Here is a 115343-nt window from a genome sequence, read left to right on the forward strand (position 1 = left end):
AAAATCCGCTCGCGTATGCCTGCTACATGGTATAGGGGACCGGCCGTTCTTGGTTCGAGCGGATCTGCTTCGGGAAGTCCCGCTGCCGCAAGTCGTTCGCGGTACAGGGTGGTCAGCGCACGGATGGCTTCGTACAAACCGTTCAAATCCCATTCCGGTCGCGAAAGACTGTCGAACCACTGTTTGACAACGCTTTCAAAACTATCGTAATCCTCTTGTATTAGAGAGGATGCGGCCGCGTTAAGCCACCGGCGACCACTATTCACATTGACAGGCGCCATTCGTACCGGCAAAGGAAGATCATCCGTACATGCTAGAGCACCACGGCCAGAGAATACGGTATGTCGCCCGGCGTCTTCCAGTTTACAGATCAAGACAGGTAGATGCGCTATATCCGTATATTCGAAAGCGAAATAGAGCGAGAGGGTATGACCAAGCCGGTCTTCGAGCCCACTTTGCACTGCCGATGCAAGCGTGAAAAAGGCATCACGCTGCAGAGGCGCGTTTTTGTCGCACTGTTCGAATAACGCAAACAGCCGGCCTGCTCCATGCGTGAATTCCCCAATCAACTCCCAGTTTGCTGATTTCTCCACATGCTTAAATTCTTCCTTCCATCCTGTAGTTCCGTTCGTATCGTGTGGTGCCGTGGCGGCTGGGATTGTCGTGAATGGCACATCTGCTTGCAAGAGGAGCGCGCAAAGCGGCGGCCGCGCAATATGTCCGCTGTGCCTGGCCGGCTGACCGCTTGCGAAAAATGCTTCCTTCAGCTGCTCGGAGCGGGAGAGCTTACGCTGCCTTTCGCTCATCTCCCATGCCAGCTTTGCTTTCGCAAGCTCCTGTATAAGCTTGTCTCGATCAACTTCGTGTTTGATAAGGTAGCTCGACACGCAGCCTAGCGAAATCGCCTGACGGGCATAATTAAAATCCTCGTAAGCGCTCATTACGATGAATTTGACCCCCCAGCCACGTTCAGCCACCGCACGGATGAGCTCGAGCCCGTCCATGACCGGCATCCGGATGTCCACAATCATGATCTGGGGACGATGCTCTTCACAGAGCCGAAGCGCGCTTCGGCCGTTCGTTGCCGCCGCTGCGATTTCATATCCGTTTTCTTCCCATGGGATCAACCTTCTAATATGATCCAGCGCAATGCGCTCGTCATCCACCAATATGATCTTCATCGAGGGCAGCCTCCCATGTCATAAGTGACTCCATTATACTCTACATATTTGGGGCGGTGAAGCAAAGTGCAGAATCCCGACCAAAAGTGCAGTTTTGTATTGTTTACGCTTTCATAGAGACTTGTATATGATGAGAACGTAATCAAAAACCTAAGGGAGGCTTTCGGATGCGTCGTTCGAAATGGGGAAGAGGAATCGCGCAGGCAATGACCACTTTGATTCTAATCAGTCTGCTTGCCGCATGTTCAGGCGCGGGTGGAGGCAACAGCGGAGGAAACAACAAGACAAGCGCCCCAGCGGCAGAAACAGAGAATAACGCTGCTGTAGAAGACGGCGGCATTAAGGAGCTTTCAGGGGAGTTCGTGCTTTGGACCTGGGAGCCGGAGCATCCGACGGCGATAGCGGCTTTTAACGAGAAATATCCGGGGATCAAAATTAAGCGGGTGCAGGTCGAAGCGGCGGATGTGCCGAAGAAGCTGCAGACGACGATCGCCTCAGGCGGCGAGCTGCCGGACGTTATTCGGATCGAGCGCGGGCAGAAGGCAAAGATTTTCAGCATGGATATTCTCGAAGATCTGGAAGCCGACCCCTATAATGCGGACCGAAATGTGCTATTCGAATATGACGCCCCCGCTTTCTCCATGAATGATCATCTGGTTGCTATTCCGGACGATATGAGTGTTGCCGGCGTTGCCTACATCAAGCCGTTAGCCAAAGAGTATCTGGGTACGGACAATCCCGAAGAGATGGAAGCGATGCTGCCGAATTGGGACGCATTCGTTGAAAAGGGCAAAGAAGTCTTGGACAAGAGCGGCGGTAAGGTCATGATGTTCCCGAGCCTTGGCGGTGTATACGATATTCTGAAGGGCCAGCGGGATGAGCCGTACTTCGAGGATAACAAATTAAATGTTCAGCTGCTCCAAAGCGTAGTTTCGCGGCTCGTCCAGTTCCGCGATGCGGGTATTGTAGACAAGCTTGACCAATGGACGCCGGCCTGGAACGCCTCGTTTGGCGGCGACAAATATTTATTTACGCCAAGCCCGGTATGGATGCCGCAATATGTCATCGGACCAAACGACAAGAAGCCTGACCGGTGGGCGCTCATGGTAGCTCCGGAGGGCGGTTATATACGGGGAGGTTCGTCGCATGGTATTCCAAAAGGCGCGAAGAATGCCGAGCTCGCATGGAAATGGATCGAGTTTACATCGATGACGCAGGCAGGCGCGGAAGCGCAGAAGAAAGACGGCGTATTTACCCATTTCAAAGAAGCGTACCAAAATAAAGAGTTCTCGAATTGGACATGGGAGAACTTCGGCAGCCAGGATATCGGGGAGAAGTTCTTCGTCGACATCTCCGGGGTGACGACCGACGTAGCCGAGAATGTGAATGACCAAGTGCTCGACGAAGCCATGAGTATTGTGCTGCAGACTCTAGCGAAGGATAAAAGTTTCGGCGTAGAGCAGGCGATGGACCGGATTCAAAAAGAGCTGAAGGCGAAATTACCGGACATCACGTTCGGATAACGGCTCGCTGGATGCGGCAAAGACGCTGGGAGCGGCCGGGCGGCCGCTCTTTGCGCTTTCCGCGGGAAATATAAAAGATGGGAGTGAGATTGATGGATGCCGTGAAGCGAAGATGGGTTCCGTATCTGTTTCTGTCGCCGTATATGTTGTTCTACGTGGCCTTTGGCCTGATTCCAATCCTATTTTCGTTCTATGTGAGTCTGACGAGTTGGGACGGGATCGGTAAAAAATCGTTCGTTGGGCTGGACAACTATGCGTTTCTGTTTAACCCCGACTCTTATTTCTTCACATCAGTCGGGAATACGCTGCTGTTCGTAGGCGTTTCGCTGCCGCTACAGATGGCCTTTGGTCTGGCGATCGCCGCGCTGCTCTACAGCAAATTCGTAAAGTGGAAAGCTTTTTTCCAGCTCGTTAACTTCCTGCCGTATATTGTCACGCCGGTTGCCGTTGGCCTCATGTTTAATCTGTTGTTCGATTGGCAGGCTGGCTTCGTCAACAAGCTGCTGCTCGAATTTGGCCTCATCGACGAAGGGATCTATTGGCTTGGCGAACCGATCTATGCGCGTATCGTCATCGTGCTGATGCTGTTCTGGAAGGGATTCGGCTACACGATGATCTTTTATCTCGCGGGGCTTGCAAACATCCCGAAAGATTTGCATGAGGCGGCTGCCGTCGACGGGGCGACCGGCATGAAATCATTCTGGACGATAACGCTGCCGCTGCTTCGTCCGGTTACAACCTTCGTTGCGATTACGGGGATTATCGGCGGATTCCAATTGCTAGAGGAACCGATGCTGCTGCTAGGCGGTGCTGGAATGGGATCGGCGTCCGCAGTCATCGGCGGACCTGAACGCTGCTGCCTGACAACCGTTTGGAATATGTATGACACGGCGTTCGGCAGCACAACTCGCTACGGATTAGGTTCGGCGATTGCTTATGGGCTTTGTCTCATTATTGCCCTGTTCTCGTTTATAGGCACCAAGTTCTACAGGGAGGACACTTAAATGAGTACACGATCGCGTACCATTACGGCGACGGTCAGTATCGCTCTGCTGTCGATCGTCGCCTTGCTGCCGTTTTACATTATGGTTGTCATGGGCACCTACAGGAACGAGGATCTTTTTACGAAAATCGTGCTCTTCCCGGGAAACTACCTAGCGGAAAATTTCAAGACGGTAGCGGCGAGCCGCTTTGATCTAGCTTATTGGAACAGTTTTATCGTTTCGGCTGTCAGCACGGTGATGTCGGTGTTCGTCAGCGCGCTTGCGGGTTTTGCGTTTGGGAAATACGATTTCCGGCATAAATCGAAAATATTCGGAGCCGTTCTGCTGACGATGATGATTCCGGGCCAGCTTGGCCTCGTTGCGTATGTCATCGAGATGCGCTATCTGAGCTTGTCCGATACCTTGATGCCGCTCATCCTGCCTTGGGTGGCAAACGCATTTGGCGTGTACTGGATGACGCAGTTTATTCGCGGCGCGGTACCGGCAGAGGTGATCGAAAGCGCGCGGATCGACGGATGCTCGGATCTCGGGATCTTCTTCCGGATCGTACTGGCCTTTATTTATCCGGCAGTAACAACGCTGTCTCTTCTTGTCTTCCTCTGGTCATGGAATAACTACCTGCTTCCGTTGATTGTCATCAACAAGCCGGAAATGTACACGATCCCGCTTGGCATTACGACGCTGGGGTCTGCATACAGAACCGATCTCGCGGCACAAATCCTCGGACTGTCGATCGGAACTTTGCCGGTGCTCGTTCTATTTGCGATCGGGTCGAAAAGCTTTATTCGAGGTCTGACGGCAGGATCGGTTAAGGGATGACATCGAAGCTTCTTATATAAAAAAAACGAGCCAATGGAAGTTGAATTCCTAAGGCTCGTTTTTATTTCAATTTGCGATTGAAGTTCGCCCGATGGCGTCCAGGCGCTTCTTCGCTTCCTCGTAGACGTCACTCGGAAGCGGGCCAAGCTCGGCGAAACGGAGATTTTCCGCCAGGTGAGCGGGATTCTTGGTTCCGACGATTGTCGTCGTCATGGAAGGGTGGGACAAGGTGAAGCGCAGCAGAAACCCGGTACGCTGCTCGCCATGCGTAAGTAAATCATCCAGCTTCGCTTGCTCCCATGCGCTCCAGCGATCCTCCGAGCCGCGCCCGATGCCCGGTTCACCTTGGCCAACGCCGCCGCGAACGATAATGCCTGCACCGGTATCCGCAGCCTTCGAAATCCAATCCTCATGCTCGCGTTCCAGAGCGGAGTAAGGCAGCTGGAACGTATCAAACGTTCCCCAGTCTACGAAAGGAGGAAGGTTCGGAAGGTAAGAGGAAACGCCGATGTAACGGGCTTTGCCGCTTGCTTGAATTTCTTTCAGCACGTCGACCAGCGAGCCTTCCTCGGCTTGTTTCACTGTTGGTCCATGCAGCTGCAATACGTCGACATAGTCGGTTTTCATACGTTTTAAGCTCGTATCGATATTATGAAGTAAATTATCGCGTGTCCAAATATGAGACGTCTCGTCGTGATCACCGCGATCGGTGACGCAGCAGCCGCATTTTGTTGCCAGAATGAACTCGTCCCGGCGGTGGCTGATGAAGCGGCCAATTAATTCCTCACTGCGGCCGTAATCGTAAGAGGTATCAATCAGGTTGATGCCTGCGTCGAGTACGGCATACAGGATACGCCCCGCATCGGCGTCCTCGACTGGTCTTCCGCTCCATACGCGCGGGCCGCGAATTTCCATGGCGCCGTAGCTCAGCTTCGTGACTTGTAATCCGGTGCGGCCTAATATCGCTTTGTCCATCGTTGATGCTCCTTTTCCACTTTATAACATCTAAGCTGTTTATATCATTAGATTGATAGACTGGCAACTGCAAGTACTGGTTTTCTCACAATCGGACATCACTGGAAGGACCGTTGTTCTCGTTGCGGCGCGCTTCTTCCAGTTCTTGCTCCCATGTCAAATGCTGATAAGCTGCGGCGGCTTTGTCCGATTCGAACCATTGCATGAAGTCCTGCCACATGGCTGTTGTCCAGGCTGCATCGATTTGCGCCGTTGTATAAGTTCTGCTGTTCAAGCGGGCGAAGCCAAACACGTCGCGGACCTGCGACTTCTCCGCATGGGTTGCCGTTAATTCAGCCAAATGGGCCGGGATAAAGATGACACCTGCCGGCGTGCCAAGAACGATGTCGCCCGGGAGGCAGACGGCTCGACCAATACGGGCGGGAACGTTCATGCCAACCATCGTGACGTCGGCGATCGCAGTTGGGTCGCTGCCTCTATAGTAAACATTAATATTTTCGATTTGCTCAATTTGCTGATTATCTCGTATGCCTCCCCAAATGACGGCGCCTCCGGTCTTCGTGCGAGTAGATATAGCAGTGGATAGGTTGCCTCCTACGTAGGTGCCTTGATAGATTTTATCAAACATGTCTATGACGACGACGTCCTCTTCCTCCAGCGAATCAATAACCCATTGGTTGAAAAAGCCTCTGCGATCCTCTTGCTCATGGCCGTAATTCAGCAGTGTGTCATGCAAATCCGGGCGCTTAGGCACCATAACGGCTGTAACCGCGCGRCCGACCATGATTTTGTTCGGATGAATGATCTTGAAATCACCCTCGAACTGATAATGATACCCTCTCGACCAGAGTGGTCCCCATGCTTCCTCAAGCGTGATCCTGCTTAATCGGCCGAGCACGCTGGACGGCACTTTGGGACGGCCATCTGGGAAGCGCTCGCCTAGCCATAGCGGTGATAGCTGGATCGTATCTTCTGCATTATTAAATTTCATATCGGACACCTCGCTTTTATCTTTTGTATTGCTTTAGCTCCAAAGCCGGTCGTTAGACCAAAAGCCGTTCCATTCATCGGTAGGAAGCCATAGTCCAGGAATTTCCGGGTGCAGATGCTGTGCGATAACCTCGTCGTTAAGCTCCTCGATGCCAAGGCCCGGCGCATCAGGCACATGGATGAATCCGTTCTGGACCAGCGGCTTAGGCAGTTTGCTGACAATCAGATCGTCCCACCATTCAACATCGACAGAATGGTATTCAAGCGCCAGGAAGTTTTCCGTGGCGGCTGCGGCATGTACGGCTGCGAGGCAGGCGATAGGGCTTTCCGCCATATGGATGGCCATCGCAACGCCGTATTCCTGGGCCATGTCACCGATTTTTTTCGTTTCTAGTATACCGCCGGTCGTCAGCACGTCAGGATGGATGACGGATACGCCTCCGGATTCCAAGAGGGGTCTAAAGTTCTCCTTGAGATAGATGTCCTCTCCGGTGCAGATTGGAGTCGTCACCATGCTAGCGAGCTGGGCATATTGATTCGTGTATTGCCACGGAATCATATCTTCCATCCAAGCCAGATTGTATTTTTCAATTCGACGGCCCAGCTTGATGCAGTCCTGCAAGCCGATGTGTCCGAAATGGTCTACTGCAAGAGGTACCTCGTAGCCGATAACCATGCGAACGTCGGCTACGTATTGCTCCAGCATGTCGAGACCTTTCTCAGTAACATGAATGCCGGTAAATGGATGCGCGATGTTATAAATATCGTAGTGACGATTACGTATTTCCCGCAGTTCATGCTCCGTGAAATTCGAATGCTTGCGGGAATACCAAGATTTGGACAGTGCTTTCTTTTCCTCGAGAAAGCCAAGCGGGGCGTTTAATGTTCCAGGCTCATTAATAATCTGATTGATGCCAAGATCCATCTTCAGGAAGGTGTACCCTTGTTCCATCCTTTTTTGCAGCGCTAAGCCCATTGCTTTCCCCGTATCCTTGCCATCGACGTCGGTGTCGCAGTACATGCGGATTCGTTCGCGGAATTTGCCGCCAAGCATTTGATAGATTGGCATGCCGTAGGCTTTACCGGCAATATCCCATAAGGCGATCTCAATGCCGCTCACTCCGCCGCCTTGCCGGGAATGTCCGCCGAACTGCTTAATTCTGCGGAACAGCTTGTCGATATTGCACGGATTTTCGCCTAGAAGCCTGCTTTTGAGCTGAAGGGCAAACATTCTGTCAGCGCCGTCTCGTACTTCGCCGAAACCAACGATGCCTTGGTTCGTGAACACCTTGATCAAGCTGCAGTGCATGGGAGCACCAGCAATATCGGCAAAACGAATATCGGTGATACGAAGCTCCGAAGGTTTGGAGTAGGTATTGACGTAGGCTAACGTGCTTTCATAGCTTTCCTGTTGAGTCACGGGCATGGCTCCTTTAAGAGATATAGGTATTGGACATTATCAATTAGTTACATTAACATGCCTGCACCATCCACACGGATGGTGGAGCCTGTCATAAACGAGGTTTCATCTGAGGCAATGTAGCAGGCTAGTGCTGCGACATCCGCAGGCAGTCCGACACGGCCAAGAGGGAATTTTTTTGGATTGGGATTACTATGTGATTGCCTTGACTTGCCGACGTCAATTGCGCCGGGTGCAATCGTATTGACCGTAATGCCATAACGCGCAAGCTCGATAGCGCTTTCCCTGCCTAGCATTTTGATGCCGCCTTTCGACATGCAGTAGACTGCATCGAAATCGGTAGGTCTTTTGCCATGGACGGAGGAGATATTAATGATGCGGCCGAAATTCTGTTTCTTCATATAAGGGATAACCGCCTGCATACATTGCCAGTACCCTTTAAGATTGATGTTCATGACGCGGTCATATTGTTCTTCTGTATAATCAAACCAATGGATGTTAAGCTGCAGTGCAGCATTGTTGATTAGAATATCGATACCGCCAAGCTCAGCCGCACTAGTATCGACCATACGGAAGATATGTTCCCGATCAGCTACATCTGCTTGCACGGTCATACAGAAGCCACCGAGCTCCTCGATTTGATGCTGCGTATCTTTGGCTCCGGCCGCGCTAGCATTGTAGTGAATGGCAACCTTCGCGCCTCGCTTTGCAAGCTCTATCGCAATACCTTTACCGATGCCTGTTCCCGCACCGGTGACGAGTGCCGATTTTCCAATTAAGCTTTGGCTCATTGCGATCGCGTCTCCCCCTCGGCGGGCTTGTTCATACGGTAATCCATATAATGCAGGAGGAAGCCGCCGTCCAGTCGAATATCTGCTCCGTTCAAATAGCCAGCTTCCTCTCCGGTAAGGAAGAAGGCAAGCTCGGCCAAATCGGTGTCCGTTCCAAGCAACGCACTTGGCACCTTGTAACGGTAATCGTCGTAAAGTCCCGAAAGTTCACTTTGAAAAGTAACGTCCGAACCTTCGATAGGGCCCATCTCAATCACATTGACACGGATGCCGAACCGGCCGAGAAACAATGCCGCTTCATGGGCAAGCATCTTCACCGCGCCTTGCGAAGCGCTGTAAGCAAAGGACGCTCCGGTCGGCTTTTCGTTGTGAATGGAGCTGACATAGATGATGCTGCCACTGCCTCTAGCTGCCATCCGTCTGCCTAACGCTTGCGTACAGAAGAAGGCGGATTTGGCATTTCTTTGCATGATCTCGACAAATTCTGATTCCTCGCAGCTTTCGACATGGGTAGGTCTAATAGTGCAGCAATTGTGAATCATGACATCGACAGGGCCAAGCAGCTTCTCGGCCTGATCGAGCATAGTCGATAAGTCTCGGCTGCTGCATAGATCGGCATGGGTAACAAGTACCTTAGAGCCAGCAGCTGTGCAGGAAACGAGCACGTCTTCCCATTCCTTGTCGTCTTGAAGACTGTTCAGAATCAGATCCGTACCATTCTGGATAAATCGTGCGATAAGGCCCTTGCCAGACCAGCTGTCGGCATCCGCGATGAAGACCACGTTCCTGGGCAAACCGTGTACACCTCCTCATGAATCTGGATTCTCATCGGTTCCCGTTTCTCGTTACATGACCATCTTACCGAGCGATTGAAGCGAAAAGCGATGCCGTAAAATTATGATTTTGTTTGTTTTTTTACGGTTGATGAGACTGAAAATAAGCTGGACATTTTCATCTTGACATTCCCGCTTGAAGCGACTAGCATCAGGTTATCGATTATCGATAATCCTAAAAAATACCAAATCAAAGGGTGGTGATAACAAGTGTCCATTGAAACAGCCAGTTCAGAGCAAAATCCAATCTCTCTTAGTGAGCATGTCTATATCACCTTAAAGAGGCAGATTATGAAGGGTGAACTGCTGCCCGGACACCGTATGATCGTTCTTGATATAGCCAAACAATTCAGCGTCAGCCAAGCGCCCGTCAGAGAAGCATTGGAGAGGCTGAAGCAGGAAGGTCTTATTGTCGGCAAAATGAATAAAGGCTCAGCCGTTTCTGAGATAACGGCCCAGGAAATACGAGACATATACTCGCTGCGCCAAATGGTCGAAGGCCACGCGCTTCGTGCAACGATGAAGGTGCTGGATGAGAAGGATATTACTTACCTTGAAGGTGTCATTGCCGGTATGCGGGAAGCAATCGATCAAGAGGATCCGTACCGTCTGGTCGAGCTGGATATGCTCTTTCACGGTTACTTTTATTTGCGGAGCGGGAATGAGCTGCTGTACAACATATGGAACAGCATCAAAACAAAGATTATGCGCTTTATTACCGTAACGAATCAAGATCACCCAGGCTATTCTCTTTCTGATTCACACACCGATATTTTGAATCTTATCAAATCGGGTGACGTCGATCTTACGGAAACGCTGCTGCTACAGGGATTGGATTTCTATAAAAATTACACCGGAGAATAGCACGGGAGCCATATTGACTTATTCATCCTTTCTTAAGAGAGGAGTGCCGATCATGAAGCAAGTGGAATTGGTTCGTGCTCGAACGCTGAATGACCTGTTTCCCGGTATCGCCGGAGATATGAAGAGGAGCCTGGAAGAGAACGGGCTTCATGCATTTTACGCTTACCCAGCTATAGCTTTGTTTAGCATTAGTACCCCAAAGGTGGATTTATGGTCCCGAAGATACGTTGTCGATGAACTGTATACTGTCATCAAGCGTTATGCGCCTGGCAACACGGCTATTCTTCCTGATGACAAGGGACATGTCGGAATCATTTTCTCGTGGGATGATCGCGAATCCCTATTAGAGTTGTACAGCAGTATTTGCAACCAAGAGCATAACTTCTCTCCTCAATCGATCTCGCTTGGCATTAGCAATCCTTATCCGCAGCTATCTGATCTGCATCACGGTTACGAACAAGCCCTCCTCGCAATGAAATACCAATTCTACCAAGACCAATCACAGCCGATTTACTTCAGCAGCATTACTGAGTATGCAAGCGACGCCGAATATCCTGAAAATATGGAAGATGAACTCCTGCATCTTCTGACTAGCGACTCGATCACAGAATCTAGTACAATTCGTCAAGCGGTGGACGGCTTCTACGAAACGTTAACTCGGAATGGTCCGCTGCCAGTCAATAAAGTCGTTGATGCTACACTTCAGCTTCTGGTCAGCCTGCAGCTTCGGGTCAAATCCGCACTTGGTCAACCACATCTATGCAGTACGCCAGATATTACGGCACTCATGCAGCTGCACACGCTGGAAGAAATGAAAGACGCGGTTTGCGAGGCGATCAAAGGGATGGGGGGAGCGTCATATACCTCCGACTGCCTCAATCGCAACTTAATTAAGAAAGCGGTTACATTGATGGAGGAAGAGTACGATAAGGTATCCCTGCATTACGTCGCTGATAAAGTATTCATTACTCCAGCTTACTTAAGCTCCTTATTCAAATCGAAAATGGGTGTCACGTTTATCGAGCATCTGACTCGTATACGAATATCCAACGCTAAAAAGCTGCTTAAGCAAACGCATCTGAAAAACTATGAGGTCGCCGAACGAGTCGGCTATCAAGACTCTCGTTACTTTAGCCAAATTTTTAAAAAGAAGGTAGGTTTGTCGCCAAGCGAATTCCGGGACGCGAATTAAACGAAATAAACAACCGTAATGGAGGTTATTAACGAGAATGAAGGAGCGTGTTTGATTATGAAATTAGCTGAGTTTTTCACTTCCTCTCCGGACCAGTTATGGCATTTGGCGAAGCAGATGGGCGTTGATTATGCTGTTGGCCCGCTGCCGAGGGAAGATAATGGGATGAAGCCCTGGGATTATATGAATCTGCTTCACATGAAGCAGCGCTACGAGAATCATGGTATCCAACTGCTTGTCATCGAATCAGCGCCGCCAACGAATAAGATCAAGCTTGGCCTTCCAGGCCGCGATGAAGAGATTGAATGGATGGGGCAGCTCATATCGAATATGGGTGCTCTTGGCATTCCCGTCTTATGCTACAATTTCATGGCGCAATTTAATTGGTTCCGCACATCGACGACGACGCGTACCCGCGGAGGTGCGCTCGTGTCCAGCTACGATCATTCCTTGATGCAAAATGCGCCGCTCACGGAAGCCGGGATCGTGACGGAGGATCAATTGTGGGACAATCTGCGTTATTACTTGGAAAGAATTGTGCCAATTGCGGAGAAAGCTAAGGTGAGGCTTGCTTTACACCCCGATGATCCGCCTATAAGCCCGATTCGCGGCGTATCACGCATTCTCCGAAATGCGGAGGCATTGCAGCGTGCAATTGATCTTGTGCCAAGCGAATACAGCGGAATTACACTATGCCAAGGCACGCTTGCGACTGCAGGCGAGCATATACCGGATGTCATCCGCCATTTCGCAAGACAGAATAAGTTATTCTTCGTGCATTTCCGTGACGTCGTTGGAACGCCCGACAAGTTCCATGAGACGTTCCATGATGACGGCCAAACCGATATGTATGAGGCCATGAAAGTATATTATGAAGTTGGCTTCGACGGTCCGTCTAGACCGGACCATGTTCCGACAATGGAAGGGGAAGCCAATACGAATCCCGGATACGAAACGCTAGGACGTCTATATGGCGTAGGTTATATTAAAGGCTTGATGGAGGCGGCAATGGCCGAATCGAAGTCGTCTGCCGAGGTCAAGACGGGATAGCGGTTCAATAGAGGAAGGAAGCTATGCATGCTGCGGCTGCATAGCTTTTTCTGTTAGATAGGTCCTTTTTTAGCCAAACAAGAGTGTAAAAAAACAAACAAATTCATAATTCTATCGCATGTACACGTGTAAGCGATTTCAATAAAATGAGCCTTATAGATGCTGTGAGGGGAGATGAACGTGAGATGAAGGCGGAAGCTGTGTATAAGCCGGCGGCTGCAAAGCTGCGCATGACGAAGAAACTCAAAGGCTCGAACCATAATAATTTGGCAGGCTACATTTTCATTTCACCCTGGCTGCTCGGTTTCTTGCTGCTTACGGTATGGCCGATCATCCAGTCCTTTTATTTGTCCTTTACGGAGTATTCGCTGCTTGAATCTCCGACCTGGACCGGAACGGATAACTACGCCAACATTTTCAAGAACGATACCGATTTCACGACATCGCTCAAGGTAACCTTTATTTTCGTGTTGTTTTCTGTCCCGCTTAAACTTTTCTTCTCATTGATGGTCGCCATGATGCTGAACAAAAATTTGAAGGGTATGAATCTTTATCGGACCGCGATTTATTTCCCTTCACTCATTGGCGGGAGCATTGCTGTATCGGCACTGTGGCGAAATATGTTCAATTTGAACGGTTATTTCAATCATGTGCTTGCCTGGTTCGGCATTGAAGGCATCGGATGGATTACCAATCCGCATACCTCGCTCGCAACGCTGATTTTGCTTAATACCTGGCAATTTGGCTCTACAATGGTCATTTTTCTAGCTGGTCTGAAGCAGATCCCTAGCGAGCTTTATGAATCGGCGTCGGTTGACGGCGCTTCGAAGCTGCGAAAGTTTTTCCACATTACACTTCCGATGATCTCGCCGGTTATGTTTTTCAACCTCGTGCTTGGCATTATCGGTTCCTTCCAAATGTTCACCTCCGCATTCATTATTACGAATGGTGGACCGATCAATTCGACGTATATGTACGCGTTGTTCCTCTATGATAAGGCGTTTAAACATTATCAAATGGGGTACGCATCCGCGCTCGCTTGGATTCTTCTTGTTATCGTAGCGCTAATGACCGCCATTAACTTCCTGGTATCGCGATACTGGGTATTTTACGAGACGGATGGAGGGAAGCAAAAGTGAACAAATGGCTTAGAAAGAATGCAGTTACCAACCATATGCTGCTGATTGTGTTCTCCCTCCTTATGCTTTATCCGGTCATTTGGTGGGTTGGCGCATCACTCAAAACGACGGCTGAGATGAGTTCGCCTTCGATCTGGCCTTCCACCCCAATTTGGGAGAATTACACCAAGGGCTGGCAATTTTCCCCTGAATTTACGTTCGGACGATTCTTCGGAAATACGCTCCTTATGGAGCTTTGGAACGTGCTTGGCAGCGTACTCACAAGCGCGATCGTCGCATACGGCTTTGCCCGTCTAAACTTCAAGTTTCGCGGTGCGTTATTTTCTATATTACTACTTACGATGATGCTGCCGGGGCAAGTAACGATCGTTCCGCAGTACATTCTCTACAATAAGCTGCAGCTGATGGACAGCTACATTCCTTTAATTCTTCCGCATTTCTTCGGCGGTGGTGCATTCTTTATCTTTTTGCTTGTGCAATTCATAAGGGGCATCCCGCGAGAGCTGGATGAAGCAGCTAAGATCGACGGTGCTTCCGTATATGGCATTTTCTACCGGATTGTTTTGCCACTTATTAAGCCTGCTTTGGTGACGGTCGCCATATTTACGTTCATATGGAGCTGGGACGATTTTTTCGCACAAGTGCTCTATTTGAATTCGGTTGCTAAGTTTACAGTTGGGCTGGCTCTGCGCATGTATGTGGATCAGTTTGAAATCCAATGGGGCAGGCTTCTCGCGATGTCACTCCTATCGGTTTTGCCGTCTGTCGTTTTGTTTTTCTTCGCACAAAAGCATTTCGTCGAAGGAATCGCAACGACAGGCTTAAAGGGATAGCTGCAAAAGCAGGTCCAGCTTCAAACTATACGGTAAAGGGGAAAAGAGGATGAAGCAAAGATATGGATTATACAAAGGGTTGACGTTATTGACGCTTGCGGCGATGCTGGCATTAACGGCTTGCGGGAACGGTGGTTCGAACAATGGAGAGTCGAGTGCTACAAGCAACAGCGGCAATGGCGATCCTAATGCTCCGGTGAAGCTTAAAATCATGTGGCAAGGAGCGGATATCAGGCATCAGGCGATGCTGAAAACGCAGGCGGTGTATACGAGTGAGAATCCATCGGTAACCTTCTCACCCGAATATATGGCATGGGATGATTATTGGAAGAAGCTGCCGACGCTGGCCGCTTCCCATTCGCTGCCGGATGTCCTTCACATGGACGGAGCATACATTCAAGAATATGCGACTAGAGGTACATTAGAGGATTTATCGGATATCGACCTCACTGGTGTCATCGACGATAAGACGCTCGAAAACCTGAAAATAGACGGCAAGCTTTACGGCATTCCGATCAGCCGCAACGCACAAGGCATGGCGTTCAACAAGGAAGCGCTGGAGGGGGCCGGTATCGAGCTGCCGAAGAAGGACTGGACTTGGGACGAATATTTCGACTTTGCGAGAAATGCCCGTGCCAAGCTTCCGGATGGCGTTTATCCGATCAGCGACACGGATACATGGGACTTTTACGAGTACTATCAAATGTCGTACGGCAAAGGCCCGATTATTCAAGAGGATGGCAAGAAGTTTAATCTGGACAAAGAGCTGTTCATGAAGTTCTATGGCATACATGCGGATTTCCGTGACAAGAAAATCGTTCCTCCTGCGGACATGGTCAGCGCATTTAAGGAAAACGATCCGCAAGCAGACCCTATGGCAAGCGGCAAAGTTATGACGAGAGGCGCAACGGTTGGTTCAGTAGGGGCGCTTGAGCAGTTAATGCCAGGGAAAATTGACGTCGTCAACCTTCCGGTTGGGCCTGAAGGAGGCGGGTGGGCGCAGCCGACTATCTTCCTAAGCGTCAGCACGGATTCCAAGCATAAGGATGCGGCGAAGGCTTTCATCAAATGGTTCGTTACGTCGAAGGAAGCCGGCGAGACGTATGGCACGAACTTTGGCATTCCAATCTATGACGATATCTATACAGCGCTTGAACCAACCTTGGCGCCAAAAGAGAAACTCGGCAAGAAATTGTATGATACGGCGAAGGATAAGGCGATGCCGTTCTCCCCAGCTGCGGCAGGCTGGACGGAGTGGGTAGACAACTACAAGAAAACGATGGATGCCGTTATGTTTGGCCAGAAATCGATTGAAGATGCTTATAATGATATTTCCAAATCAGGCAACGCACTCGCAGAGAAGCAAAGCAAAGCGAAATAAACGTATAAGAGAGCGATCGAGAACGGCCCGTTAATAACGGGCCAATCCCCTATAACCTTCTACATCCTTGACCACTTGAATATATTTCGAGTAGATGTGGAGTGAAGGAGGAAATGGGCAAATGGACGTTTATTCGAATGGTTCTGTTGTACATACAGGCCGCTTGCCAAGAATGCAATTGGTGGAGGACTTCATTGCTTTTATCCAAGAAGCAAATGAGCTTCTTCAGAAGGAAATAGATCTGTCTCCTGTGAATCAATTAGTTACAAGTACCATTGGCCGCCTTTTCCTTCAACTGCGGTCTCGCTATTCACCGGAAGAAATACATGCTGTTCTAAGCAATGAATACATTCAATTGAACAGACGTAGCTTGCAGGATAAGCTGTCGGAGGCTGAGTTTCTGGTAGAGCTATGCGATTCTCGTCAAGTTTGCCAGTATCCGGATTCCGTTCTGGATAATGTGGAACAATTGCCTAATTGGAATACTTACGTAGCTCTGGTTGGTGAGGAACTAGCTACTCTCCATCGGATTACTGGGCAGACTAGACTTATCGATAATTCGCCGTATGTTTTTGTTGGCAGCGGACCACTGCCATTAAGCCCTATTCTTCTACATCTATTAAGTGATGTGAAGGTCATCTGTCTGGAAATGAATCCTGTGGCCTATGATGCATCTTGCTCTCTGCTCAAGCGGATGGGCTTAGAGGACAAAGTGATGGTCGTGAATATGAATGGTTCGGATTTTGATTATAGCACTTATGATCGGATCTTCGTTGCTAGTCTCGTAAGAAATAAACAGGCGGTCCTGGAGCAGATTAGCCGTACTTCTAAAGATCCTCTAGTAGCTGTTCGTACAGCTGAAGGGATGAGGCAAATCATGTATGAAGCCATAGATGAGTCGCAGTTGAATAAGCAAGGGTGGCGGATTCAAGGACGGACTTGTCCTGATGAAAAGCTGGTCATCAATTCGACCTTGTTTCTTAATCGGTCTTGGAATTAGTTTTAAATAATGGAGTAAGATATCGTAATGTTTATGTCGTAACGGAGCTAAAGGCTTGTCTGATTCGAAGCAGCGGCTGCAGCAAGAAATCCAAATCACAAAATAGAGGTGCAGGGATGGATAGCTCCCTGCACCTCTATTTTGTGCCTATTAGACCGGTCTAACCGTATCTCTGATCACTAGACTTGTAGGAAGCATTACTTTTTTGTTGCCATAGGAATTACCTTCGCTGATTTCAAACAGCAGCTTGGCACTCTCATAACCTAGAACGTCGAAATATTGTTTAACCGTACTTAATGCGACTTTAGCGAATTTAGAGCTTTCAAAGTCATCGAAGCCCATAAGCGAGATTTGCTCTGGAATTCGAATGCCCCGGCTGGTTAGCTGCTCCAGCACTTCTAGGGCACGTTTGTCATTTGCGCAGAATAGTGCCGTAATGTCTCCCTCCTGAATTTGGCGGGTGAGCGCATCATAATCTAATTCCTTCTCCAGGAACAGGAGCTTCTTGTTGGTAGGAAGGGAAGCATCAGCGATCGCGTTGCTATAACCGTTATAACGGTCTACCTCTGGACTGAGATGGAAATCGTAAGCGGCAAATCCGATCTGTGTATGTCCATTCCGGATCAAATACTCCACAGCTTCATAAGCCCCGTCGTGATTATTACAAGTCACCACATTGACGGGATAACCTGCAGGATACCGGTCAAGCATGACAAATGGAATCGATTTCTTACGAACATCATTAAGATAGCTTTTTGCTGCGACAGGATCTGAGGAATAAATGAGAAGTCCTCGTATACCCGACTGAAGCAATTTTAGAATAAGGTCGCGTTCTTCCTCGAAATTATTCTCCACAAACTCAATGATCAGTTTGCAATCATGTTTGCCTAGAAAGGATTGAATGCCTTTCATAATTTGCATGTACGAGCTGTCGTACATTTCAACGCCAGAGATGACGAAGGCGACTAAATTGGATGCTTTTTCCGATATGGTCGTTTGATTCGCCGCTACGAAACTTCCTTTTCCTCGTATGCGATAAATAACGCCTTCATTAACAAGCTCGGAGAGTGCTTTTCTGACTGTAATCGAGCTCACATTCAACATTTTGGAAAATTCGGATTCGCTTGGTATACGATCATCCTTGGTAATTTCCTGATTCTCTATTTGAGCTAAGACATAGTCCTTAACGAGCTGGTACTTGGGCAGTGCAGTTTCTTTTTCACTCATTCTCGAGTCACCTCATAACAACATTTCCTTGATTATAACTTAACCCAAATGAAAATGGTATACTAACTTTTGTCCGAAAGTCGAAATAACCATAGATTTCGCCATGGATATTGAGAGTAAAGTGGGAATATGCTCCTATTTGTACAAAAAAGGTTTGAAATATTTAGGAGTTCGTATTACTATAAGTTCCAAGATAGTGTGTGAACTTGTTTTGCTTAGCATAATAAGTTTGGCTGCCAAGTTCATAGTAAACAAAGAGGGGAGGTCAGATCGAGATTAGTAGCTTTGTGTAAGCGCTTAATCCTGAGGGATATGTTGGTGATAAACTCGCCTTCTATAAGAATGATATAAAATGACGAATCTACTTTTTCTTCTTCGTATACATACTTTCTGAGAACAGAATAGGAGGATTAATGAATGAATAATAGCATGTTAAGTGGCAATCCTGTATTTCCTGGCTGGTATGCCGATCCGGAAGCAAGAATTTTTAATGGGCGGTACTGGATTTATCCGACGTTCTCCGCGAAATATGAGGAGCAGCTTTTCCTGGATGCCTTTTATTCGGATGATTTGGTCAATTGGACGAAGGTGGAACGGATTCTTACTATTGAGGATTTTGATTGGGCGCATAAAGCGGTATGGGCGCCTTCGCCAATTGAGTGTAATGGAAAATACTATATCTATTTCTCAGCAAATGATATTCAGAGTAATGACGAAGTTGGGGGCATTGGTGTCGGGGTAGCTGACCGACCAGAGGGACCTTTCCGTGATGCGATTGGCAAGCCTTTGATAGACCAGTTCTACCATGGAGCACAACCGATCGATCCGCATGTTTTTGAGGATGAAGATGGCCAGAGATACCTCTATTACGGAGGCTGGGGGCATTGTAATGTCGTCCGTCTTGGCGAGGATATGATTAGCCTGCTTCCCTTCGAGGATGGCAGTCTTTATCGGGAAGTGACACCGGAGGGTTATGTAGAAGGGCCTTGTATGATTAAGCGGAACGGCCAATACGTCTTCATGTGGGCGGAAGGTGGATGGGGCGGACCAGACTATCGCGTAGCATATGCTTTGGCGGATTCACCGGTCGGACCATTCGAGAGGAAGGATACGATTCTGCAGCAGGATCCTAACGTTGCAACTGGTGCTGGCCATCACGGCTTTATCCAAATACCAGATACGGATGAGTTTTATATTGTCTATCATCGTCGCCCTCTCACAGAAACAGCTGCGAATCATCGGGTAGTGTGTATCGATAGGCTTATCTTTAATGAGGACCATACGATTCGTCCCGTAGAGATCAGTTTTGAAGGTGTCCAGGCCCGTACGCTCGGAACGAATGATTAACAATTAGGGCAGGTGAACGGGATGAATCAGGTCAAGAAGGCTTATTTCGTAGATGGCTATCATGGCGGTATAAAAGGTCATATGCCGCTAGGCTCTTGGGCGGATGTCATTCGACGTCTTGAGGAGAATCCGGCATGGAAGCTGTGCCTTGATATTGAGCCGATCTCCTGGGAAGCGCTGCGCCGGACGGATCCCCGTTCGTATGATGCAATTAAGAGTCATCTGCTGGACAACGCCGATCGTGTTGAAATGGTGGCGGGCAGTTATGCCCAGCCGTATGGCTGGGTGATCGGCGGAGAAAGCAATATCCGGCATTTAATACGCGGTAAAGAGATTATTCATAAGCATTTTCCTGGTATCATCATCGATACTTATGCGACACAAGAGCCTTGCTGGAGCAGCAGCTATCCTCAAATTCTTCGTTCACTCGGTTATAAGCGTGCTGTGCTTAAAAATCCGGGTACGGGATGGGGCGGTTATGCTTCAGGGACAAATTACGAAATGGTGTTATGGGTTGGACCGGATGGATCATCGATCCCATGTGTACCGAGATATGCATGCGAAGAGCTTCTTAATTGCTGGGAGTCAGAAGCCGGATATATGAAGCCTGAATTTGTAGATAAGTGTATTGCGCAAGGGATAACAAATCCCGTTGGCAGCTTCCTGCAGGATCTGGGTTGGCAGGCGAGGCCGTGGCTTGAAGCGGATTATATTCAAAATGTCACGTGGCGCGAATATATAGATGAAATTGCGGCGAAGCCCTCCGAAGAATGGCATTTCACTCAGGAGGATATCCGTTGTACATTGCCTTGGGGTGAAGGGACTCTACAAAGGATGTCGCGAGAGGTGCGTTCGGCAGAGCAAGCGGTCCTTGCGGCAGAGAAGCTGGCCTCTATTGCTAGTATGTTAGGCGGCTACTCTTATCCAACGGATAAGCTTCGAGAAGCTTGGGATCAATTGCTCTTGTCCCAGCATCATGATGCCTGGATTTGTGCAACAACGAGAGTTGGACGTGATCAATGGGCGTGGCAGGCAGGAGCACAAAGTTGGATGGCTGAGCGGATTGCTAATGAGATTCGTGACCAGGCGATGGACAGTATTTGTCCGGAATCAAATGATGATGGAAGTGGAGCTCATGGATATGGCATTCGAGTATTTAATACAGCAGGCATCGTGCGGAAGGAATTAGTCGAAATTGAAATTCCGGCAGCCGGGTTAACGAATTTCATTCTTGTGAAAGACGCCGAAGGCAAGCAGATTCCTAGTCAAATCGTTCCGACTCGGGTATCCCCCGAGGATGGCTCTCTTTATGCTTGTAAACTGCTCTTTGAAGCAGAGCCTCCTGCAATGGGCTACCGCGATTATGTTATTGAGCATCTGAAGCAGGCTGCTTCTGAGACAGATGCTTACCCTAAACAGGATGATAACCACGCGAGTGTTGTTGTACATGACGATCATGCCGTAATCACGACCGATTTATATAAGATTCATATCGACTCGACAAGAGGCGGTGTCATTACAGCGTTATTTGACCGGGAACAAAACCGTTCAATCGCTTCTCCAGATCGTCCGTTTAATGAATTTACGGGCTATCTCATCTCCGAAGCGCGATGGGCAAGCAGCACGGAGTCTCCTGTTGTTGTAAATGTAAAAGAAAACGGTCCGCTCCGTGTTGTGATCGAGATGAAAGGGACATTCGCAGACACCGATTATGTAACGACTTTATCGGTTGCCAAAGGCAGGCGAACAATTGATTTCCATGTACGTTTCCATTTTAAGAGCGATACTTGGATTGGTGACCCTTGGGAAATCGCACCAGAGAATCGAAGCACTGAACGCAGAAAATCCCATCATAATACCCGTTCTAAGCTGCAGGCTCGATTCCCGATTGCTCTTAGCAACGGGAAACTATATAAAAATTCCGCCTTTGATGTAACGGAAAGCCGTCATTCGAATACTTACTATGAACGTTGGGATGAGATTAAGCATAATATCATCCTCAATTGGGTGGACGTATACGATGAGCAAAGCAATAGCGGTCTCGCAATTTTCTCCGATCATACGACGGATTATTCGCATGGGGAAGATGAACCGCTTGCTCTTACACTAGGCTGGAGCGGGGAAGGCGGCTTCTGGTGGGGTAAGCGACCACTTCAGGATGTTCAAGAGATGCATTACGCGATCTTGCCGCATAGTGATCGTTGGGACCTCGCAGGCATTCCGCAGGAATCACAGCGTTGGACAGAACCACTCCTGCCAGTACATATTCGGTTATCTTCTAATAACGCTCAAGACATGTCGCTTTTGCAGGTTACGGATCCTTCGATTGAAATCAGCTCCATGCAGCGGGATGGTGAGGATATCCTCGTAAGATTATACAATTCGAGCTTAGAGTGTTCGAGCTTCTCGGTTATGATTGGCGCCGATTCGTGCGATGTCACTGCAGCTGAGCTTGACGGAAAACATAAAGAAGCGCTTCAGCGCATGATCTTGCCGGACGGCAGATCTAAAGTTAGCCTGACGCTTCCTTGTCATGGACTTGCAACACTGCGAATTTCTAATTTTTGATACAACAAAGACGAATCTATAGGATGTGAACCCGGATTTGAATACGAGAAAAGAGATTCAGTATCAACTTGAAAACCTGCTTAGGGCCAAGCAAAGGTTGATTTATAGAAAATTATCGTCTGTCGAATTTACCGGTTTTATCACGAATGAACGCCTTTCCTATTCAGAGATTAGTGATTACGGGTTCGAGCCAATACATCCTGGTGAACATTGGGGTAGTAATTGGATGTATCTCTGGCTGCGTGCAACCATTGTTGCTCCGAAGGAAGCGGAGGGTAAGCGACTGGTGATCCTTGCGGATTTTGGCTCGGAAGCGACCCTCTACATTAACGGAGTTGTTAGCGGTGCAATGGATATGCAGCATCACGATGTGACATTGACTCGTAATAGCCGGGAAGGTGAACAATTCGAGTTCGTTGCTGAAGCCTACGCAGGTCATTCCGGCCAACAGCCCGTGTTTGGTGAGTCGTATTTATGTCTTTTTGAAGAGGATGTCTATCAGTTTTTCATAGACCTCGAATGCTTGTGGCAGGTTCTTAAGTTCACGGATGCCAACTCGCTGCGGGCTGCGGAAATTAACCGTTGTTTGACGGAAGTGATAGCCGCCGTTGATTTCGGACTGGAAGAGGAGGAGCTTGCAAATCATATGAAGTTCTGCCGAGACCTGATGCAGCCGCTCCTGGAATGTGTCAACGGTTCAACATCACCGCTCCTGTTCCTAATGGGGCAGTCTCATCTTGATATTGCCTGGCTGTGGCCGATCGAAGAGACGAGACGGAAAATTGCCCGTACGATGTCTAATCAGCTCGCACTTATGGATGAATATCCAGAGTATCAATTCACTCAGAGTCAACCTTATTTGTTCCAACTGGCCAAGGAGCTTTACCCGGAGATGTATGCACGCATCAAGCAGAGGGTAGCAGAAGGGCGGATCATTCCTGAAGGGGGAATGTGGGTGGAGTCCGATACGAATCTAGCAGGCGGGGAAAGCTTGATTCGCCAGTTCCTTCATGGCAAGCGGTTCTTCCAGGAGGAGTTCGGCAAGGACAACCAAATGCTTTGGCTGCCTGATGTATTTGGTTATTCCGGCAATATGCCGCAAATTATGAAAGGCTGCGGAATCTACTATTTTGCATCGGTGAAGATGTTCCAGACCTATGAAAATGTGGTAGATCCATTCCCATATAACACGTTCATGTGGGAGGGGATTGATGGGTCGGAAATTTTGACACATCTGCTGGATTATGGCGATTATCCGATTCGGGTTAATCCATCGTTCCTAATCGGACAGTGGAACGACCGTGTGCAGAAGGACGGTATTTCATCCAGACTCGTGCAATTCGGACATGGAGACGGTGGCGGCGGGGCTAACCGGGATGATATGGAATTCCTGCGCCGGCTCGAAAATCTAGAAGGTGTGCCTCGGACGAGACAAGGCTCGCCAATTGATTATTTTGAAGATCAAGTGGAGAGAGGTATTCCGGATGCGAAATACGTTGGAGAGCTGTACTATCCTGCCCACCGGGGGACGTATACGACTCAGGCGAAGCTAAAGCGGTTGAATCGTAAGACGGAAATTGGCTTCCGCGAGGTTGAATTATGGGGTGCGGCGGCGGAGCTGCTTCAGACAAAAGCTTATCCGTACGAGAAAATGGACCATCTGTGGAAGCAGCTGTTATTGCATCACTTCCATGATATTTTGCCGGGTACATCTATTCATCGTGTCCATGAAGAGGCACAGGCTGAGCTGACCAAGCTGCATGGGACGATACATGAAATGGCTGACGAGGTCAGAGCTTCTTTGGCAGGGAAAGATTCAGCAAGTGTAACCGTATTTAATTCGCTTTCCTGGGATAGGAAGGAGCTTGTTGCCCTGCCGGATGGCGTTCGTGCGATAGCAGATCATTCGGGGAAGATGGTGTCGGTACAAAGGCATGAAGGTACCCTATATGCCGAGCTGGCGTCACCGGCTATGGGCTGGTCGACATATATCGTCATCCAAGAAGATCAATTAGCGCCAACAATCGCATCCTCAGCTGTTACGGCAACCGAGTCACACCTGGAAAATGAGTATCTGGCTATTGAAATGAATGATCGAGGTGAATTCATCAGTATCGTTGATAAGCAGACGGGTACCGAGTGGGCAGCGGATTCATGCAACGTTATAGCAATGTACCGGGACCAGCCTTCCGCATTTGATGCCTGGGAGATTGATCGCCGTTATCAAGCGTCCAGAGTTGCACTGGAGGACAAGGCTGAGATTACGGTCACGGCTAATGGACCACTCTTTGCTAGTGTTCGTATAGAACGGAAGCTTCATCAATCGACGATCGTGCAGGATATCCGGATTCGTTCCGGAAGCCGGAGAGTTGAGTTCCATACAACGGTGGAGTGGAATGAGAAGAATAAGATGCTGCGTGTTGATTTTCCGGTTAATGTTCATGCTAATGAATCCATGCAGGAGATTCAGTTCGGTTATGTACGCAGGCCTACTCACGCTTCCCGGCCGCATGATGCGGACCGGTTCGAGGTAAGCCAGCATAAGTGGACCGCGCTAGCGGAGACGAACCGTGGCTTTGCACTGTTAAACGACTGTAAGTATGGGGTTGCGGTAAAAGATCAAACGATCAGTATGACACTTCTTCGTTCACCGTCCTATCCGGACGAGACATCTGATCAAGGCACACAACAATTCACTTACGGCTTCCTATTCTGGGACGGGACGTTTCACGACAGCCGGGTCATTCAGGAAGCTTATGAACTTAATTATCCAATGTATACTTTGCATGGAGCCAGCAGCCTGATCGAACAATCTCTCCTCCAAGTTGATCAGGCGAATATCATTGCAGAGACGGTTAAGCTTGCCGAAGATGGAACTGGGGATTGGATTATACGACTATATGAAAGCAAAGGGTCTTCGGTGTCTTGCGGCCTTCGTGCCGGACTGCCTTATTCCACTCTGTTTGAGACCGATATGCTGGAAAATAACCAAACGGAGCTGCCTGTCATTAATGAACGAATTCATCTGCAATTCCGGCCATTTGAAGTGAAGACCATTCGTCTTGTTAAATCAAAGGAGGTAGTTTAAATGATGAAGCTTGGGCAAGGACAAAGGCTTGTGATGATTGGTGATTCGATTACCGACTGCGAACGTAAATTTCCGCAAGGGGAAGGATTATTTCAGGGCGTAGGCAAAGGTTATGTAGCCTTGGTGGATGCTTTGCTTGCGACTGCTTATCCGGAACTGTCTATCCGAGTAACCAATATGGGAATTGGCGGTAATACTGTGCGCGATTTAAAAGCGAGATGGCAGACGGATGTGATAGATCTTAAACCGGATTGGCTGACTGTTATGATTGGTATCAATGATGTATGGAGACAATTTGATCAGCCGTTTATTCCGGAATCGCATGTTCTGTTGGAGGAATATGAGCAAACCTTGGAGGAGCTGGTGACATCAGCACAGCAAGGGCTGCAAGGACTTCAGGGAGTTGTCCTTATGACGCCATTCTATTTGGAGCCAAATCCTGAAGATTGGATGCGCAAACGGATGGATGAATTCGGTCAGGCTGCTAAAAGAGTTGCCGAGCGATCAGGTGCCCATTTCGTCGATATCCAAGCGGCATTTGCTTCGCAGTTCAAATATATCCATCCTACTGCAATCGCTTCTGATCGTGTGCATCCTGGTTTGGCTGGCCATATGGTTATTGCACGGGCAGTGCTTAAGGCTCTTGGCTTTGAATGGGAGCGAATGGAAGGCTAGCAAATATGGCGCCATCGGGATTTCTCCCAATGGCGCCATTATCTTATTTTGAATTTATTAAATGATCAGAAAGGCAGCTCGATAGCGACTTCTCTCTTCAGAGCGGAGGAGCGGAGTACGCCGTCGATAATCGCTTGCTGAATGACGATCTGCTCTCCAGGAATAGGAGCGGGACGGCCTTCCCGTACAGCCTCGGAGAAGTCACGAACCTTCTCAAAGAACAGGTTGGTATCCGAATTGGTTACAGGGATTGGAGTCTCCGTTTGCTTGCCCATGAAATCATGGAACAGCTTCATATCGCCGACACGGCCATCCCAAACGCCCGACCAGTTCCCTGTACCAAAAGGATTTACTTTAAGACCACCTTCTGTACCAAGGAACATCGTGGAGCCGAGGGAATCCATGTGCATAGCCCATGAGATTTTGAATTGCAGAACCAGATCATTCTCAAAGCGGACAAGCGCTACTCCAAAATCCTCCACATCGAATTTGGCTGCTTCCGGATGATAAGTAGGATTGGTGCCGAAATGATTGGAGGTATACGCCGATACGGTAAGCGGCTTTGGATAGCCAAGAGCATTCAGTGCCATATCAAGGGAATAACATCCGATGTCTGCCATGGCACCAGCACCTGCCAGATCCTTGCGGATGAAGGTACCGCCCGGCATGCCGCGTCTGCGTCCGCCGCCAGTCTCTACAAAGTAGACCTTGCCCAACTTACCAGATTGGACGATGTCGTTAACGACCTTCATATTAGGGTCGTAACGAGGTTGGAAGCCGATTGTCAGCATGCTGCCGGATTCCTGGGAAGCATGGACCATATCAATCGCTTCCTGCAAGGTAACGGACATCGGTTTTTCAAGCAGTACAGCTTTGCCGGCACGTAAAGCGTCTACCGTTGTAATATGGTGCGACGCGTTTGGCGTACAAATGCTGACGCCGTCCAGATCAAGCTCCAGCAGCTTGCGGTGATCTTCAAAGGGACTTGCTCCATGCAGCTGCTCTTTATCAATGAAGCTTTCTGCTTTGCCGGAGATTACATCGGCGACCGCTACAATCTCAACATCAGCCAGCTGCTTATAAGCTCTTACATGGGCAGCGGCAATTCCGCCGCTGCCGATAATTCCGATTCGTTGTGTTTTCGCCATTTTAAAATTCTCCTTTTCTTATATGAGCTTCATAGGTTATAGGGGGAAGGTTACGATGGGCCCTTCCTGTTCGAACGGGTAATCAATGACGATACGGCCAGATTCGGTATCACCGATCCCGCTGTAAAGATTGACCCTGCCGTCAGGCCGCATCTCGATGCCGGCTGTAAAGGCACAATCCGTCAGATTAGACTTTTTAGCAGGTCCTTCAGGATAACAAGGGCGAGTGCCAATAATTTTAAGATCGGTGAAGTGATTGGTTAGCGGATCCAATACGAATGACATATTCATATAGGCTAGCGTACCATCGTCTGATCTATAACAAATATGTCCAATGACACCGACTTTACCGCTCTCTAGAAGGTATGCTTGGTTGCAGCCACCCCATTCATCCTTCTGGAATAGTCCAGGGATATGCGGTGCGTTCTCAATAATCTCCGAGGACAGCTCATCAAGACTGTTGATGACGGTAAAGCCGATGAGAGATTCACTGCCGTATTTTTGACGCACTTCTTCACTCCGCGGTCTGGAGAATACGCCGATTTTATTATGAGTAAGCTGGACTAGCCGGATATCCTTCATGCGATCCGGACCCGTGGTGAAATAGAGAAGATCTTGAAGATCTGTTCCTTTGTAAAAATAACCGTAGAACGTATCCAATTGTCCTAAGTTGTAACGGACATGCGTGCCGCCTAGGACAAGCTGCTTATCAACCATGCTGATATAGGGATCTTCAAGCTGATAGATCATGCTGCCTGGAACTAGAGTCCACTCATCCGGACCGGTTTGTTCAAACAAACGTACCCAGGAGCGGGCCCATTCCTCTCGTTTTTCTACTCGGCCATATATATAGCGCTTACCGTTCCATTCGAACGGAATTGATGGATTATAGACGTCGAAGCCAGGGATGCCTAGGAAGCTAAGCTTTGCGCTTTCATAAATGCGTTTGTTATCTTCGAATAACTGACGTTGTTCAATCAGATTCATTGCTCGAGATCTCCTTTCCGTCGTTTGTCTAGTCAGGCTAATCGTAATAGAAGGAAGGACATAAAATCTTGTTTATATTTAATATATTTTATGGTATTTTGACATGGTATTTAACCACATGCGAAAGAACAGGAGGTGGCAGCTATGTTAAAGCTTCTTGCAGCAGATGGGATAGACCCAGAAATTCAAGCTCACTATCGGTTAATCACTTCCATTAACGATACAGTTGGTATGCATACCCATGATTTTTTTGAGCTGTTTCTTATCTTAAAAGGCAGTGTTGTTCACGTGATTAACGGCACGCGACAGCTCCTGCAGGAGAATACGCTTGTGTTCATACGCGACCGGGATGTTCATTGCTATGAGCAATCGAATGAAGGGGACTGCCAGTTCATTAATCTTTCTTTTTATAAAGAGGTTATTGATGAGCTGTTCACTTTCTTAGGGGCTGGATTTCCAAGTGAAAAACTGTTTGAACCGGAATTACCCCCAACAATCCTGTTGTCCAAGACGGAAAAGGAATATGTGCGTTACCGGCTCGACCAGATGAATGTAACTCCTTCGGACGAGAAGCTGGTTGTCAAAGCAGAGGTGAGGGCTTTGCTGACGGATTTATTCTCCCGTTATATAAGGATTACAGTTGAAAAGGATAATCCTTATGGACAACCGGATTGGTTTCTGGCGCTTTGCTCGGAGATGAGGAAAAAAGAGCATTTTACAAGGGGAACATCAGCCTTACTCCAATTGTCAGGCAAATCACATGCTTATTTGTGCAGAATGTTTAAGCTGCATCTGAAGACCTCACCTACGCAATTCATTAATGAACTGCGAGTGTCTTACGCTGAGAATTTGCTGCTTAACTCGGATATGGACATCCTGGATATTAGCTTGGACACCGGTCTTGAGAATGTCAGCTATTTCTATGAGTTATTCAAAAGAAGACATCATATGACGCCTTATCGATTTCGGCAATTCGGTAGAATGATGCGTGACAAAATGTGAGGAGCCTGATTCGTCGTCGAATCGGGCTTTTAGCCTATGTTAAAGGGTTGGCATACTAACCTATACTAACTTTAACTTAAATAATAGGAAAATGTAGGATAAAAACTGTATTGACGTCTCAAAAAGTATGTGTTAATTTTAACATAGTATAATAAGATTGGGAGGGGGAGATAAGCCGTTCCTATTGAATCGCATCCCTTAGTGGCCATGCTCCTTTCTATACTTAAATCATGTGGGTTTGCTTGTCATCACTTGGATATCGTGCAGGAGGCATCTTATTCTGGCTCAAAATTGAATACGCTTCCAATCCAGTTAGTTTCCTAACTTTTCCAACTAAAGTATCGCAGTAGAGGTGAATTTTATCTGTATGGCTTAAAATTGCAGTCGAAAAATGGTTAGTTGGTATACTAATTTGAAAAAAAAGGATTTTGAAGGGGTGTTTTTTTGGAGACAACCAATAGAAGCTTATGGTCGCGGATCATGAGACATCGATATCTTTACTTGATGGTTTTACCGGGTTTTCTGACTGTCTTAATCTTTTGCTACTTTCCAATGTACGGCATTCTAATTGCGTTTAAAGATTATAGTGCGGCTAAAGGAATAATGGATAGCCCATGGGTTGGATTTAAATACTTTAACACTTTCTTTCATGATCCGATGGCGTTCAGGGTGCTCAAGAACACTTTATTGTTAGGGGTATTTACGTTGTTCTGGTCTTTCCCTGCTCCAATCATTCTAGCTTTACTATTTAACGAACTGCGAAACAAAAGGTTTAAAAAAGTTGTACAAACGGTTTCTTATTTCCCACATTTTATTTCGGTTGTTATCGTTGCCGGTATGATCAAGGAGTTTACGGCGAGAGACGGACTTTTTAATGATATCATTTCATTTTTTGGCGGATCGCCCATCATGTTTCTGCTCGAACCAGATTATTTCAGAACCATCTTCATTTCATCGGGCATATGGCAAGGGATTGGTTTCGGTACGATCATCTACCTGGCTGCGTTAAGCGGTATCGATCCTACCCTTTATGATGTAGCGGAAGTGGACGGCGCCAATCGGTGGAAGAAAATTGTACATATCACATGGCCCTCATTACGATCTACAACCGTTATCCTGCTTATCTTCGCTGTTGGCGGAGTACTCGGGACAGACTTCCAAAAAATTATATTGCTCTATTCGCCTGAAACGTACAGCGTGGCGGATGTCATAGGCTCCTACGTATACCGACAGGGGATATTGGGAGCGCAATATGAGTACACGACGGCTATTGGCTTGTTCATGTCCGTTATATCCTTCATTGTTCTGTATCTGACCAACTGGATCAGTCGTAAGGTTTCAGATACAAGTTTGTTCTAGGAGATGAGAAGCAATGAAAAAGATGAGCTTTGGTTCCAGAGCTTTTGACACGGTTAACATTCTTATCATGCTGATGATTCTGGTCGCTGTGCTGTATCCAATCCTGAACATTATAGCGACGTCTGTGAGCAGCTCCCGATTCATCTCTTCAGGCAGTGTGACCGTCTGGCCTAAAGGCTTCAATATTGAAGCATATACAACCGTATTCAAGGACCCCTTTATATTTAAGGGTTATATCAACTCCATTCTTTATGCTGTAGGCTCTACGGGTCTCATGCTGCTATTCACATCCTTGTTTGCGTACCCGCTTACGGTTCAGGGGTTTGTCGGAAAAAAATTTCTGACGATCTTTCTTATGATTACCATGTTCTTTGGCGGAGGCTTGATTCCTACTTATTTGCTGATGCGAAGCATGCATTTACTAGATACGGTGTGGGTCATGATTCTTCCAGGTGCCATTGGAGCATACAACGTCTTTCTATTTCGAACCTTTTTCATGAATATTCCATCCGAGCTTAAGGAATCGGCCTTAATGGATGGAGCCAATGATCTTGTTGTCCTGTTCCGAATCATTCTGCCTTTATCGAAAGCACTGCTTGCTACGTTTGCTTTATTTGGACTTGTAGGAAGCTGGAACAGCTGGTTTGAGGCATTAGTTTATCTCCAGGATCAGGATAAATATCCGCTGCAGATGGTATTAAGAAACTATTTGTTCACCATGGATACCAATGCTATTGCAGGAAGGGTTGGCGCTGGCAACGTTGCGATTAATCAGGCGGGGGATTCTCTTGATCCTCAGGCTGTACGAATGAGCGTCATCATTATTACGATGTTCCCCATCATGTGTATCTACCCGTTCTTCCAGAAGCATTTCACAAAAGGGGTGCTGGTTGGTTCGATTAAGGGTTAGGGGAATGGTAGGCACTGTAGTAATGGGAATTCTACTTGGGAGGTGATAGCACCGCGTTGTATCTAGTAAGCCTCATTTCATGCTGTAAACCAATAATTATACAGGAGGGGTTTGTATGAAAAGAAAGACCACGTCTTTGCTTTTAGCTTCCATGTTGGCTCTCACAGTAGCAGGCTGTACCAATAATACGAATAATACTAACGTACCAGATACTAGTTCGAATACAGGTGCGACAGATAGCAAGCCTTTGAGCTTTTCGGTAGCGCTGCCATCTAATGGTGTAGATAACGAGAACAGTATGATGGGTAAAGAATGGCAGAAGGAAATGGAAGCGTATATGGGCAGGAAGGTTAATATTGACTTCAACTATATTCCGTCCTCCGAATACGATGAAAAGCTGAAATTAATGATTGCTAGTAATGATCTGCCGGACTTCTTCGTCACTCCATTGTTTTACGATACGACTGAAATGGCAGAGCAAGGTCAGATCCTGGAGTTAAGTCAGTACAAGGATCTTATGCCGAACTATATGAATTATTTGAGCAAGGTTAAGAATGGTCTGACGCGTGTAACGAATGCCGAGGGCAAAATGTATACCTTTAAAGAAACGTCAACGCCAAGGTACCCAGCTGATAAAGGCATGCTGATTCAAAATACATCCTCGTACCGTTATGATCTTTTCCAGCAAAATAATATTAAAATTCCTGAAACATGGGATGATGTTTACCAGGCTGCTAAGAAACTGAAAGAGCTGTACCCGGATAAATATCCGATTGCTACAAGATGGAACAGCTTACGCTCCTTATTTGCTGCGGATCATGTAAAGGATGATATTTATTGGAATGGCAGCAAATATGTTTATGGTGTTCTTGAGGACGGATATAGGGATGCTCTGCAATTTGCCAATAAGCTTTATGCGGAGAAGCTTCTGGATCCAGAGTATACCATCGATACGGATGATACGCTTAAACGTAAAGCTTTGAATGGCGATAACTATATTTGGCTAACCCAATGGTTTACGACTCCAGCCGAATATACGAGAACCGTAAATGATGGAAAAGTTTTCGCGGTAACTCTCTACCCGGATAACCCGGATTACGGCAAATCGTGGCAGGAGGTTGCAAACGGCAATACGCCTGATCTGGGCTGGGCTCAGTTCTGTATCAATGCCAAAACAAAAGTTCCGGAGGATCTGATCAAGCTTGTTGACTATCAATACACAGACAAGATTATCAACATGGTTACTTGGGGGCTTGAAGGAACGACATATACAGTTGGAGCAGATGGTGTCCAAACCTTTAATGATGAATTTAAAACGGCACCGGATCCATGGTTAGTAGGCGATAAGTACGGAATCCGTGCAAGTAAAAACTATAACCCTGGTCTGCAAATGGTTAACGATTCCAAAGCCTTCGTAGACTTCGCAGCGAAGGATTACACCTACTTCAATGGCAAATATGAAGAGGTTCCTATTGAGAAATCGCCTTATCTGACAAGCTTGCCAATGCCTAATAATGATTATGTTCCTTCTTCCTATAGTGAGCCTAGCATTCAATTTACACAGGACGAAAGCCAGAAGATTTCCGAAATTATGAACCCGGTTAAAACCTTTGTAACGGAAGAACAGGCTAAATTTGTATCGGGCAAATCCAGCTTTGAAGACTGGTCCAAATTTACGGATAAGTTGAAGAAAATGGGCGATATCGATAAAGTACTGCAGATCTACAACGATGCTGCAGCGCGTGCAACCAAGTAATTCATATAGTTTCTTACAGATGGGAGTGAGAGATTATGGTCAAACCAATTGTTGGGCTTCAACTATATACTCTGCGTGATTTAACCGAGAAAGACTTTATGGGTACTATTCGAAAAGCGGCACAGCTGGGGTATAAAGCGATTGAATTTGCTGGATTTTACGATACACCTGCCAAGGAAGTCAGGGCACTCCTCGATGAGCTTGATTTGCTGGCACCATCTGCGCATATCGGGATTAATTAAAACATTCTCCTCATCATCACTGGAGAGTGCAGCGATCAGCCTAGCGTTTTTTCATAGGAACGGCTTTTAATCTGCAAGAGCAGTAGAAGTAGTTCACGAAAATGAGGAGCAGTTTGCCGACAGCATGCTGCTCTTTTTCGTGAAAATAGTTGGTTTACAACAGTAATGTAAGCGCTTTATTTATTTGAAATGCTTAAGGAGGTGATGCGATGATCTAGTGTTGTGAGCGATTAGGAGAAGCATGAGGAGGTTCATTCTGACATCATAGATGATGAGATGAGATAGGGACATTATATGAAGCGGAGGATTATAACGTATGCAATTGAAGTTTCGGAGAACATCCGGGATCGTAGCCTCAATCCTGCTGAGCTTGGCTGTATTCCCGAGTACGATGGCGGCGGACACAGCCGCACCTGTATCCGTATCTAGCCAGGCCTATAACGAGCAGCCTTTCAGCATTCAAGTCGTTGATTCAGAGACCGGACGAGGCATTCCGGCAGTAGAGCTGAGAACAACGAACAATATGATTTACTATACAGACAGTGCAGGATATGTCGCGTTCAAAGAAGTCGGACTAATGAATGATACCGTATTTTTTCATCTGTCTAGTGACGGCTATAAGGTGCCCCAGGATATGTTCGGATACTATGGGCAGGCCGTTGAGGTGACACCAGGAGGAAGTATTAAGCTGACGATGGAGCGGGTGAATATCGCCGAGCGGCTGTATCGCTTGACCGGTCAGGGTATTTACCGGGATAGCATATTGCTTGGCAAGACACCGCCGATTGAAGAGCCGCTTTTGAACGGGAAGGTCATGGGTCAGGATTCCGTTCAGACGATCAAATACAAGGGCAAGCTGTATTGGTTCTGGGGGGATACGGATCGTGTAGCTTATCCGCTGGGGAATTTCCGTGTTACAGGGGCTACCTCGAAGCTGCCCGGGCAAGGCGGACTCGATCCAGATGTAGGTGTTGATTTAGATTACTTCACGCAAGAGGATGGCTTCGTCAAAAGTCTTGTTCCTTCTCTGTCTGATGGGGCGAATATTGCGTGGGTATTTGGTTTAATGACGGCTAAGGACGCAAGCGGAAAGGAGCGGCTGCTTGCCGGCTACAGCACGCATAATCCGGATCTGTCCGCTTTTGGGATTCTCCAGTTCAACGATCAGACGGAGCAGTTCGAGCAGCTTGTCCAATTCCCCGACAAGAACGACTGGCGCCATCCGGGTGGTCAAGCGAGCTACTATAAGGAGAATGGCAAAGGGTATTGGATATTCACTGAGCATCGGATGCCAAATCTTCGAGTGCCGGCGACTTATGATGCGATTAAGGACTATACGAAATATGAGTCTTTCACGGCGCTCAAACCGGGAACGACATATAACGGTGCAAATACACAGCTTGAACGGGACGCAGCGGGTAAGCTCGTATGGGGCTGGAAAAAGAATACTCCACCGCTGAAGCAGGATCAGGAGAAGGAGCTCATCAGCCTGGGATTAATTAAGGCAAACGATACACGTTATTACCAGCTGAAGGATGTGGATACTGGCGCTGACGTAACGTTAGCAGGCAGCTCCGTTGAATGGAATGATTACCGCCAGAAGTATGTGATGTTTGGGCAGCAAATGGGCGGAAGTACATCAGGACTTGGCGAAATGTGGTTCGCGGAGGCACCAGCGCCGCAGGGGCCTTGGACAACTGCTAAAAAAATCATTACACATGACAACTACACCTTCTATAACCCGGCTCACGATGAGTTTTTCGATAAAGCCGGCGGCAGATACATTTACCTAGAAGCCACTTACACGAATACTTTCACGGACAGTGAACCAACGCCGCGCTATAACTACAATCAGATGATGTATAAGCTTGATCTTGCCAATCCCAAGCTGGGGCTTACGCCGGTAGTGAGTGATTTGGCAAAAAGCAAAGCCATTACCTCTTCTTCGTATGAGAAGGATCATCAGGCCAATCTCGCTATTGACGGTAATTCTGCGACACAGTGGACTTCTGACTCAAAAAATAATCCGCAATGGCTGAAGGTTGATCTTGGTGCTCCAAGCCTTATTCAGCGAGTGGTGTTGAAATGGGGGACTGCGTACGGCAAAGCATACCAGATTCAATCTTCGAACGATGGAGTGAAATGGACCGATCTGTACAGCACGAAAAAAAGTGATGGTGGTGTTGACGAGATAAAGCTTAAGGACACAAAGGCAAGATATATACGGCTATACGGAACATCAAGCGGAAGTTCTCATGGCTATTCTGTGCTGGATTTCGAAGTGTAYGGAACGCCCCAGAATACCTAATAAATCTTGATTGGAGGAGATAACACATGAGATTTCATTTTCGCAAAGCATCTGGAATAATGGCGGGAGTTATGCTTGCAGTGGCCATAATTCCCGGTACTTTCGCATCGGCAAGCGCAGTGGATGGTAATCTTGTTGGAAAGCCAACACAAAGCCAGGTTTATAATCAGCAGCTGTTCAAAATTCACGTCGTGGACGCCGAGACGGGCAGAGGCATTCCGGCCGTGGAGCTGAGGACAACCAACAACATCAGCTTCTATACGGATAGTGCCGGTAATGTTGCTTTTGACGAGCCGGGGCTTATGAATGAAACCGTCTTTTTTCATCTGTCCAGCAGCGGGTATGAAGTGCCAACGGACATGTTCGGCTATCGTGGTCAAGCGGTTAATGTGACGCCTGGCGGGAACGTGACGATTCAGATGAACCGGATTAATATCGCTGAACGGCTGTACCGGGTAACCGGGCAAGGGATTTACAGGGACAGTGTTATGCTTGGTGAGACAACTCCAATCGAAGAGCCGCTTCTTAACGGGAAGGTCATGGGTCAGGATTCGGTTCAGACGATCAAATACAAGGATAAGCTGTACTGGTTCTGGGGCGATACGGATCGGCCTTCCTATCCACTAGGAAATTTCCGTGTGACAGGTGCCACCTCGAAGCTCCCTAGCCAAGGTCTGGATCTCGATGTTGGTGTAGATCTCGACTATATTACACGTGAGGACGGCTTTGTGAAAAGTCTCGTTCCGCCTCTATCCGATGGAGCGAACATCGCTTGGGTTTTTGGACTAATGACGGTACAGGACGATAGCGGTGAAGAACGGCTGCTGGCTGCTTACAGCACACATGATCCTAACCCTCATTCGTTTGGTATTCTGATCTTTAATGATGAGAAGCAAGAGTTTGAGCAGCTGGTCCAATTCCCTGGTGTCAGCGACTGGCGTTACGCGGGAATGGGCGGGCAAGGAACGTATTATGAGGATGGCGGCAAAGGGTATTATATTTTCACACAGCACGAGTATCCGAATATTCGGGTTGAAGCGAAGATGGATGCCATTGTAGATTACACCCAATATGAGTATTTTACCCCGCTTGCGCCAGGGACGACTTATGCCGGGGTAAACACACAGCTTGAGCGTGATGCTGATGGCAAGCTGGTATGGGGTTGGAAGAAAAACACGCAAATGCTTACACAGGAACAGGAGAAAGAGCTAATTGGACTTGGTGTTCTCCATGCAGATGATGAGCGTTATTTCCAACTGAAAGACGTGGATTCAGGAGACGACGTTCAAATCGCTCAAAGCTCCGTTGAATGGAATGAATACCGCCACAGCTATGTGATGATTGGTCAGGAGAAATTCGGCAAGACCTCGTTGCTCGGCGAACTCTGGTTTGCGGAAGCACCTGCTCCCAACGGACCATGGAAGGTCGCGAAAAAAATAATTACCCACAACGAGTACTCCTTCTATAATCCTTCCCAGCATGAATATTATATCAAGGACGAAGGCCGTTACCTCTATTTCGAGGCAACCTTTACCAATACGTTTACGGACGCTCCGGCTATGCCGCGTTACAACTATAATCAGATGATGTATAAGCTTGACCTTGCTAACCCGGTGCTGAACTTGACACCGCCAACAGGTCCGGAAATCATTGAACTAGCTAAAGGAAAAGCAATTACTGCTTCTTCCTCGGAGAGTGCACACCAAGCTGTTGATGGCAATGATGGAAACAGCCAAACACGATGGGCATCTGACTCCTCGGATCCGCAGTGGATTCAGGTTGATCTCGGCGCTCCGAGACTAATCAGCCGAGTTAGACTGGAATGGGAGGCGGCTTATGGCAAGGGCTATCAAATTCAAGTGTCGAATGACGGGCAGAATTGGACCGATGTCTACACCACGACTTCCGGAGATGGTGGTACCGATATCGTCAATTTCGACGAAACCGAGGCCAGATATGTAAGGATGTACGGCACATCCAGAGGGACGATGTACGGCTATTCGTTATGGGAGTTTAAAGTGTTTGGGCAGGCAGCGAATTCAGAAGCTCCTGAACAGGTAGAGGAGTAATCAGCAGACAATAATTAGACTTTAGAAAAGAGACATTCGTTTCCTCTTATTTGGGAAGCGGATGTCTCTTTTTACTTTGCTGCATCCTCCTATGCGTCACATAAGCTAAACGCTGTTACGTTGGATTTCGTCCAACGTAACAGCGTTTAGAGACGTCACGTAGCCCCCTATGTTGGATTTAATACAGTGAAAGGAGCTCCACTCGCCCAGTAGTCAAGGTATTAGCCCGATTCTGTTGGATGGAATCCAACAGAGGGGCAGGGGCTAGATACAAGGAGCGATTATACTGGATGAAATCCAACATGCGGAGTGCGCGGTATCATGGTAACTGTATCTCCTATGCGTTGCATACGCTTAAACGCTGTTGCGCTGGATTTGTAGCCTAGGATTGCTGAACAGTCAATCGAGTTAAGAGATTATGATATCATTAAGAGGAATAGAGGTATAAAATTGTGGGGTAAATCAACGAGGAAAGGCGAGAAGTATATGCTTTTTTATATCATTGCAGCATTTGTTGTATTAGTTGATCAACTATCAAAAATTTTAATCCGTATTCACGTAAAGATTGACGAAACCTACTCCCTGTGGGGTGTTCCAATGACTCATATTGAGAACAGTGGGATGGCTGGAAGCCATTTTCAAGGTTATGGTCGTCTCTTTGGGGTCTTAGCTGTCCTGTTTATTGTGGTTGTGATCTACAATCGAAGAAAAGGGATGATTAATGGGAAAACGATCGAGATTAGCTTGGCTTTCCTGGTAGGGGGAGCGGCTGGAAATGGCATTGATCGTCTGTTGTTTGGGGAGGTCACTGATTTTTTAGTGTCACGTTCCGGTAACGGTGTGCTCAATATGGCGGATCATGCAATTGAAATCGGAGTATTGCTATTAATCATTAGTTTGGTTATTCGACCGTTAAAGAGAGTTTTTAGTCATGGTTGAGTTTGTGATCCGAAATGATTAGCAAGATTTTAATCTTAATTGGTTATGAGTGTTTGAAATTTAGCTGTCTTTTAAAGGTTGGATGACAATATTTTGATACAGGTCGCATCTTTTTGTCGTTTAAACAAGTCAGCCCGTCCTCTAAAATGAAGGTGAGAGTTTACTTTACTTAAATAAGAGGAGAGCTCAAAAATGCAGCAATTATACTATGGTGTGGCTTACTACGACGAATATATGCCTTATGAGAGACTGGAAGAAGATATTCGAATGATGAAGGCTGCCGGCATTAATCTTGTCCGTATTGCAGAGTCGACATGGAGTACCCATGAGCCTCAAAATGGGATCTTCGATTTTACTAGTGTTGATCGTGTCCTAGATGCAATGTATGAAGCGGGAATTCATGTTATCGTCGGAACGCCAACGTATGCTGTGCCAACATGGATGGTTAAGGAGCATCCGGATGTACTGGCAGAGACATCAAGTGGGCCAGGGCGTTATGGGGCAAGGCAGATCATGGATATCTCTAATCCGAAGTATCTCTTTTATTCAGAAAGAATCATTCGTAAGCTGATTGGGCGAGTATGCAAGCATCCCGCTGTAATTGGGTATCAGGTAGATAACGAAACAAAGCACTACGGGACCAGTGGAGCTAATGTTCAGCATCGGTTCATTAAATATATGAAAGACAAATTTGGTACAGTGGAGCAGCTGAACAAGGAATTTGGCCTTGACTACTGGAGTAACCGAATTAATAGCTGGGAGGACTTCCCTTCGGCTGTAGGTACGATTAATGGCAGTCTTGGTGCAGAATTTTCCCGATTCCAACGTCAGCTGGTTACTGATTTCTTAGCTTGGCAAGTATCCATTGTGAATGAATATAAACAGCCTGATCAGTTCGTGACACATAACTTCGACTTTGATTGGCGCGGATATTCGTTTGGTGTCCAGAAGGATGTAGACCACTTCGAAGCGGCAAAGGCACTCGATATTGCTGGTGTCGATATCTATCATCCCTCTCAGGACGAGCTGACAGGGAAGGAAATCTCCTTTGGAGGCGACTCTACTCGTTCTCTTAAGGGGAATAACTATTTCGTGATCGAGACACAAGCGCAGGCCTTTCCGAATTGGACCCCTTATCCTGGTCAGCTTCGGCTTCAAGCTTTCAGCCATCTCGCTTCAGGGGCTAATATGGTCGCTTATTGGCATTGGCATTCGATTCATAACTCTATTGAAACCTATTGGAAGGGCCTCCTGAGTCATGATCTGAGAAGCAATCCAACATACGAAGAAGCGGTAACGATTGGACGAGATTTTAAGAAACTGTCTGCTAACCTAGTTAATTTGAAAAAAGAAAACCGGGCTGCAATGCTTGTCAGTAACGAGGCGTTAACCGCAATCGAATGGTTCAAGCTGCCTGGAGGCGAAGTGCGTTATAACGAAATTGTTCGTCTTCTCTATGATCGGTTATATGAAATGAATATAGGCTGTGACTTGCTGCACCCAAGCTCTTATGACAGGTTCAAGAACTATGATCTGATTGTTGTTCCAGCACTGTATGCAGCTTCAGATGATCTCCTGGAGAAGTTAAATCAATATGTGGAGTCGGGCGGCCATGTGGTTTATACGTTTAAGAGCGGGTTTGCTAACGAGCATATTCAGGTCCGAACGGGCATTCAGCCGGGTATAATACAAAAGGCATGCGGCATTCAATATAGTCAGTTCGTAGAGCCCAACAAGGTTTCGCTTAAGGGGAATCCTTTTGAAGTTGAAGAGGAGTTTAATCAAGTTAAGGTCTGGATGGAGCTCCTTACACCAACAACAGCGGAGGTGCTCGCCTGGTATGATCACCCTCACTGGGGGACTTATGCAGCCATAACGGAAAACAAGTATGGTCGTGGTACAGCCACTTACATCGGTTATGTGCCAAGTCCAGAGGTTGCGGGGAAAGTATTAGAGAGGGCCTGTAAGGCTGCAGGGTTATATGACCTGGATCAAGAGCTTCGTTTCCCGTTAATCGTTAAGTCGGGAGTAAATGAAGCGGGTAAGACCATCCGGTATTACTTTAACTACTCAAGTCAATCGAAGTCTTTCTCGTATCCCCATAGGAGCGGGATAGAGCTATTGTCTGGCCGGAATATCCTGCCGGGTGAGCCAGTCGAGTTAGACCGCTGGGGTTTTGTCATTATTGAGGAGAACGAAGCCTCTGTGAAATAAGGTAATATGGCAGTTCGTTTAGGAAGGCCCAAACAGTGTCACACGTTTGGGCCTATTTTCATGCTAGAGGAACATCTGCAATAATGTACTATAGGCAATTCCTTTTCGGATGTAGGGTATGAGGAGAGCATGAAAGGAGCGGCTTCTCATGGATATGACATCCTTTTTTCTTTACTGTATGATTGCTACGTTTACACCCGGGCCTACGAATATACTCATCTTGTCTACGGCGACCAATGCCGGAGCGAAGAAAGCGATGAAATTCTCGTATGGCTCGGCAATTGGTTTTTGTTTATTGCTTGTTCTCTCTGCTGCTTTGAATACGATGCTCATGACAGTGCTGCCTAAGATCCTGGTGTTCATGCAATTAACAGGAAGCCTGTATATGGTTTATCTTGCGTATCGAATGATTAAGAAGAATACTTCACAAGCAGCGGTAAACCAAGCGGCAACCTTCCGATCCGGCTTTGTGCTGCAGTTTCTAAATCCCAAGACCGTATTGTTCGCCTTGACCGTTATTCCAACTTTTATCATACCTTATGCCGGGATCCCAATGGTTACCGTCTATATCGCAGGGATAACGTTAATCGGATTTTCTGCTTTTATTASCTGGGTTGTGTTTGGTGCCGTATTTAAGGAGTTTTTACACAAGCATCAAACGGCGGCGAATCTGATCATGGCTTTATTTTTAGCTTACGCAGCCATTATGATATGGGAATAGGTAAGCATATGCAGAGGTGCAAGATGGAGAAATTTATATATAAGAAATCGGCAGGTATTACGGCGTTATCAGCAAGTATGACGGAGTTCAAGTATAAGAAGCATGCACACAAGGAGTACGCGATAGGGGTCACCTTACGTGGTATTCAACATTATCATTTGGACGGCAGTCTGCAATTATCCCATAAGAATGGCATTATGCTGTTTCACCCGGAACAGACTCATGACGGAATGGCACATGATAAATCAGGGCTTGATTATGTGATGCTTTATATTGATCCTGAGCTGTTGTTACAAGTAATGGAGAAGAAGGATATCATGCGTTTCACAAGTCCTGTCGTGTATGACCGAATGCTTGAACAAAAAGTATTAAATCTGTCCAATGCCATATTAAACGAAAAAGATGAGGCTTTGTGCAGTGAATTATTCCTGTCACTCACCGATCGCCTTGATCACTCCAGTCTTTCAACAGACTACATGAGGAAAGATCATGTGTTAATCCGAAAAGCCAAGGATATGATTCATGCCGATTTGGAGCATGTTCTGAAGCTGGATGAGATATGCAAGGAGCTTCAGCTGTCCAAATATCAATTTATTCGTTTATTCAAGGCTCAGACAGGAATTTCACCCTACCAGTATTTTCTTAACTGCAAGGTTGAACATGCCAAGCAGGTCATTGAACAAAGCAAAGACATTTATTCTGCTGTAGCTGCCTGCGGTTTTGTTGATTTGACTCATCTGAATAAGCATTTTAAAAGTGTATATGGAACAACAGCATACGAGTATATCGCGTATCTAAAATAAAAATGGCTGAACAGGATCAAACCTGCTCAGCCATTTTTATTTTTCTACTCCAGCTTGCGGTAAGCACGAGGGGAGAGGCTGGGCTGGGCAGTTCGCATCGGTATGTGTCAGCAGTTTAGTGCTAAAAAAAATAGGTTATAAATTTCAACAAAATTAAACAAATTCAGGGGTTTACTGATGGTTCTATTTGTATTTGAAGGTATTCCGGAAGTCCTAAACACAGATATTTAGGGATTTAATCAGGATAAATGTCCTACGGAAAACGATTTTAAAATTATTTTTAATTAAATTAAATTTAAATGTTTACAATTGTTGAATCGTTAGGATATACTCTTTTTGGGAATGTAAGCGTATTCTTGTTGAAAATGTTGAAATGCGATGTCGCGCTTACCTTTACTAATCTTTTGGGGGTTATCGACTTGAATAAAACGATGCAGAGAACAATGCTGGCCGTTTCTCTGGCCGCAATAATGGCAGTGGCAGCATGTTCAAACGGAAACGAAAACACCAAATCCGATGCTGAGAATAAGAAGGCGACGAATACGACATCCAATGCGACATCGAATACAGAAACAGTTTCATCGGAACCTCTCAACGTTACCATGACGCTGATGGCAGGTTCCAAAACGCCGGATTCGTGGGCGGAGCATACGCTTGAAGAAGAGTTGTCGAAGGCGATGAACCGGAAGGTGGACGTTCAGCCAATCTTCCTCCCTGACTGGTCAGAGCTGAATACGAAGATCAACCTTATGATGAGTGCGAAAGATACGCGGCCTAATATTTTATGGACTGGCGATACGAAGGAATTCTCGAAATGGGTGGAAGCGGGGATTGCCCAGGATCTGACGCCATCGCTGCAAAAATACGGGAAAGACATTTTGAATTATTACACACAAGATACGATGTTCTACCACTGGGATAAGAGCGGAAAAATATTTAGAGTTCCAGGTGACGTGCCGGAAGCCAGCTATATGACGACGATTTTGCGTAAAGACTGGCTTGATAATCTCGGTCTTCAAGAGCCAAAGACACTTGATGAATATGTGAACGTACTTCGTGCATTTACGAAGGATGATCCGGATAAGAACGGCAAGAACGATACATACGGCTTGTCCGGCGATAACTATTACCGGAGTCTTGCGCCGTTCTTCTATGCTTACGGCATTGATGTGGAGAACTTTATGAAGCAGGATGATGGTTCAATCAAGTTTGGTGCACTCATGCCGCAAGTGAAAACTGTGCTTGAATTGCTTCAAGGCTTGTACAAAGAAGGTGTACTTGATCCGCGAATGACAACGAGTGCGAACAATGATGATGGCAAGGTTAATGACATTTTTGCTTCTGGTAAAGTAGGTTCCTTCTATCGTTGGGTCGATTATTTCAATCCAGGCAACTCGACAACGATCTCGTTCAAGAAGCTGAATCCTACAGGTGAGTATATCTCAATTGATCCAATCCAAGGACCGGATGGCTTCAGCTCCGATATGCCGGATGCACAGATCGGCTGGTGCTACCTTATTGTAACCGACACGATCGATACCGACAGTGCTGTTCAAGTGCTCGATACAATGGCGAAGCCTGAAGTGTTCAAGCAGCTTGCATTTGGTAAAGAAGGCGAGCATTACACGATGAACAATGGTGAGTTCGTGCCAACTATTCAACCAGAAGAAGGCAGCAAGCTTGGACTTGGCAACTTTGGCTGGATCATGCAGCGTAAGGACGCAGCAAACATTAAGAATACACCTGAAGTAACGGAGATGTTCACGAAGAAGATCGAGACTTCGCAGCCAATGCGCGACAAGATTGTCGTGTTCAAAGCGATTGACCGTCCTGAATGGGATAAATATTCGGCAGATATTAAGAAAGTTCGTGATGAACTGTTCTGGGGAATCATCACAGGCAAAACACCGGTATCTGCATTTGACGATTTCGAGAAGCAATATTTGAAGCTTGGCGGCAAGCAGATTGATGAGGAAGCAGTTAACTTGTTCAACACGCAGCAGGAAGAACGTACGGCCTACGATGCATGGTATGAAGCAAATATTGTTCCTTACAAGTAAGTGCGGCATGAGAAAGGAGAGAAGTCATGGAGCAACAAGCAGAGCTTGTAATGACGAAGCCAACCAGACATAGCTTGAAGCTGAAGGGCACACTGCTAAAAGATATCATGCGGGACAAATACCTGTACCTACTGCTGCTGCCCGGGCTGCTGCTCATTCTCCTCTTTCGTTACGGTCCGATGTATGGTGTTGTGATCGCCTTCCAGGATTACAACATCTACAAAGGCATCGGCGGAAGTGAGTGGGTCGGATTTGATCAGTTCCAGCGGCTGTTTCGTTCGCCTGATTTTACCGAGGTATTAACGAATACGATTGTCATAAGTCTCTATAAACTAGCGGCATCGTTCTCGCTGCCAATCATCTTGTCGCTGCTGCTGAATGGGCTTAAAAACGTTGTGTTCAAACGAATAGCGCAGTCCATTATATATTTGCCGCATTTTATTTCCTGGGTTATTTTCTCGGGCATTATTATCACTTTCTTGAATCCAGTGGACGGCATGGTGAATGTCATCATTCGCAACTTCGGAGGAACACCAATCGATTTCCTTGGTGACGTACGTTATTTCCGTTCTGTGCTGGTGCTAAGCGATATTTACAAAGAAGTAGGCTGGGGGACGATCATTTACCTTGCCGCAATAGCTGGTGTAAGTGCAGATCTGTATGAAGCAGCGCGGATTGACGGAGCAAATAAATTAAAGCAGATGTGGCATGTTACGCTGCCTGCCATTCGCCCAGTTATTATTATTCTAGTCATTTTGAGCTTGGCCAATATTCTCGAAGCAGGCTTCCAGCAAATCTTCCTGCTCTATAATGCGCTTGTCTACGATGTTGCAGACATTCTGGATACGTACGTTTATAGGGTCGGCATTCAGCAAGCGGATTACAGCTATGCAACAGCTGCCGGATTATTCAAATCTGCCGTTGCGATGATCCTTATTCTGACTGTGAATAAGATCGTCAAGGCGACAGGACAGGATGGGCTATGGTAAGGAGGGATTTTGAATGGGCATGACAAAAGGCGAGAAATGGTTTATGTCGGCAAACGTCTTATTTTTTATCGTATTAATGGTGATCATGGTCTATCCGTTCTGGTATATGATTATGGGCTCGCTTAGTGATTCTTCCCTAACGGCGGATGGAGGATTATTCCTCCTTCCCGCAGGTTTTTCCTTCTCAGCTTATTTGGCTGTATTCCAGAACGTATCGATCTTGTCCGGCTTTAAGGTGACGTTGATAACGACTGTTGCAGGCGCGTTTCTTGGGACGTTCTTATCAGCAGCCATGGCGTATGCCTTATCCAAAAAACGGCTTCGCGGCCAAGGTATTGTTTTGTTCCTTGTTTTGTTCACGATGTTGTTCAGCGGAGGGATGATTCCTTCCTATCTGCTCGTGAAGGAGCTTCATATGGTTGACAGCTACTGGGCACTGATCCTGCCTGGTATTATGAGCGCATGGAATATATTCGTCATGATTGGATTTATGCGCGGGCTTCCTGAAGAGGTTGAGGAGGCTGCGAAGATCGATGGAGCGAATGATCTGGGGATCTTCTTTCGGATTGTATTGCCGCTCTCTAAGCCTGTACTCTCTACAGTTGGTTTGTTTATCGCCGTTGGTTATTGGAATGATTTCTTCTCCTCTGTACTGTATGCGACAGATAAGGACATGTGGCAGCTCCAGATGGTGCTGAAGGATTTGATCAGCAATACATCCGCTGCGATTTCTCAGGCTGGTATCGCGATTAGCGTACAGCAAGAGGTGAATGCGTTTACCGTTAAGATGGCTTCGATTATCGTATCTTCACTGCCGATTCTAATCGTGTACCCGTTCCTGCAGAAGCATTTCGTAAAAGGTGCACTAATCGGTTCGGTAAAGGGGTGATGAGGGGTGCAAACAGATACACAGCAAGTCGTTCGAGTCAATAGCGACAATGTACTTACTTCTTATTATTGTGGCGTCGGCTTTGAATGGGATCCGTCTGACGATCACGATTATACAGAAGAGCAGTGGCAGACGATATTTCAGCGGGTTGCATACTCGCGTGTTCCGATCATTAGGCTGATGTTGCGAGCGGCCTCCTATGTTACAGGCTGGGATGAAGCGGGTAATCCGATCTATGATTGGGAGTCCGCGCATATGCACAGGGTCTATCGTATTCTCGACTTTTGCGAGGAGCATCGGATCGATGTCATTATCGGCGAATGGAGCCGTAGTCCCGAAATAGGGATCACGGTTTCCGACAATCCTGTCTGGGCAGAGTTAATTGGTGGTTTTCTGGCGTATATGCTTGATGTGCGACGGTATACGGTGCTGCGTTATTACAATTTCATTAATGAGCCGAATGGCTATTGGGCAACGGAAGACGGTGACCGGTTTGCCATTTGGTCAAGAGGTTTGCGCAACCTTGAGGGTATTATGAGAAAGCGTCAGTTATGGGGCAGAATTGAGCTGCTGGGTCCGGACTCCTCTAATCAGGATGAGTGGGTAGATTGGTCTGTTCATGAGCATGGCCCGATTTTGTCAGCATATGATGTGCATCGTTATGTCATGGATGAGGATATTCGAAGTGGAGAGATGGAGCGGCAGATTCGGGTGAAGCGCAGCTACATCGACGAACATGATCCGGAAGGAGCTTCGAAGCCTTATCTGATGACTGAAGCGGGGATTGTGGAGGGGAAGGATGAGCTCCATGATCAGCAGCCGCGTGTAAAGACGTTTAAATACGGCGTCCTTATGGCTGACTTTACGATTCAATCTATTCTCGGCGGGCAAGCAGGGATGATTGCTTGGATGCTGGATGATTCGATGCATCGGGCACCGGGTTACACAAGAGGCTCGGGCGAGCTGAAAACATGGGGCTTCTGGAATACGATTGGTCCTGTAGAGGAGCAGGCGCTTCGACCGTGGTACTATCCAATGTCGCTATTGTCCAGATACATGCCAAGAGGATGCCGAACCGTTCGTGTAGATCTTGGCAATAGACCACTGGTGAGAGGTGCTGCGGCATTTGCGGATAATGGTGTAACAGTAGCAATTGTGAATGAAGGTTCTGAGTCTATGCAGCTCACCCTTGTGATGTCTGGCGTGCATGAGATTGGAACGCTTGCGGAATATGTATATGCCGATCCATTGCGTCCTGCTGATCGAGATGGTTTTCCTGTTCCTGCAAGAATACACAGTGATGTAAATCTGGATGCGGGCATCAAGGTCACGATACCGGCATGCAGCTTCGTTCTTCTCACTTCCATGTCCATCGCTGAAGAGTGGATGCAGTGAGGGAGGGGTGGGCTTTTGAAGGTTGCAGTTACAGGAGGTAATGGAAGAATTGGCAGGCAGGTCATTGTCGAATTGCTCGCGTTTGGCCATGAAGCTGTGTGTATTGACCGGGAGCTGCCAGTCAAACGGATTTGCCCAACGAAGATCGTAGATCTGACTAAGCTGGGTGAAGTGTATGGAGCACTGCGGGGAGTGGATGCAGTTATCCATCTTGCAGGCATCAATGCGCCGGGCACTTATCCGGATGAAGTGGTATTTATGAACAATACACTTTCTACTTATCATGTACTGGATGCGGCGGCTGGACTTGGTATAAGGAAAGCGGCTTGTGCTTCCAGCGAATCTATTTATGGTTATTGTTATGCAGAAAAGAGGTTTGATCCGCGGTTCCTTCCAGTTAATGAATCACATCCGCTGCTGCCGCAAGACAGTTATGGACTGTCCAAAATCGCAGGAGAACAGGCTGCTAGCATGATCTTTCACCGTACCGGCATGCAAATTGTGAATCTCCGATTCGGCCATGTTGCACTGCCTGATGAATACAACTGGTTGTCCACTTATACGCGTGCTGAGCGGTTTTTGTGGAGCCATGTTGATGTGCGCGATGCGGCAGCCGCATGCCGATTAGCTGTTGAGGCAGAAGGGCTTGGTTGTGAAACGATGAATATAGCTGCGGATGATACCTGCTCTTTGCTTCCTAATGCGGAGCTGCTTCATCGGTACTATCCGAATGTGACCGATATTAAACAAGACTTTTCCGGTCATCGGGCTTGGACGAGTAATGCAAAGGCGAAGAAGCTGCTTGGCTGGGCGCCGGTTCATAACTGGCGGAGCGGACAATTGAGCGGGAATGAGGAGTGTAAATGAAGGGGAAAGTCGCATGCGTAACTGGCGCAGACCGCGGGCTGGGCTATGAGCTGGCGATTGCGCTGGCTCGAAAAGGGTATGTGGTATTCGCTGGCCGTTATATGACGGAATGGACAGCACTGGATCATATTCCGGCTGAGCTTAGTTCGTTGATCACGCCAATTTTGTTGGATATTTCAAATGAAGATAGTGCTTTGCGTGCCGCAAGTACAATTGAGGATCAGTACGGCAAGCTGGATTTGCTTGTGAATAATGCTGGGATTGCAGGCAACCACGACAGCTCTGTATTTGGCGGTATCGATTATGAGCTGATTCGCAGAATGTATGAAGTGAATACGCTTGGACCGCTGCGCATGACGCAGGCTTTAAGCGGCTTACTTGTGCAGGGTGATGACAAACTTGTCGTTAATATTTCGTCAGAAGCAGGCCAAATCAACCAGACCTGGCGGGAGGGCTGGTATGGCTACTGTATGTCGAAGGCGGCGCTGAACGTGCAGACGAACATCGTACATAATGAACTGCGTAGTCGAGGTGGGAAAGCGATCGCCATTCATCCGGGATGGATGAAAACGTATATGGGCGGCAAACGCAATGAGAATGCCGCGATAGAAGCTGAAGAGGCTGCCAGCGGAATCGTGGATATTATTATTCGTTACGCGTTGGAGGAGAATGAAACCGCCCATCCGCCATTTGTTGATTATGCAGGCAGTGAAATGCATTGGTAGTTGCTTAGGAGGGGATAGTGATGGCTTTTTTACAAGTTCAGTTTTTCTCCGAAACGCTGCGGCAGGGATGCTCTATGAATGTAATCTTGCCCGAGCGTTATCATCGCCCGTCTGAGCCGTTGGTGCAGCCCTATCCTGTGTTGTACTTGCTTCATGGCGCATCAGACGATCATTCCGCATGGCAGCGTAATACTTCGATTGAGCGGTATGCAGCTGAAAAGGGAATAGCGGTAATTATGCCTTCTGTGCAGTACAGCTTCTATTCCGATATGAAGCATGGCTATGATTATTTTACCTTTATTGCGGAAGAGCTGCCGCAGATCGTAAAATCGTTTTTCCCTATTTCAGAGCGGCGGGAGGATACATTTGCGATTGGTTTGTCGATGGGCGGGTACGGAGCATTTAAGTTAGGTGTTAGTTACCCGCAGAGGTATGCTGCAGTCGCCAGCTTGTCCGGAAGTCTCGATCAGCGTACGCGTCTTGAGGGAAAGACCTTGTTCAACAATACGGTTTTCTCCAAGCAGGCTATTTTGACCTTTGGCTCGTATGAGGAATATGTGGGCAGCGACAACAATATCGGGCAGCTGTTGGAGCGGCGATTGGCAGAAGGTGTGACAATGCCTTCCTTTTATCAGGCATGCGGAACCAATGATCATAACTACGAGATTAATCAGTCCTTCCACGAAATCTTTCATAACCGTATCAATCTATTATATGAAGTGGAGTCAGGTGCGGGTCATGATTGGGAGTTCTGGGACAAGTATGTGAGGCGGGCGGTGGATTGGCTGCCATTACGGAAGTAAGGGATGGGGGGATTTAAGGTTATGCGTGTTGGGGTAATCTGTCATGATGAGTGGCATCCGGCGGAGGTCGTTCAGCAAGGCTTCGCCAAGCTTGCAAATGATCAATACGAGTTTGATTATATCGAGCATGCAAAAGATTGGTCGGAAGCATGGATGAATCAATGTGAGTTGATTGTTTTGGCTAAGTCCAATCGTGTTTCGACCTCGGATCGTACGCCTTGGTTAACGATGGAGGTGCAAGGCTGCTTTCAGGCTTTTGTTGAAAAAGGGAAGGGGCTTTTTGTTATCCATGCGGGTACGGTTGGCTACCTTGAAGAACCGTTGTTCCGTAGCCTAATCGGCGGAGGATTCCGTTCGCATCCTGCTCCCGATCAGGTTGTACTTCGACCTGCGGCCGAACTCGAGCCTTTCGTTGTCCATGATGAACATTACCAAATGGAATTTGAATCAGGAGACGTATTTCTTACCTCGGAGTCAGCATGCGGCAGCTATCCCGCTGGATGGCGCCGCATGCAGGGACTTGGAAGGGTTGCGGTGCTGACACCGGGTCACTATGCAGATGTATGGCAGCATCCTTCTTATCAAAAGCTGCTGAAGCGCGAGCTGGATTGGTGCGCAGGTGAACGTCTGAATCGAAGCTGATGCTGACTGCTTTTTTGCAAATAACAAATAGCCCCCTGAGATAAAGCTTTATAGCTAGGAGAGAGGGGGTTATTTGCTGTGCTATTCGAAAGGAGGTGGTCTATGAACAGCTCAATTCGTAAGCGTTTTGTGTTCAGATGACTTTATTCTAAACGGAGGTGTAGCAATGATTAAAAAGTTAGGTTTGACCTGGGTTGTATTATGTTTGGCATTAACGGGTTTTATCGGCAGTTCATGGATTAGCTCCGATCATGCTTCAGCAGCGCCAAATATCGCATACAACAGGCCGGTAACAGTCTCTTCTACTGAATCCTCCAGTTATCCGGGCTCATATGCGGTGGATGCGAATGGCAATACACGATGGTCTTCATCTTACACTGATCAGCAGTGGATGATTGTTGATCTGGGTTCCAATCAGACTGTAGCAAGTGTTGCTATAGCATGGGAAGCGGCTTATGCCTCGCAATTTCAAATTCAGACTTCTACGAACAATTCCACTTGGACGACAGTCTACTCCAATTACAGCGGAACAGGCGGCAAGAATACGATTAACTTTACGGCTACAACCGCGAGATATGTGAAAATCTATTGTATTCAGCGAGCGACGGCATATGGTTTCTCGATCATCGAATTCGAAATCTATGGAAGCGCTTCAACAGATAAGGTTGGTGTGCTCGACTATTTGAAGAGCATTGACGGCAGCAAGACGGTCATAGGCATCCATAATCGTGAACCGAATTCGAACCCAGCTGTACAAACTAATCAGGCTAATAGTGTTGCTGGGCGTTATCCAGGACTTTGGAGCGGTGATTTTCTCTTCTCTTCCGGTGATGTAAGTAATCGTTGGACTATGATTGAGGAAGCGAAAAATCAATTCAAGAATGGTGCGATCGTCCAGCTGATGATGCATGTCACGCCGCCAACACAATCCGATGCCGGCAGCTGGGATGGTGGTGTGGTCAGCGAGCTTTCCAATACGCAATGGACGGACTTAATTACGAATGGCGGCACGCTGAATAATGCATGGAAAGCACGGCTGGATACGTACGCGACTTATTTGCAGTACCTCGAGGATAACCAGGTAACGGTTCTGTTCCGTCCGTTCCATGAGATGAACCAGAGCCAGTTCTGGTGGGCAGGGCGTTCGGGAACAAATGGGACAGCGGCACTGTACCGCTTGACGCATGACTATCTTGTGAATACGAAAGGACTAACCAATTTAGTCTGGGTATGGGACATGCAGGATCTGGATCTGAGTTGGAGCGGGTACAACCCTGGAGCCGGTTATTGGGATATCTTTGCACTGGACGTTTATAACTCGGATGGCTTTACGACAACGAAGTACAATACGGCATTAAGCGTTGCAGGTGGAAAGCCAATTGCAATTGGCGAGTGTGCAGTGCTTCCGACGGCCAGCCAGCTTGCAGCTCAACCGAAGTGGGTATTTGCAATGAGCTGGGCGGAGCTTACGTTCAGCAGCAATACGAATGCTCAGATTCAAGCGTTGTATGGAGCATCTAATGTGATTACGAGGGATGAATTGCCTGCTTTGAAATAAGGAGGTATTCAACAAATTTCAACTTTATATTAGGTTTTTATTGTTTTTCCAGAGGGGATTTGGGCTTGAATTCCCAGATCCCCTCGTTGGATGGTAACAGTTTTATGGCAGGAATAACGGGATTTCGACAAATTGGATTAGGTTTGTTGTTCGGGTTATAAAATTCGGGGGTAAAAGGATATGGATATCAGTCGTCGATAAATTTTAATTAAAAGTTAAATAAAATATTGACTAAAGTTTAATTAAAAGTATAATAAAAATTGAAATAAATTAAATCCTGGAAATGCTAAATTATTTCTCGTGAGTCAAAAGCAAGGCAGGCGCTTTATTATTCAATTGAATTGTAAGCGCTAACAAATCGATGGATTTATTCATTATTTTACTAGGAGTGAATGATGTGAACGAACGTAAAAGCAAGTCGAAACGCAAATGGCCGCTTCTGCTCGTTACGGCGCTGTTAGGTGGTATGCTGGCTCCGGTCGCTGGTGGTCAGTCGGCGAAGGCTTCGAGCGGTGAGGGCGAAGCATCCGTGTTTACGGATTTTATTACAACCGATGGCGACAAGCTGATGGATGGAACGAAGGAGTTTCGTTTTGCCTCGCTGAACTATCCGGGAGGAATGAGTGATCCGGCCTTCTCTCAAGAGGATGCACTTCGTACGATTGCAGCAATTGGCGGCAATGTGACAAGGACTTATGTACCGTCAGTTAAGCGATATGATAATTCGAACGCAGGAAGCGCGTTTGTACTTGGGCCGGATGAAGAAGGTGTCATGCAATTTAATGAAGCTGGATTCGTTAAGCTCGATAATCTGCTGGCGCTAGCCAATAAGTTCGGTGTAAGGGTTGTGATTCCGTTTGTTGACCAATGGCAATGGGTAGGCGGAATTGAGAGCTACGTTAACTTCCGCTATCCGGGAACGATCAGCGGTGATGCTGCTAATGATCCGGATGCATGGAAATTTTATACCGACCCGCTTGTGATCTCTGATTTCAAGCAAGTGATTCACTACATGATGAACCGCGTGAACACGATTACAGGTGTGAAATACAAGGATGACAAGGCCATTCTGGCATGGGAGACGGGGAATGAGCTGGGCGGTTACAACCAGGATAAGTTCCCGCAAGCATGGACAACGGAAATTGCCGACTACGTAAGAAATACGGAGAACCCTAGCCAACTGCTGCTGGATGGCCGGTTCGCAGTGAATAACGATTCACTGGAAGATCCGAACGTCGACATCGTAGGGGATCACTTCTACACGGGTAACTTCATCGATCGTATTAATGCGGACAGCGCAGCTGCTGCCGACAAGAAGCCTTATATTCTTGGTGAATTTGGACTTTATACGACCGGTGCTCCTGTCGAAGCGCTTTACAATGCTGCTTTAAAAAATGGCACAGACGGTATTATGATCTGGTCGCTTCGTCCGCATAAGGACAGCGGCGGTTTCTATTGGCATGATGAAGATCCGGGCAACTGGGCTTCCTATCACTGGCCGGGCTTCTCGTCGGGAGATTATTACGGGGAAACGGATATTATCCGTACGGTATACAAGTATGCGCACTATATGAATGAGAACGATGTGGCTATGACATCAGACGTTCCTGCCATCCCTGCGCCTGCTAATGCGCCAATGCTGTTCCCGATTACTTCGGTAGCGGATATCAAATGGCAAGGCTCGGTAGGTGCTTCGGGTTATGAAGTGCAGCGTACAGAGAACGGCGAAGACTGGACAACGGTAACGACTGACTTTTCAGATGGCGGACGCGCCGGAACACCTGCGTTCCATGATGAACAAGCATTGAGCGGTGTAACTTACACCTACCGTGTACGTGGAGTAAATGAATCAGGTGTGTCTCCTTGGTCTAATGAAGTAAGTACAACAGCGGAGCATGTCATTATTGATGAGATGAGCCTGCTGCAGAAGGATGCACAGAAACGTAAAACCTATGTGTATGATCAATCGTCGAATGTACAGACCAGTTCGTCGGTTGGCAGTGAAGTAGGGGTAGGCTTCAAAGCGTATGTTTCGACATCGAACCCGGGCTATCTGATCTACGCTTCTCCGGTTCCGATGAACAAAGCTTCGGTTACCTTCACGGGCACGGGTGCAATCCGCTGGTTTGCCTCTTCTTCGAATGGCAACTATACGGAAATTCAATCGTTCGTGAATGGTTCGGTATCATCGGTCGATCAGCTTCCGGCGGATACACGCTTCATTAAGTTTGTTGTTCCAGGAAGCAACACGGTGCAGATAGATAACATTCAGATGGAATATACGTACGATGGAACAGGCTTCCAAAGTGTTTCGCCAATTCAGCGAAACGGATATGTCATTGATCATACTTTTGCAGGGACGACCTTTAGTCAGACCTCGAATCTCGTGATGAAGGACGAACAGCCTTACATGGATAACAACAAGACGCTTGGACGCACAGACGGAAGCACTGGTGAAGTCGTCTATCAGGTAGGCGGAGATATGACCTCATATCGATTTACGACCTATGCCAATTCCGACAGTAAGCTGTCTTTCCTCGCTTCCATTGACGGCGATAATTATGTACCGATTCATCCGGTTGTCAGCCAAACTGCAACCAGCGAAGGCTGGAATAAGGTGATCTATACTGACTTTGCTCTGCCGGCATCTACGCGATATTTGAAGGCTGTCTATCCGGCAACAACAGACGGCGAATCACCAGCCATTAGCCAAGTTGAAATTGGGTATGGTTCGAATCTGATTCCGCTTACGGACAAAGCCCCTGCCAACGTTTTTGAAGATGGAGAATACGACTACGGGGTAGATGATAAAATCAAAGCGCGTTATACCGCTAACGCGAACGGGGACAGCATCGGCATCGCTCTGGATACAACAAATAAGAACCATGGCAATTACGGGGTGAAAGTAGACTATGCCTTTGATTCCTCTTATTATGCGGGCTTGTCCCGTTCGCTTGGCGATGTGGATTTGTCTGGATTTGACTCGCTACATGCATGGGTGAAGCCGGACGGATCCTCGAATAAACTGTCGTTTCAGCTGACAATGACGGACAATCGCGTATATGAAGCTCCATTGACACTCGCAGGTAATGCGGGGCGGACAGTTGAGATCAAATTATCCGAGTTTGTTCAGCCTGAATGGAATGTGACGGCTTATGGCAGCAAGGCGATTGAGCTGTCGCATGTAAAGGAATTTGCAATCTATGTCAGCAGTGGAACAAATGCGGCAGCTAATTCAGGTGTCATTTATTTGGATGATATCCGCATGGCGAATGCTTCCAAGCTGGATAACTTCGAAGGTTATGGCGGCTATAATGCGCTTATTAACAAGGCGTTCTCGCGTAATGCGGGAGGCGGTGCATTTGATTTATCTTTGGATACCTCACATAAATCAGAAGGCAATTATGGCCTGCGGATCGATTATAACTATGCAGGCCCAGGCTATGCCGGCGGCAGCTTTAATCCTGATTTCTTGAACCTTAATGGCTATGACGGCTTCACGTTCTGGTTCCAACCGGATGGCTCAGGCAATGAGCTTGCTATTCAGTTCACGGACGCAAGCGGTAAGTTCTGGGAGACTAAGACGGTGTTCAAGGGCAGTGAGCCTCGTCTCATGTACGTGCCATTTGACGATTTCCGTTTCCCATCCTGGTATAGCAGTGATACAACAGCAAGACCAGATGCAAGTGTGAACATTACGGCGGTATCTTTCTATATCGGAGGCGTGGATGACTCGATCTCGACATCGGGTACGATTTACATTGATGACATTAATGGTGCGAAGTTTATGGATGAGCTGCAAGCTTCCACCGTTATGATTAGCGATGCCGAGTCCGAGATTACCTCGTTGCCTTACACAATCAGCGGTACAGCAACAAATGCCACGGATGTAACGATTCGTGCTGGCAAGCAAGTGTTCTATGCTCCTGTTGGGCCAAATGGTGAATGGTCATATACCACTTCCAAGCTGGCTAATGGGGCAGTAGAGATTAAGGCATCGGTTGAATTGTATAACGGTACAGTCATGAGTTCTGATACGTCTACAGTAAATGTGAATGTACCTAACAATCCTTACACAGAGGAAAATGGAAGTGGACCTGTTCTGACGAACTATGTGCTGAATGGCAGTTTTGACGAACCGGTAGATCCGGCTGCATGGCCAGTATTGCCGACTCACTGGGTGCATAAAGATGCTGAGGGTAATGATGTAACGAACGGAATTGTGAAGCTGGAAAGCGGCTCGCGTACCGGTGCTTACAAGCTTGTCCATTGGAACAATGCGTCTTATGAGGTGACATCGACTGAGCAAATAACGGATCTGGCGGATGGCATCTACGAAGCACGGGCTTGGACCAAATCCAAAGGCGGCCAGCAGGCAGCGGAAATGATCGTGAATGAGGGTCAGCCTTCAGAACAAAAAGTTAATATTCCAACTGGCGAGAGCTCGTGGGCTTATTTGAAAATTTCGGGCATTGAAGTAAGGGACGGAAAGGTTTCGATTGGCTTCCATTCCAAGGATCTTGGTGATCACTGGATTGGGGTTGATGATGTTGAGCTCGTGAAAACAGGAGAACTGCCAAATGTTTCCGTGACTGGTGTCACGCTGAACAAAAATGAAATCAGCTTAAACGTTGGCGGAACGGAAACGCTGACTGTGACGGTAAGTCCAGCAAATGCAACGAACAAACAGGTGACTTGGACGTCCAATAACACAGCAGTTGCTACGGTGGACGCATCTGGCAAAGTGACGGCTATTGGCATTGGAACGGCAAATATTACTGCTGCAACTACAGATGGCAGCAAAGTGGCTTCTGCTGTTGTGACGGTAACGAAGACAACTACGACGAATCCGACACAGCCTACAACACCGGTTGATCCTGTTGATTCAGTGTCTGTTCAGAACGGACATTTGACGGTACAGCCTGCTAATAAAGACTCAGACAAAGTGTCGATTAAGATCAACGAGAAGGATATTCTAGAAGCGTTGAAGCAAAACAACGATAAAACAGTTGATATTGTCGTGAAGCCAGGTGCTAAAGCAGGTTCCGTTACCGTAGACGTTCCTGTTAAACCACTTATTACAGCAGTACAAGGCATTCGAATGGATACCGGTCTCGTGACATTTACAGTAAGCAGTAGTCTGCTTAAGGAGAGAGGGCAAGGGGCTTCTACACTGCAGGTAAAAGCTTCGAAAGTCGATGACCGTACATTGTCTGCTGAAGCAAGAAAGCTGTTGGGCGGTCATGCTGTCTATGATATTGAAGTAAGTCTGGATGGCGTTAAACTGAAGGATATGGAGCTGGGCAGCATCCAGGTAGAGATGCCTTATGAGCTTGGAACAAATGAGGACCCAGATCAAGTGATTGTGTATTATTTGAATAACGATGGACAGCTTGAAGTAATCAAAAACGGGAAATACAATGCCGATACAGGCAAAGTGCAATTCTCGGCCACACATTTCAGCGCGTATAGTGCTGCTTATGCGAAGGTCTCCTTCGTTGATCTCGCGCATGCTGCTTGGGCAACGGACAGCATTCAGTTCCTTGCTGCCCGCGGCGTTATTCAAGGTGTAGGTGGAGGACATTTTGAGCCTAATAGCAATGTAACTCGTGCGGCATTCCTGAAATTGCTGATGGAGGCATTAGAGCTTAATGATCCGGCTGTAACAGGAACGTTCTCTGATGTAGCACATGGTGCATGGTATGCAGAAGCGGTATTTAGCGCGCAAAAGCTGGGTATTGTGAATGGTAAATCAGACGGCAGCTTTGGCGTAAATGATCTGATCACCCGTGAGGAGATGGCGGTGATGATCTACCGTGCGGCTCAATTGGTGAAGCTGGATCTAGCAGGTGATTCTGAAGCGAAGCTGTTCCCGGATCAAAATAAAGTAAGCAGCTACGCATCTGAAGCGGTACAATCGATTCATCAAGCGGGACTCATTCAAGGAATGGGTAACGGCAGCTTTATGCCTCAAGGTCATGCAACAAGAGCACAAGCTGCGCAGCTGATTTACAATCTATTCAACAAGCTGAATTCGTAAAAAGCAGAAAGAAGTATTGTTGTTGAACGGTTCGAAGCGGGGTGTGACGGCGATGTCATGCCTCGTTTTGTTTTATTTTCAGCAATAAGTTGAAATAAGTTGAAAAAAAATATATAGTAGGGATAAGAGATTGATTAAGGGAGTTGGAAACCATTAAAAAGGTTACTTTGCAGATCATTGCAGATCAATTGAAAGTCTCTAAAGCGTTGATTTCAAAAGCTTTATCGAATGATCCAGCTGTGAACGAGGAGACTCGGGCATTGATCTGGAAGACATCCGAAGAGCTTGGTTATAAAATAAAATCATCAAAGAAAAAAATGATATCTGCCGGCACGGGCAACCTCGCGGTATTAATGCCAAGAGCTTATCTCGATGATCCCGAATACTGGGGGAAAATCATTAAGGGTATTGACCGTGAGCTGGTTGAATACAACTACAGCATGCTGTTGTCCTCGATCGATGTGTCGCTGCGGGTGAATGACGGGATGCCAACGAGCATTACGGAAAACAAAGTGGACGGTGCAATCGTACTTGGACAATTGCCGAAGGAATATACAGATCAGCTTAAGAAACGGAATATTCCGTTTGTCCTGGTTGACCCAAGTGAGCAGGATCCTGAAGTGGATCTCGTGCTGGCGAATAACTATCAAGGTGCTTATCAGGCTGCGCAATTGCTGCTCCGGCTTGGTCACCGTAAGCTGGCATTCCTAGGCGACGTCGAGACGACTTGGAGCTTCTCTGAACGTTACAGAGGCTTTAAGGCAGCCATTCAAAGCTTTAATACAAATGGCAAAGAAGAGGCCAGCTTTGTAACCATCGAAGGGATGGGTGTAAGCGGTAACGGGATGTATACGAAGCCGGAGTACGTAGTTAAGCTGAAGCGCTCTCTGATGTCGGATAATCCGGTAACAGCGGTATTCTGTGCGAATGATTTAATTGCAATCGATTCGATGGTCTTTTTCTCGGATTGGGAAGTGGAGTATCCGCAACAGCTGTCTGTAGTGGGATTTGATGACCTGACACTTGCAGATATCAAGGGGCTTACGACCATTAGTGTACCTAAGGAAGAGATTGGGGTTAAAGCGACGCAGCTTATTCTGGAGCGGCTGAATACGCCAGATAAGCTTCCTGAGCTGGTTATGATCTCAACAACGCTTGTTCAGCGCGGTTCAACAGCGAATGTTCCAAGTGATCTGGAGATTTCGGGTAAAGTGGTAAATTAGTTTATTAAATATTTAATTACACGGTCCTTCCTTGTGGAAGGGCTTTTTTTGTGGCCAAAAAGCTGATTGGTCTTGATATGGCGATAAGCTGGAGTCTGCCAAAGGAGAAGTATAATTCAATTTAAATTAAAAGTTTAAATATTTTTAAAAAATAGTTGAAATAAATTGATATTGGTGATATTCTCTAGTTGTAAACGGTAACAAAACATATAACTCAGGGGGTAAGAAAGTTGAAGAAAAGTTTGAGCTTGTTACTAACTGCTGCTGTGTCGATCACGATGTTGTCTGCTTGTGGAAATAATGATGACGCGAATAAGACGGCAAAGAACGCAAAAACGGGCAACAATGGAACGACAACTGAGGCAGCTGATCCGGCTTCCGAGATCAGCGGAACAATTACATTCCTTACAAACCGCACGGACATGATTGACAAGGAGTACGTGGATTACGCGAAACGCTTCAAAGAAAAGTACCCGAATGCAGAAGTGAAATTTGAAGCGGTAAAAGATGTTGATAAGGATACGAAAATCCGTCTTTCGACTGGCGACTTCCCTGACGTGGTTTTGGTGCCAACGATCACTGCTTCTGATTTGCCGAAATATTTCGCCCCGCTTGATGATCTTGGTCTGAATGACAAAATTTACTTCAAAGATTATAAGAGCTTCGAAGGCAAGGTGTACGGCATCTCGGTAGGCGCTACAACAACAGGTATTGTATACAACAAGAAAGCCTTCGCTGACGCAGGCATTACAAGCGTTCCAAAGACGCTGGACGAATTCTATGCTGCAGCCGAGAAGCTGAAAGCAAAAGGTATCATTCCATTCGCATCCAACTTTAAAGATCAATGGCCTCTTTACCCGTGGGGCTCCGAGCTTCCTTCCTCCATTGCAGGTAATGCCAATCTGAACAATGAACGTGTCAATTCTGATGCACCATATACGATGGATAATGCTTATGGACAAGCATTGACAATCATCCGTACGATGAACGAGAAAGGCTACCTTGAGCCGGATATTAACTCAACAAACTGGGAGCAATCGAAGAAGGATGTAGCAAGCGGCAAATTTGCGATGTACTTCCTTGGTAACTGGGTCATTCCACAAGTCATCAGTAGCGGCACGACTTCGGAGAATGTTGGATTCTTCCCAATGCCTTATGACAACTCAGGTAAAGTGAATGTAGTTCTTGCACCAGACTGGGGTTATGGCGTTAACAAAAATAGTAAACATCTTGAAACGGCAAAAGCATTYGTGAAATGGATGCTGGAGGATTCCGGATTTGATAAATTCGCAGGCTTTATTCCAGTGTTGAAGGATAGACAATCGGATATGCCGCAGCTGGCTGAATTCGAAAGCTTTAATCCTACTAAGATCGAAGCGGTAACGGATACCCCGGAATCGACGGAGATCGTAAACCAAGCACAGATTACAAAAGAAGCCTTTGTACAAGAATTTGTTCTGAGCAAAGATCCACAATCCATTCTTGATAAATACAATGACAAATGGGCAAAAGCGAAAAAAGCAGTAAGTAAATAAGATTCAAACAGCAAAGTGGATTATCCCGAGACTTTACGATAATCCACTTTGCTTATATAGAAGCAGAAGATAGAAAAGAGTGGTGAACTATGAACGGTATGGCTTATAAAACGCAAAGAAAGCTTGTTATTATCGGATTCTTGGCAGTCCCTGTTCTCTTATTGCTTACATTCACTTATTATCCGGCAGTTCGATTAATCTACTATAGCTTCACCGATTGGGATGGGCTCAACAATCATGTGAGCTGGCTCGGCATTGATAATTATCGTGAAATCTTCTCAAACCCTGATCTATTTGGAGTATTCGTCCATCAGATCCCTTACGTCGTTGTAGGTGTTGTGCAAAATATCGTCGCGCTGCTCTTTGCTGTTATCTTGAACTCGAAGCTGCGCGGGCGTAACGTATTTCGTGTTATTTTGTTCCTGCCATTTATCATGAATGCGGTAGCGGTTGCGTTCATGTTCCAATATGTTTTTGATACAACAACCGGCTCCTTGAATTCACTGCTTGGGCTGCTTGGACTGGATTCCTGGAAACAAAGCTGGCTTGGCAACACAAGCATAGTTAACTATTCGCTTGCATCCATCGGCTTCTGGCGGTTTATGGGCTATAACATGGTTATTTACTTGGGAGCCCTGCAGTCAATTCCGGCTGATATGTATGAAGCGGCTACGCTTGACGGGGCAGGGCGGATGCAAACCTTCTGGCATATGACTTTACCGAATATGACAAAGATCATTCAGCTCAATATGTTCCTTACCCTAAGCGGAGCTATAGCGGTATTCGATCTTCCATTTGTTCTGACGCATGGCGGGCCAGCAGGAGCGAGTGAAACCTTCGTTCTGAAGACGGTGGAGACCGCGTTCCAATTCAATAACTTTGGCTTGGCTTCTGCGATGAGTGTCGTGCTTCTAGCCCTTACGATTCTAATACTTGGGCTGCAAAATCTTGTCATCAAGAGAAAGGAGGGATAAGCATGAAGAAATTCGATCCCATTCAATCGATCAAATACGTGCTGCTGCTTGTGGGAACATTCGCCGTGTTTTTCCCTCCCTACGTCGTATTCATTAATGCCTTCAAGCAGGAGGATGAGGTCAGCGGCCCGTTTGCCTTACCGCGCAGCTTCCTTAACTTCGAGAACTTCCGAGTAGCAATGGAAAGAGCACATATCTGGCAAGCGTTTGGCAACACATTTATCATCATTATCGTTTCGCTGCTAGGTAACATTGTGCTGGGGACGATGGTGGCTTATGCGGTAGGGCGCTTTGAATTTAGAGGCAGAAAAATACTGCTTGGCGCATTCCTCTTCGCTACATTAATCCCGGCCATTACGACGCAAGTTGTTGTCTTCTCCATCATCCATACCATGGGGCTCTACAACACCCTCTATGGTCCAATCCTGCTCTTTGTTGGAGCGGATGTCGTACAGATTTATCTCTATCTGCAGTTCATTAAGAACATTCCATATGAGCTTGATGAAAGCGCCATGATGGACGGTGCAAATTTGTTTCGAATCTATCGGACGATTATTTTACCGCTTCTCGGTCCTGCTACAGCTACGCTGGTCATTCTGAAGACGATTAACATCTATAACGAACTGTATATACCTTTCCTCTATATGCCAAAGTCTGAACTGGTCGTCGTAGCGACATCCATCCAGCGGTTTGCCGGCAATAACCAAGCGCAGTGGGGCTATATTTGTGCCATTATTCTTGTCATCATGATTCCAACTGTCGTCTTGTATTTGTTCCTGCAGCGATATATTTTCTCGAGCGTGACAAGTGGTGCAGTGAAAGGGTAAGGAACAGCTGAACGAATTAAACGAGAAGGCAGGAGTATCTAAATGACGATCAATAAGCCATTTATTACGAGAGTGGGAAGCTCTCTCTATGAGGGCCGTCTACCATTTCGTTTCGCTGGGCCTAATATTTATTGGCTGGGCCTTGATGAGAATGTTGGCGGAGTAGATTGGCCTACAACATTTCGTGTCTGCAACGCACTAGATACAGCGGTTGAGATGGGGGCGAATGTCGTTCGTTCTCATACGCTTGGTGCTTCAGTAGGTGATCCCAAATCCTTGTCTCCAAACCTTGGTGAGTATAATGAAGAAGCGTTTCGACGTGTTGATTATGCAATTAAGGAAGCGGAAGATCGCGGGCTGCGATTAATCATTCCTTTCGTCTGCAACTGGGCTTATTATCATGGCGGCAGAGAAACGTTTACAGGGTGGCGTGACTTAACGGATCGAGATTTATTTTATACCAATCGTGATGTTATTGAAGACTTCAAGAGCTATATCGCCGTTATTCTGAATCGTGTAAATACGTACAGCGGTATTGCGTATAAAGAGGACCCAACGATCATGGCATGGGAATTGGGCAATGAGCTTAATGCTGCGCCTGTTGAATGGGTGAAGGAAATTTGCGACTATATTAAATCTATCGATAACAACCACCTTGTTGCACATGGCAAACAGTTTCAGCTCGATGCAGATAAATTAGCGGTTGATAGCTTGGATATTCTCGATGTCCATTATTATCCTGCCAATGCCGAAGCGCTGGTGAAGGATGCTAAGCAAGTAGTTGAAGCGGGAAAAGTATATATGGCAGGCGAATTTGGCTGGCCGGATTGTGATCTGGAGCAATTCCTTGCAGCTGCTGAAGAGAATGAAGCGGTATCCGGAACGTCGTTCTGGTCGTTGTTCCCAAATGCCGATGAAGGTGGATACGTTCATCATTTTGATGGGTTTTCCGTTCATTATCCCAGCAGTGGTATCAATCCGGATCTGGCAGCACGTATCCAGCAGCTGAGAAGCCACGGTTATCGGATGAGTGGAAGAGAAGTGCCGCAGCCGATTCAGCCGGATGTCCCGGTTATGAAGATAGAAAAAGGTATCGTGTATTTCCAAGGCGTTGTTGGCGCGGCTTCCTATTCGCTGGAGAAATCGACGGCAAGCGGCGAAGGGCCGTGGGTGACGGTGTATGATAAACGTCCCGGTGATTATGGTGCGCCATGGATTGATCCAACAAGGGCGCATTCAGTTCGAACCTGGTATCGCTTACGAGCATTTGGTGTGTCTAATCGGCCCAGCGGCTATTCTGAAGTTATCGTGTCAGAGCCATTTACTCCTTAATACCCATTAGCGGTGCAGAGATCTGTACCGCTGTTTGAATTTTGCCAGCAAACTGAATAAAAGTTGAAGAGAGTTTAAAAAACAATTATAATAAGTTCAAAAAAGTGGTAAGGAGTATGGCCATTGCGAAAGGTAACCTTGCAGATGATTGCCGATCAGGTCGGCGTCTCGAAAGCTCTTGTGTCTAAAGCGTTGTCCAATGATCCGGCTGTAAATAACGGAACGCGCGAGGAGATATGGAAAACAGCACATGAGATGGGCTATTCCTTCGACAAGCTGCGGAAATCATCCGTTTATGCGAAGACTGGCAATATCGCCGTTCTGATGCCTGAAGCTTATCTGAGTGATATCGAGTATTGGGGCAAAATTATTCGCGGCATCGATAGAGAGCTGCAGTCACATGATTTCAGTATGATTTTATCAGGTGTTGATATCTCAGTAGATCCTCAAGAAGGCCTTCCTTCAAGTATTAATGAGCAAAAGGTAGATGGAGCACTCTTGCTTGGGCATATGCCTGAGTCTTATGTGAAGGCGTTAGATGCAAAAGGAATGTCTTGTGTCTTAGTTGACTCTAATATTCAGAACGGCAAACATGACCATATATTAGCGAATAACTATCTGGGAGCGTGTGACGCGACAAATCGGCTGCTGCAGGCTGGACACCGCAGTCTGGCATTTGTAGGAGATATGGAGACGGCCTGGAGCTTCAGGGAACGGGATCGGGGCTTTGAGGATACGGTAAGAGAGCATAATAAGGGATCGTTGGAGCAAGTCAGCGTAACATGGGTTCGAGGGTTAGGTGTAAGCGGGCGAGGTAATTATACGAATGCTGAATTTGTGGAGAAGCTGCGCCTTGCAATAACCGAAGAGAAAGTGACCGGCTTTTTCTGTGCGAACGATATGCTTGCGATTGAAGTGCTGCGTCAATTATCCAACTGGGGTTATCGTTGTCCAGAACAGGCTTCAGTTATTGGATTTGATGATCTGTCACTGGCCGAGTTTATGATTCCGAAGCTGACGACAATCAGGGTTCCTAAAGAGGATATCGGCTCAAGAGCGGTAAGGGCTGTTCTCGATCGGATAAAGCATCCGGATACGGTATCTGAACTTATCCAGCTGGAAACGGAATTGATCGAGCGGGATACCGTTATGAGTCTGCAATAGTCATGGTTAAGCACTTGTTCCTTTGGAACGAGTGCTTTTTTATTGTTGAATTAAACACTTTAATTTTGTTGAATTAAACGTTTCATTATGTTAAAATTTTCTCGTTATGATAGCTTACTATGAGAATAGCTAAAGGACGGGTATTTATGATGGAGATCAATCTAAACGATAAAGAGTGGGAGCTGAAAGGCTTTTGGCCATGGGTCCCTTGCAAAGGCACGAGTATGGAAATTGGTAATGAATTAATGGGGGTAACCGAATGGTTGCCGGCAACGGTACCCGGCGGTGTACATCAGGATCTTTATAAAGCAGGACTGATTAATAACCCCTATGTAGATTTGAACAGCCTGTATTGCGAATGGGTGGAAAACCGCTGGTGGGTATATCGGACACAGTTTCAGAAGCCGATTATTGAGCCGGGAGATAAGGTTGAGATCATGTTCATGGGTCTTGATTATGAAGCGATAATCTCAATGAACGGCACATTGCTTGGCGAGCATGCTGGGATGTATGAGCCTGCCGTATATGATATCACGGAGCTGCTGGGGGAACGTGAGACGGTTGAACTTCAGATTGTGCTAAAGCAGGCGCCGGATGAGATGGGGCAGATCGGGAAGACGTCGGAAACGTTCACGCAGAAAAGCCGGTTTAACTACAAATGGGATTTTTCTACACGGCTTGTTAACGTAGGGATTTGGGATGATGTGCTGTTACGTGTCTCCAAAGGATATTCGCTAGAGGAGATTGCTCTTCATTCGGATGTAACTACGGATGGCCATGGAGTCATTCGTGTTGCTGCAGGTGTTCGTAACCATCATGCTGGTGATTCCGCAGAAACGCTAGACTACGCAGATGTGCGGGCTGAGTTGGAAGTGACGGGACCAAATGGTGATTTCGTTCATTCTATTCAGATGGTAGTAGACAAGGACGGTTTTCAATTCGATATTCCTGTTCCGACCCCGCAGCTCTGGTATCCGAACGGATATGGCGAGCAGCCGCTCTACCAAGTGACAATTCGGTTGCTTCAGGATAATAAGCTTCTTGATCAGCGAGTACATCATACCGGCATTCGCAAATTGGAATATCGGCAGAACGAGGGAAGTCCGGCAGATGCGCTGCCGTATACGTTTGTTGTGAATGGTGTGCCGATCTATATACAAGGCGCCAATCTGACGCCTCTTGATCATCTATATGGGAATGTGACGAAGGAGCGCTATGAATGGATGGTTCATCTTGCGAAGCAAGCGAATCTGAATATGCTTCGCATATGGGGCGGCGGTGTTATCGAGAAAACGTATCTGTACGACCTGTGTGACCGCCATGGCATCATGATCTGGCAGGAATTCATCCAGTCAAGTTCTGGCATAGATAATAAGCCATCACAGAAGCCGCTGTTCCTAGAACTGCTGCATAAGAATGCTGTTGCTGCATTAAAAACTCGTCGCAATCATGTGTCACTAACAGTATGGAGTGGCGGCAATGAGCTGATGAGTGAGCCGAATCGGCCTTCGACCTACGAAGATGCAAACTTGTCACATCTGAAGTCGCTTGTAGAGCATTATGATCCGCAGCGGCTGTTCCTGCCGACTTCTGCATCGGGACCGGTTCAATATATTACGAGAGAAAAAGGCGTCAGCCATGATGTGCACGGACATTGGAAGTATGAAGGTAATCCTAATCACTACAGCTTATATGGTGAAGCGGATCATCTGTTCCATAGTGAGTTTGGTGTCGATGGTGTGAGTGGCGTGAAGAGCCTTCGTAAATTTTTGTCCTTACAACATCTTACGCCAGTCTCCATGCGCGATAATCTCGTCTGGCGGCATCACGGTGAATGGTGGGATACGTACGATCGTGATACGGAATTGTTCGGGCATTTCGAATCACTCTCGCAGTTCTCGGATGCAAGCCAATGGATGCAGGCGGAGGGGTTGCGGTTTATCCTTGAGGCGAATCGGAGACGTCAGTTCCAGAACAGCGGCAGTATCATTTGGCAGCTTAATGAGCCGTGGCCTAATGCTAGCTGTACGAATCTAGTTGACTATTATATGGAGCCGAAGATGGCTTATTATTGGACGCGTAACGCGTTTAAGCACTGCCATGCATCGCTTGATTACCGCAGTCTCAATATGGCTGCTGGAGAGTGGATGGAGGCAGGGGTCTACCTGCATCAAGCAAGCGAAAGCTGCGAAGTGGCCGTTGAAGTATGGGATACACGAGGCAGCCTCTTATTCTCGCAATTATTTGATACCGTTCTGCAGAACGCCTCTGTAACGAAGCTGGGTAATGTACGATTTGTTGTTCCTCATACGTATAATGGGTTATTTATTGTAAGGTTAGGCGTAACGCAAATGAATCAGGTGACAGAGTACAATGATTATTTCTTCTCTACTAATGATCAAGAGATTTATCGGTCTGCCTTACAGCTTGAAGGTGCTCAATTGAATGTGCAGGCTCAGGACGAATGGAGTTATGAATCGCTTCCTGGCGGTGAGATCGGAAGTGTCTTGGTGCGCAGTTATATGGTGAACAATGAAGGGCATGAAGCAGCGCTCCATGTCCGGCCGGAGGAACGTACGGATAGCTATTGGACTTCAGCGGATGATGCTTTCTTCACCCTGCTGCCTGGTGAATCCAGACAGGTTAAGGTCACCTGCACCAAACGGAATGGGGAGTTGTTTGTGACGGAGAATAATGCTTCTGCTGCTCCTGATAGGCCTCATGTTGTATTTACGTCTTTTGGTTCTAATCAAGCTTTCGATAAGCCCTTGGCGACAAGCCAGAAAGCTCTTTGAACACTTTGCCAAAATGGGAAAAGTTCTCGAAGCCGCACTGTTCAGATATTTGGGTAATACTCAAATCGGTTTCCCTCAGGAGATGTTCGGCCTCTTTGATCCGGGTGATATTGATATATTGACTGAAGCCAAAGCCAGTCACTTCCTTGAAGACGCGGCTTAAATGCCCTTTGCTTATATAAAATTGCTTGGCAAGGTCGTCCAGATGCAGCGGTTCCCGGAATTGCTGATTAATATGACGGATAATATCGGTTACTTTACGCTGGACCGGAGTAACTTCAACATTCGGAAGAGCCTTGCGCTTTTGCATGTGGCGAGCCGTGAGCAGAAGCAGTTCAATAGCCATGTTTCGGATATGCAGCTGATAACCAGGAGGACGATCATTTAGCTCTCGCAGCAGGGATTCGAATAGGGCTTCCAAGTGCAATCGTTCCTGTAGGTTCAGTCTAACAATTGGATAGCCATCCAAGAAGGGGGACTGGAGCAGCTCCGTCTCCTCCTGTGGCAATCCGTCAAAAAAAGGCAGATCAAAATGAAGCACAACTCGTTCATGATTCGGCTGGCTCAGCTCGGAGGTTCGATGAACGAAGTTGGAATTCACAAGAATAAGATCACCTGACTGAATGGGATAGAGGGAGTCTCTTATAAAAAATTTTCTTTCCCCGCTGTATAGATAAAAAAATTCAAAGGATCTGTGGTAGTGGGTCGTATCCATCGAATGATAGCCAATTCTTCGGTCGAATTCGATCCACAATGGTTCGCTTATCGAGCCATATCGAAGGATATCAGGCAGTGATTGAATGGTCATGGAGTACTCCTTTCACGGATGGACGGTATTACGATTATAGCAATAATTGCGGGGTTTATGGACTATTTGTTTATATTTGCGGAGATTTAATTGCTATATTCATGTTACTCTTGCGGTATGAGAGCGATTTCAATCGGAGGAGTCAAACGATGAAAAAATTTGTCGTCAACGAAGAAGAAGTAAAAGAACTGATCGACCTCGTCGTCCGCAGAACGATGAATATGGATTTTACATGGAACTGGTCCTGCGGAGTTGCCTTTTATGGAATCAGCAAAGCCTGGGAAGTAACGAAGAATCAGGAGTATATTGATTTTTTGGTCAAATGGGTGGATGAATATTTGGAGCTTGGGCTGCCGGCAATGATGGTCAATTCTTGTGCAATGGGGCATACGATGTTGACCCTGCACGAAGCGACAGGAGATCAAAAGTACCTTGATCTAGCTCTAATGAAGGCGGAGTATTTGCGAAAAGACGCTATCCGGTTTGGAGAAGGGGTATTCCAGCATACGGTATCGTCCAAAAATGATTTTCCGGAGCAGGCTTGGGCGGATACGTTGTTTATGGCGGCATATTTCCTGCTGCGCCTTGGCTTCAAGCTGGATAAGAAGGAATATATAGATGATGCCCTGAATCAGTTCTACTGGCATGAAGAATTTTTGCAGGATAATAAGACGAACCTGTTCTACCACGCTTGGGATAATGTAAGAGGTGATCATCTCTCCGGTATTTATTGGGGCAGGGCCAATGCATGGGCCGCTTATACGATGGCACAAGCTCATAAAATGCTGAATCCGTTTATGCCGATGTGGATGCAGCTTGGAGGAGCGCTTGGCGATCAATTAAGTTCTCTCGTCAGACTGCAATCGCCAAAAGGCTTGTGGCGTACGGTGCTAAATGATGAAACCTCCTATGAGGAAACGTCAGCTTCTTCAGGTATTGCTGCTGCATTGACCATCTATGCCCATCCGCTGCACCAGAACTATATGGCAAAAGCCTATGAAGGTATTCTGGCAAACATCGATGAGGACGGTTCGGTCCGCCACGTATCTGCAGGTACGGCAGTTATGTATTCGGTTGATGATTATAAGGTCATCTCCAAGAAGAGAGTGCAAGGATGGGGTCAAGGATTGACTCTGGCCTATCTTGTAGCGCTGATTCAGAATCAGGAAGTTGTCAGCAGTATTTAAAACAATAGGGATCATAAAAATTAAAAATGGCCGGCCCATTAATATGGGGACCGGCCGTTTTATTTGCCAAACTTTACTCCTCTTCTTCAGGGATAACGGTTACCGACGCACTTGCTGTACGGGTCGGCCCATTATCTGATAGTAGTGTAACAGGGCTTACAAGGACAGTCTCTTCCTCAACTTCAGGTAGAACAAATGGTACCCGAAGCGTCTCTCTTGCTCCAACGTCGAACTCCGTCAGCCGCAGCTGTATGTTGAGAAGGGGAGCAGTCAACCGGACATTTAATAGCGGAACATTACCCGTATTACGGAATTGAATGGTGAAGATAACCGTTTCACCCGGCCGTCCAACGGGACGATCAACAGTCTCGATGAGTGATGCATCCGGCCGGGACTGTATCTGTATCAAAGCCTCCTCTTGCTGGAGCGGCGTCTCCTCGGAAATGATGGTTACTGTATTCCGCAATACGGTTCCGCCTTGCGTCCCGGCAGATATCGGAAGCTGCAGCGTGAAAACGCGGCTTTCTCCGGGTACGAGTGATGGAATGGTCGTGCGGAAGCCAAGAAGCGGATCAAATACTCGGACGTTGGTCAGCGGGTTAGCTGTGACGTTTGTGACGGTAATGATTTTAAGTACCGTCCCGCCTGGTACAGGATTCTCCGGCTGCACTTCGATGTTGATTTCTGGTAGCTCGGCTGGAACCGTAACGACTACCCTTGCTTCATCCTGTGCTGGAGGTGTAAGGGCAGGCTGTTCCAGCCACGTGACCGTTACCCGGTTTGCGATCAGGGTTCCTTGTGTTGAGCCTGCCGGCACAAGGAAGGCGAAGCTGACCCTTTCCGTCTGTCCAGGTGCTATGACCGGAATGATAATCTGCTCACCGGTGAGCGAATCATCTATAACGACGTTGGATGCAGGATTAGCACCGGTGTTCGTTACTTCGACGGTATACTGGATCGTTTCACCCGGTTCTGCTGTGTTCCGGTCCGGCCTTTTCCGCACGCTTAGCGTTGTTTCTGCAATAGGTGCGGTTTGTACAAGGACTTCAGCAATTGTTTCGAGCAATGGTGTTTGATCCGATGCGACAGTAAATGTATTACGGATGAGGCTGCCAATCACGGTATCCGCTGGTACGGTGAATGTTACCGTCCTTGTAATCGTCTCATTTGCGAGCAGGACAGCTATTGTTTCGTTTAGTCCTAAGAGAACATCGCTAAGTACCACATTTGTCTGAACCACAGCTGCCAAGTTTGTTACGGTTAGTGTGTAGCTGATTGATTCTCCTGGAGCGGCTGTATTGCGGTCAGGCAGCTTATGAATGACAAGGGACGGGGCAGGAGGCACTTGTACGGCAATCTCGGCTGCAGTCTCAAGCAGCGGTGTTTGATCCGATACGGCTGTAAATGTATTACGAATGATACTGCCAATTACGGCAGCAGCCGGAATGGTGAACGAAACCGTCCGGGTAACGGACCCATTGGCAGGCAGGATATCGATCGTCTCACTGAATCCAAACAGCATATCAGTCAGAACGACATTCGTCTGAGGGACATCAAGCAGATTCGTTATGGTCAACGTATAAATGACTGTCTCTCCGGGAGCAGCCGCATTACGGTCTGGTATTTTCTGAATTACGAGAGAAGGGCCTGGAGTCTCCAGCACGACAACTTCTGCAATTGTTTCGAGAAGCGGCGTTTGATCCGAAGAAGCTGTGAACGTGTTTTGGATAATGCTTCCGGCTACTGCATCTGCCGGGATTGTGAAGGACACGATCCGGGTTACAGACCCGTTTGCAGGGAGAACGTCAATTGTCTCGCTGAGTCCAAGCAACACATCATTCAGTATGACGTTGGTCTGAGGAACATCAAGCAGATTCGTGACGGTCATCGTGTATACGACTGTTTCACCAGGTATAGCTGCAGCACGGTCAGACTCTTTCGACAGCGATAGGCCGGCTCCCGTTACTGTTACAACCGATTCCACTTCTTGAGGTCTGGTTTCATTCGATACCACGCTTAGAATGTTGACGATATCTGAACCGATCGGAGTTTGCCGCGGGAAGGTGAAGGTGAACACAAATTCGAGCTCTTCGCCTACCGCCAGATCGGGAACAGGCTGGTCAATCCCGAGCAGCTCATCAATGATGCGAATACCGGTTAACGGCACATTGCCGAAATTCACCAGTGTGACCGTATATTCAATCGTCTGTCCGATCACCACGGTAAGCGCCGCAGGAGTCTTCTTAATACCAAGAAGCGGATCAGTAAGTACAGTTACTTCCTCATTGGCGAGCACGGGCTCTGTCTGATCACTTACAGCAGCGGCCGTATTTGTATAGGTTTGAGGCGGAGTCTCCAGCGGAACAAACAAGGTTACAATGAAGGTCTCGCTTTGCCCAATGAAGAGAACGGGAATAACCGTTTCAAATCCGGTAAGATCATCCGTCACCAATACATTAAAAAGCTCTGTGTTACCGGTATTGCTGACCTTAATGGTGAAATTCACCGTTTCTCCCTGACGAACGACGTTTCGATCAGCAGACTTATTGATCTCAAGCCGCGGTACTGGCAGAACCTCCACCACGGTTCCGACTTCCTCCGGCTGAGGCAAATTATCGGCAGTAATCTTTGCGATATTGGAAATCGTAAATCCTGCCTGCGCATCCGGAGGGATAACGAAAGGCCACTGAATCTCGAGGGACATTCCAACATGGATGTCTCCGATAAACTCATCAAGTCCGATAAACGGGTCGGTAATGTGAACATTGATCAGGTCGGCATTTCCTATATTCTCGAGTACGATGATAAAGATGACCGTATCTCCGGGAGCTGCTGCAGGCGGGTCAACGGTTTTTCTGGCTATTAGTATAGGAGTTCCTGTCACGAGAATTTCTGTCTCTGCCTCGATCGGCTTGCTGGTTTGATCCGTAATAACCCTTACCGTATTTCTGAATATTCCTAATGGGAAGTCCAAAGGAATATCGAAGGCGAATTCGAAGATTTGAAATGAAAAGGGAGGAATATCAGGAATGAAATGAAAAATACCAATCAATGGATCTTCAATAGTTACATTTGTCAGGATGACTCCGCTAGGGTTATGAATTTCAATAAAGTATGTCACTCGTTCGCCGGGCTGCAATTCAAACCGATCGGTAAACTTTTTGACCAGTATCTCAAACCCTAAACTGAACTTCATGACAAAAGCATCGCTGCCTCCCCTCAAAAACGGCTGAATCACACCGGGCGTGACCGGGAAATTAGGGGAGAAGGTTTGGCCGGTCAAGTAAATGTTGCTTTCATGATCTACCGCGATAGCATTATCCGTATCACTCGAGCTGCCTCCAATAAAGGTAGAAAAGACAAGCGAAGCGCCGTCAATGTTCAATTGAGTAAGGAATCCATCTCCGCCCTCCGGGAATGGATGAATCGCGTCAGGCGTGATGGGGAAATTAAATGATCCGGTATTCCCTGCCACATAAGCGAAGCCTGAGCGAACAGCTATACCATTGCCTGAATCGGACCCTTCCCCGCCTAAAAAGGTGGAATAGACCTGATAATTGCCATCCGAACTAAGTTTCGTTACAAAGGCTTCGGAAGCTCCCCCATGGAAAAAAGGCTGGAGGGATCCCGGCGTAACCGGAAAATCGAACGACGTAGTAGTTCCTGTCACGTAAGCCTGACCAAACTCGTCTACAGCTATGCCTCGGCCTTCATCATCACCGCTGCCGCTAAGAAAGGTGGAATAAAGGAGTGCAGATCCATTTTCATTCAATTTCGAGACGAAAGCAGATATGACACCGTTAAATGAAATTTGAAAAGCTCCTGGTGTGGTTGGGAAATCGGGTGAGGTGGTCATTCCGGTTAAATAGGCGTTGCCAAAATTATCTATCGCAATGCCAAATGCTTCATCAATGCCAAAGCCCCCAAGGAAAGTGGAGTATTCAAGCACAGTACCGTCAACATTGATTTTCGCAACAAAAGCATCCTCCAGATTGCCTGCAAGTCCTGGCTGCAGTGCACCGGGTGTAATTGGAAAATCGAAGGAATTTGTTGTGCCTGTCACATAGGCATTCCCAATACTATCAACAGCGATGTCAAAACCAGTATCCACCCCCTGTCCGCCAAGAAAGGTGGAATATACAAGCGAACTGCCGTCAGGACTTAATTTTGTTACAAATACGTCTTGATTGCCGCCATTAAACGGTTGAATAGCTCCCGGTGTCGTTGGGAAATTGGGGGAAAGGGTCTGCCCGGTTACATAGGCGTTGCCAAAATCATCTACTGCGATGCCATTTCCTTGATCAGCGCTGCTGCCGCCAAGAAAGGTGGAGTATTCAAGGACATTTCCAAATGCATTTAATTTTGAGACGAATACAGTCGACGATCCGTCAATAAAAGGCTGAAAGGCGCCGGGGGTTATGGGAAAATCAAAGGAAACGGTTTGCCCTGTCACATAGGCATTGCCAAATTGGTCTGCCGCGATGCTGAAGCCGGCATCGGTATCACTTCCTCCAAGATAGGTGGAGTAAGTAAGCACAGGGTCTATAACTAATTCATAATTCGGGTCATAGCCAAACACCTCAAAGCCGTAAGCGCATGCTTCCTGCCCTTCAGGCAGAATGAAGCGACTTTCCACGGGAACCCTGCGGCCATTAATGACCTGATAGCTGACAGGTTTCTTTTCTGACAATATACCGTGCGGGGTAGTGATTTGAAGATCTCCTTCGTCGCTTAAGGCGAGCTTATCTGCTCCTTTGTAGACAAACCGGATATCGCCAATTCTAGCACCAGGCTGTACTATCACATCGTATTTTAAATCTCCATTAGCCTCATAGAAGATCAGATCAACACCTGGCCATGGCTTACGGTAGACAATCTCCCGGTATGTTGGAAGGTTGGTGTGCCAATTGGTCGGATTGTTGCTTATCATATAATGGACTTTCTCTGGTTGCTGGCAACGTCCTTCTATTGTTATAGTATTCGCACCTTGAAACTGCAGAAATAGAGCCATGCCTTCCTCTCGATCAGGTCTTCCGGTAAAAACAAAAAGAACCTCTTCGGACGAAAAACCGATTTTGTATCCGGGCTGATGATTCGTAAGAAAATGAATATCCGTGCGAGTCTGCCCGGCATTTTCAATGAAGGTCATCGGAAACTGCCAATCTTCCCTAATGGGTACCTGACGCTTTGTTTCATTGGGTATCAAGTCTTCTCCTCCTTTAAAGATCAACCGAACAACCAGATTCGAGCAGTTACTTTCCCTTTTAGACCACGGGTAAAAATGAGCACATTATTCTTACATAGATTTATGTGTTAGAATTACTCATATTGCTTATCCTGTAAAAATTTGTTTTCTAGTAAAGAAAAAGTCCCGATGATTACAAGAATCATCGGGACGTCCAGCATTATATTACTTTCATAGATTCCCCTGTCACGATCGCCTCATCAATAGCCATAGCTAGCTTGACGTCCATCAAGGCTTCCGACAAGGAATAGAAGCTTACTCCTTCTCTGACATAAGTCGTCATACGGGACAAGGCCTCTGCAATCGCAATCTCCTCGTCGGAGAGCGATGCAGGGTAATACGGGTTACGGAACAAGCACTCCGAGCCTGCACGCAGCTCGCGCAGCGATAACGGAGCGAGGCTTCCTTCCAATCCATCCTGCTGCCTGCTAATCGTGATGGTCTCATAATCCGCAGCGCCAAGACTTCTGGTAACCTCGTTATCTCTAATTTCCCCATGGGAGCCGCGGATCAAGATGCGGTTGTGACGAAGTGGGGAGAAATATTGGGATCGAGCAAAGTCGAGCACCGCACTCTTACCATCTTGGAAGGTAAGAATGGCAATATCCTGCTGATCAGTCTCTAGGTTGCCTTGTACAACGCGCCCCCGATGCGGCACTTCTTGAATAGGAAACTCGAAACGCCGGGCAACGATTTCACAGCTCGACGAATGGGGTAAGGACAACCAATGCCGGATTAGGCTGACTCCATGATAACCATGACCTGCTGATACCTGTACGTGACGTACTTCACCGATTGCTCCTGAGGAAATAAGGGCGGTACGAGCTGCATGGTACGGCTGCAGCGGATATTGCTCAGCAATCTGAATAGGCGCGCCTTCCGAGATGAGAGCAGATATAATCTCCATGCCTTCGTCATCGGCTGCTGGCGGAGTTTCGGCCATGATTGGCTTACCTATTAAAGCGAGTTGCTTCAATAAAGATGGCGTGGATGTCTTGGAGACGGCAGTGAGGAGAAAATCACAATGCTCAGCGAGTTCTTCTGGTGACTGATATAGCTTTAAACCCCATTTTGCTGCGGCTTCCTCATATTTGGCTTGGTCACGGACTACGATGCCAACAGCCTTGAACAAGTGCGGCAGCTGGCTGGCGATCCGCAGGTAAGCCTCTGCTCTCCATCCCAATCCGATAATTCCAAAACGTATAACGTTCATCATTGATCCTCCTTAAATGAATGGCCACACAAAAGGGTAGGGCGTCTACCGTTTGTGGTGATTTATGCTTCGAAAGCATGGGCTTAAATGAATTGCCACACAAAAGGTAGGGCATCTACCGTTTGTGGTGATACATGCTTCGAAAGCATGGGCAAATATTTAATAATAGTAATTGCTAGTTAGCGATGACTGCGCTTATAATCTGACGGCGTCATACCAGTGACCAGCTTGAATTTCTTATAGAAATAGGACTCGCTTTCAAAGCCACATTGGACACAAATCGTGCTGATCGTATCCTCAGTATCCATAAGCAGCTCCTTCGCAAGCATGATCTTCTTCACGAGAATATATTCGGTTACGTTCATACCTGTCCATTGTTTAAACACTCTGGAGAAGTGGGAAGAGGTGATTGCTGCCTTAGAAGACAACGCGGCAAGATTCAATTCATCAGACCCAATATTTGCTTCGATATAGCCTAATATAGATCTGATCCAGGCAGGCTCCGAGCTTGAGTCACGACGACGTTGGCCTTCAGATTCTGAATCGGATAAAACCATACGGTTTAATGTTAATAGAAAATCATGCAGCCGTATTAAGATAGCTACTCGGTAATTCGGAAGCTGCTGATTCTGCTCCTTTTTCATCGCCTCAATGATCTGAATAAGCACGGCTTGCTGATCAGGCGGTGGTTCCATCTTATAGCTTTTTGTCTTTCTAACTTGCTCGAAGCAGCGCAAGAGCGAATAAGATTCACCGAGTTCCATCGGCTGAATTAATTGCGGAGCAAAGAAGATGGCGCTAGATGTTACAGGGCATTGCTCATCAGGAAATGCTCGATGCACGGTGTTGCCTGGAATGAGAAACAGGGCTCCGGGGTTCATTTCATAGAAAGTATGGTTGATGAAAAAGGTTCCTGTACCCGCATAGACATAGACGATCTCATACCAGTCATGCAAATGATCCGGAAGCTCCGTCTGTGGTGACTTGGTGTCTTGATACACAAGGCTGAACGGGAATTTGGCTGGGTCCTCGAATCGTTTCTGTACAGCCTTCACAGCTGTAATCACCATCCTTGTTATAACCTCTCTTTAGATGATAGCAAATAAGAGCATAAAATAACAGAATTAGAGCGTTATCATGTGTGATTATGCTAGTGTAAAATGAAATTAATTCATCTTGGAGGTACAAATATGCAATATAGAAAACTAGGTAAGACAGATCTCGACGTATCGGTGCTTAGCTTTGGCGCCTCATCGCTTGGCTCCGTATTCCGTGAGACGGATGAAAGCGAGAGTATTCGTACCGTTCATGCAGCACTGGATTCAGGTATTAATTTCATCGATGTGTCCCCTTATTATGGGCTAACGAAGGCAGAGGCAGTGCTCGGAAAAGCGATTAAGACGGTTCCGCGTGACCGGTTCTATCTCTCAACCAAGGCGGGTAGATATGGGGCTGACAGCTTCGATTTCTCCAGCGGCAAAATAACGGCGAGTGTAGAGGAAAGCTTACGACGATTGAATACGGATTATTTGGATATTCTTTTCCTGCATGATATTGAGTTCGTGGAGCCCCAGGTCATCTATGAGGAAGCGATTCCGGCACTTCAGAGGCTGAAGGCAGAGGGGAAAATCCGTCATACAGGCATTTGTGGATTGCCGCTGAGTTTGTTCGAAGAGTTCCTGCCCAAAGTGGAGATCGATGCCATTATCTCCTACTGTCATTATTCCTTAAATGATACAACACTGGAGCGGCTGCTGCCTCTATTGGAAAAGCATCGGATTGGACTTGTGAACGCCTCTCCATTATCGATGGGACTGCTTAGTACACGAGGTACTCCGGAGTGGCATCCGGCAAGCCCAGAGGTGAAGGCGGTATGTAAGCGAGCGGCCGACTATTGTGCAGAGCAGGGCGAGGATATCGCAAAGTTAGCCGTTCAGTTCTCAACGATGAACAGTCGGATTCCAACAACCTTGGTAAGTACAGCTAATCCTTCGAACATTGTGAACAATGCCCGTTGGGTTGATGAATCTATTCATTCGGAGCTGCTCACAGAAGTTAGAGGAATCTTGGAGCCTGTATTTGATAGGACATGGGAAAGCGGCATTGCTAGATATAATACCAATCTGAAGTTGTAACAAGGAGATGCAGGCTATGAAAGGGATTGTATGCGAGGATATTGAGAGATTTACATTCACCGAGCTCGAAGAGCCGACGTTTGTTCAAGGCGAGGCAATCGTCCGGATTAAACGAATTGGTATTTGCGGGACAGATCTGCATGCCTTTAAGGGGAATCAGCCTTTTTTTACATACCCGCGTATTCTTGGTCATGAGCTTTCTGGGGTTATTGAACAGATTGGAGCGAATGAAGCGGGATTACAAGCCGGAGATCAGGTGAGCATTATTCCTTATTTGCATTGCGGCTCCTGTGTCGCTTGCCGAAGTGGGAAGACAAACTGCTGTACCTCTATTCGGGTGCTTGGCGTACATACCGACGGAGGGATGAGGGAGAAAATCTCCGTTCCCATCTCCCATCTGCTCCTGACAAACGAGTTAACACTAGAGCAAGCCGCGGTCATCGAGCCATTAAGTATTGGAGCACATGCCATCCGACGCTCAGGACTTTCTGCAGGAGAGACGGCGCTAGTCATTGGAGCGGGTCCTATCGGATTAGGTGTCATGGCGCTAGCGAAGCATCTTGGTGCAAAGGTCATCGCTATGGATATTAATGAGGAGAGATTAAGCTTCTGTAAGCAGTGGGCGCAGGTGGATCATACGGTTAATGCGCTGCAAAACCCAGCGGCTGAACTGGAGGCTTTAACAAGCGGAGATTATCCAACTGTTGTATTTGATGCCACGGGTAATGCTCAGTCGATGTCTGGTGCCGTTCAATATGCTGCCCATGGTGGGACACTTGTCTATGTTGGGCTGGTAAAAGGTGATCTTTCGTTTAATGATGCAGAGTTTCATAAGCGTGAGTTAACGATCATGGGGAGCCGTAATGCAACTAGAGAGGACTTCAATCACGTGCTTGCTGTGATTAAGGATGGCGGTATCGACTTTGACCGTTATGTCACTCATCGGGTACCGTTTGAGCAGATGATTAATCAATTCGAGAGCTGGCTGGATCCAGCCTCCAAAGTGATAAAAGCGGTGGTTGAACTAGACTGAAGCCTTCGGGTATAAGGAGGACAACGGGATGAGAATCGACGCCCATCAGCATTTTTGGATTTATAATGAGCAGGATTATAGCTGGATGTCTGAAGAACATAAAGCCATTCAACAGGACTTTCTTCCGCAGCAGTTAAAGCCGTTATTGCAGAAAAACGGATTCGACGGCTCTATCACGGTTCAAGCCAGGCAGTCGCTGCAGGAAACCGAATGGCTCCTTTCGCTGGCCGGTGAGCATCCCGAAGTGAAAGGGGTAGTCGGCTGGGTGGACTTATGCTCCCCACAAGTGGAACAGCAGCTGGAGCGATATGCCTGTAATCCGCTGCTGAGAGGAGTGCGGCATGTTGTACATGATGAGCCGGACGATGCTTTTCTGCTAAGGGATGATTTCCGCAGAGGTATTGCAGCATTAGAGCGGTTTGGCTTAACTTATGATTTGTTGATATTCCCGAAGCATCTCCCGTATGCCGTAGATCTTGTGAAAACATTTCCTAAGCAGCGTTTTGTGTTGGATCATATCGCAAAGCCGGATATCGCTAACCGCATTGTATCGCCGTGGGGGGAAGACCTGGCTCAACTTGCTGCTCACCCGAATGTCTATTGTAAGCTTTCTGGCATGGTGACAGAGACCGCTTGGGGTAATTGGGAAGTAGAAGATTTCAGGCCTTACCTGGATCTTGTATTCGAATGCTTTGGAACGGACCGGGTGATGATTGGCTCTGATTGGCCGGTCTGTACACTTAGCGGAACTTATGATGGAACGATGAACATCGTCAAGCATTATATCAATCGGTTCACAGCCGAAGCTCAAGCACAAATACTAGGCGGCAATTGCGCCGAATTTTATGGAATCAGTCAGGGGGAGAAATAAGGATGAGGAATCGATTATGGTATGACAAGCCGGCAAAAGAGTGGAATGAAGCTCTCCCGGTTGGAAATGGTTATATTGGCGGGATGATTTTCGGAGATCCATTAACGGAACGAATCGCTTTGAATGAGGATAGTGTCTGGTACGGCGGGCCTCGAGACCGTAATAATCCGGATGCCTTGCAGAATCTTGATTGTATACGCGAAGCGCTTAAGGCCGGACGTTTAAAAGAAGCGCAAGATCTGTCGGTGATGGCGTTAACTGCAACTCCTGATACCCAGCGTCACTATTTGCCCCTTGGTGATCTTCGTTTAAAATTCGATCACAGCGGCCCTATTTCGGACTACCATAGAGAATTAGATGTGGATCAAGGGATTGCTTCGGTGTCCTACCGTGCTGGAGAGCATGCCTTTAAGCGGGAAATCTTCTGCAGTTACCCCGATCGGATCATGGCTATCCGCTGCGAGGCGGAAATGCCGGGAAGCTTGAATCTGACTGTTCGGTTAACCCGTGGGCATAATCGGTACATGGATGAGATTGGCCGGGCGAATGAGAATACCCTAGTTATGCGTGGAGAAAGCGGCGGGGCAGGCAGCCTATCCTTCCGGGCGGCTGTGAGAGCGGATACAATTGGTGGAGAGGTTCACATTATTGGGGAATATATGGTGATCAGCGGTGCAGACGCTGTTACTCTCCTATTCTCGGCTGCTACAACCTTCCGCGAAGAGGAACCTGAACAATGGTCCATTGCTAGGCTGCATGATGCTTCGGAGCTCGGCTATTTACAGCTGCGTGAACGCCATATCCAAGATTTTATCTCCTATATGAATCGTTTCTCCATTCGTCTAGGAGATGCCGGGCAAGCGGAAGAACGGGACAATCAGCCTACTGATGTTAGACTGGAGCGGATGAAGCAGGGCTTGGAGGATAACAGTCTGTTAGCGTTATACGTGCAGTATGGCCGTTATCTACTGCTGTCGAGCAGCCGTCAAGGATCGCTTCCTGCCAATCTGCAAGGCATATGGAATGATCAGATGCTGCCGCCTTGGGACAGCAAATTTACGATTAACATTAATACACAGATGAACTATTGGCCTGCTGAACCACTCGCGTTGTCCGAATGTCATCAACCCTTGTTTGAGCTGATTGACCGCATGCGTGAGCCAGGAAGGCATACGGCGCAGGTGATGTATGGCAGCAGAGGCTTCACGGCCCATCACAATACAGATATTTGGGCGGACACGGCTCCTCAGGATACATGGCTGCCGGCAACGTACTGGCCGATGGGGGCAGCGTGGTTATCTCTTCATTTGTGGGAGCATTATGAATTTGGCCGCGATAAGGACTTTTTACAGTTTGCGTTCCCGATCCTGCAGGAGGCCGCTTTGTTCTTCGAAGATTTCCTTACCGAAACAGATGATGGGAAGCTAGTAACTTCGCCGTCTCTCTCTCCTGAGAATACGTATATTCTCCCTAATGGAGAATCCGGCGTATTATGTATTGGTCCTTCTATGGATAGCCAGATTTTATACGAGTTATTCTCCGCATGTATAGAAGCAGGGCGCCTCACCGGGCATGATGAAGAAGTCAGCAAATGGTCACAGCTGCGGGACAAGCTTCCGAAGCCAGCTATCGGCAAGCATGGTCAACTTCAAGAGTGGCTTGCTGATTACGAAGAGGAGGAGCCAGGCCATCGCCACATCTCTCACCTGTTCGCTCTGCATCCGGGCAGTCAGATTACAACCAGAAGAACACCGGAATGGAGCGCTGCCGCTAGGGTAACCTTGGAACGGCGTCTCGCGAACGGAGGCGGACATACCGGCTGGAGCCGAGCTTGGATTATTAATTTCTGGGCAAGACTCGAAGATGGAGAGAAGGCGTTCGAGAATTTGCAGGCGCTGCTTACACACTCTACGCTGCCTAATCTATTCGATAACCATCCGCCATTCCAGATCGATGGCAACTTTGGCGGAGCTGCCGGTGTATCCGAGATGCTGCTTCACAGCCATGCCGGCGAGCTGCATTTATTGCCCGCTCTACCATCTGCATGGAAAGAAGGAGAGGTCAGTGGTCTTCGTGCCCGCGGCGGCTATACGGTTCGTCTGCAATGGGAAGACTCTTTGCTGGCTGAAGCGGAAATTCATGCTGCACATTCTGGTATATGTACGCTTCGAACGAAAGCTCCTATTCAGGTGTTACTTAATGGGCAGGTCATCTTAGCAGAGGACGGTCCAGATGGAAAAACGAAATGGGAAGCGGAGAAGGGCTGTACGTACCGAATCGTTCCGGTGTAGGTGACGGTCGTAACATAAAAATGGGCTATCTTAACGTCATTTTCATGACGTATAAGATAGCCTATTTCATTAGTTTTTCAACTGCAGATTACGGTCAATTAAAGCCATTCTTTGCTCGACACAAGCATAAGAGCGAAGAGGGTCTTCCGGTGTATTGATAGCATAATCCAGCAACTGATCAATCGTTGTTGTTGCAACATGGCAGCGTGTATCCGAGGATGCGTAATAGATAAACACATCACCGTTATCCTGCGCAATAACCCCGTTGCAGAATACAACGTTCGAGACGTCGCCTACACGCTCAATGCCTTCAGGTGCGATGAAATGGCCGCCTGGACGATGAGTGACAATGTTAGGACGATCCAGCTCAGACAGGAATACATACAAGACATAACGTAAGCCAGCGGCGGTGTTGCGGACACCGTGGGCAATATGCAGCCAGCCCTTGTCTGTCTTAATTGGTGCAGGTCCTTGACCATTCTTAACTTCCTTAATGGTGTGGTAATGGCGCTGATCAACAATCGTCTCCTTCTCGATAACAGCGTTCTTGATCGAATGGGACAGTCCCCAGCCAATCCCGCCTCCTGAACCGGCATCAATAAATCCGTCCTGCGGTCTTGTGTAGAAGGCATATTGACCATCAATAAATTCGGGATGGAGAACAACATTACGCTGCTGATTGGAGCTGGTTTTTAAGTCTGCGAGACGCTCCCATGATTTTAAGTCCTTGGTACGGACAATGCCGCATTGGGCGATTGCACTGGAGAGATCGCCGGGAGGAGCTTGCGGGTCCTTACGCTCCGTGCAGAACAGGCCGTAAATCCACCCGTCCTCATGCTTGACCAGACGCATATCGTATACGTTCGTATCAGGAACTTCCGTTTCCGGCAGCACAACAGGATGGTCCCAGAAGCGGAAGCCATCCACGCCGGTAGAGCTTTCGGCAACGGCAAAGAACGATTTGCGGTCATTGCCTTCTACGCGGGCTACCAAATAAAATTTACCGTTTAACGCGATAGCACCAGGGTTGAATACACAGTTAACGCCAAGGCGCTCCATGAAATAAGGATTGGTCTCCGGATTAAAATCATAAGTCCAGATGAGAGGGGCATGTTCCGCTGTCAGCACGGGATTCTCGTAACGGTCGAAGATACCGTTGCCGAGTGCGGCCTTCTTGTTCGGAAGGGAGATTAGTGCTTCATACTGGGAAGTAAGGTTTTCTTTGCGGCTCGTAAACAGGTTGTTCATGATAGGATTCCTCCAGATTATATAATAGTTGGATTAATGGGCAAGGCGTTCAATCATCTCAAAGCAAGCTCTTCCGTTGTGATAAGGACATTTCCAAGCGCCAACCTTCTGGTGACCATCGGTTGGAGTACCGTCCTTTGTGACGCTCCAGTACCATTCGCCATTCACTCGGTCGATCAGGAAGTTCTGGATGAATGTCCAAGAAGCTTTCGCCGCCTCGGCATATCGTTCTTCTCCTGTTAATTGGTAGGCATTGTAGAAACCAACAACGGCTTCTGCCTGCGGCCACCAATCTCTATTCGAATCGATTAAGCCAGAGCTGTCAGCTTCATTAGGGACACCGCCGTCTTCATCGATTCCTTCACGAAGTGTTGCTTCGGCCATCTGTACGGCAACTGCTTTAACCTTCTCGAGTAAAGCTTCATCACCAAGTACTTCTGCCGCTTCATGCAGCAGCCAGCTGCCTTCAATATCGTGGCCATAGGAAATATGCCCGGATTTGCTATCCCATTTTTCGTTGAAAAAGAGCTTGAAATGACCGGTGCTTTGATCTACGATATGGTCCATTGTGACCCCAATAAGCTCGCTGAGCGATTGACGAAGCGCTTCGTCCGGCCATACTCGGTATAGATTCGTATATCCTTCGAGCACGTGGAGATGGGTATTCATCGATTTCTTCTCATTTAAGTCTTTGTTGCTGAGGCTGAGCTCGCTGGTCTCGCTCCAATCCTCGGCAAGTGCTTCAATATAGCCAAGATGTATGGAATCCCGTCCGTACTTTTCGATCAGCCGGTACAAGCTAACCGCTTCCTCCAGCGCTTCTGTGTTCCCAGACGCCCGGTAATACTCAGACCAGGCATAGATCGCGAAGGCTTGACCATAGATTTGCTTCTTGGAAGATACCGGCTTGCCCTCTCTATCCAGCATCCAATAAAGACCGCCATAAGACCGATCAATAAAATATTCTTTGATATACTGATAAGCCCGATTAGCTGCAGCTAGATATTCTTTGCGCCCGAACAGTCGATAAGCGGAAGAGAAGGTCCACAGGATCCTTGTATTTAAGACAAGGCTCTTGTCAGCCTCAGCTGTAAAGGTCATATCCTGCATGATTTCTCCAACATATCCTCCGAATTGTTCATCCGGCGTATGCTTCAGCCAGAAAGAGAGGATATTCTCGTCGAGTTCCTTCTGAATCTCGGCCGCCCATTGCTGTTTCTTCTGTGTTGATAATGTCATGCTTGTGATCCCCCCCCTTAAATTTGTTAGCATAACAAAAATATATTTGTTATTATGATTAAACCGTATAAAATAAGGTTTTGCAATAGGTTTTAAGAAAATTTAACGAGTGTCTCGATAGACTTAGGTTGATTCGTTATTATTTGTTATTGTTATCGCGCTAACGTAATAACTTTTCTAACAGTGATAACAAAGTCCTTTGAATACTAACAACTTATCGTATAATGGAAAGAACGGATTAAGCGACGGAGGAAAGGGAAAGTGACAAAAAAAGTTACGATGCAGCAAATAGCGGATCATATAGGGGTATCTAAGTATGTGGTTTCCAAGGCACTCTCTGGTAAAGGAGGCGTCAGCGAAGCGACGAAGGAGCGGGTTATTGAGGTTGCTTCCCAGCTTGGCTATTTTGCTCAGAACAGTGGGTATGTAAAGCCTGGCAAGCTGGGGCAAGAGGCTAACAAGTTTCCAGAATCAGCGATAAAGCAGTCCGTACTTGTACTTATGCCGAATATCCGCTTCCAGACAAGAGAGTCGGTATACTGGGGGCGTATTTTGGACGGGATAGCAAGCCGGTTGGAGGAAAAGGACATCGGTGTGGTGATCGTCATGGAGCAGAAAGTCGAAGGTTTTATGCATCTGCTGAAGCCGGAAGGCATCCTAGGAATGATAGGGGTTGGCGAGATCGCTTCATCCATGTTATTAGAGGTTCATCGCATGGGCGTACCGATGGTGCTGGTCGATCATGAGGACGCACTAATCCCAACCGATACGGTATACGTGAATAATTATGATTGTATGTACCGGCTGACCAAGCATCTGATTGGTCTTGGACATCGAAGGATCAGCTTTATCGGCAATGAACGATACTCCCGCAGCTTCTTCGACCGCTGGAACGGGTTCCGCCAAGCGATGGAGGAATTTAATCTTTGGGACAAGCAGGATCATCTGACCGAGCTGGAGATCATGGAGCATTATGACGAGCCTATCCAAGCATGGCTGCATCGCCGCAAGAAACAGCAGCAGCTGCCAACTGCCTTGGTCTGTGCTAATGACTCCATTGCAATTGACTCTTATAGAGCGATGCGTGAGCTGGGAATTGAGACGCAAAGTCAGATCTCTGTGACCGGCTTTGATAATATTGATGATTCGGCAAGGCATTCCCCTACCATTACGACTGTAAATGTACCAAAGGAATGGCTTGGGTCACGTGCTGTCGATAAGCTGCTTGAACGAATAGAACGGCCAAAAGATCCGCTTGAGAAGCTTATGATCCTTGGCGATTTGGTCTATCGGCAGTCTATAAGTGCGGTGAAACCATAGTTAGGATTGATGGGGGCTGTCCCAAAAGCCGTTTACGGCATTGGAGCAGCCCCTTGTGCGTGTAGAGAAACACTTGCTTACGCACCAATGCAGCTAACGAATCTACATCACGCTATTTGCGTGGGTGACGACTATACCAGGACAAGTGGTCCCAGAGTCGCTATTTTACTTACCGGCTTGACTTGGAGTTCACTCCAGCATATATACTTCATCTGTAACACTTTTCGACGCAGTTATTTTTAAATATAAAGGAGTAGTGAAATCCATGTGTCAATCTCATGTATTAAGTGTCTCACATTCAAAAGCACCATTTGAAAAAACAACCATCGAGCGCAGAGCCTTGCGTCCGGATGATATTCTTATCGATATCAAGTTCAGCGGCATTTGCCACTCTGACATTCATACCGCCTTTGGTGAATGGGGCGAGTCGATTTTCCCACTGGTTCCTGGTCATGAAATTGCAGGTATTGTTGAAGCCGTAGGATCTGCTGTTAAAAACTTTGCTGTTGGCGACCGTGTTGGTGTAGGCTGCTTTGTGGATTCATGTGGGGAATGTGAATATTGTCTCCAGGGCGAGGAGCAATTTTGCACGAAAGGTGTAGTAAGTACCTATAATTCACTGGATTATGACGGTCAGCCGACTCATGGCGGCTACAGCCAAAAGATCGTTGTTACAGAGCGATTTGTTGTCCGTATCCCAGATGCTCTGGAGCTTGATGTGGCAAGCCCGCTGTTATGCGCAGGCATTACAACATACTCACCCCTTAAGCATTGGAATGCCGGTCCAGGCAAAAAAGTAGCTATCGTAGGTATGGGTGGACTTGGTCATCTGGCTGTTCAATACGCACATGCTTTGGGCGCAGAAGTAACTGTACTCAGTCAGTCGATGAGCAAGAAAGAAGAAGCACTGGTCTTTGGTGCAGATCATTACTATGCAACAAGTGACCCTGCTACTTTTAAAGAGCTTGCGAACCACTTTGATCTGATTCTGAATACCGTATCAGCTAATCTGAATGTAGACGCTTATCTTTCCTTGCTTCGCGTAGATGGCACGCTTGTTAATGTAGGCGCTCCTAGCGAAGCAGATACCTATCATGCATTCTCCCTGATTATGCAGCGCCGCAATCTTGCGGGTTCGCTTGTTGGCGGGATCCGTCAGACGCAGGAGATGCTCGACTTCTCTGCTGAGCATGGCATCAAGCCGCAAATTGAGCGGATTAGCGCGGATCAAGTAGACGAAGCGTATCAGCGTGTGCTGAAGAGCGATGTCCGCTATCGGTTTGTTATTGATATTTCTACGCTATAAGCTGGGAAACAGAGGGAATTGACGGTCAAGTCTTGACTTGGAGTCCACTCCAGGCGGTAAACTATAAGAAATAGATTATTTCTTGGAGGGACAATCCGTATGAGAATGGCCGAAGTAAGCGCTAAGTATGAGCTGTCACAGGATACGCTCCGTTATTATGAGCGGATCGGACTCATTCCTCCTGTTAACCGCAATAATAATGGCATTAGAGAATATAACGAAGATAATCTCCGGTGGGTTGAATTCATTAAATGTATGCGGAGTGCAGGTCTTCCCATCGAGGCATTAATTGAATATGTAAACATGTTTCAACAAGGGGATAGCACCTTAAGTGCAAGAAAAGAGCTGCTGATCGAGCAGCGGGAGCAGCTTCGTCTTCGAATAGAGGAGATGGTCCAAACGATGGGGCGGCTTGACTCCAAAATTCAGAATTATGATCAATCGTTACATGAAACAGAAAAAACATTATCCAGACCTTAACGAACGAGGTCGGTTGAAAGCAGCCATTGGCTGCTTTTTCTTTTTGTTCTTTCTTCATTTTTTCTGCACAAAAGCCCAAAAATAGACAAAAATAGCGACTTCATACTGGAATTTTTGGGAGTTAAGTAGGATGTGAAGGAGAAGTGCAGGAAGTAAAATCGAGAGCGTGGAGCCCTTATCAGATGAAGTGCTCCACCTTTTTGAAGCTTTAAGAAACCGGTTTCATGAAACCGTTTTCTTAAACGTACGAATTCATCCATTTAAGGGGGAAAACGATTGAAACCGTTCAAGCTTAAGAAACGCACCGCTGCTGCGCTGCTCGGGACTGTAATCAGTGTTACCTCATTCGGAAGTCCAATTTATGCTGTAGAGGCAGTGAAACCGTCAGTCACGTATGATGCTGTGGTTAATGTAGACGCCTCAAAAACGTTCCAAACGATTGATAACTTCGGAGCATCTGACGCATGGTCGATGGAACAGCTCGGGAAGAATTGGACAGAAGCAAATAAATCACGCGTGGCGGATCTGCTTTTCTCAAGAGATAAGGGGATTGGCTTAACTGCTTGGCGTTTCAATATTGGCGCCGGCTCTACGGAGACGGACAAAACCATTATCACAGATCCATGGCGTCGTGTGGAAACCTTCAAATCTGCGGAGAACGCAGCTTATGATTGGAGCAAGCAGGCTGGTCAGCAATGGTTCCTAAAGGCAGCTAAAGATAGAGGTGTCGATACTCTTATTGGTTTCGTAAACAGCCCGCCGGTATGGATGACGAAGAATGGCCATGCCCAGCCAGATTCAACAGTTGGTTCAACGAACTTGAAGGAAGGCTATGAAGATGAATTTGCTACCTTCCTGACAGACGTTATTGAACATTTCAAGAAGCAAGGCATTAATCTTAACTACATCAGTCCGATCAATGAACCAACCTGGGATTGGAACAAAGCCGGCCAGGAAGGCAACCGATATAACAATGACGATATTAAACGGGTTATTCTTGAGCTGTACAGTCAACTGAAAGCTAAAGGGCTGAATACGCAGATCAGTGCACCGGACGGCGTCGAAATTACAGCTCTATTGGATGATGAAGTATTCAAATCTTTCTCGGGGCAAGAGAAATATACAGGTGGTTCAAACAGCCTTGGCGTAGGCAAATATCGTGAATACATTAAAGATCTGCTTGGTGATCCAGAGCTTCAGGAAGCGGTTGGCCATCATATTGCTGCTCATTCCTACTGGGGCGATTACAGCAAACCGGGTGATGACCGATATGGCACATTAAGAGATCTGCTGTTCTCCAATTTGAACAAATATGATCAACAAGCGGTCTATTGGATGAGTGAATACTGTATTCTTGGGGATTACGGCCCTGGACGGGACCTCGGCATTGATCCTGCTCTCTATATTGCCAAGACCATTCATTTTGATCTGTCCAAAGCAAATGCCTCCGCATGGCAGTGGTGGACGGCTGTATCAGCAGGCGATTACAAGGATGGTCTGATCTATACCGACTACCATAATCCAGGCGATGAGCAAAATATTCTCACTTCCAAAATGTTCTGGACGCTTGGCAACTACAGTAAATTTATCCGTCCAGGCGCTGAACGTATCGCATTAACTGGACTTGATGAAGATGCTCGTAACGGAGCATTGCTGGGTTCGGCGTACAAACATGACAAAGAGAATACAGTCACGACAGTGTTCGTTAATGATAGTGCAAAAGAGCAGCATATTAAGGTGGAATTAAGCGGTATCGATAAACATGAAGAGGTTAATGTGCTGAAGCCGTATGTTACTTCGGCTGACAAAGATTTAACAAGAGGTGCAGATATCCCTGCTTCGGCAGATGGCTCCTTTGATGCTGTCATTCCTGCTCGTTCGATCGTAACGTTGAATGGAGATGTTGTGAATGAGCATAAGAAACCGGATGCTCCGCAGATTGTGAATGTTCAGACGCTTAACAAAGGACTGAAGGTAGATTTTAAAGCTCCAAAAGGCGCTTATAAATACGAAGTGGAATACGGCATCAAGAATGATAAAAAGGTACTGAAATTAGCGAACATGACGACGGATTCGTTTATTCTGCAAGGTCTGAAGAACGATGAACAGTATGATGTGACGGTCCGTGCGGGCAATGACGACGGATTTGGCCCTTCATCCAAACGTGTATATGGAACGCCTAAGCTGCTTGCTCCTACTGGTGTAAAAGCTGCGGGGAACGATGGTGGTTTTACCATTACTTACGATACACAGATCGGTATACCATCTTATCGTGTTCGTTATGGCACCAAGCAAGGGCAGTATGACAAGCAATATGTGACCCAAGAAATGAATGGCAAAATTCAAATCAATGGACTTGCAAACGGATCCATTTATTACGGCATAGTTGAAGCGCTAGATGGCAAGAACTCAAGCAAACCAACATCTGAATTTAAAGTGCAACCAGATATTGCGGCGCCAGGTAAGCTTGTCGTTATACCGGGCAATGGGGAGGCTCTTCTTACCTTTGGTTCCGTTGAAGGAGCGACTGGTTATACCGTACAAACCTCGCTGAACAATAATGTCCAGCAGATTAGCAGCAACAAGACGGTACTGACCGGTTTAACAAACGGTAAAGCTGCAACTATTCGCGTATCGACAGTTGGCAAAGGAGGTAAAGGTACTGGCTATGCCGAAACGTCGTTAACACCTGCTAATAGTGAAATCCGCTTCAAGGATGATTTTACAAGTAGTGATCTCACAGGCTACAAACAGGATATAAGCAAATGGGTTATGGAAGATGGTCTGCTCAAGCATGTTTCCGGCGGTAATAACCGTGGTGAGATAGGGGTTAACAATCTGACGGTGATTGATGGGACAATTACGGCAGTTGCGAAGCATGCTCTAGGTGAAGCGGATTGGGGCGTTACTTTCCGCGGCGGCAGTTATTCTAAGGGTTACATGTTTGGTTTCGAGAACGGCATTCTGGTTCTTCGCCGGGATGGTCAGAACCTAGCCGATGCTGTTCCTTTCTCAGCAAAATTAGGTGAGTATTATAAAATGGAAGTCCGGTTGGATGGTCAGCATATTCAGGCTTATCTCGACGGGAAATTGATCTTTGATGTAAAGGATTCGGTGTACACGAGTGGACGTGTTGGGCTTCATAGCTGGGCCGATGCACAATTCGCTTATCTGCAAGTGGCAAGAGAACCGCAAAACCTGACTTCAAGCCCGGAAATTTACCAGATCAAAGAAGGCTCTGAGCAAGTTGTTTTGCACTTTAGAGAGGTCGACGGAGCAGACTCCTATGTGATCCGATATGCTCCAGTTTCTGGAGGAGCCTCCACAGAAGTTGCGGCAACTCCAGGGTCCTCTATTGTAACGGATCTCCAGAATGATACGGCATATTCGTTTAAAGTTGTTGCGATTCGAGGTACGGTAGAGTCGGAGTCAGCAGCAATGGATGCAACACCTAACCAGAATAATAATGTCGTATACTACGCAGATGCTGGTGACGGAACACCAAGTCAGATTGAGGATGGAGAAGTGCTTGGTATTCTTCAATCGCAAGAAGAACAGGAGTACAGCATTGATCCAGTCACGGGCATGAAGTGGGGTTACGAGGCAGATAACGGACAGACATGGGCTCAGACTTCTCCTGTAGATGCTTATGAGACGATCCGTCAATATGATGGCAATGAGAATGGAAAAGGAATCGCTTACCGCTTCCAACTGCCTAACGGTACGTACAAGGTGACAGTTGGCTTCTATGATCCGTGGAAGTCTAGTGACCGGAACATGAACCTGACGATTAATGGAGAAACGGTATTGACCAATTATGTCATTGGCTCAAATCGTGAATCAAAAGAATACGACAATATTACCGTGACTGACGGCGAGATCATTGTAAAAGCGGTTAAAGCAGGCAACTCCAAGCCGATGATCAGTTGGATTAAGATCGAGAAGTAAAACGGAATTATCATGGAAGAGGCATGTGCAACCTGCACATGCCTTTTTTATTGTTTGTAGTGAAATTATTCAACCAGCTTCTGAATTTAACGGCATGTTACCTTAAATTGTCGATCGATCCGCGGACATCAGCGTTAACGGCGGAACAGCCAAGAAAGTGTATTTCCGCAATACACTAGGCTGGTCCAACTTCCGGACTACAGTTGTGGATGTAACCCTGCAGGCAGGTAACAACACCATTACATTCTCCAATGCTAACTGCCTAGCTTATAATTCCACCGTCTGATTGAGCTCCGTACCTTCTGTATTTTTCCCCATCAGTCTATTGAACAAGAATTTCACCATCTTGAACTTATTGCCGGAATCCCAATACTCGGCTGTCTCGGCGTTAACCTTGATCAGAACGAGATTTGGATCATCATATGTGGTTTCCAGCAATTCTTCATAGGCTTTGTTCCAGAACTCTTTTATTTTCTCCGCGCTTTCCACAAGTTCAGCTTCACCGCGTATGGAAACGAATGATTTGTCTGCATAGGCAACATTAACTTGCTTATTCCGGCACAATTCATGGAATTTTCCTGTATCTTTCTTCGTCAGGAACCACAGACTGCCATCAAACTCGACGTCCTGCGTTTTCATCGGGCGTGAGACCAGGCCATCTTCTGATACCGTTGTGAGCATCGCGATTTCAATGTCTTTAATTAACTCACGGACCTTCTCAACTGCTTCTTTTGTGTTTGGATTCATTCTCATCACCTCGTCTGAAATTTATGTATCGATATAGTATTACACACGATTCGCTGCTCCAAACCAGATGCGACAAGGGTAGAATAAATCTTAATGGACGTTTTTGCCGGAGGGTTAAGGGCAATGAGCGGAATAGCATTTACAAAAAAGGGAATTATTCGTATTATAATAAGCAACTATTCAAACGCAATGAAGAGAAGAGTAAGGGAATATCGTACTCATACAGAGAGCTCCGGCAGCTGAGAAGGAGCAGAGAACCTTTCCCCGAACCAAGTCTCTGAGCAGCATGCTGGATCCTTCACTGGTGATAGCATGACGGGTGCTCCCGTTACAGGGCTAGAGTATAAGCATTGCCAAGCAATGCCGTACTTGAAGAGTTTAATATGGCGACATATTAATAAACTGGGGTGGCACCGCGAAACTTCGTCCCCAAGACATAACTGTCTTGGAGGTGAAGTTTTTTTGTTTTGTTTCAGAGTCTCAGTTGTTTCTATTCCAAAAGGAGGAATGTGCAATGGAAAACGAACATTTAGCGGATCACCACATGTTTAGACTTATCAATGAGGAGCTGGAGCAAAGGCCCTTCAGCAGGGAAATGTGTACACGCCACCTGAGCCTAATGGTTATCTTCATATTGGGAGCGCGTATGCGATCCACATGAATTATACAATTGCTGAACACTATAACGGAGCTTTTCATTTACGGTTTGATGATACCAATCCACTTAAAGAGGATATTGAGTATGTGAACGCGATTATTGAGGACATCAGGTGGCTTGGATACGATCCGAAAGATCACATTTTCTATGGATCCGATTACGCGGACGTGATCTGCAAGGCAGCAATCTCGTTAATCGAACAAGGAAAGGCATACGTTTGTGATCTGACGCCAGACGAATTATCAGAGTATCGCGGGACATTAACGGAGCCGGGGCGGAACAGTCCTTATCGGGATCGTTCGATAGAGGAAAATCTGGAGCTGTTCGAGCGTATGAAAAATGAAGCTTTTCCTGCTGGGGCCAAGGTTTTACGCGCAAAAATAAATATGGCCTCGCCGAATATGAATCTTCGTGATCCTGTTTTGTATCGTATTATCTATGCTGAACATTACAGAACAAAAAATGATTGGTGCATTTATCCGATGTACGATTTTGCCCATCCGATTCAAGACGCGATTGAAGGAATTACCTATTCTTTATGTTCCATTGAATTCAAGGATCACCGGACCTTGTACGAGTGGGTTCTTAATGAATTGGAGATTGCAGAGCCTCCGCGGCAAAGAGAGTTTGGCCGTCTAAGCTTAACAGGCGTAGTAACGAGTAAACGGTTTTTGAGGCAGCTGGTGGAAGGCAGCTACGTTGAAGGCTGGGATGATCCTAGACTTCCAACCATTCGAGGCTTAAGACGAAGAGGCTATACACCAGAAAGCATACGTAACTTTATTGAGGAAATCGGGAGCATTCGAACACAAAGTACCGTAGATATTTCGCTGCTGGACCATTTTGTTAGGCAGCACCTGAAGGGGAAAGTGGTCAGCATCATGGCTGTTATGCAGCCTTTAAAGGTTGTTATAACGAACTACCCGGAAGAGGATGTAGAGTTGTTATCGATTGAAAACAACAGCGAAAACGAGGCTCTGGGAAAAAGAGAGGTTCCTTTCTCAAGAACGATATATATCGAGCGGGACGATTTTATGGAGAAGCCTGTCAAAGGGTTTCACCGGCTTAGTCCAAAAGGTGAAGTAAGACTTAAGGGAGCTTATTTTATCAGGTGCGAAGAAGTAATTAAGGATCCCGATACAGACGAGGTTATTGAGCTGCGTTGTACCTACGATCAAGCTACAAAGAGTGGTTTAGGATTCACTGGACGCAAAGTTAAGGGGACGATTCATTGGATCTCGGCCAACCATTGTGTGAAGGCTGATGTTAATCTGTATGAGAAATTGCTTCTAGAGGAAGACCTTCCTAAAGATAGTGAAGATTGGACAACAAAGCTGAATCCTGAATCACTGGTACGCGAAAAGGACGTTCTTATGGAAGCATGGGTTGAACATACCCGTCCCGAGGAGAAATTTCAGTTCTTACGTCACGGATATTTTTGCGTAGATAGGAAGAAAGAGAATAGTGATCGAATAGTGTTTAATCGGATCGTATCCTTGAAGGATTCTTGGAATAAACCTAAAACTTGATAAACAATATCTATAGTTGAGATAAAAACATTAAAGCATTGTTTATCAACCAAACATGATATCATACGACTATCTGGAAAAGGTGGTGTGTGTTGTGGATCTCCTTGGACTTTCCGATCGATTTAAACTTTTTGCAGAAAGAGAATGCAAGGATTCAAGTCGTCTATATGAACACTTGGCACATCATATTGCTAATGAACCCTGGCTTCTAGAGCTTGCCGCTCATTCGAAGCCAGGGCAACCAATACCTAATCTCTTGTTTGGTGCTGTTCATTATTTGCTGTTGAATGGGACGGAGCATGAACTCGCTCAGTATTATGCAAGCATCGTAAAAGAACCGGAGGAATCTTCCGGTGCCTTTAAGTGGTTTAGACTATTTTGCAAACAGTATGAGAATGAGATTATTCCCATCCTGGAAAACAAGCTGGTACAGACAAATGAAGTACGGCGCTGCGCTTATTTGTATCCTAGTTTTTGCTATATTCATAGCCTCACACGAAAGCCGTTATCCCTTATAGAAATTGGTACAAGTGCAGGGTTACAGCTGCTCTGGGATAAATACAGCTACTCCTATAACTCATCACCAGTGTATGGTAATGAGCATACCTCTCTGATTATCACTTCAGAAATTAGAGGCGATAATCAACCGTTTCTATTCGAAAAAAGTCCTCCTGTAACATCCAGAGTCGGGATCGATCTCCATGTAAATAACCTTAATCACGCTGAGGATTATCTTTGGCTAAAAGCATTAATCTGGCCGGAGCATAAAGAAAGAATTGCTTATTTCCAAGCAGCTGCTAAATGTTTAACGAGATACCAAGTTGAATTATTAGAGGGAAACGGGGTTGAGCTTCTTCCACACATGATCTCGAACATATCTGATGACTCCACCATTTGTATTTTTCATACACATGTTGCTAATCAAATTCCACTAGAAGAGAAGATTAGGCTATGTGAGTATATTAAGGCGCTTGGTAAACAAAGAGATGTGTTTCACCTCTATAACAATATGTGGGATACGGACCTTCATCTCGATTATTATTTTAATGGTATAGAACATAAGATCACACTTGCTGAAACAGAGGGTCACGGGCGATGGTTTAGGTGGAAAATAGAATAGAGAGGTGAGATCAATATGTCGTCTGTCAATGAGAAGCTGGAACAATATATTAGCAGCTACATGGAATTGTGGGATGTCTTTGGTGTTGTTCAGGTAATTAAAAGAGGTGAAGTGCTGTTTGAACAATCGTATGGCTACGCAAATTTGGAGTGGGGGATTAAAAATGACATCCATACCTGCTTCGCTCTTGCTTCCATATCCAAACAATTTACGGCCTTCGCCATAATGCTTCTATACGATAAGGGATTGATTGACCTAGACAGATCTGCACAGTTGTACCTTCCAGCAGAGTTGCAAATCGATGAATCAATTACCGTTCATCATTTACTGTCGCATACTTCAGGATTGTATAACTTTTATAATTTTGAAAATGATTTTTTTGATCAGTACAACAGGTTGGAATATTCCCGATATGATTATTATCAGCAATATATCAGTAAACAGCCTGTAAAATCAGCAGGCACGGCATTTGATTACAACAACTCCAACTATAATCTGCTTGCATGGATCATTGAACACGTATCCGGAGAAAAGTTTGAGGATTACATTCATAATCATATCCTTGCTCCCCTGGATATGAGGAACAGCGTTATTGATGATAGCAGCAAACCAATTAAGAACAGGGCAAGTAATTATACGAAAGACTTTAATTCCACCGTCAAAATTCCCTATCATAACGAAAAGTTCAGCATTGGTGCAGGCGCCATTGTATCTAACTGCGAGGATTTATTGAAATGGTACACCTGTCTACGGGATCGTAAGCTTTTATCAACGGAAACGTATACGAGGTTCTTCCAAGAGAATAGCAACCATTACTGCTATGGCTTGGAGCATCACCACATTTATGGTACGGACAGGTATTCCCATGGAGGAGATCATCTAGGAGTAGCCACCTACATGCAGCATTATTACGATGAAGATATTTGTATCATTATTCTTTCTAATAATGAAGAGAGCAATCAATATAGGCTCGGTAACGCGATTTCAGATATTTTACATCAGGTTGAGGTAGAGGCTCCTGCTAAACATAAAGAGATTCCAATCAGCGAAAATAGGCTTAAACCATATTGCGGAACCTACTTGAAGGATAAGATCCAGATTGAACTTATTAATCAAAAGCTATATTTCACGAGATTTGCAGGAAACCATCATATCGAGATTTACCCCGTAGGCGAAGGATTGTTCGCCCGCAGATATTCGGATCAGATCCTTCCGTATAGAATTGTAAAGAATGATGAAGGGGAAATGACGTTTTTTGGCTATAGGAAGGAATCGGCAACAGAGTCATAAGGGAGGTATGAAGCCTGAAGACTTTATTTAGATTATATATTTCAGTAATCATTTTATTTATAGCTGCAATGGTATTTGGAGTATATTCATTTTTTAATGGGAATCCAATATCAAAATATAAATTCAAACATGATGCTAGTCATTATCTAGAAATGATATACATCGATAAAAAATTTAAAGTTGAAGAAGTTTATTTTAGTTTTAAAAGTTCTAGTTTTGGGAAACAAGATTTTACTCTTTATTTTTATTTTGTTGATGATAAAAATGGTAAGCTTTATTCCGTATATATTAACGATGACGGGATTATGACGGATAGTTATAAGTCCTGAGGTTGACGAAAGGAGCATCGTTACATAACTAACGTAAGACAAGGTTGTAATTAAAGGAAGCAGATGCCACGGCAGCTGTTTCCTTTTTTTATTGCGCTCTACAAGTAGGGTTCTATAAAAGTTAGAACTGTCTGGCAAATAAGCTTGCTGGTAACTTAGAAGCATGTAAACCAAAGAGGGGGGATTATGATGATGCAAAGATGGATGGAGGCTGCAGCTTATGCGACCTCAAAAATAGCGGCTGCAGGACTCATATTTCTTGGATTTCTTGTTATAGTCGGCGGTTTTGATACTTATCAAATGTCTCAGCTAACTCACGAGTTACCATTGTGGCAGTATATTTATGGTTATGCCATCTTGTTCTCAGTCTTGGTGGACATAGCGCTATACAAAGGTAAACCAAACCCGTACAAGAGGATGATCATGGTGCTGCTTTATATCCTCGGAGGGTATGTTCCTTTTTTAGTCTGGTTTCCAAATCAGTGGATGTTGAGTTTAATCGCCGGGATTTATGGAGTAACTTGTTCGCTCGCGTTTCTTTTTGCGACTTACTTATTTCGCAGATGGCGGCTCTACAAAGCAGTTACAGCTATAATGCTTCTAGTCGTTGCAGTCTATGTATCTGTGACTGATTTCACAGAAGTTAAGCAGTGGACAGAGACGAGAACCATAGATGGTTATCATGCGGAATTCGCTTTTTTTAATGGACAGAAAAAGATTCCAATTACCCTCGAAAAGGGGCAAACATTGTCCTATCATATAGATTGGACGATCACGAATGGTGGTGGCTATGGCACTTATTTGGATGCAAAGGGCGGTAAGTATACAAGCCATATGATAGATAGTGGAGATTGGATCACCTATCAAGTTGCGGTACCCTCAACAGTTTACATCGTAGTCAGCGGTGATCATGCGCAAGGAGCACTCACGATAAAATGGAAAATAACTAACTAATAATTGGCATAGTATGCAAAATGTGCGCAACCTCCCTAGTGGATTTAGCGTTTAATGGATACAAGGGGGGAACTATGACACGAATTTTACTAGGAGGAGAACATCCAAAGAAAGAGCATCGCCACAGTAAACAATGAATTAGTTTGTGAGGTTGAAATTATGTTTGCGTTCCGTTCAATCTAGTGATAAAAGGAGTTCGAACTATTGAGGAAGATAATTGGTACGACTTGCCTTCTACTGTTCATGCTTCTTGAATTAGCAGCGTGCGGTAATAATAGTGAGCCCATGATGCTTACTTCTGATAAAGTGATCCAAGATGTGGAAGGGTCTGCTCATAATATATACTTAGGTATTGCAAAAGGTAATGATGAAAAATTTCTTTTGTCCTCGCTGATTATCGATGATAGTGAAGTGACGATGACGAAGCGGAAAGAAAAGTTAGATGTGAAGATCACTGCTTTTATAGGTGATAGCAAGTGGAGATCTGAAGCTGAACAGACCATTATTGCTCATTACGGATTGGATAAATCTAGACAGTGGGTGTATGAGGGATTAAGTGTGAAAGACCCCGTCATCCCAGTCGAATTACGTTCCGCAATAGCTGAATAGAAAACGCAGACAATAATTGATATGGGGGCTCAAAGATGGGAAAGGCTGATTGGATTTATAGTGAATTAGTAAATGATATTCTTGAACATGGGTACTGGGACAAAGATTTGGATGTTAGAACAACATGGGCAGATGGTTCCCCAGCCTATACAAAAAGTCTAATTTCAAAGCAGTTAATATTTGATAACTCAGAAGTGCCAATTCTTACAACAAAAAGAGTGCCATGGAAATCGGCCATTCATGAATTGCTATGGTTTTATGTAAAGAGAACAAGTGATTGTACCTATTTGGATGAAAACAACGTGAAGATATGGAAAGAGTGGACGAATACGAATAATCATATTGGGAAGGCCTATGGCTATCAGTTAGGAAAACCTATTATGATAAACGGAAAAATCACAAATCAAGTTCATAATCTAATTGATCAACTCATTAATAATCCCGCATCAAGAAGACATGTCATTTCACTTTGGAACATCGATGACCTGGATCAAATGGAGTTATATCCGTGTGTTTGGAATAACCAATGGCTTATTAAGCAAGGGACACTTCATTTAGTGGTTAATGCTAGATCAAATGATATCGGATTAGGTAATCCATTTAATGTTTTCCAATATTACGTTTTACAACGAATGATAGCTCAAGTAACAGGATACAACCTAGGATCTCTTACGTTCAATATTAATGATGCGCATATTTATGAAAGACACATAGACCCTTTAAGGGAACAGGTCGATCGTCATCCCTATCCAGCTCCTGAACTTTGGATTAATCCTGAAATAAAAAGGTTCGATGATTTTACTATAAATGATTTCATTTTAAAAAATTACGAATACCATCCAAAAATTCAGATGGAAATTGCTATCTAACTTTAATAAGGAGCAGGTTGCCACAGCAAACTGCTCCTTTCTCATACTTATACCCTTATTTCGTTTGAAGGAATTCGAGTACGGCATCAAGGAATTCAGCTTGGTACTCCACATTGGAGAGATGAACGGAAGGAAGTATTATGAGCTTTGCATTTGGTACTGTCTCGGCAAGTAATTCACTGTGGCTTTGAAGTGTTACGGTATCATATTGGCCTGCAATGACAAGAGTGGGACTGTTAATTAGTGCCGCTGTCCGGCGCATATCCATGTCGCGGATCGCTGCCCAGCTGCCTGCAATTCCCTGTGGGCGAGTAGCGAGTATCGTTTCTCGGAATGATGCGACGAGCGCATTATCTGACTCGAGCATATACGAAGGGAACCAATTGTTCATGAACATATTGGCGAACTCAGGTAGTTTCCCCGGTTGAAGTACAGAGGTGATTAAACTCTCCCATTGATCAGCCGGCCCGAGGTAAGAGGAAGTATTGCTTAAGATTAGCCGGTCAATCCGCTCTGGAGCGTAGATACCAAGCCATTGTCCGATAACACCACCAAGCGACAGACCAAGAAAGTGCACACGATCAATGTGAAGGGCATCAAGTAATTCGACTACATCCCGACCTAGTCTATCGAAAGAATATGGACCGTCAGGTGTATCCGAGTCGCCGTGCCCCCGATAATCATAGCGAAGGACTCGGAAGTGCAAAGTTAATTCTGCTAGCTGGCCATCCCACATGCTCATCGAGGTGGCAATGGAGTTCCCAAGCATCAGTACCGGTTTACCTGCTGAGCCATCGATTCGATACGCAATCCGAACACCATCACCAGTCTTGAAAAAGTTTACCCCCGCTGTTGCTCTGCTTTCGTCATTTATTATGTTTTTCATCGTCCTCAATCCCCTTCATTTGTTATTAGTGACATTTTATTGGAATCGACTTACAATTTGAATGGGAATATGAAGGCGTTTGATGCTTGAAAACTTAATTCTATCGTTGATGTCCGACCTAAACTTATAAAATTGAGGTGCTCTGAAGATGGATCACATTGATTACAAAATATTATCAATCCTTCACGATAACGCCAGGATTACGATTTCGGAGATGAGCAGAATAATCGCAATGTCACAGCCTGCTGTAACGGAACGACTTCGGAAGCTGGAGGAGCAGGGGGTTATAACAGGCTATCGAGCGGAGATTTCCCCGTCTAAACTGGGCAAATATACGACCGCCTTTGTTCTTTTCAAATCAAATAACTGCAAAGAGTTTGAAGCATTCGTTGAAGCTTCCCCAGAGATTGTCGATTTCTACAGAACGAGTGGGGAATATAATTACCTATTAAAGGTTATTACCGAAACTAGCGAAACGTTAGAAGCCTTTCTCGAAACTTGTAACCCATTTGGATTTTCATTAACTAACGTTGTTCTCTCCACACGATTCGAGCATAAGAGCCTTATCACAAGCCAGGATGGACTTATATAAATAAACGAAAGGATGATGTTCAAATGATGGAGGAGAGACCCAGCATTATTCTAATTACCGGAATAATGGCAAGCGGCAAATCGACAGTCGCCCAGCTGCTTTCTGAACGTTTTGAGAAATCGGTACATTTACGTGGGGACATTTTTCGAAGAATGATTGTGAATAATCGAAAAGAGGTTCATCCAGAGGCCGGAAATGATGAATTGGATCAATTAAGATTACGATATAAGCTTGCGGCACAATCCGCAGAGTTGTATCTTCAAGCAGGATTTACAGTTGTAGTTCAAGATGTTGTCGTGGGACCTGTATTGAATGATTTTATATCTTATATTAAAAGTCGCCCTTTTTATGTAGTTGTGCTTTGTCCACAATCGGATGTTGTGAAAATAAGGGAAGCCGCTCGATCGAAGAAAGGTTACGGTGCTTGGACCGTTGAAGGATTGGATCAAATCCTACGAAATGAAACGCCTCGTATCGGACTATGGTTGGATTCATCTGAGTTGTCCCCTGAAGAAACCGTTAATCAAATTATCACTAGATTGCAGAATGAGGCTAAGGTACAAACATAAATGCCTTAGCACGTTATGCAGATCGTACTTCTGAGATCAAACAGTGGCTCGTTGATGAGAGTAAATGAGAGAATTTTTAGGAGTATATGGGTTCCAACATATGGTAGAGTTAGGGAGGTGCTAGGTTGTAAATTATGGAAATAAAATGATCTAGGAGGCGGAAAGGATGAAAATAACGATCAAACGAAACACAGCAGTACTTTTATCATTCCTATTATTACTACTATCCATGCAATTAGGAGAGAAGAAGGCGTTTGCTGATTCTCCTATTACATCGACTCCCTTTTATCAAGCTTATCTCGATATTGATATTGTAGCCGCAGCACACCGTTCAGGATATAGCAAAGAGATTGCCGAGTTTTTAGCAGCAGAGAAAAATCCGCTTGATCAAAAGGCCGCAGTCATGAATGCGATCTATTCTAGCTACAGCCAATGGGATGACCGCGATATTTTGAATCAATACGCAAAAGATGTTTATGGTAAGGAAGCAAACTCACTTAATTTTAATCTGCTTCGTGGAGATGAAATATTTGTCCTCGGGTATCTGAAGGTGCTCGATCATTACATGAATCCGGATACGAATTGGATTGGACAAGCTAGTGAAGCTTTGCCGAACAGTATGACTGTAGCTCTGGTTAACTCACTTGCAAGATCGCAGGGGTCGTCTGAAGCTATGGGGCTTAGCTATTGTTATATGGAGAAGGTACTTGCTGATAAAAGCCTGGTCCAAGATATTCGGCAAGAGGCCATTGATATTATTACCGATTATATCGCTCTCTACAAAAAAGATGTAGGATGTCGCGACGAAGTAACAGAACTAATGAATAACTCGATCGGACTGATTATCAATAAACCACAGGTATTAGTCTTTGGTCAGCAGCAAACGGTTGACTCATCAAATGCTAAAGTCGCACCTTATGTCAAAAACGGAACGACGTATGTTCCGTTGGTCTTTATCTCTCATGCTTTAGGGGCTACCGTTAATTATGACAAGAAGCAGGAAAAAATTACAATTGAACATGCATATTTGGAAAGTATGCCGTCTCATCATCTAGTATTTAAACTAAAAGATTCGGTGAACAAGTTTGAAATTCGAAATGACCGCGCATTTGTACCACTTCGTACAATTGCCGAAGCATTACATTTGCAGGTTTACTATAGCAAAGGCCTTATCATCCTTTCGAAGGGGATTGTCCTTCACCCTCAACTCGCCCATGATCAACAGTTAGCTAATGAGATTAGAGCCCAAATCGAACACCCTCAATATTGATATCATGCTTTTCTATCCTCTCAAATTATTGCTGGGGAAATAATAATAAATTAATAATAATTAAAACCACCAATTCAATGGTGGTTTTTTTACTTTGCCGCCCCCCCTTAGCAGAAGGGAGAAAGTGTGAAAACGGAGCAAGTGAATGTTCTGTAGAAGCGGAGCGTTCGCTTTTGCCGACCGGATTGTACCCGCTCAGCGGGCTAACCAATTCCAAACAATCCGGCGGCAATGGCGATCGAAAAAACATTCACTTGCGCAGTTGCCCTTCACTTTCTCCATCTGAACATTTTAAACATTTCTGCTAACAAAACCCCATTGAACCTGTAAAATAAAAGCAACTACAATAGATGCACCATAGAAAGGATGGGCGCCCTGATGTTTACACGGATCCGCATGAAAATATTTCTTGCCATGATTTTGACGACCGCGCTTCCTTTATCCGTTACGTCAGGTATTATCCTGTATCAAGTGTCACAGGACATTCAGAAGGATATAGATTTCGCCCGCAGCCGTGTTGATCAGGATCTCAAAGGGCGAATTGAGGAATTTACGCATTCACTTGATGAAACCGCTTACCAGATTTATTCGAACCCGGATTTAATAGAGAGCATAGCGCTCAAGAAGGAGTTTCTGACCGATAGCCGCACTTATGATACGGTACGTGATATTCATGAGTTTTTCCTATCTGTCTATAATCAATCTCGCGTGAAGGACATACAAGGCATGTACATTATACGGTCCAATGAGGAAGTGCTTGGCAACTTCTTTCCCAAGCTGTATCCGGATATGGATGCCTCCTATTTCCACTCCCTCTTAATGGAGTCCAAGCGTGCAGGGGATAAGCCTAAGACACTGATCCGTTACAAGAGCCTATATAATGAGCCGATCATTCAATTTTTGTATCCAGTCCGTTACCGTGGTGCTCCAACTGGGCTGCTCGTTATTGACCTAAAGGAGCAGGGATTCCGACAATTAGTAGAATCCTATAACTCATTCTATAAAGGACAGATAGCCATAACCGATCCTACGGGGCTGATGGTCTATCATACCAATTCGGCTGCAGCCGGGAAAAAGGTCGTACCAGAGCCAAAAGCCAGCCGTACGAATGCCATCGACACAGAATTAGGGGGATCAGGCTGGCAGCTTCATTATACATTTGATATTAATCCGAAGCAGATTTTGTACCGGAATGTAGCCATTCTTGTCATTGTTGTTACAAGTCTTCTAGCCATCGCCATATCGCTTTGGCTCAGTTATAACATGACGAAGCCTATCGTTCATATGCATCGCAAAATGGCGAGGATTCAAATCGGTGATTATGATGCGAGGGTAGAAGTCAGGACTAGTGATGAGATCGGTTTTCTGGGCAACCAGTTTAACCGAATGGCTGAGAAAATACAGCAGTTAATTGAACATGATTTGAAGCTGCGATTAATGAATCAGGAATCGCAGATTAAAGCACTGCAAGCACAAATTTCACCACACTTTTTATTTAACACCTTGCAAATGATGGCTGGCATCGCAGAGGTCAACAATGTGCCGGATCTAAAGCTGATCTGCCGGTCACTTAGCAGTATGTATCGTTATAACATGAACATTCAGAATGAATGGGTCCGGATCCGTGATGAAATTATGCATATCCGTAATTATCTTGTCATTATTAACAAACGTTTCCCAGGCAGTATCCGTATACAGATTCAGATTGAGCCAGAGGTCGCCAATATTCAGATTCCGAAGCTAATCCTGCAGCCAATTGTTGAGAACGCGGTCGAGCATGGTCTGATCCCAAGCCTTAAGAACCGGAAGCTGCTCAAGTTGTCGGCACGAATTGATCGGGAAGCAGGCTGCTTGTATCTATATGCGCTGGATAATGGGGTCGGGATGGGCGAAATGGAGCAGCGCGGCATTGCCGAGATTCTTAGCAAGGATCAGCCGCCGGCAGGTGTAGAAGAAAGCTCGATTGGATTGTTTAATGTTCATTCACGTATCCGCATGATCTGTGGAGAAGAGTATGGCATTCGTATACGCAGTAAAAGAACGAAAGGAACCTGTGTCATATTCCGCTTGCCTTGGAAGGAGGCGTCTGCACAATGAAAGTAATCATTGTTGATGACGAAACGGCTATTCATGAGCAGCTTATCAAGATGATCCCATGGGACGAGCTTGGCTGGGAGATCGTTGGGCATGCCTATAACGGAGAAGAGGCACGACAGCTAACGGAGCTGCTTCGTCCAAATTTGATTTTGACCGATATTAGAATGCCGCTTATGGATGGACTTGGCTTTATGGAGTGGCTCAAATCCTCCGGACAGCAAGCGAAAGTGATCGTACTAAGTGGTTATGGCGATTTCGAATATTCGCGCACCGCGTTTAAGCTGGATGCCTATGATTATTTGCTGAAGCCTGTCCAGGAGGCTGAGCTGTTAACCGTACTTGGCAAAGCCGTTGAGCAAATTCAACAAGATTCCAAGAAGCAATCGGATCGTATCAACGAGAAAGCGGTGCTTAATCAAGGGCTTACTTTGATGCAGGATGAATTTTTTACACAGGCAGCGGGTTCTTCCCATTTGGAGGAAAATGAACTGTACGTTCGAGCAGAACAGCTGATGATCGATCTGCCGCAGGGCGGCTATTCGGTTGTCGCCGTCAAATTTATTGCTGCGGAAGAGAATGTCCAAGAGCGGTATAAAGGAGACCGATCCGTCTTTTATTTTGCCGCCAGAAACATTATGCAAGAGACGCTTGGAGGAATTCCTGTATTCCGGTATTTACATAAAACAGCAGAGTTCGTGTTCCTCTATTCACATTCATCGAAGCATGCCGGTGTTTTCCCTCAGCTGCTCTCCAGGCTCCATCACTCTCTGGAAATTTGTTTGCGAACGCACGCCAGAATTGGAGTGAGTTCGACCAAGCAGCGAATTAGTAAATTATCTGCGGCCTATACAGAAGCGGTACAAGCGTTGGAGTCGCTACATTTCGGTAACGAAGAGGATATTGCCTATTATGGTAAGCAGGCTAACGCAAAAATAACGGACAACGGTTCAGCAAGCGGCAACTGGAAAGAAATTGGCCTGCTGCTCGATATGCTTCTGGGGACGGGGGCCATCCGGGATGGCGAGGTTCTGCTTGCCAAGCTGGAGGAAGCTTTTTGCGAGCAGTCAGTGTCTGTCATGAGTGGTGCAGAGTGGAAAAAGGCATCATCGGAGCTATTGGATAAACTGGAGAGCCATATGAACGATGAAGATTCGATCATGTTAATGAACGAAGCTAGAGCGGGCATCAGGGAGCTCCGCACTGGACAGGTGAAAGAGTCACTGCGCAGGCTCATTGAGAGCAGGCTGCAGTCGGCTGCTGGTGAGACGAAGACGAAGAATGGCAAGCAGCTGATTGAAGTCGTGAAGAAATACATCGATATCCATTACAAATCGATCTCGTTAGAGGAGGTCTCAGCCAGGTTCTATTTGAATAAAAACTACTTCTGTTCCCTCTTCAAAAGTGTTTCAGGTGAAAGCTTTGTTGAGTATGTAACGGCGCTCCGCATGGAGCATGCAAAACGGCTTCTGATGACAAGTGAGCTAAAAGCCTATGAAGTGGCTGAGATGGTTGGTTATTCGGATCAGCGTTATTTCAGTCAGGTGTTCCGTAAAGCGACAGGAATGAAACCAACCGAATATCGGCAGTCTCAATCTTAATATTTTCAACATGTTCATGAATTCCGCGGCATACCGACGGGTCAACAAGCGCCTTAGAATAAAGATGTAAGCAAAACAAATTCCGTCATATGGAGAGGGGTTCAACATGTTAGCCAAAAAGAGAGTTTTCGCAATGGCCGCTATTATGATTTTATCTTCAGCTCTTGCAGCCTGTGGCAACAATAGTAATAATGAGCCTGCAGAATCTGCTGCTGCTGGAGCAGCAAGCGAGGCGCCAAAGACTGAGAATACGGAAGCAGCAAAAGATCCCGTAACGCTAGATTTCTGGGCTGCTCTTGACCCAAGCACAGATGAAGGGAAATCGATTCAAGCGAAAGTAAAGGAATTCGACGATGCGCATGAGGACATTAACGTAAATCTTCAAGTCATCACGTACGATATCATGCATGACAAGCTGGTAGCTGCGATTAACGCGGGTGATGCTCCGGATCTTAGCTGGGGTCTTAGCGAGTGGTTTGGCGAGTTCAACAAGATGGATGCGCTTCAAGACTTAACTCCTTATGTAGACAAATGGTCAGACAAAGCCAACATTTATCCGAATGTGCTGGAAGCTTTGACGGTTGACGGCAAAGTAAAAGCGCTCCCGAACTACCTTGGTATCCGCGCTCTGCTGTACCATGAGGATATATTGAAAGCAGCAGGTGTCACCGCTCCGCCAAAAACGTGGGATGAGATGCTGGCAATGGCACCAACGATTAAGGAGAAAACAGGCAAGGAAGCATTTGGTATCGCAGGAGCTGGCGTTCGTTCTCCGCAGGAATTGATTATGTACCTGGCGCAAAACGGCTTAACCGTTGCCGACAAACAAGCGGACGGCAAATACAAGAATACATGGCAGGATAACCCGGATCAATTGGCTAAAGCTGCTGAAGTGTTCAAATTCTATCAAGATATGCTCGCGCAAAAAGCGATTAAAGCAGATGCAAAAACATGGGGCTGGGAAGAGGAAGACCAGAACTTTGTGCTTGGTCAATATGCGATGGTTGTTAACGGTCCATGGATCGAAGGACGCAGCAGTGAAAATCCGGATGGCATGAAAGACGTAAAAGTCGCAGCTCCGGTATACAAAGCACAGCCGGCTACTTTCATGGAAATTGCACCACTGTATGTGTATAAATCTGATGCGCCGGATCAAGCATGGGAATTCGCCTCTTATCTGATGGGCTCGGATTACCAGCAAGCGGTTAACCCTGGTAAAAATCCGCGCAGCGACCTTGTCAGTGACAGCGGCTGGGGCAAAGATTTTATGGCTCTGGCATCCCAAGGCGTTGTATTCCCTGCCGTATCTCTTGGCGGAATTACAAAAGCAATGGAAGATTCGCTTGCCCGCACGACTCTTAAGAACGATAAGCCGGAAGATGTAGCGGTGTGGCTCTCGCAGGCTATTAATGAAAGCCTGAAGAAAACCGGCGAGTTAAGCGGCAACTAATTACAATTCAATTGGAATGGAACTGGCAGGCATAGGCCGGGAACGCGGCGGAGTGGGGAGCTCTGTGGCCTATGCTTGCTTTTTTTTACCCAAAAAGCCTTATATCCTGAATAAATGTGGTGGATGAGATGAAACCGATCGAACTGGAACGTCCAGTGAAACGAGCAGCCAAAGCTGCGATGACGATGAGAGAGAAAAGAATAAAACGGCTCGCTTATCTGTTTGTCCTGCCGGCGCTGCTATTTTTCCTGCTCCTCAATGCTTATCCGTTGATTAACGTCCTAGTGGACAGCTTTCAGTTCAAGAACCTGATGAACAAAGCATTAAGCGGATTCGCGGGGTTAGCTAATTATAAAGAAGTGATTCATAACGAATATTTCAAGACGGCGCTATGGAATACGGTCGTTTGGACGGTTCTGTCTGTGGCTGGAGAATACGTACTTGGATTAATATCAGCTCTTGCTTTGAACCAACCGATTAAAGGAAGAACGTTGTTCCGTGCGATCATCATCGTTCCGTGGGTGGTCCCCATTGTTATTGCAGGTATGACCTGGACGTGGATGCTGACGCCGGATTACGGCATTATTAACTTGTGGCTCGTTAAGCTTGGGCTGCTCAAAGAGCCTTATTATTGGCTGGGCGAACTAAACACAGCGTTGATCACTGTGGTGTTCGTTAATGTCTGGAGAAGCTTTCCTTTCTATACGATCAGCTTATTGGCTGGTTTGCAGTCGGTATCTCGGGATATCGTGGAAGCGGCTGCCATTGATGGTGCCGGGATTAGACGCCGCTTCTGGCATATTATCCTACCGCAGCTCAAGACGGTATCGTTGACGATCATTTTCATCCATGTCATCTGGACAGCAATTAATTTCGATTTTATTTGGGTCATGACCGAAGGCGGTCCGCTGTATTCGTCAGAGACGCTGCCCATTATGATTTACCGTTACGCTATGCAGGAATATAACTTCGGCAATGCCTCCGCGCTTGCTTCTATGATGCTTGGCTTCATGATCAGCGGATTTATTCTATATTATTTCTTCAGTGTCAGAAAAAAAGGAGGGTAATAGAGTGCTTATAAGTCGAGGCAAGCAAAGAATTCTCATGTTGTTAACCTATGCTGTTCTGATCGGATTTGCAGTCTACTGCCTCTTCCCATTTTTGTGGATGCTGGCGACGTCACTCAAGCCGGATGAGGAAATCCGGACCGTGAATCCTACCTTCTGGATCAGTAAGCCAACTTGGGAGCATTTCGATAATGTTCTTCATGGCTCAGCATTTATGACTTTCTTTAAAAATAGTGTGTTCGTAGCCGTCGTAACAACTGCAGCCTCGCTGCTTATCTCGATCTTTGCCGGGTATGCGTTAAGCCGATTTGTCCGGTTCCGTGGAGTAAAGGTGTTCAGCATCGCGATGCTGCTGTCGCAAATGATTCCTGGTGTGCTCCTGCTTATTCCGTTATATCTGTTGATGAAGAACATGTCTCTCATTAACACGTATATGTCGTTAATTCTGGCCTATACGACGTTCACCGTACCGCTATGTACGTTTATGATGAAAAGCTTTTTCGACACCATCCCTTATGAGATGGAAGAGTCGGCTGAGATCGACGGCTGCTCCCGTGTGGGGATCATTTTCCGCATCTTAATGCCGGTATCACTGCCAAGTCTTGTTGCTACCTCGCTGTTTGCATTCCTGAATGCGTGGAACGAGTTCATGTTTGGCTTCGTGTTCATTAACGATGAGGCGCATCGGACGTTAACACCGGGAATCAGCCTGTTTAAAGGGTTGTACCAGACCGATTGGGGCAGTATGATGGCCTCCTCGGTTATGAGCGTGCTGCCGGTTGTGCTCATCTTCGTATTCCTGCAGAAATTCCTGGTTGAAGGCATGACGGCTGGGGCGGTAAAGGGGTAAGTGGATAATTAGTGCTAGAGGGCCATCTTTCGTGATGGTCCTTTTCATTTGTACATAGAAGCTCGTATATTTAAAACAAGGAGGCGAGCTCTATATGAAAAATACGGCTGATAGAATACAGGGTTTTTATCAGAAACATTACAAGCTTTGCTACATACAATCCTTTAATCTGGTACGTTGTGAGAATGAGATGGGGATTTTGACAGATAACTTAATCATAACGCTTAGTTCCCTTCCGCTAGTGGAAGAGGGGCAAAAAGTAATCATTACTTTTGAGGATGTTAAAGATCTAAAAATAAGCAGCTTCCAGGGAGTATTCCGCGTAGAAATAAACATTGTGGATATTTCAGAGGAACAACTTGAGGATATAAGCTTTAGGGTAAAAGAAGAAGAGCATGATACCTTCGCATTTGTGTGTAGAGCTTTTGATTGGGTAAGAACGTATTAGAAAATCTATAAGGCACCGGTTGCGTAGGGATAACTCTACCAACTGGTGTTTTTTTCGAGAACGAAACTAATCACATCCTTCTATCGGCTAACAACTAGAATTAAATCCTTATAATGGAATCTATTGATCTTAGAGGTGAGTCATTATTAAGCTGCAGAAACGAACGATAACCAGGTTAGCTATCATTATTTTAGTTGCAATGTGGATCATTAACTTCTTGTCCCCGGAAACAGAGCTTTAATAGTGGCATTCTCTTTTTTACAAGAAATCTCGCGATATTACGATTGTGCGTTGGGCTGCAGTGTCATTAGAATGAATGGAACAACAGATTAGGAGAGTGGTTCCACTTGGCAAAAGCTGCCGTACATAGCATAGCTGTATATCCCATTCCGAAAGCGTTGCCTAGAAATTTTGATTTCACTGTACAACTTCGCACACCTGATGGAGAGTGGATTGAATTAGAAGTATTACTTGTAAAAGTGGATATGCATGATGTCAGGGAAGCATCACTGGTTAAATTTGATTTCAGTGGTGAAGTTGAGGTGAAGATTTGCTGTAACCGGGAACCGGTGAAAGAAGCTATTATTCGTCCTCTCTCAAAAGGCATATCTGCAGAAGTGGTTGATCAACAAACGATCCAGTTCATCTTAACAAAGCCCGAAAAGCTCTCCATTGAGATCAACGGTGATCGGTTCCATAACCTGCACCTCATTGCGAAAGAGCTTGAAGAGGATAGGCCTGATCCGACCGATCCTGGTGTTGCATTCCTCGACCCCCGAATTCATCGTATGGAAGACTTGCAAGAGAAGCTAATGTCTGACCGCTATCATACGTTACATTTCAAACCTGGTATGCATCATATTGAGCAGGTCATCATTAACCTTCCTTCCAACAAGAAGATATACATTGAGGGCGGAGCTTTTATAGCCGGGTCTTTTGTCTGCGATAAGGTGGAGAATGTGCAAATCTCAGGTCGAGGCATGATCTATTTGGGGGAGTTTGGACGCTTTTCTGCATTCCGCGGAGTTCGGGTGATGTACGCTCAGTATATCGATATTTCTGGAATCTCGGTCATCGATCCGCCTCATTACAGCGTTTATCTTGGGCAATCCCATCATATCCGAATTTCCAATTTCGAATCATTCAGCACACGAGGCTGGTCAGATGGTATCGATATGATGTCGTGCTGCGACGTTGAGATCGATGATGTGTTTATGCGGAATTCGGATGACTGTATCGCTATCTATGGACACCGCTGGGGGTACTATGGTGACACTCGGAATATTACGGTGAAAAATTCAACTCTATGGGCTGATGTAGCCCATCCGACAATGATCGGAACACATGGAGATTATGATGCAGATGGTACTCTAATTGAGAATATCTTGTTCGAAAATCTCGACATTCTTGAGCACCATGAGCCTCAGGATAATTATCAGGGCTGCTTGACCATCAACGCCGGGGACAAAAATACAGTACGCAACGTAAATTACCGTAACATCCGGATCGAACCGTTTGAGCTAGGACGGATCATCGATATCCGTGTCATCTGGAATCCTGACTACAATCCATTCCCTGGTAATCGAATCGAGCATATCACGTTCGATGGTATCTATTACAATGGCAGCGACAATGCGATTTCACGCCTCAGCGGTTTTGATGCAGAACGATCCATCGACGGTGTTACAATCGAGAATTTCTATATCAACAATCACAAAATCACCGATTCCGCCTCCGGCAATTTCGAGCTGGGAGAGCATGTGAATCGGCTTACATTTCTTTAATATGAGGGCTGTCTTACAAGTTATTAATTTTAGCTTGTAGGGTGGCTCTCTTTTTTTAGCTTCAAAAAGGAAATGTGTCTCCTGGAGTAAAGGTTATGCTTTCGAAGTAGCTTTCTTTCAGAAAGCTTGTAAGCGCCCGCCTTTGCTGGTACTTTTCAACCTAAAATTTAATTCAGGAAAAGTGCGAGCAACAGCGGCCTGAAGGAGACACATTCCTCCTATGAGCGGCTAACAAAGATTACGCAATTTACAGCGAAAATTACAAGGAATCTTGTAAAAGTGTGATATTTTCATTTTTTTGATGCGCTTACAATTAGTTTAGCAAGAGGAAATGTTAACGACAGAGAGTAGGAGAATGGGCATGGATAAAGACATGATTCAGCAGTGGATTGACAGCACATGGGACAAAATCGAGCTTAAGATGTCTGCGCAATGTGACCGGATCGGTGACCGAATCCCTTATGTACCGGAAGGCGGTGTATACCGCGAGGATATGGGAGAGAGTGACGTATTCTGGTGGACAAACGGATTCTGGCCGGGCATGCTATGGCACATGTATCAAGCAACGAAGGAAGACAAATATAAAGCTGCAGCTGAAGGTGTGGAACGCAGACTGGATGCGGCGTTTGACGGATATGACGGATTACATCATGATGTTGGGTTTATGTGGCTGCATTCCGCAGTAGCGAACTATCGCTTTACTGGAAATGAAAGAGCCAAGACAAGAGGTATGCACGCGGCCAATTTGCTTGCGGGACGTTACAATCCGAGGGGCAAATTCATCAGAGCCTGGAATGATGACTGCACAGGCTGGATCATTATCGACAGCATGATGAACATTCCGCTCCTGTATTGGGCGAGTCAGGAATCAGCCGACCCAAGGTTCCAATATATCGCAGCCGATCACGCGGATACAGTGCTCCGGCACGCAATACGGGAAGACGGCTCTAGCAATCATATTGCGATTCTCAATCCAGAGAATGGCGAGCTGCTCGAAACGCCAGGTGGTCAAGGTTTTGCAAGCGGTTCCTCTTGGTCGAGAGGTCAGGCATGGGCATTATACGGTTTTGCATTAAGCTACCGTTACACGAAGGATGAACGTTATCTAAACGCAGCTAAACGCATCGCTCACTACTTCATTGCTAATGTATCTACCACAGGATTTGTTCCTGTCGTTGATTTCCGCTCTCCGAAGGAGCCCGTGAAATGGGATACAACAGCCGGCGTATGCGCGGCATGCGGACTTCTCGAAATTGCCGATGCGCTGCCGGAGCTCGAGCAGGCGTTATACCGGCAGGCAGCGATCAACATATTACGAGCGACCGATGAACGCTTTTGCAATTGGAACGTTAACGAAGATTCTATTGTGAACGGCGGAACAGCAGCTTATCACGGACAGAGACATGCTGAGGTTCCTATCATTTATGGCGATTATTTCTTTATAGAAGCCTTGATGAGATTGACCAACAAGCATGTGCACATCTGGTAGTCAACAGATAAACATCAGATGAGAGCGGATAGGAAAGGAGCAAGTTAGGATGGAAAAAGCACATGCTGTCACTTTTGAAAGCGCCAACACACCAGCGAAGCAATCCAAATTACGACACACCTGGAGAGAGTATAAAAAGAGCAGATATCTTCTCCTGATGCTGCTGCCGGTCCTGGTCTGGTATGCGATTTTCTGCTACGGACCGATGTACGGCATATTGATTGCTTTTAAAGATTTTAGTCCGGTTCTGGGAACTTGGGACAGCCCTTGGAACAACTTTGCCTACTTTGATTACTTGTTTAACCAGTCGCCGGAGTTTCCGAGAATCTTAAAAAATACGGTCATCATCAGCGGCCTGAATATCCTATTCGGATTTCCAGCACCGATCATTTTAGCCCTTTTGCTTAATGAGCTGCGAATCACCTGGTTTAAGAAAATTGCGCAGTCGATCTCGTACCTGCCGCATTTCTTCTCGTGGGTTGTTCTATCAGGTATCGTCTTCCTGATGCTTTCGCCTTCAACTGGTCCAGTTAACTATGTTCTTGGATGGTTTGGTATTGATCCGATCTACTTCCTTGGGGATACGAGGTATTTCCGATTTAGTCTAGTTGTGACCAACATCTGGAAAGAGGTAGGCT

General features: G+C 46.4%; 86 protein-coding genes, 1 pseudogene and 1 other annotated feature (2 of these 88 cut by a window edge). Of the genes and pseudogenes, 70 read left to right on the plus strand and 17 right to left on the minus strand.

Going from position 1 to position 115343, the window contains the following annotated elements; all coding sequences use genetic code 11:
• On the minus strand, positions 1 to 1181 hold the 5' portion of the coding sequence (locus AB4Y93_RS19165) for a response regulator transcription factor (RefSeq protein WP_441894457.1). The gene continues 376 nt to the left of window position 1, outside the view; only the first 1181 of its 1557 coding nucleotides appear in the window; it begins with the start codon at positions 1179 to 1181; the stop codon falls past the left edge of the window.
• A gap of 167 nt (positions 1182 to 1348) precedes the next feature.
• Here AB4Y93_RS19165 and AB4Y93_RS19170 point away from each other — a divergent pair, with 167 nt between their 5' ends.
• The 3 genes from AB4Y93_RS19170 to AB4Y93_RS19180 all read left to right on the plus strand — a co-directional run bounded on the left by AB4Y93_RS19170 (position 1349) and on the right by AB4Y93_RS19180 (position 4527).
• The gene (locus AB4Y93_RS19170) at positions 1349 to 2704 is read left to right on the plus strand and encodes an extracellular solute-binding protein (RefSeq protein ID WP_441894458.1); all 1356 of its coding nucleotides are present in this window, start codon (positions 1349 to 1351) and stop codon (positions 2702 to 2704) included.
• Between the two features lie 77 nt (positions 2705 to 2781).
• Positions 2782 to 3708 (plus strand): carbohydrate ABC transporter permease, encoded by a 927-nt coding sequence (locus tag AB4Y93_RS19175; protein ID WP_441894459.1) that lies wholly within the window; start codon positions 2782 to 2784, stop codon positions 3706 to 3708.
• The gene (locus AB4Y93_RS19180) at positions 3709 to 4527 is read left to right on the plus strand and encodes a carbohydrate ABC transporter permease (protein WP_441894460.1); all 819 of its coding nucleotides are present in this window, start codon (positions 3709 to 3711) and stop codon (positions 4525 to 4527) included. It begins immediately after the preceding gene.
• A gap of 66 nt (positions 4528 to 4593) precedes the next feature.
• Here AB4Y93_RS19180 and AB4Y93_RS19185 read toward each other — a convergent pair whose 3' ends face one another.
• The 5 genes from AB4Y93_RS19185 to AB4Y93_RS19205 all read right to left on the minus strand — a co-directional run bounded on the left by AB4Y93_RS19185 (position 4594) and on the right by AB4Y93_RS19205 (position 9497).
• Positions 4594 to 5502, minus strand: coding sequence for an aldo/keto reductase (locus AB4Y93_RS19185; protein WP_441894461.1), 909 nt, complete (start codon positions 5500 to 5502; stop codon positions 4594 to 4596).
• An 85-nt stretch (positions 5503 to 5587) separates the two neighbouring features.
• Positions 5588 to 6493, minus strand: coding sequence for an RraA family protein (locus AB4Y93_RS19190; RefSeq protein WP_441894462.1), 906 nt, complete (start codon positions 6491 to 6493; stop codon positions 5588 to 5590).
• 33 nt (positions 6494 to 6526) lie between these two features.
• Positions 6527 to 7912: a mandelate racemase/muconate lactonizing enzyme family protein gene (locus AB4Y93_RS19195; RefSeq protein WP_441894463.1), complete on the minus strand. Its 1386-nt coding sequence runs from the start codon at positions 7910 to 7912 to the stop codon at positions 6527 to 6529.
• Positions 7913 to 7959: 47 nt separating this feature from the next.
• Positions 7960 to 8703 carry an SDR family NAD(P)-dependent oxidoreductase gene (locus AB4Y93_RS19200; protein ID WP_441894464.1) on the minus strand — a complete coding sequence of 248 codons (744 nt, stop codon included), beginning with the start codon at positions 8701 to 8703 and terminating at the stop codon, positions 7960 to 7962.
• Positions 8700 to 9497, minus strand: a complete 798-nt coding sequence (locus tag AB4Y93_RS19205; protein WP_441894465.1) for an SDR family NAD(P)-dependent oxidoreductase — start codon at positions 9495 to 9497, stop codon at positions 8700 to 8702. The genes AB4Y93_RS19200 and AB4Y93_RS19205 overlap by 4 nt, the downstream gene beginning before the upstream one ends.
• Positions 9498 to 9746: 249 nt before the next feature.
• Between AB4Y93_RS19205 and AB4Y93_RS19210 the strand changes: the two genes are divergently transcribed.
• The 7 genes from AB4Y93_RS19210 (at position 9747) to AB4Y93_RS19240 (ending at position 16995) form a co-directional block, all read left to right on the plus strand.
• A complete protein-coding gene (locus AB4Y93_RS19210) occupies positions 9747 to 10400 on the plus strand; it encodes an FCD domain-containing protein (protein WP_167276818.1) in 654 nt (217 codons plus the stop codon).
• A 52-nt stretch (positions 10401 to 10452) separates the two neighbouring features.
• Positions 10453 to 11592, plus strand: coding sequence for a helix-turn-helix domain-containing protein (locus tag AB4Y93_RS19215; protein WP_441894466.1), 1140 nt, complete (start codon positions 10453 to 10455; stop codon positions 11590 to 11592).
• Between the two features lie 57 nt (positions 11593 to 11649).
• Positions 11650 to 12642: a mannonate dehydratase gene (locus AB4Y93_RS19220; protein ID WP_441894467.1), complete on the plus strand. Its 993-nt coding sequence runs from the start codon at positions 11650 to 11652 to the stop codon at positions 12640 to 12642.
• A gap of 185 nt (positions 12643 to 12827) precedes the next feature.
• Complete coding sequence (locus tag AB4Y93_RS19225; RefSeq protein WP_441894468.1) at positions 12828 to 13781, plus strand: carbohydrate ABC transporter permease; 954 nt, start codon at positions 12828 to 12830, stop codon at positions 13779 to 13781.
• 35 nt (positions 13782 to 13816) lie between these two features.
• Entirely contained in the window at positions 13817 to 14614 is a 798-nt protein-coding gene (locus AB4Y93_RS19230; protein ID WP_441894639.1) for a carbohydrate ABC transporter permease, read from the plus strand.
• A gap of 49 nt (positions 14615 to 14663) precedes the next feature.
• Complete coding sequence (locus AB4Y93_RS19235; RefSeq protein WP_441894469.1) at positions 14664 to 15995, plus strand: ABC transporter substrate-binding protein; 1332 nt, start codon at positions 14664 to 14666, stop codon at positions 15993 to 15995.
• Between the two features lie 121 nt (positions 15996 to 16116).
• Positions 16117 to 16995, plus strand: a complete 879-nt coding sequence (locus tag AB4Y93_RS19240; RefSeq protein WP_441894470.1) for a nicotianamine synthase family protein — start codon at positions 16117 to 16119, stop codon at positions 16993 to 16995.
• A gap of 150 nt (positions 16996 to 17145) precedes the next feature.
• Here AB4Y93_RS19240 and AB4Y93_RS19245 read toward each other — a convergent pair whose 3' ends face one another.
• On the minus strand, positions 17146 to 18222 hold the full coding sequence (locus AB4Y93_RS19245; RefSeq protein ID WP_441894471.1) for a substrate-binding domain-containing protein: 1077 nt from the start codon (positions 18220 to 18222) through the stop codon (positions 17146 to 17148).
• Positions 18223 to 18639: 417 nt separating this feature from the next.
• Here AB4Y93_RS19245 and AB4Y93_RS19250 point away from each other — a divergent pair, with 417 nt between their 5' ends.
• The 4 genes from AB4Y93_RS19250 to AB4Y93_RS19265 all read left to right on the plus strand — a co-directional run bounded on the left by AB4Y93_RS19250 (position 18640) and on the right by AB4Y93_RS19265 (position 25900).
• Entirely contained in the window at positions 18640 to 19569 is a 930-nt protein-coding gene (locus AB4Y93_RS19250) for a glycoside hydrolase family 43 protein (protein WP_441894472.1), read from the plus strand.
• A gap of 21 nt (positions 19570 to 19590) precedes the next feature.
• Complete coding sequence (locus AB4Y93_RS19255) at positions 19591 to 22137, plus strand: glycoside hydrolase family 38 C-terminal domain-containing protein (protein WP_441894473.1); 2547 nt, start codon at positions 19591 to 19593, stop codon at positions 22135 to 22137.
• 226 nt (positions 22138 to 22363) lie between these two features.
• Entirely contained in the window at positions 22364 to 25225 is a 2862-nt protein-coding gene (locus AB4Y93_RS19260) for an alpha-mannosidase (RefSeq protein WP_441894474.1), read from the plus strand.
• A gap of 3 nt (positions 25226 to 25228) precedes the next feature.
• The gene (locus tag AB4Y93_RS19265; RefSeq protein WP_441894640.1) at positions 25229 to 25900 is read left to right on the plus strand and encodes an SGNH/GDSL hydrolase family protein; all 672 of its coding nucleotides are present in this window, start codon (positions 25229 to 25231) and stop codon (positions 25898 to 25900) included.
• A 65-nt stretch (positions 25901 to 25965) separates the two neighbouring features.
• Here AB4Y93_RS19265 and AB4Y93_RS19270 read toward each other — a convergent pair whose 3' ends face one another.
• Complete coding sequence (locus AB4Y93_RS19270) at positions 25966 to 27048, minus strand: Gfo/Idh/MocA family protein (protein ID WP_441894475.1); 1083 nt, start codon at positions 27046 to 27048, stop codon at positions 25966 to 25968.
• A gap of 36 nt (positions 27049 to 27084) precedes the next feature.
• The gene (locus AB4Y93_RS19275) at positions 27085 to 28035 is read right to left on the minus strand and encodes an MTP-1 family protein (protein ID WP_441894476.1); all 951 of its coding nucleotides are present in this window, start codon (positions 28033 to 28035) and stop codon (positions 27085 to 27087) included.
• A gap of 144 nt (positions 28036 to 28179) precedes the next feature.
• Here AB4Y93_RS19275 and AB4Y93_RS19280 point away from each other — a divergent pair, with 144 nt between their 5' ends.
• The 28 genes from AB4Y93_RS19280 (at position 28180) to AB4Y93_RS19415 (ending at position 68176) form a co-directional block, all read left to right on the plus strand.
• Entirely contained in the window at positions 28180 to 29037 is an 858-nt protein-coding gene (locus tag AB4Y93_RS19280) for a helix-turn-helix domain-containing protein (protein WP_167276859.1), read from the plus strand.
• A gap of 444 nt (positions 29038 to 29481) precedes the next feature.
• Complete coding sequence (locus AB4Y93_RS19285; protein WP_441894477.1) at positions 29482 to 30396, plus strand: ABC transporter permease; 915 nt, start codon at positions 29482 to 29484, stop codon at positions 30394 to 30396.
• A 13-nt stretch (positions 30397 to 30409) separates the two neighbouring features.
• On the plus strand, positions 30410 to 31306 hold the full coding sequence (locus AB4Y93_RS19290; protein WP_167276867.1) for a carbohydrate ABC transporter permease: 897 nt from the start codon (positions 30410 to 30412) through the stop codon (positions 31304 to 31306).
• A 115-nt stretch (positions 31307 to 31421) separates the two neighbouring features.
• A complete protein-coding gene (locus AB4Y93_RS19295) occupies positions 31422 to 33062 on the plus strand; it encodes an extracellular solute-binding protein (protein WP_441894478.1) in 1641 nt (546 codons plus the stop codon).
• Positions 33063 to 33097: 35 nt separating this feature from the next.
• A complete protein-coding gene (locus AB4Y93_RS19300) occupies positions 33098 to 33304 on the plus strand; it encodes a hypothetical protein (RefSeq protein WP_441894479.1) in 207 nt (68 codons plus the stop codon).
• A gap of 316 nt (positions 33305 to 33620) precedes the next feature.
• Positions 33621 to 35612, plus strand: coding sequence for a discoidin domain-containing protein (locus tag AB4Y93_RS19305; RefSeq protein WP_441894480.1), 1992 nt, complete (start codon positions 33621 to 33623; stop codon positions 35610 to 35612).
• Positions 35613 to 35638: 26 nt separating this feature from the next.
• A complete protein-coding gene (locus tag AB4Y93_RS19310) occupies positions 35639 to 37681 on the plus strand; it encodes a discoidin domain-containing protein (protein WP_441894481.1) in 2043 nt (680 codons plus the stop codon).
• A 486-nt stretch (positions 37682 to 38167) separates the two neighbouring features.
• On the plus strand, positions 38168 to 38620 hold the full coding sequence (lspA, locus tag AB4Y93_RS19315) for a signal peptidase II (protein WP_441894482.1): 453 nt from the start codon (positions 38168 to 38170) through the stop codon (positions 38618 to 38620).
• Positions 38621 to 38812: 192 nt separating this feature from the next.
• Positions 38813 to 40834 (plus strand): beta-galactosidase, encoded by a 2022-nt coding sequence (locus AB4Y93_RS19320; RefSeq protein WP_441894483.1) that lies wholly within the window; start codon positions 38813 to 38815, stop codon positions 40832 to 40834.
• Positions 40835 to 40982: 148 nt separating this feature from the next.
• A complete protein-coding gene (locus AB4Y93_RS19325; protein WP_441894484.1) occupies positions 40983 to 41555 on the plus strand; it encodes a LysE family translocator in 573 nt (190 codons plus the stop codon).
• Positions 41556 to 41578: 23 nt separating this feature from the next.
• Positions 41579 to 42358 (plus strand): AraC family ligand binding domain-containing protein, encoded by a 780-nt coding sequence (locus tag AB4Y93_RS19330; protein WP_441894485.1) that lies wholly within the window; start codon positions 41579 to 41581, stop codon positions 42356 to 42358.
• 419 nt (positions 42359 to 42777) lie between these two features.
• Positions 42778 to 44418, plus strand: coding sequence for an ABC transporter substrate-binding protein (locus tag AB4Y93_RS19335; RefSeq protein WP_441894486.1), 1641 nt, complete (start codon positions 42778 to 42780; stop codon positions 44416 to 44418).
• A gap of 26 nt (positions 44419 to 44444) precedes the next feature.
• On the plus strand, positions 44445 to 45407 hold the full coding sequence (locus tag AB4Y93_RS19340) for an ABC transporter permease (protein WP_441894487.1): 963 nt from the start codon (positions 44445 to 44447) through the stop codon (positions 45405 to 45407).
• A gap of 13 nt (positions 45408 to 45420) precedes the next feature.
• Complete coding sequence (locus AB4Y93_RS19345) at positions 45421 to 46296, plus strand: carbohydrate ABC transporter permease (RefSeq protein ID WP_441894489.1); 876 nt, start codon at positions 45421 to 45423, stop codon at positions 46294 to 46296.
• Positions 46297 to 46302: 6 nt separating this feature from the next.
• Entirely contained in the window at positions 46303 to 47691 is a 1389-nt protein-coding gene (locus AB4Y93_RS19350; protein ID WP_441894490.1) for a hypothetical protein, read from the plus strand.
• A 15-nt stretch (positions 47692 to 47706) separates the two neighbouring features.
• Entirely contained in the window at positions 47707 to 48558 is an 852-nt protein-coding gene (locus AB4Y93_RS19355; protein ID WP_441894491.1) for an NAD-dependent epimerase/dehydratase family protein, read from the plus strand.
• Positions 48555 to 49283 (plus strand): SDR family NAD(P)-dependent oxidoreductase, encoded by a 729-nt coding sequence (locus tag AB4Y93_RS19360; protein WP_441894492.1) that lies wholly within the window; start codon positions 48555 to 48557, stop codon positions 49281 to 49283. Before AB4Y93_RS19355 ends, AB4Y93_RS19360 begins: the two co-directional genes overlap by 4 nt.
• 20 nt (positions 49284 to 49303) lie before the next feature.
• Complete coding sequence (locus AB4Y93_RS19365) at positions 49304 to 50086, plus strand: alpha/beta hydrolase (RefSeq protein WP_441894493.1); 783 nt, start codon at positions 49304 to 49306, stop codon at positions 50084 to 50086.
• Between the two features lie 21 nt (positions 50087 to 50107).
• Positions 50108 to 50728 carry a ThuA domain-containing protein gene (locus AB4Y93_RS19370; protein WP_441894494.1) on the plus strand — a complete coding sequence of 207 codons (621 nt, stop codon included), beginning with the start codon at positions 50108 to 50110 and terminating at the stop codon, positions 50726 to 50728.
• A 166-nt stretch (positions 50729 to 50894) separates the two neighbouring features.
• On the plus strand, positions 50895 to 52286 hold the full coding sequence (locus AB4Y93_RS19375) for a glycosyl hydrolase (RefSeq protein WP_441894495.1): 1392 nt from the start codon (positions 50895 to 50897) through the stop codon (positions 52284 to 52286).
• Positions 52287 to 52683: 397 nt separating this feature from the next.
• Positions 52684 to 58326: an S-layer homology domain-containing protein gene (locus AB4Y93_RS19380; protein WP_441894496.1), complete on the plus strand. Its 5643-nt coding sequence runs from the start codon at positions 52684 to 52686 to the stop codon at positions 58324 to 58326.
• A 143-nt stretch (positions 58327 to 58469) separates the two neighbouring features.
• Positions 58470 to 59549, plus strand: coding sequence for a LacI family DNA-binding transcriptional regulator (locus AB4Y93_RS19385; protein WP_441894497.1), 1080 nt, complete (start codon positions 58470 to 58472; stop codon positions 59547 to 59549).
• A gap of 230 nt (positions 59550 to 59779) precedes the next feature.
• Positions 59780 to 61084: an ABC transporter substrate-binding protein gene (locus AB4Y93_RS19390; protein WP_441894498.1), complete on the plus strand. Its 1305-nt coding sequence runs from the start codon at positions 59780 to 59782 to the stop codon at positions 61082 to 61084.
• A gap of 89 nt (positions 61085 to 61173) precedes the next feature.
• The gene (locus AB4Y93_RS19395; RefSeq protein ID WP_441894499.1) at positions 61174 to 62058 is read left to right on the plus strand and encodes a carbohydrate ABC transporter permease; all 885 of its coding nucleotides are present in this window, start codon (positions 61174 to 61176) and stop codon (positions 62056 to 62058) included.
• 2 nt (positions 62059 to 62060) lie between these two features.
• Positions 62061 to 62885, plus strand: coding sequence for a carbohydrate ABC transporter permease (locus AB4Y93_RS19400; RefSeq protein WP_441894500.1), 825 nt, complete (start codon positions 62061 to 62063; stop codon positions 62883 to 62885).
• Between the two features lie 42 nt (positions 62886 to 62927).
• The gene (locus AB4Y93_RS19405) at positions 62928 to 64217 is read left to right on the plus strand and encodes a glycoside hydrolase 5 family protein (protein ID WP_441894501.1); all 1290 of its coding nucleotides are present in this window, start codon (positions 62928 to 62930) and stop codon (positions 64215 to 64217) included.
• Positions 64218 to 64340: 123 nt separating this feature from the next.
• Positions 64341 to 65381 (plus strand): LacI family DNA-binding transcriptional regulator, encoded by a 1041-nt coding sequence (locus tag AB4Y93_RS19410; protein ID WP_441894502.1) that lies wholly within the window; start codon positions 64341 to 64343, stop codon positions 65379 to 65381.
• Between the two features lie 146 nt (positions 65382 to 65527).
• Positions 65528 to 68176, plus strand: coding sequence for a glycoside hydrolase family 2 protein (locus tag AB4Y93_RS19415; protein WP_441894503.1), 2649 nt, complete (start codon positions 65528 to 65530; stop codon positions 68174 to 68176).
• On the opposite strand, the gene AB4Y93_RS19420 is transcribed toward AB4Y93_RS19415, so the two are convergent.
• Positions 68127 to 68984 carry an AraC family transcriptional regulator gene (locus AB4Y93_RS19420; RefSeq protein WP_441894504.1) on the minus strand — a complete coding sequence of 286 codons (858 nt, stop codon included), beginning with the start codon at positions 68982 to 68984 and terminating at the stop codon, positions 68127 to 68129. The genes AB4Y93_RS19415 and AB4Y93_RS19420 overlap by 50 nt on opposite strands.
• Before the next feature lie 149 nt (positions 68985 to 69133).
• Here AB4Y93_RS19420 and AB4Y93_RS19425 point away from each other — a divergent pair, with 149 nt between their 5' ends.
• The gene (locus AB4Y93_RS19425; protein ID WP_441894505.1) at positions 69134 to 70171 is read left to right on the plus strand and encodes a glycoside hydrolase family 88/105 protein; all 1038 of its coding nucleotides are present in this window, start codon (positions 69134 to 69136) and stop codon (positions 70169 to 70171) included.
• 73 nt (positions 70172 to 70244) lie between these two features.
• Here the strand turns inward: AB4Y93_RS19425 and AB4Y93_RS19430 are convergent, their stop codons facing one another.
• The 3 genes from AB4Y93_RS19430 to AB4Y93_RS19440 form a co-directional block, all read right to left on the minus strand.
• Positions 70245 to 75377, minus strand: coding sequence for a DUF7948 domain-containing protein (locus tag AB4Y93_RS19430; RefSeq protein ID WP_441894506.1), 5133 nt, complete (start codon positions 75375 to 75377; stop codon positions 70245 to 70247).
• Positions 75378 to 75576: 199 nt separating this feature from the next.
• Positions 75577 to 76632, minus strand: a complete 1056-nt coding sequence (locus AB4Y93_RS19435) for a Gfo/Idh/MocA family protein (protein WP_441894507.1) — start codon at positions 76630 to 76632, stop codon at positions 75577 to 75579.
• Positions 76633 to 76808: 176 nt separating this feature from the next.
• Positions 76809 to 77699: an AraC family transcriptional regulator gene (locus tag AB4Y93_RS19440; RefSeq protein ID WP_441894508.1), complete on the minus strand. Its 891-nt coding sequence runs from the start codon at positions 77697 to 77699 to the stop codon at positions 76809 to 76811.
• 120 nt (positions 77700 to 77819) lie between these two features.
• Between AB4Y93_RS19440 and AB4Y93_RS19445 the strand changes: the two genes are divergently transcribed.
• Genes AB4Y93_RS19445 through AB4Y93_RS19460 form a run of 4 tightly spaced genes read left to right on the plus strand, consistent with a single transcriptional unit; the run spans position 77820 to position 82959 of the window.
• On the plus strand, positions 77820 to 78764 hold the full coding sequence (locus AB4Y93_RS19445) for an aldo/keto reductase (RefSeq protein ID WP_441894509.1): 945 nt from the start codon (positions 77820 to 77822) through the stop codon (positions 78762 to 78764).
• A gap of 16 nt (positions 78765 to 78780) precedes the next feature.
• Positions 78781 to 79797 (plus strand): zinc-binding alcohol dehydrogenase family protein, encoded by a 1017-nt coding sequence (locus tag AB4Y93_RS19450; RefSeq protein WP_441894510.1) that lies wholly within the window; start codon positions 78781 to 78783, stop codon positions 79795 to 79797.
• Between the two features lie 28 nt (positions 79798 to 79825).
• Positions 79826 to 80668, plus strand: coding sequence for an amidohydrolase family protein (locus tag AB4Y93_RS19455; RefSeq protein WP_441894511.1), 843 nt, complete (start codon positions 79826 to 79828; stop codon positions 80666 to 80668).
• A gap of 2 nt (positions 80669 to 80670) precedes the next feature.
• Positions 80671 to 82959, plus strand: coding sequence for a glycoside hydrolase family 95 protein (locus AB4Y93_RS19460; RefSeq protein WP_441894512.1), 2289 nt, complete (start codon positions 80671 to 80673; stop codon positions 82957 to 82959).
• Positions 82960 to 83028: 69 nt separating this feature from the next.
• Here AB4Y93_RS19460 and AB4Y93_RS19465 read toward each other — a convergent pair whose 3' ends face one another.
• Positions 83029 to 84207 (minus strand): glycoside hydrolase family 130 protein, encoded by a 1179-nt coding sequence (locus AB4Y93_RS19465; RefSeq protein WP_441894513.1) that lies wholly within the window; start codon positions 84205 to 84207, stop codon positions 83029 to 83031.
• 33 nt (positions 84208 to 84240) lie between these two features.
• Positions 84241 to 85446: an AGE family epimerase/isomerase gene (locus AB4Y93_RS19470; RefSeq protein WP_441894514.1), complete on the minus strand. Its 1206-nt coding sequence runs from the start codon at positions 85444 to 85446 to the stop codon at positions 84241 to 84243.
• Between the two features lie 261 nt (positions 85447 to 85707).
• Here AB4Y93_RS19470 and AB4Y93_RS19475 point away from each other — a divergent pair, with 261 nt between their 5' ends.
• The 4 genes from AB4Y93_RS19475 (at position 85708) to AB4Y93_RS19490 (ending at position 92500) form a co-directional block, all read left to right on the plus strand.
• Positions 85708 to 86766, plus strand: a complete 1059-nt coding sequence (locus tag AB4Y93_RS19475) for a LacI family DNA-binding transcriptional regulator (protein ID WP_441894515.1) — start codon at positions 85708 to 85710, stop codon at positions 86764 to 86766.
• Between the two features lie 265 nt (positions 86767 to 87031).
• Positions 87032 to 88072 (plus strand): NAD(P)-dependent alcohol dehydrogenase, encoded by a 1041-nt coding sequence (locus AB4Y93_RS19480; protein ID WP_441894516.1) that lies wholly within the window; start codon positions 87032 to 87034, stop codon positions 88070 to 88072.
• A gap of 99 nt (positions 88073 to 88171) precedes the next feature.
• Positions 88172 to 88552, plus strand: a complete 381-nt coding sequence (locus tag AB4Y93_RS19485; protein WP_167277006.1) for a MerR family transcriptional regulator — start codon at positions 88172 to 88174, stop codon at positions 88550 to 88552.
• A 276-nt stretch (positions 88553 to 88828) separates the two neighbouring features.
• Positions 88829 to 92500: a glycoside hydrolase gene (locus AB4Y93_RS19490; protein ID WP_441894517.1), complete on the plus strand. Its 3672-nt coding sequence runs from the start codon at positions 88829 to 88831 to the stop codon at positions 92498 to 92500.
• Positions 92501 to 92767: 267 nt separating this feature from the next.
• Here the strand turns inward: AB4Y93_RS19490 and AB4Y93_RS19495 are convergent, their stop codons facing one another.
• On the minus strand, positions 92768 to 93253 hold the full coding sequence (locus AB4Y93_RS19495; RefSeq protein WP_441894518.1) for a pyridoxamine 5'-phosphate oxidase family protein: 486 nt from the start codon (positions 93251 to 93253) through the stop codon (positions 92768 to 92770).
• A 174-nt stretch (positions 93254 to 93427) separates the two neighbouring features.
• Positions 93428 to 93681: a binding site (T-box leader), on the plus strand.
• An 80-nt stretch (positions 93682 to 93761) separates the two neighbouring features.
• Between AB4Y93_RS19495 and AB4Y93_RS19500 the strand changes: the two are divergent.
• The 7 genes and pseudogenes from AB4Y93_RS19500 (at position 93762) to thyA (ending at position 100605) form a co-directional block, all read left to right on the plus strand.
• Positions 93762 to 95434 (plus strand): annotated as a pseudogene (locus tag AB4Y93_RS19500) (glutamine--tRNA ligase/YqeY domain fusion protein).
• A gap of 94 nt (positions 95435 to 95528) precedes the next feature.
• Positions 95529 to 96554: a DUF2332 domain-containing protein gene (locus AB4Y93_RS19505; RefSeq protein WP_441894519.1), complete on the plus strand. Its 1026-nt coding sequence runs from the start codon at positions 95529 to 95531 to the stop codon at positions 96552 to 96554.
• Positions 96555 to 96569: 15 nt separating this feature from the next.
• Positions 96570 to 97844 (plus strand): serine hydrolase domain-containing protein, encoded by a 1275-nt coding sequence (locus AB4Y93_RS19510; protein WP_441894520.1) that lies wholly within the window; start codon positions 96570 to 96572, stop codon positions 97842 to 97844.
• Positions 97845 to 97891: 47 nt separating this feature from the next.
• Positions 97892 to 98173, plus strand: coding sequence for a YfjL-like protein (locus tag AB4Y93_RS19515; protein WP_441894641.1), 282 nt, complete (start codon positions 97892 to 97894; stop codon positions 98171 to 98173).
• Positions 98174 to 98359: 186 nt separating this feature from the next.
• Positions 98360 to 99127, plus strand: a complete 768-nt coding sequence (locus AB4Y93_RS19520; RefSeq protein WP_441894521.1) for a hypothetical protein — start codon at positions 98360 to 98362, stop codon at positions 99125 to 99127.
• A gap of 204 nt (positions 99128 to 99331) precedes the next feature.
• Entirely contained in the window at positions 99332 to 99736 is a 405-nt protein-coding gene (locus AB4Y93_RS19525) for a hypothetical protein (protein ID WP_441894522.1), read from the plus strand.
• Between the two features lie 35 nt (positions 99737 to 99771).
• Complete coding sequence (gene thyA / locus AB4Y93_RS19530; protein ID WP_441894523.1) at positions 99772 to 100605, plus strand: thymidylate synthase; 834 nt, start codon at positions 99772 to 99774, stop codon at positions 100603 to 100605.
• Between the two features lie 55 nt (positions 100606 to 100660).
• Here the strand turns inward: thyA and AB4Y93_RS19535 are convergent, their stop codons facing one another.
• Positions 100661 to 101491 carry an alpha/beta fold hydrolase gene (locus AB4Y93_RS19535; RefSeq protein WP_441894524.1) on the minus strand — a complete coding sequence of 277 codons (831 nt, stop codon included), beginning with the start codon at positions 101489 to 101491 and terminating at the stop codon, positions 100661 to 100663.
• 148 nt (positions 101492 to 101639) lie between these two features.
• Here AB4Y93_RS19535 and AB4Y93_RS19540 point away from each other — a divergent pair, with 148 nt between their 5' ends.
• The 12 genes from AB4Y93_RS19540 to AB4Y93_RS19595 all read left to right on the plus strand — a co-directional run.
• The gene (locus tag AB4Y93_RS19540) at positions 101640 to 102083 is read left to right on the plus strand and encodes an Lrp/AsnC family transcriptional regulator (RefSeq protein WP_441894525.1); all 444 of its coding nucleotides are present in this window, start codon (positions 101640 to 101642) and stop codon (positions 102081 to 102083) included.
• Between the two features lie 23 nt (positions 102084 to 102106).
• The gene (locus AB4Y93_RS19545; protein ID WP_441894526.1) at positions 102107 to 102652 is read left to right on the plus strand and encodes an AAA family ATPase; all 546 of its coding nucleotides are present in this window, start codon (positions 102107 to 102109) and stop codon (positions 102650 to 102652) included.
• Positions 102653 to 102818: 166 nt separating this feature from the next.
• Positions 102819 to 103922: a copper amine oxidase N-terminal domain-containing protein gene (locus tag AB4Y93_RS19550; protein ID WP_441894527.1), complete on the plus strand. Its 1104-nt coding sequence runs from the start codon at positions 102819 to 102821 to the stop codon at positions 103920 to 103922.
• A gap of 378 nt (positions 103923 to 104300) precedes the next feature.
• Positions 104301 to 106019, plus strand: a complete 1719-nt coding sequence (locus AB4Y93_RS19555) for a cache domain-containing sensor histidine kinase (RefSeq protein WP_441894528.1) — start codon at positions 104301 to 104303, stop codon at positions 106017 to 106019.
• Positions 106016 to 107617 (plus strand): response regulator, encoded by a 1602-nt coding sequence (locus AB4Y93_RS19560; protein ID WP_441894529.1) that lies wholly within the window; start codon positions 106016 to 106018, stop codon positions 107615 to 107617. The genes AB4Y93_RS19555 and AB4Y93_RS19560 overlap by 4 nt, the downstream gene beginning before the upstream one ends.
• Positions 107618 to 107723: 106 nt before the next feature.
• Positions 107724 to 109067 carry an ABC transporter substrate-binding protein gene (locus AB4Y93_RS19565; protein WP_441894530.1) on the plus strand — a complete coding sequence of 448 codons (1344 nt, stop codon included), beginning with the start codon at positions 107724 to 107726 and terminating at the stop codon, positions 109065 to 109067.
• 128 nt (positions 109068 to 109195) lie between these two features.
• Positions 109196 to 110134, plus strand: a complete 939-nt coding sequence (locus AB4Y93_RS19570; RefSeq protein WP_441894531.1) for a carbohydrate ABC transporter permease — start codon at positions 109196 to 109198, stop codon at positions 110132 to 110134.
• A 4-nt stretch (positions 110135 to 110138) separates the two neighbouring features.
• Complete coding sequence (locus tag AB4Y93_RS19575; RefSeq protein WP_441894532.1) at positions 110139 to 110984, plus strand: carbohydrate ABC transporter permease; 846 nt, start codon at positions 110139 to 110141, stop codon at positions 110982 to 110984.
• Positions 110985 to 111078: 94 nt separating this feature from the next.
• The gene (locus tag AB4Y93_RS19580) at positions 111079 to 111432 is read left to right on the plus strand and encodes a hypothetical protein (protein ID WP_441894533.1); all 354 of its coding nucleotides are present in this window, start codon (positions 111079 to 111081) and stop codon (positions 111430 to 111432) included.
• Between the two features lie 347 nt (positions 111433 to 111779).
• Positions 111780 to 113216 carry a glycosyl hydrolase family 28 protein gene (locus AB4Y93_RS19585; protein WP_441894534.1) on the plus strand — a complete coding sequence of 479 codons (1437 nt, stop codon included), beginning with the start codon at positions 111780 to 111782 and terminating at the stop codon, positions 113214 to 113216.
• 361 nt (positions 113217 to 113577) lie between these two features.
• Positions 113578 to 114705 (plus strand): glycoside hydrolase family 88 protein, encoded by a 1128-nt coding sequence (locus AB4Y93_RS19590; RefSeq protein ID WP_441894535.1) that lies wholly within the window; start codon positions 113578 to 113580, stop codon positions 114703 to 114705.
• 49 nt (positions 114706 to 114754) lie between these two features.
• Positions 114755 to 115343, plus strand: partial view of an ABC transporter permease gene (locus AB4Y93_RS19595; protein WP_441894536.1) — the 5' portion only. It continues 380 nt past the right edge of the window; the window shows 589 of its 969 coding nt (coding positions 1-589); it begins with the start codon at positions 114755 to 114757; its stop codon lies beyond the right edge, outside the window.

Source organism: Paenibacillus sp. YAF4_2 (assembly GCF_052113225.1).
GTDB lineage: Bacteria > Bacillota > Bacilli > Paenibacillales > Paenibacillaceae > Pristimantibacillus.

Bases quoted from the DNA above. Each gene is read 5' to 3' on its own strand.
- AB4Y93_RS19170 (WP_441894458.1), top strand. From the start codon at position 1,349: ATGCGTCGTTCGAAATGGGGAAGAGGAATCGCGCAGGCAATGACCACT.
- AB4Y93_RS19175 (WP_441894459.1), top strand. From the start codon at position 2,782: ATGGGAGTGAGATTGATGGATGCCGTGAAGCGAAGATGGGTTCCGTAT.
- AB4Y93_RS19180 (WP_441894460.1), top strand. From the start codon at position 3,709: ATGAGTACACGATCGCGTACCATTACGGCGACGGTCAGTATCGCTCTG.
- AB4Y93_RS19185 (WP_441894461.1), bottom strand. From the start codon at position 5,502: ATGGACAAAGCGATATTAGGCCGCACCGGATTACAAGTCACGAAGCTG.
- AB4Y93_RS19200 (WP_441894464.1), bottom strand. From the start codon at position 8,703: ATGAGCCAAAGCTTAATTGGAAAATCGGCACTCGTCACCGGTGCGGGA.
- AB4Y93_RS19215 (WP_441894466.1), top strand. From the start codon at position 10,453: ATGAAGCAAGTGGAATTGGTTCGTGCTCGAACGCTGAATGACCTGTTT.
- AB4Y93_RS19220 (WP_441894467.1), top strand. From the start codon at position 11,650: ATGAAATTAGCTGAGTTTTTCACTTCCTCTCCGGACCAGTTATGGCAT.
- AB4Y93_RS19225 (WP_441894468.1), top strand. From the start codon at position 12,828: ATGAAGGCGGAAGCTGTGTATAAGCCGGCGGCTGCAAAGCTGCGCATG.
- AB4Y93_RS19230 (WP_441894639.1), top strand. From the start codon at position 13,817: ATGCTGCTGATTGTGTTCTCCCTCCTTATGCTTTATCCGGTCATTTGG.
- AB4Y93_RS19235 (WP_441894469.1), top strand. From the start codon at position 14,664: ATGAAGCAAAGATATGGATTATACAAAGGGTTGACGTTATTGACGCTT.
- AB4Y93_RS19240 (WP_441894470.1), top strand. From the start codon at position 16,117: ATGGACGTTTATTCGAATGGTTCTGTTGTACATACAGGCCGCTTGCCA.
- AB4Y93_RS19245 (WP_441894471.1), bottom strand. From the start codon at position 18,222: ATGAGTGAAAAAGAAACTGCACTGCCCAAGTACCAGCTCGTTAAGGAC.
- AB4Y93_RS19250 (WP_441894472.1), top strand. From the start codon at position 18,640: ATGAATAATAGCATGTTAAGTGGCAATCCTGTATTTCCTGGCTGGTAT.
- AB4Y93_RS19255 (WP_441894473.1), top strand. From the start codon at position 19,591: ATGAATCAGGTCAAGAAGGCTTATTTCGTAGATGGCTATCATGGCGGT.
- AB4Y93_RS19260 (WP_441894474.1), top strand. From the start codon at position 22,364: ATGTATCTCTGGCTGCGTGCAACCATTGTTGCTCCGAAGGAAGCGGAG.
- AB4Y93_RS19265 (WP_441894640.1), top strand. From the start codon at position 25,229: ATGAAGCTTGGGCAAGGACAAAGGCTTGTGATGATTGGTGATTCGATT.
- AB4Y93_RS19270 (WP_441894475.1), bottom strand. From the start codon at position 27,048: ATGGCGAAAACACAACGAATCGGAATTATCGGCAGCGGCGGAATTGCC.
- AB4Y93_RS19275 (WP_441894476.1), bottom strand. From the start codon at position 28,035: ATGAATCTGATTGAACAACGTCAGTTATTCGAAGATAACAAACGCATT.
- AB4Y93_RS19280 (WP_167276859.1), top strand. From the start codon at position 28,180: ATGTTAAAGCTTCTTGCAGCAGATGGGATAGACCCAGAAATTCAAGCT.
- AB4Y93_RS19290 (WP_167276867.1), top strand. From the start codon at position 30,410: ATGAAAAAGATGAGCTTTGGTTCCAGAGCTTTTGACACGGTTAACATT.
- AB4Y93_RS19295 (WP_441894478.1), top strand. From the start codon at position 31,422: ATGAAAAGAAAGACCACGTCTTTGCTTTTAGCTTCCATGTTGGCTCTC.
- AB4Y93_RS19300 (WP_441894479.1), top strand. From the start codon at position 33,098: ATGGTCAAACCAATTGTTGGGCTTCAACTATATACTCTGCGTGATTTA.
- AB4Y93_RS19310 (WP_441894481.1), top strand. From the start codon at position 35,639: ATGAGATTTCATTTTCGCAAAGCATCTGGAATAATGGCGGGAGTTATG.
- lspA (WP_441894482.1), top strand. From the start codon at position 38,168: ATGCTTTTTTATATCATTGCAGCATTTGTTGTATTAGTTGATCAACTA.
- AB4Y93_RS19320 (WP_441894483.1), top strand. From the start codon at position 38,813: ATGCAGCAATTATACTATGGTGTGGCTTACTACGACGAATATATGCCT.
- AB4Y93_RS19330 (WP_441894485.1), top strand. From the start codon at position 41,579: ATGGAGAAATTTATATATAAGAAATCGGCAGGTATTACGGCGTTATCA.
- AB4Y93_RS19340 (WP_441894487.1), top strand. From the start codon at position 44,445: ATGGAGCAACAAGCAGAGCTTGTAATGACGAAGCCAACCAGACATAGC.
- AB4Y93_RS19345 (WP_441894489.1), top strand. From the start codon at position 45,421: ATGGGCATGACAAAAGGCGAGAAATGGTTTATGTCGGCAAACGTCTTA.
- AB4Y93_RS19360 (WP_441894492.1), top strand. From the start codon at position 48,555: ATGAAGGGGAAAGTCGCATGCGTAACTGGCGCAGACCGCGGGCTGGGC.
- AB4Y93_RS19365 (WP_441894493.1), top strand. From the start codon at position 49,304: ATGGCTTTTTTACAAGTTCAGTTTTTCTCCGAAACGCTGCGGCAGGGA.
- AB4Y93_RS19370 (WP_441894494.1), top strand. From the start codon at position 50,108: ATGCGTGTTGGGGTAATCTGTCATGATGAGTGGCATCCGGCGGAGGTC.
- AB4Y93_RS19375 (WP_441894495.1), top strand. From the start codon at position 50,895: ATGATTAAAAAGTTAGGTTTGACCTGGGTTGTATTATGTTTGGCATTA.
- AB4Y93_RS19395 (WP_441894499.1), top strand. From the start codon at position 61,174: ATGAACGGTATGGCTTATAAAACGCAAAGAAAGCTTGTTATTATCGGA.
- AB4Y93_RS19400 (WP_441894500.1), top strand. From the start codon at position 62,061: ATGAAGAAATTCGATCCCATTCAATCGATCAAATACGTGCTGCTGCTT.
- AB4Y93_RS19405 (WP_441894501.1), top strand. From the start codon at position 62,928: ATGACGATCAATAAGCCATTTATTACGAGAGTGGGAAGCTCTCTCTAT.
- AB4Y93_RS19415 (WP_441894503.1), top strand. From the start codon at position 65,528: ATGATGGAGATCAATCTAAACGATAAAGAGTGGGAGCTGAAAGGCTTT.
- AB4Y93_RS19420 (WP_441894504.1), bottom strand. From the start codon at position 68,984: ATGACCATTCAATCACTGCCTGATATCCTTCGATATGGCTCGATAAGC.
- AB4Y93_RS19425 (WP_441894505.1), top strand. From the start codon at position 69,134: ATGAAAAAATTTGTCGTCAACGAAGAAGAAGTAAAAGAACTGATCGAC.
- AB4Y93_RS19435 (WP_441894507.1), bottom strand. From the start codon at position 76,632: ATGATGAACGTTATACGTTTTGGAATTATCGGATTGGGATGGAGAGCA.
- AB4Y93_RS19440 (WP_441894508.1), bottom strand. From the start codon at position 77,699: ATGGTGATTACAGCTGTGAAGGCTGTACAGAAACGATTCGAGGACCCA.
- AB4Y93_RS19445 (WP_441894509.1), top strand. From the start codon at position 77,820: ATGCAATATAGAAAACTAGGTAAGACAGATCTCGACGTATCGGTGCTT.
- AB4Y93_RS19450 (WP_441894510.1), top strand. From the start codon at position 78,781: ATGAAAGGGATTGTATGCGAGGATATTGAGAGATTTACATTCACCGAG.
- AB4Y93_RS19455 (WP_441894511.1), top strand. From the start codon at position 79,826: ATGAGAATCGACGCCCATCAGCATTTTTGGATTTATAATGAGCAGGAT.
- AB4Y93_RS19460 (WP_441894512.1), top strand. From the start codon at position 80,671: ATGAGGAATCGATTATGGTATGACAAGCCGGCAAAAGAGTGGAATGAA.
- AB4Y93_RS19465 (WP_441894513.1), bottom strand. From the start codon at position 84,207: ATGAACAACCTGTTTACGAGCCGCAAAGAAAACCTTACTTCCCAGTAT.
- AB4Y93_RS19470 (WP_441894514.1), bottom strand. From the start codon at position 85,446: ATGACATTATCAACACAGAAGAAACAGCAATGGGCGGCCGAGATTCAG.
- AB4Y93_RS19480 (WP_441894516.1), top strand. From the start codon at position 87,032: ATGTGTCAATCTCATGTATTAAGTGTCTCACATTCAAAAGCACCATTT.
- AB4Y93_RS19485 (WP_167277006.1), top strand. From the start codon at position 88,172: ATGAGAATGGCCGAAGTAAGCGCTAAGTATGAGCTGTCACAGGATACG.
- AB4Y93_RS19495 (WP_441894518.1), bottom strand. From the start codon at position 93,253: ATGAGAATGAATCCAAACACAAAAGAAGCAGTTGAGAAGGTCCGTGAG.
- AB4Y93_RS19510 (WP_441894520.1), top strand. From the start codon at position 96,570: ATGTCGTCTGTCAATGAGAAGCTGGAACAATATATTAGCAGCTACATG.
- AB4Y93_RS19520 (WP_441894521.1), top strand. From the start codon at position 98,360: ATGATGATGCAAAGATGGATGGAGGCTGCAGCTTATGCGACCTCAAAA.
- thyA (WP_441894523.1), top strand. From the start codon at position 99,772: ATGGGAAAGGCTGATTGGATTTATAGTGAATTAGTAAATGATATTCTT.
- AB4Y93_RS19535 (WP_441894524.1), bottom strand. From the start codon at position 101,491: ATGAAAAACATAATAAATGACGAAAGCAGAGCAACAGCGGGGGTAAAC.
- AB4Y93_RS19540 (WP_441894525.1), top strand. From the start codon at position 101,640: ATGGATCACATTGATTACAAAATATTATCAATCCTTCACGATAACGCC.
- AB4Y93_RS19545 (WP_441894526.1), top strand. From the start codon at position 102,107: ATGATGGAGGAGAGACCCAGCATTATTCTAATTACCGGAATAATGGCA.
- AB4Y93_RS19550 (WP_441894527.1), top strand. From the start codon at position 102,819: ATGAAAATAACGATCAAACGAAACACAGCAGTACTTTTATCATTCCTA.
- AB4Y93_RS19555 (WP_441894528.1), top strand. From the start codon at position 104,301: ATGTTTACACGGATCCGCATGAAAATATTTCTTGCCATGATTTTGACG.
- AB4Y93_RS19560 (WP_441894529.1), top strand. From the start codon at position 106,016: ATGAAAGTAATCATTGTTGATGACGAAACGGCTATTCATGAGCAGCTT.
- AB4Y93_RS19565 (WP_441894530.1), top strand. From the start codon at position 107,724: ATGTTAGCCAAAAAGAGAGTTTTCGCAATGGCCGCTATTATGATTTTA.
- AB4Y93_RS19570 (WP_441894531.1), top strand. From the start codon at position 109,196: ATGAAACCGATCGAACTGGAACGTCCAGTGAAACGAGCAGCCAAAGCT.
- AB4Y93_RS19580 (WP_441894533.1), top strand. From the start codon at position 111,079: ATGAAAAATACGGCTGATAGAATACAGGGTTTTTATCAGAAACATTAC.
- AB4Y93_RS19590 (WP_441894535.1), top strand. From the start codon at position 113,578: ATGGATAAAGACATGATTCAGCAGTGGATTGACAGCACATGGGACAAA.